The organism is Gottfriedia sp. NPDC057948, from assembly GCF_042887255.1.
GTDB lineage: Bacteria > Bacillota > Bacilli > Bacillales > Bacillaceae_G > Gottfriedia.
Window position 1 is genome coordinate 1 of the sequence record NZ_JBHVPN010000010.1, and the last position, 115,343, is coordinate 115,343.

General features: G+C 32.1%; 106 protein-coding genes, 3 pseudogenes, 1 riboswitch and 1 other annotated feature. Of the genes and pseudogenes, 93 read left to right on the top strand and 16 right to left on the bottom strand.

Features of this window, described 5'->3' with window-relative positions:
- Nucleotides 1–210: 210 nt before the first annotated feature.
- From ACFVRR_RS15195 to ACFVRR_RS15205, 3 genes are all read left to right on the top strand, one after another.
- Nucleotides 211–420 (top strand): hypothetical protein, encoded by a 210-nt coding sequence (locus ACFVRR_RS15195; protein ID WP_387330068.1) that lies wholly within the window; start codon nucleotides 211–213, stop codon nucleotides 418–420.
- 79 nt (nucleotides 421–499) lie between these two features.
- On the top strand, nucleotides 500–1,315 hold the full coding sequence (locus ACFVRR_RS15200) for a leucine-rich repeat domain-containing protein (RefSeq protein WP_387330071.1): 816 nt from the start codon (nucleotides 500–502) through the stop codon (nucleotides 1,313–1,315).
- Nucleotides 1,316–1,540: 225 nt separating this feature from the next.
- A complete protein-coding gene (locus ACFVRR_RS15205; RefSeq protein WP_387330073.1) occupies nucleotides 1,541–2,446 on the top strand; it encodes a DUF4240 domain-containing protein in 906 nt (301 codons plus the stop codon).
- 257 nt (nucleotides 2,447–2,703) lie between these two features.
- On the opposite strand, the gene ACFVRR_RS15210 is transcribed toward ACFVRR_RS15205, so the two are convergent.
- Nucleotides 2,704–3,213, bottom strand: coding sequence for a DinB family protein (locus ACFVRR_RS15210; RefSeq protein WP_387330076.1), 510 nt, complete (start codon nucleotides 3,211–3,213; stop codon nucleotides 2,704–2,706).
- A gap of 562 nt (nucleotides 3,214–3,775) precedes the next feature.
- On the opposite strand from ACFVRR_RS15210, the gene ACFVRR_RS15215 reads away from it, so the two are divergent.
- Complete coding sequence (locus ACFVRR_RS15215; protein WP_387330079.1) at nucleotides 3,776–4,135, top strand: hypothetical protein; 360 nt, start codon at nucleotides 3,776–3,778, stop codon at nucleotides 4,133–4,135.
- A gap of 413 nt (nucleotides 4,136–4,548) precedes the next feature.
- Nucleotides 4,549–5,061: a GNAT family N-acetyltransferase gene (locus ACFVRR_RS15220; RefSeq protein ID WP_387330082.1), complete on the top strand. Its 513-nt coding sequence runs from the start codon at nucleotides 4,549–4,551 to the stop codon at nucleotides 5,059–5,061.
- Between the two features lie 106 nt (nucleotides 5,062–5,167).
- Here ACFVRR_RS15220 and ACFVRR_RS15225 read toward each other — a convergent pair whose 3' ends face one another.
- A complete protein-coding gene (locus tag ACFVRR_RS15225) occupies nucleotides 5,168–6,352 on the bottom strand; it encodes an alanyl-tRNA editing protein (protein WP_387330085.1) in 1,185 nt (394 codons plus the stop codon).
- 173 nt (nucleotides 6,353–6,525) lie between these two features.
- Here ACFVRR_RS15225 and ACFVRR_RS15230 point away from each other — a divergent pair, with 173 nt between their 5' ends.
- From ACFVRR_RS15230 to ACFVRR_RS15245, 4 genes are all read left to right on the top strand, one after another.
- Nucleotides 6,526–6,783 (top strand): autorepressor SdpR family transcription factor, encoded by a 258-nt coding sequence (locus tag ACFVRR_RS15230; protein ID WP_097977665.1) that lies wholly within the window; start codon nucleotides 6,526–6,528, stop codon nucleotides 6,781–6,783.
- A gap of 17 nt (nucleotides 6,784–6,800) precedes the next feature.
- Nucleotides 6,801–7,439, top strand: coding sequence for an SdpI family protein (locus ACFVRR_RS15235; RefSeq protein ID WP_387330089.1), 639 nt, complete (start codon nucleotides 6,801–6,803; stop codon nucleotides 7,437–7,439).
- Between the two features lie 126 nt (nucleotides 7,440–7,565).
- Nucleotides 7,566–9,188 carry an ABC-F family ATP-binding cassette domain-containing protein gene (locus ACFVRR_RS15240; RefSeq protein ID WP_387330092.1) on the top strand — a complete coding sequence of 541 codons (1,623 nt, stop codon included), beginning with the start codon at nucleotides 7,566–7,568 and terminating at the stop codon, nucleotides 9,186–9,188.
- A gap of 121 nt (nucleotides 9,189–9,309) precedes the next feature.
- A complete protein-coding gene (locus ACFVRR_RS15245; RefSeq protein ID WP_387330094.1) occupies nucleotides 9,310–9,768 on the top strand; it encodes a YkvA family protein in 459 nt (152 codons plus the stop codon).
- A 67-nt stretch (nucleotides 9,769–9,835) separates the two neighbouring features.
- Here the strand turns inward: ACFVRR_RS15245 and ACFVRR_RS15250 are convergent, their stop codons facing one another.
- Nucleotides 9,836–10,312, bottom strand: a complete 477-nt coding sequence (locus ACFVRR_RS15250) for a nucleoside deaminase (RefSeq protein ID WP_387330096.1) — start codon at nucleotides 10,310–10,312, stop codon at nucleotides 9,836–9,838.
- A gap of 394 nt (nucleotides 10,313–10,706) precedes the next feature.
- Here ACFVRR_RS15250 and ACFVRR_RS15255 point away from each other — a divergent pair, with 394 nt between their 5' ends.
- Entirely contained in the window at nucleotides 10,707–11,879 is a 1,173-nt protein-coding gene (locus ACFVRR_RS15255; protein ID WP_387330098.1) for an alpha-hydroxy-acid oxidizing protein, read from the top strand.
- Nucleotides 11,880–11,946: 67 nt separating this feature from the next.
- Here the strand turns inward: ACFVRR_RS15255 and brnQ are convergent, their stop codons facing one another.
- A complete protein-coding gene (gene brnQ, locus ACFVRR_RS15260) occupies nucleotides 11,947–13,281 on the bottom strand; it encodes a branched-chain amino acid transport system II carrier protein (protein ID WP_387330101.1) in 1,335 nt (444 codons plus the stop codon).
- Nucleotides 13,282–13,492: 211 nt separating this feature from the next.
- Between brnQ and ACFVRR_RS15265 the strand changes: the two genes are divergently transcribed.
- The 3 genes from ACFVRR_RS15265 (at nucleotide 13,493) to ACFVRR_RS15275 (ending at nucleotide 16,204) form a co-directional block, all read left to right on the top strand.
- On the top strand, nucleotides 13,493–14,245 hold the full coding sequence (locus ACFVRR_RS15265) for an ABC transporter ATP-binding protein (protein WP_387330103.1): 753 nt from the start codon (nucleotides 13,493–13,495) through the stop codon (nucleotides 14,243–14,245).
- 1 nt (nucleotide 14,246) lies between these two features.
- Nucleotides 14,247–15,773 carry an ABC transporter permease/substrate-binding protein gene (locus tag ACFVRR_RS15270; protein WP_387330105.1) on the top strand — a complete coding sequence of 509 codons (1,527 nt, stop codon included), beginning with the start codon at nucleotides 14,247–14,249 and terminating at the stop codon, nucleotides 15,771–15,773.
- Between the two features lie 185 nt (nucleotides 15,774–15,958).
- Nucleotides 15,959–16,204 (top strand): hypothetical protein, encoded by a 246-nt coding sequence (locus tag ACFVRR_RS15275; RefSeq protein WP_387330107.1) that lies wholly within the window; start codon nucleotides 15,959–15,961, stop codon nucleotides 16,202–16,204.
- A gap of 44 nt (nucleotides 16,205–16,248) precedes the next feature.
- Here the strand turns inward: ACFVRR_RS15275 and ACFVRR_RS15280 are convergent, their stop codons facing one another.
- Nucleotides 16,249–16,437, bottom strand: a complete 189-nt coding sequence (locus tag ACFVRR_RS15280) for a hypothetical protein (protein ID WP_056477121.1) — start codon at nucleotides 16,435–16,437, stop codon at nucleotides 16,249–16,251.
- 262 nt (nucleotides 16,438–16,699) lie between these two features.
- Here ACFVRR_RS15280 and ilvE point away from each other — a divergent pair, with 262 nt between their 5' ends.
- The 15 genes and pseudogenes from ilvE (at nucleotide 16,700) to ACFVRR_RS15355 (ending at nucleotide 33,859) form a co-directional block, all read left to right on the top strand.
- Complete coding sequence (gene ilvE / locus ACFVRR_RS15285; protein WP_056477125.1) at nucleotides 16,700–17,590, top strand: branched-chain-amino-acid transaminase; 891 nt, start codon at nucleotides 16,700–16,702, stop codon at nucleotides 17,588–17,590.
- A gap of 6 nt (nucleotides 17,591–17,596) precedes the next feature.
- Nucleotides 17,597–19,264 carry a dihydroxy-acid dehydratase gene (gene ilvD / locus ACFVRR_RS15290; protein WP_387330110.1) on the top strand — a complete coding sequence of 556 codons (1,668 nt, stop codon included), beginning with the start codon at nucleotides 17,597–17,599 and terminating at the stop codon, nucleotides 19,262–19,264.
- Nucleotides 19,263–19,499 (top strand) — a binding site (T-box leader). (Overlaps the previous gene by 2 nt.)
- An 84-nt stretch (nucleotides 19,500–19,583) precedes the next feature.
- A complete protein-coding gene (gene ilvB, locus ACFVRR_RS15295; RefSeq protein WP_387330113.1) occupies nucleotides 19,584–21,287 on the top strand; it encodes an acetolactate synthase large subunit in 1,704 nt (567 codons plus the stop codon).
- Nucleotides 21,287–21,802, top strand: a complete 516-nt coding sequence (gene ilvN, locus ACFVRR_RS15300; RefSeq protein ID WP_097977647.1) for an acetolactate synthase small subunit — start codon at nucleotides 21,287–21,289, stop codon at nucleotides 21,800–21,802. The genes ilvB and ilvN overlap by 1 nt, the downstream gene beginning before the upstream one ends.
- Nucleotides 21,803–21,842: 40 nt before the next feature.
- On the top strand, nucleotides 21,843–22,853 hold the full coding sequence (ilvC, locus tag ACFVRR_RS15305; RefSeq protein ID WP_097977646.1) for a ketol-acid reductoisomerase: 1,011 nt from the start codon (nucleotides 21,843–21,845) through the stop codon (nucleotides 22,851–22,853).
- A 3-nt stretch (nucleotides 22,854–22,856) separates the two neighbouring features.
- Nucleotides 22,857–23,978, top strand: a pseudogene (locus ACFVRR_RS15310) (2-isopropylmalate synthase); the annotation flags it as partial.
- Nucleotides 23,979–24,019: 41 nt separating this feature from the next.
- A complete protein-coding gene (gene leuB / locus ACFVRR_RS15315; protein ID WP_387330117.1) occupies nucleotides 24,020–25,087 on the top strand; it encodes a 3-isopropylmalate dehydrogenase in 1,068 nt (355 codons plus the stop codon).
- Nucleotides 25,084–26,478, top strand: coding sequence for a 3-isopropylmalate dehydratase large subunit (gene leuC, locus ACFVRR_RS15320; RefSeq protein ID WP_387330120.1), 1,395 nt, complete (start codon nucleotides 25,084–25,086; stop codon nucleotides 26,476–26,478). Before leuB ends, leuC begins: the two co-directional genes overlap by 4 nt.
- Nucleotides 26,456–27,031, top strand: a complete 576-nt coding sequence (gene leuD, locus ACFVRR_RS15325) for a 3-isopropylmalate dehydratase small subunit (RefSeq protein ID WP_387330123.1) — start codon at nucleotides 26,456–26,458, stop codon at nucleotides 27,029–27,031. The genes leuC and leuD overlap by 23 nt, the downstream gene beginning before the upstream one ends.
- 210 nt (nucleotides 27,032–27,241) lie before the next feature.
- Nucleotides 27,242–28,090, top strand: a complete 849-nt coding sequence (locus ACFVRR_RS15330; RefSeq protein ID WP_387330126.1) for a DegV family protein — start codon at nucleotides 27,242–27,244, stop codon at nucleotides 28,088–28,090.
- 978 nt (nucleotides 28,091–29,068) lie between these two features.
- Nucleotides 29,069–30,073, top strand: a complete 1,005-nt coding sequence (locus ACFVRR_RS15335) for a zinc-dependent alcohol dehydrogenase family protein (protein WP_387330128.1) — start codon at nucleotides 29,069–29,071, stop codon at nucleotides 30,071–30,073.
- A gap of 187 nt (nucleotides 30,074–30,260) precedes the next feature.
- On the top strand, nucleotides 30,261–31,409 hold the full coding sequence (locus tag ACFVRR_RS15340; RefSeq protein ID WP_387330131.1) for an acyl-CoA dehydrogenase family protein: 1,149 nt from the start codon (nucleotides 30,261–30,263) through the stop codon (nucleotides 31,407–31,409).
- Between the two features lie 29 nt (nucleotides 31,410–31,438).
- Nucleotides 31,439–32,590, top strand: a complete 1,152-nt coding sequence (locus ACFVRR_RS15345) for a thiolase family protein (protein WP_387330134.1) — start codon at nucleotides 31,439–31,441, stop codon at nucleotides 32,588–32,590.
- Nucleotides 32,591–32,620: 30 nt separating this feature from the next.
- The gene (locus ACFVRR_RS15350; RefSeq protein ID WP_025568444.1) at nucleotides 32,621–33,391 is read left to right on the top strand and encodes a 3-hydroxyacyl-CoA dehydrogenase; all 771 of its coding nucleotides are present in this window, start codon (nucleotides 32,621–32,623) and stop codon (nucleotides 33,389–33,391) included.
- 255 nt (nucleotides 33,392–33,646) lie between these two features.
- A complete protein-coding gene (locus ACFVRR_RS15355) occupies nucleotides 33,647–33,859 on the top strand; it encodes a hypothetical protein (protein ID WP_387330138.1) in 213 nt (70 codons plus the stop codon).
- A 98-nt stretch (nucleotides 33,860–33,957) separates the two neighbouring features.
- On the opposite strand, the gene ACFVRR_RS15360 is transcribed toward ACFVRR_RS15355, so the two are convergent.
- Nucleotides 33,958–34,128, bottom strand: a complete 171-nt coding sequence (locus tag ACFVRR_RS15360) for a hypothetical protein (protein WP_387330141.1) — start codon at nucleotides 34,126–34,128, stop codon at nucleotides 33,958–33,960.
- Between the two features lie 226 nt (nucleotides 34,129–34,354).
- Here ACFVRR_RS15360 and ACFVRR_RS15365 point away from each other — a divergent pair, with 226 nt between their 5' ends.
- On the top strand, nucleotides 34,355–34,780 hold the full coding sequence (locus tag ACFVRR_RS15365) for an SRPBCC family protein (RefSeq protein ID WP_387330144.1): 426 nt from the start codon (nucleotides 34,355–34,357) through the stop codon (nucleotides 34,778–34,780).
- 94 nt (nucleotides 34,781–34,874) lie between these two features.
- Nucleotides 34,875–35,207, top strand: a pseudogene (locus ACFVRR_RS15370) (DUF4085 family protein); the annotation flags it as partial.
- A gap of 548 nt (nucleotides 35,208–35,755) precedes the next feature.
- Here the strand turns inward: ACFVRR_RS15370 and ACFVRR_RS15375 are convergent.
- Entirely contained in the window at nucleotides 35,756–36,598 is an 843-nt protein-coding gene (locus tag ACFVRR_RS15375; protein ID WP_387330147.1) for a hypothetical protein, read from the bottom strand.
- Between the two features lie 422 nt (nucleotides 36,599–37,020).
- Here ACFVRR_RS15375 and ACFVRR_RS15380 point away from each other — a divergent pair, with 422 nt between their 5' ends.
- The 11 genes from ACFVRR_RS15380 to ACFVRR_RS15430 all read left to right on the top strand — a co-directional run bounded on the left by ACFVRR_RS15380 (nucleotide 37,021) and on the right by ACFVRR_RS15430 (nucleotide 48,858).
- Nucleotides 37,021–38,052: an alpha/beta fold hydrolase gene (locus ACFVRR_RS15380; RefSeq protein ID WP_387330150.1), complete on the top strand. Its 1,032-nt coding sequence runs from the start codon at nucleotides 37,021–37,023 to the stop codon at nucleotides 38,050–38,052.
- Nucleotides 38,053–38,081: 29 nt separating this feature from the next.
- Entirely contained in the window at nucleotides 38,082–38,660 is a 579-nt protein-coding gene (locus ACFVRR_RS15385; RefSeq protein ID WP_387330153.1) for a TetR/AcrR family transcriptional regulator, read from the top strand.
- A 194-nt stretch (nucleotides 38,661–38,854) separates the two neighbouring features.
- Nucleotides 38,855–40,075, top strand: coding sequence for a phospholipase D-like domain-containing protein (locus ACFVRR_RS15390; RefSeq protein ID WP_387330156.1), 1,221 nt, complete (start codon nucleotides 38,855–38,857; stop codon nucleotides 40,073–40,075).
- 179 nt (nucleotides 40,076–40,254) lie between these two features.
- Complete coding sequence (argC, locus tag ACFVRR_RS15395) at nucleotides 40,255–41,286, top strand: N-acetyl-gamma-glutamyl-phosphate reductase (protein ID WP_387330159.1); 1,032 nt, start codon at nucleotides 40,255–40,257, stop codon at nucleotides 41,284–41,286.
- The gene (gene argJ / locus ACFVRR_RS15400) at nucleotides 41,249–42,523 is read left to right on the top strand and encodes a bifunctional ornithine acetyltransferase/N-acetylglutamate synthase (RefSeq protein WP_387330162.1); all 1,275 of its coding nucleotides are present in this window, start codon (nucleotides 41,249–41,251) and stop codon (nucleotides 42,521–42,523) included. Before argC ends, argJ begins: the two co-directional genes overlap by 38 nt.
- Nucleotides 42,524–42,537: 14 nt before the next feature.
- A complete protein-coding gene (gene argB / locus ACFVRR_RS15405) occupies nucleotides 42,538–43,308 on the top strand; it encodes an acetylglutamate kinase (protein ID WP_387330165.1) in 771 nt (256 codons plus the stop codon).
- The gene (locus ACFVRR_RS15410) at nucleotides 43,301–44,464 is read left to right on the top strand and encodes an acetylornithine transaminase (RefSeq protein WP_387330168.1); all 1,164 of its coding nucleotides are present in this window, start codon (nucleotides 43,301–43,303) and stop codon (nucleotides 44,462–44,464) included. The genes argB and ACFVRR_RS15410 overlap by 8 nt, the downstream gene beginning before the upstream one ends.
- 155 nt (nucleotides 44,465–44,619) lie before the next feature.
- A complete protein-coding gene (locus tag ACFVRR_RS15415) occupies nucleotides 44,620–45,087 on the top strand; it encodes an NUDIX domain-containing protein (RefSeq protein ID WP_387330171.1) in 468 nt (155 codons plus the stop codon).
- A gap of 158 nt (nucleotides 45,088–45,245) precedes the next feature.
- Entirely contained in the window at nucleotides 45,246–46,154 is a 909-nt protein-coding gene (locus tag ACFVRR_RS15420) for an aminoglycoside phosphotransferase family protein (RefSeq protein WP_387330174.1), read from the top strand.
- A 218-nt stretch (nucleotides 46,155–46,372) separates the two neighbouring features.
- A complete protein-coding gene (locus ACFVRR_RS15425) occupies nucleotides 46,373–47,203 on the top strand; it encodes a hypothetical protein (RefSeq protein WP_387330177.1) in 831 nt (276 codons plus the stop codon).
- A gap of 431 nt (nucleotides 47,204–47,634) precedes the next feature.
- Complete coding sequence (locus ACFVRR_RS15430; protein WP_387330180.1) at nucleotides 47,635–48,858, top strand: NAD(P)/FAD-dependent oxidoreductase; 1,224 nt, start codon at nucleotides 47,635–47,637, stop codon at nucleotides 48,856–48,858.
- A gap of 318 nt (nucleotides 48,859–49,176) precedes the next feature.
- Here ACFVRR_RS15430 and ACFVRR_RS15435 read toward each other — a convergent pair whose 3' ends face one another.
- Complete coding sequence (locus ACFVRR_RS15435; protein ID WP_387330183.1) at nucleotides 49,177–49,662, bottom strand: DinB family protein; 486 nt, start codon at nucleotides 49,660–49,662, stop codon at nucleotides 49,177–49,179.
- Between the two features lie 361 nt (nucleotides 49,663–50,023).
- Here ACFVRR_RS15435 and ACFVRR_RS15440 point away from each other — a divergent pair, with 361 nt between their 5' ends.
- Nucleotides 50,024–50,383 (top strand): hypothetical protein, encoded by a 360-nt coding sequence (locus tag ACFVRR_RS15440; protein WP_387330186.1) that lies wholly within the window; start codon nucleotides 50,024–50,026, stop codon nucleotides 50,381–50,383.
- 268 nt (nucleotides 50,384–50,651) lie between these two features.
- On the opposite strand, the gene ACFVRR_RS15445 is transcribed toward ACFVRR_RS15440, so the two are convergent.
- Nucleotides 50,652–51,731 (bottom strand): site-2 protease family protein, encoded by a 1,080-nt coding sequence (locus ACFVRR_RS15445; protein WP_387330189.1) that lies wholly within the window; start codon nucleotides 51,729–51,731, stop codon nucleotides 50,652–50,654.
- Nucleotides 51,732–51,997: 266 nt separating this feature from the next.
- On the opposite strand from ACFVRR_RS15445, the gene ACFVRR_RS15450 reads away from it, so the two are divergent.
- The 13 genes and pseudogenes from ACFVRR_RS15450 (at nucleotide 51,998) to ACFVRR_RS15510 (ending at nucleotide 63,284) form a co-directional block, all read left to right on the top strand.
- Nucleotides 51,998–53,467, top strand: coding sequence for a long-chain-fatty-acid--CoA ligase (locus ACFVRR_RS15450; protein WP_387330192.1), 1,470 nt, complete (start codon nucleotides 51,998–52,000; stop codon nucleotides 53,465–53,467).
- A 454-nt stretch (nucleotides 53,468–53,921) separates the two neighbouring features.
- Nucleotides 53,922–54,410 (top strand): reprolysin-like metallopeptidase, encoded by a 489-nt coding sequence (locus ACFVRR_RS15455; protein ID WP_387330195.1) that lies wholly within the window; start codon nucleotides 53,922–53,924, stop codon nucleotides 54,408–54,410.
- A 13-nt stretch (nucleotides 54,411–54,423) separates the two neighbouring features.
- Complete coding sequence (locus ACFVRR_RS15460; RefSeq protein ID WP_387330198.1) at nucleotides 54,424–55,212, top strand: hypothetical protein; 789 nt, start codon at nucleotides 54,424–54,426, stop codon at nucleotides 55,210–55,212.
- 439 nt (nucleotides 55,213–55,651) lie between these two features.
- Entirely contained in the window at nucleotides 55,652–57,100 is a 1,449-nt protein-coding gene (locus ACFVRR_RS15465; protein ID WP_387330201.1) for a sensor histidine kinase, read from the top strand.
- Nucleotides 57,097–57,783 carry a response regulator transcription factor gene (locus ACFVRR_RS15470; protein WP_097977592.1) on the top strand — a complete coding sequence of 229 codons (687 nt, stop codon included), beginning with the start codon at nucleotides 57,097–57,099 and terminating at the stop codon, nucleotides 57,781–57,783. Before ACFVRR_RS15465 ends, ACFVRR_RS15470 begins: the two co-directional genes overlap by 4 nt.
- Before the next feature lie 227 nt (nucleotides 57,784–58,010).
- A complete protein-coding gene (locus tag ACFVRR_RS15475; protein WP_387330204.1) occupies nucleotides 58,011–58,211 on the top strand; it encodes an RNA 2'-phosphotransferase in 201 nt (66 codons plus the stop codon).
- Between the two features lie 16 nt (nucleotides 58,212–58,227).
- Nucleotides 58,228–58,542 carry an RNA 2'-phosphotransferase gene (locus ACFVRR_RS15480; RefSeq protein ID WP_387330207.1) on the top strand — a complete coding sequence of 105 codons (315 nt, stop codon included), beginning with the start codon at nucleotides 58,228–58,230 and terminating at the stop codon, nucleotides 58,540–58,542.
- Nucleotides 58,543–58,879: 337 nt separating this feature from the next.
- A pseudogene (locus ACFVRR_RS15485) lies at nucleotides 58,880–59,552 on the top strand (ankyrin repeat domain-containing protein).
- Between the two features lie 76 nt (nucleotides 59,553–59,628).
- A complete protein-coding gene (locus ACFVRR_RS15490; RefSeq protein ID WP_387330210.1) occupies nucleotides 59,629–60,600 on the top strand; it encodes a DUF4822 domain-containing protein in 972 nt (323 codons plus the stop codon).
- A 400-nt stretch (nucleotides 60,601–61,000) separates the two neighbouring features.
- Nucleotides 61,001–61,168 carry a hypothetical protein gene (locus tag ACFVRR_RS15495; protein ID WP_387330213.1) on the top strand — a complete coding sequence of 56 codons (168 nt, stop codon included), beginning with the start codon at nucleotides 61,001–61,003 and terminating at the stop codon, nucleotides 61,166–61,168.
- Between the two features lie 163 nt (nucleotides 61,169–61,331).
- Entirely contained in the window at nucleotides 61,332–62,066 is a 735-nt protein-coding gene (locus tag ACFVRR_RS15500) for an SIMPL domain-containing protein (protein WP_387330216.1), read from the top strand.
- A 389-nt stretch (nucleotides 62,067–62,455) separates the two neighbouring features.
- Complete coding sequence (locus tag ACFVRR_RS15505; RefSeq protein ID WP_387330219.1) at nucleotides 62,456–62,800, top strand: Na-translocating system protein MpsC family protein; 345 nt, start codon at nucleotides 62,456–62,458, stop codon at nucleotides 62,798–62,800.
- A gap of 73 nt (nucleotides 62,801–62,873) precedes the next feature.
- Nucleotides 62,874–63,284: a phosphate-starvation-inducible PsiE family protein gene (locus ACFVRR_RS15510; RefSeq protein ID WP_387330222.1), complete on the top strand. Its 411-nt coding sequence runs from the start codon at nucleotides 62,874–62,876 to the stop codon at nucleotides 63,282–63,284.
- Nucleotides 63,285–63,389: 105 nt separating this feature from the next.
- Here ACFVRR_RS15510 and ACFVRR_RS15515 read toward each other — a convergent pair whose 3' ends face one another.
- On the bottom strand, nucleotides 63,390–64,337 hold the full coding sequence (locus ACFVRR_RS15515; protein ID WP_387330225.1) for a glycine-rich domain-containing protein: 948 nt from the start codon (nucleotides 64,335–64,337) through the stop codon (nucleotides 63,390–63,392).
- A 324-nt stretch (nucleotides 64,338–64,661) separates the two neighbouring features.
- Between ACFVRR_RS15515 and ACFVRR_RS15520 the strand changes: the two genes are divergently transcribed.
- The 10 genes from ACFVRR_RS15520 to ACFVRR_RS15565 all read left to right on the top strand — a co-directional run bounded on the left by ACFVRR_RS15520 (nucleotide 64,662) and on the right by ACFVRR_RS15565 (nucleotide 75,633).
- Complete coding sequence (locus ACFVRR_RS15520; protein ID WP_387330228.1) at nucleotides 64,662–65,096, top strand: VOC family protein; 435 nt, start codon at nucleotides 64,662–64,664, stop codon at nucleotides 65,094–65,096.
- A 224-nt stretch (nucleotides 65,097–65,320) separates the two neighbouring features.
- Nucleotides 65,321–65,752: a histidine utilization transcription antiterminator HutP gene (gene hutP / locus ACFVRR_RS15525; protein ID WP_097977576.1), complete on the top strand. Its 432-nt coding sequence runs from the start codon at nucleotides 65,321–65,323 to the stop codon at nucleotides 65,750–65,752.
- Nucleotides 65,753–65,858: 106 nt separating this feature from the next.
- The gene (gene hutH, locus ACFVRR_RS15530; RefSeq protein WP_335478338.1) at nucleotides 65,859–67,367 is read left to right on the top strand and encodes a histidine ammonia-lyase; all 1,509 of its coding nucleotides are present in this window, start codon (nucleotides 65,859–65,861) and stop codon (nucleotides 67,365–67,367) included.
- Between the two features lie 17 nt (nucleotides 67,368–67,384).
- A complete protein-coding gene (gene hutU / locus ACFVRR_RS15535) occupies nucleotides 67,385–69,043 on the top strand; it encodes a urocanate hydratase (RefSeq protein WP_387330233.1) in 1,659 nt (552 codons plus the stop codon).
- 54 nt (nucleotides 69,044–69,097) lie between these two features.
- Nucleotides 69,098–70,321: an imidazolonepropionase gene (hutI, locus tag ACFVRR_RS15540; RefSeq protein WP_387330413.1), complete on the top strand. Its 1,224-nt coding sequence runs from the start codon at nucleotides 69,098–69,100 to the stop codon at nucleotides 70,319–70,321.
- The gene (gene hutG / locus ACFVRR_RS15545; RefSeq protein ID WP_097977569.1) at nucleotides 70,302–71,261 is read left to right on the top strand and encodes a formimidoylglutamase; all 960 of its coding nucleotides are present in this window, start codon (nucleotides 70,302–70,304) and stop codon (nucleotides 71,259–71,261) included. The genes hutI and hutG overlap by 20 nt, the downstream gene beginning before the upstream one ends.
- A 628-nt stretch (nucleotides 71,262–71,889) precedes the next feature.
- On the top strand, nucleotides 71,890–72,459 hold the full coding sequence (locus tag ACFVRR_RS15550; RefSeq protein WP_387330236.1) for a dihydrofolate reductase family protein: 570 nt from the start codon (nucleotides 71,890–71,892) through the stop codon (nucleotides 72,457–72,459).
- 512 nt (nucleotides 72,460–72,971) lie between these two features.
- Nucleotides 72,972–73,676 (top strand): HAD family hydrolase, encoded by a 705-nt coding sequence (locus ACFVRR_RS15555; RefSeq protein ID WP_387330239.1) that lies wholly within the window; start codon nucleotides 72,972–72,974, stop codon nucleotides 73,674–73,676.
- Between the two features lie 397 nt (nucleotides 73,677–74,073).
- Nucleotides 74,074–74,976, top strand: a complete 903-nt coding sequence (locus tag ACFVRR_RS15560) for a LysR family transcriptional regulator (RefSeq protein ID WP_387330242.1) — start codon at nucleotides 74,074–74,076, stop codon at nucleotides 74,974–74,976.
- A gap of 408 nt (nucleotides 74,977–75,384) precedes the next feature.
- Complete coding sequence (locus ACFVRR_RS15565) at nucleotides 75,385–75,633, top strand: DUF3892 domain-containing protein (RefSeq protein ID WP_387330416.1); 249 nt, start codon at nucleotides 75,385–75,387, stop codon at nucleotides 75,631–75,633.
- A 215-nt stretch (nucleotides 75,634–75,848) separates the two neighbouring features.
- On the opposite strand, the gene ACFVRR_RS15570 is transcribed toward ACFVRR_RS15565, so the two are convergent.
- Complete coding sequence (locus ACFVRR_RS15570) at nucleotides 75,849–76,298, bottom strand: hypothetical protein (RefSeq protein WP_387330245.1); 450 nt, start codon at nucleotides 76,296–76,298, stop codon at nucleotides 75,849–75,851.
- 214 nt (nucleotides 76,299–76,512) lie between these two features.
- Here ACFVRR_RS15570 and ACFVRR_RS15575 point away from each other — a divergent pair, with 214 nt between their 5' ends.
- From ACFVRR_RS15575 to thrB, 8 genes are all read left to right on the top strand, one after another.
- Nucleotides 76,513–76,809 carry a hypothetical protein gene (locus ACFVRR_RS15575; protein WP_387330248.1) on the top strand — a complete coding sequence of 99 codons (297 nt, stop codon included), beginning with the start codon at nucleotides 76,513–76,515 and terminating at the stop codon, nucleotides 76,807–76,809.
- Between the two features lie 14 nt (nucleotides 76,810–76,823).
- Nucleotides 76,824–78,689: a terpene cyclase/mutase family protein gene (locus ACFVRR_RS15580; protein ID WP_387330251.1), complete on the top strand. Its 1,866-nt coding sequence runs from the start codon at nucleotides 76,824–76,826 to the stop codon at nucleotides 78,687–78,689.
- A gap of 112 nt (nucleotides 78,690–78,801) precedes the next feature.
- Nucleotides 78,802–78,905: riboswitch (SAM riboswitch) on the top strand.
- 80 nt (nucleotides 78,906–78,985) lie between these two features.
- Nucleotides 78,986–80,812, top strand: a complete 1,827-nt coding sequence (locus ACFVRR_RS15585) for a bifunctional homocysteine S-methyltransferase/methylenetetrahydrofolate reductase (protein ID WP_387330253.1) — start codon at nucleotides 78,986–78,988, stop codon at nucleotides 80,810–80,812.
- Nucleotides 80,809–84,186: a methionine synthase gene (metH, locus tag ACFVRR_RS15590; protein ID WP_387330256.1), complete on the top strand. Its 3,378-nt coding sequence runs from the start codon at nucleotides 80,809–80,811 to the stop codon at nucleotides 84,184–84,186. Before ACFVRR_RS15585 ends, metH begins: the two co-directional genes overlap by 4 nt.
- A 124-nt stretch (nucleotides 84,187–84,310) precedes the next feature.
- Nucleotides 84,311–85,216: a homoserine O-acetyltransferase MetA gene (metA, locus tag ACFVRR_RS15595; protein ID WP_387330259.1), complete on the top strand. Its 906-nt coding sequence runs from the start codon at nucleotides 84,311–84,313 to the stop codon at nucleotides 85,214–85,216.
- 132 nt (nucleotides 85,217–85,348) lie between these two features.
- Nucleotides 85,349–86,653 carry a homoserine dehydrogenase gene (locus ACFVRR_RS15600; RefSeq protein WP_387330262.1) on the top strand — a complete coding sequence of 435 codons (1,305 nt, stop codon included), beginning with the start codon at nucleotides 85,349–85,351 and terminating at the stop codon, nucleotides 86,651–86,653.
- Entirely contained in the window at nucleotides 86,646–87,704 is a 1,059-nt protein-coding gene (gene thrC / locus ACFVRR_RS15605; RefSeq protein WP_387330265.1) for a threonine synthase, read from the top strand. The genes ACFVRR_RS15600 and thrC overlap by 8 nt, the downstream gene beginning before the upstream one ends.
- Nucleotides 87,701–88,609, top strand: a complete 909-nt coding sequence (gene thrB, locus ACFVRR_RS15610; RefSeq protein WP_387330268.1) for a homoserine kinase — start codon at nucleotides 87,701–87,703, stop codon at nucleotides 88,607–88,609. Before thrC ends, thrB begins: the two co-directional genes overlap by 4 nt.
- Before the next feature lie 550 nt (nucleotides 88,610–89,159).
- On the opposite strand, the gene ACFVRR_RS15615 is transcribed toward thrB, so the two are convergent.
- Nucleotides 89,160–89,294, bottom strand: a complete 135-nt coding sequence (locus ACFVRR_RS15615) for a hypothetical protein (protein WP_025671362.1) — start codon at nucleotides 89,292–89,294, stop codon at nucleotides 89,160–89,162.
- A 151-nt stretch (nucleotides 89,295–89,445) separates the two neighbouring features.
- On the opposite strand from ACFVRR_RS15615, the gene ACFVRR_RS15620 reads away from it, so the two are divergent.
- Nucleotides 89,446–89,820: a hypothetical protein gene (locus ACFVRR_RS15620; protein WP_387330272.1), complete on the top strand. Its 375-nt coding sequence runs from the start codon at nucleotides 89,446–89,448 to the stop codon at nucleotides 89,818–89,820.
- Nucleotides 89,821–89,832: 12 nt separating this feature from the next.
- Here ACFVRR_RS15620 and ACFVRR_RS15625 read toward each other — a convergent pair whose 3' ends face one another.
- Nucleotides 89,833–90,393, bottom strand: coding sequence for a 3D domain-containing protein (locus ACFVRR_RS15625; protein ID WP_387330275.1), 561 nt, complete (start codon nucleotides 90,391–90,393; stop codon nucleotides 89,833–89,835).
- Nucleotides 90,394–91,018: 625 nt separating this feature from the next.
- Between ACFVRR_RS15625 and ACFVRR_RS15630 the strand changes: the two genes are divergently transcribed.
- The 5 genes from ACFVRR_RS15630 to ACFVRR_RS15650 all read left to right on the top strand — a co-directional run bounded on the left by ACFVRR_RS15630 (nucleotide 91,019) and on the right by ACFVRR_RS15650 (nucleotide 98,812).
- Nucleotides 91,019–92,800: a M3 family oligoendopeptidase gene (locus ACFVRR_RS15630; RefSeq protein ID WP_387330278.1), complete on the top strand. Its 1,782-nt coding sequence runs from the start codon at nucleotides 91,019–91,021 to the stop codon at nucleotides 92,798–92,800.
- A gap of 149 nt (nucleotides 92,801–92,949) precedes the next feature.
- The gene (locus tag ACFVRR_RS15635) at nucleotides 92,950–94,689 is read left to right on the top strand and encodes an ABC transporter ATP-binding protein (protein ID WP_387330279.1); all 1,740 of its coding nucleotides are present in this window, start codon (nucleotides 92,950–92,952) and stop codon (nucleotides 94,687–94,689) included.
- Complete coding sequence (locus ACFVRR_RS15640; protein ID WP_387330282.1) at nucleotides 94,670–96,511, top strand: ABC transporter ATP-binding protein; 1,842 nt, start codon at nucleotides 94,670–94,672, stop codon at nucleotides 96,509–96,511. Before ACFVRR_RS15635 ends, ACFVRR_RS15640 begins: the two co-directional genes overlap by 20 nt.
- 11 nt (nucleotides 96,512–96,522) lie before the next feature.
- Nucleotides 96,523–97,170, top strand: a complete 648-nt coding sequence (locus ACFVRR_RS15645; protein ID WP_069032559.1) for a nitroreductase family protein — start codon at nucleotides 96,523–96,525, stop codon at nucleotides 97,168–97,170.
- A 253-nt stretch (nucleotides 97,171–97,423) separates the two neighbouring features.
- Nucleotides 97,424–98,812 carry an APC family permease gene (locus ACFVRR_RS15650; RefSeq protein ID WP_387330285.1) on the top strand — a complete coding sequence of 463 codons (1,389 nt, stop codon included), beginning with the start codon at nucleotides 97,424–97,426 and terminating at the stop codon, nucleotides 98,810–98,812.
- A 53-nt stretch (nucleotides 98,813–98,865) separates the two neighbouring features.
- Here ACFVRR_RS15650 and pepF read toward each other — a convergent pair whose 3' ends face one another.
- Nucleotides 98,866–100,677: an oligoendopeptidase F gene (gene pepF / locus ACFVRR_RS15655; protein WP_387330288.1), complete on the bottom strand. Its 1,812-nt coding sequence runs from the start codon at nucleotides 100,675–100,677 to the stop codon at nucleotides 98,866–98,868.
- A gap of 219 nt (nucleotides 100,678–100,896) precedes the next feature.
- Between pepF and ACFVRR_RS15660 the strand changes: the two genes are divergently transcribed.
- The 4 genes from ACFVRR_RS15660 to ACFVRR_RS15675 all read left to right on the top strand — a co-directional run bounded on the left by ACFVRR_RS15660 (nucleotide 100,897) and on the right by ACFVRR_RS15675 (nucleotide 103,934).
- Nucleotides 100,897–101,418, top strand: coding sequence for a hypothetical protein (locus tag ACFVRR_RS15660; protein WP_387330291.1), 522 nt, complete (start codon nucleotides 100,897–100,899; stop codon nucleotides 101,416–101,418).
- 34 nt (nucleotides 101,419–101,452) lie between these two features.
- The gene (locus tag ACFVRR_RS15665) at nucleotides 101,453–102,331 is read left to right on the top strand and encodes an ABC transporter permease subunit (RefSeq protein WP_387330294.1); all 879 of its coding nucleotides are present in this window, start codon (nucleotides 101,453–101,455) and stop codon (nucleotides 102,329–102,331) included.
- On the top strand, nucleotides 102,328–103,383 hold the full coding sequence (locus ACFVRR_RS15670) for a peptide ABC transporter permease (protein WP_387330296.1): 1,056 nt from the start codon (nucleotides 102,328–102,330) through the stop codon (nucleotides 103,381–103,383). Before ACFVRR_RS15665 ends, ACFVRR_RS15670 begins: the two co-directional genes overlap by 4 nt.
- A 227-nt stretch (nucleotides 103,384–103,610) precedes the next feature.
- Nucleotides 103,611–103,934, top strand: coding sequence for an alpha/beta fold hydrolase (locus ACFVRR_RS15675; RefSeq protein WP_387330419.1), 324 nt, complete (start codon nucleotides 103,611–103,613; stop codon nucleotides 103,932–103,934).
- Between the two features lie 629 nt (nucleotides 103,935–104,563).
- Here ACFVRR_RS15675 and ACFVRR_RS15680 read toward each other — a convergent pair.
- Nucleotides 104,564–104,860: an NUDIX domain-containing protein gene (locus tag ACFVRR_RS15680; RefSeq protein ID WP_387330299.1), complete on the bottom strand. Its 297-nt coding sequence runs from the start codon at nucleotides 104,858–104,860 to the stop codon at nucleotides 104,564–104,566.
- 229 nt (nucleotides 104,861–105,089) lie between these two features.
- Here ACFVRR_RS15680 and ACFVRR_RS15685 point away from each other — a divergent pair, with 229 nt between their 5' ends.
- Complete coding sequence (locus tag ACFVRR_RS15685; RefSeq protein ID WP_387330301.1) at nucleotides 105,090–105,521, top strand: NUDIX hydrolase; 432 nt, start codon at nucleotides 105,090–105,092, stop codon at nucleotides 105,519–105,521.
- A gap of 198 nt (nucleotides 105,522–105,719) precedes the next feature.
- Nucleotides 105,720–106,223, top strand: a complete 504-nt coding sequence (locus ACFVRR_RS15690) for a CcdC protein domain-containing protein (RefSeq protein ID WP_387330304.1) — start codon at nucleotides 105,720–105,722, stop codon at nucleotides 106,221–106,223.
- 58 nt (nucleotides 106,224–106,281) lie between these two features.
- Here ACFVRR_RS15690 and ACFVRR_RS15695 read toward each other — a convergent pair whose 3' ends face one another.
- Entirely contained in the window at nucleotides 106,282–107,043 is a 762-nt protein-coding gene (locus ACFVRR_RS15695) for a HipA family kinase (protein WP_387330306.1), read from the bottom strand.
- 711 nt (nucleotides 107,044–107,754) lie between these two features.
- Here ACFVRR_RS15695 and ACFVRR_RS15700 point away from each other — a divergent pair.
- The 8 genes from ACFVRR_RS15700 to ACFVRR_RS15735 all read left to right on the top strand — a co-directional run bounded on the left by ACFVRR_RS15700 (nucleotide 107,755) and on the right by ACFVRR_RS15735 (nucleotide 114,813).
- Nucleotides 107,755–108,438 (top strand): hypothetical protein, encoded by a 684-nt coding sequence (locus ACFVRR_RS15700; protein WP_387330309.1) that lies wholly within the window; start codon nucleotides 107,755–107,757, stop codon nucleotides 108,436–108,438.
- A 228-nt stretch (nucleotides 108,439–108,666) separates the two neighbouring features.
- Nucleotides 108,667–109,041, top strand: a complete 375-nt coding sequence (locus tag ACFVRR_RS15705) for a DnaJ family domain-containing protein (protein WP_387330312.1) — start codon at nucleotides 108,667–108,669, stop codon at nucleotides 109,039–109,041.
- 167 nt (nucleotides 109,042–109,208) lie between these two features.
- The gene (locus ACFVRR_RS15710) at nucleotides 109,209–110,072 is read left to right on the top strand and encodes an AraC family transcriptional regulator (RefSeq protein ID WP_387330315.1); all 864 of its coding nucleotides are present in this window, start codon (nucleotides 109,209–109,211) and stop codon (nucleotides 110,070–110,072) included.
- Nucleotides 110,073–110,147: 75 nt separating this feature from the next.
- The gene (locus tag ACFVRR_RS15715) at nucleotides 110,148–111,227 is read left to right on the top strand and encodes a Gfo/Idh/MocA family protein (RefSeq protein WP_387330318.1); all 1,080 of its coding nucleotides are present in this window, start codon (nucleotides 110,148–110,150) and stop codon (nucleotides 111,225–111,227) included.
- A 17-nt stretch (nucleotides 111,228–111,244) separates the two neighbouring features.
- Nucleotides 111,245–111,991 carry a sugar phosphate isomerase/epimerase family protein gene (locus tag ACFVRR_RS15720; RefSeq protein ID WP_387330321.1) on the top strand — a complete coding sequence of 249 codons (747 nt, stop codon included), beginning with the start codon at nucleotides 111,245–111,247 and terminating at the stop codon, nucleotides 111,989–111,991.
- A 43-nt stretch (nucleotides 111,992–112,034) separates the two neighbouring features.
- A complete protein-coding gene (locus ACFVRR_RS15725) occupies nucleotides 112,035–112,751 on the top strand; it encodes a ThuA domain-containing protein (protein ID WP_387330324.1) in 717 nt (238 codons plus the stop codon).
- A gap of 24 nt (nucleotides 112,752–112,775) precedes the next feature.
- Nucleotides 112,776–113,744: a sugar phosphate isomerase/epimerase family protein gene (locus tag ACFVRR_RS15730; RefSeq protein ID WP_387330326.1), complete on the top strand. Its 969-nt coding sequence runs from the start codon at nucleotides 112,776–112,778 to the stop codon at nucleotides 113,742–113,744.
- Between the two features lie 40 nt (nucleotides 113,745–113,784).
- Complete coding sequence (locus ACFVRR_RS15735) at nucleotides 113,785–114,813, top strand: Gfo/Idh/MocA family protein (RefSeq protein WP_387330328.1); 1,029 nt, start codon at nucleotides 113,785–113,787, stop codon at nucleotides 114,811–114,813.
- The last annotated feature ends 530 nt before the right edge of the window (nucleotides 114,814–115,343 follow it).

The following is a 115,343-nucleotide window of genomic DNA, read 5'->3' on the forward strand; positions in this document are numbered from 1 at the left end:
ACTGGAGGAGCCGTGTGCATTAATAGTGCAAGCACGGTTCTGAGAGGGTTTGGAGTTCAATTACCGAAAGGTAAAAGACTCCATTCTACTCGACTGGTTGAACAACAGATCGGCTGTTTAGTCGATTTTTTTTATTTAACAAAATGGCAGTTTAGTTAAATAAGAAATAGTGTTAATCTAGGATAAGAGACTTTAAAAAAGGTGATAATTATGGCTATTATTTTTCCTGCTGTTTGGCTTGGTATAATTCTACCTATCCTTTTATCTATTGTTTTTGGAATACTCAAACCGATTGTTAAGGCTGATAATACTGGAATAAGTATGATAATCATTGCATTACTAATTGCAGTATTGGACGGATACATTGGAATAAAAATGTTTAACAAATTTCAAATGAGGTTTGAAAAACGAAAAAGATAGTGGAAGAATATTGGTTGGATAACTTATTTTTTGTAAAAAGTAAGAATAAGTTAATAACTTTGAAATTGGGAGTAAAGAAATGTCACTCATAAAAGATCCTGAATTAATATTTTGTATTAATGAAAGACCACAATTTACTGATGATTTAAATGGAGTAGATACTACTTTGACAGAGTTAGTGATACGTGGTAAAACAAAAAATCTTGATAGACTAAAATTATTTACCAAATTAGAAAAATTATGGATATATACAGTAAATCAAAAGGAATTTGAAGTTATTTTGAACGTAGTTGATCCTAAATTGCTATATTTATATGAAATGAGAGTAGAGGATTTATCATTAATTAGTACTTTAAAAAAACTTGAAATATTATCACTTACTTGGAATACTAAAGCGCAAAGTTTATGGGATGTTACTAAAAACACTTTACTAAAAAGCTTATTTATAGAAGATTTTTCAAAATTAAATAATATAAGTTCATTAAATAATAATTTAAAATTGGAGTACTTGAATTTATCAGGTGGTATGTGGAATTCTTTAAATTTAGATAACCTTAAGGATCTAAGTAATCTTAGTAATCTTAAATACCTTGGCTTATCAAACATTAAAACAAAAGATGAATCATTAGAACCGATTGGATATCTAAAAAATCTACAAGAATTAGATATTTCTAATCAGTTTCCAACCGAAGAATATGCAAGGCTTTCTGTTTTATTGCCTAATACTAAATGTGATTATTTTAAGCCTTACATAGTTTTATCAGATCCAATTGATGATAAAGATTTAATGGTTATAGGAAAAAGAAAACCTTTTTTTAATTCAAAAGTTGATGCAAAGAAACTTCAAAAATATAAAGATCAGTTTGAAGATCTTCAAATTAAATATAGAAAATAAGATGTACCTTGTTCAACTAACTCATGCATTAGTTGTATAACGTGAAACGTGATCGACGATTTTGTCGATCCTTTTTTATTGAGCTAAATGGCAGATTAGTTCGATAAAAAAGGGGGAATGTATTTCAAATTTATGTTCAAATAATAATATGTAATAATAGTTAAATGGAATGATTAGATGCATTAGATAAAGATGACTGCAAAAGACGGAGGATAGAAAAAATATATGAGAAATAAAAGTATAGAAATTGGAGATATCTATGCATGTAAATTACCTGATGGAAGATATGGTACAGTTAAAGTTATAAATAGAATAGAAAAATCATATTTAATTTATATTTCAAAGTATATTGACATTAAATTACCAACCTTAGAAAACAAAGAAATAAATGAGATTTTGAGATCAAATAGATTTGATTATGAAAATGAAGAAAATTTACTTTGGACAGATGGAAAGCTGCACAAAGATATGATATATATAGGAAATTCTCCTGTTTCTGATTATGAAAAAGGATTAGTAAGTTCATCATACGGTGGAAAATGGCATCCAAGTATAGCTAACCGTGTCTATTATGAATGGCGATGGCTTCATGATCGTGAAAATTTTGAGAGGGAAATTCATGAAGAGCAAATTAAAGAAAGAGAAGAATTTCTAAATAAACCTCAAAAACCTAAAAAAATGATGAATGATGATACATTTTGGTCAATCATTTCACTTTTTGACCTTGAAAATGCTATACATGATGAAGAAATTCTAAATCCAGCTATTGAAAAACTTTCAAAAACAAGCGTAAAGGATATTAAACAATTTGAAGAAAATCTTGCGTATAAGCTTTATTTATTAGATACAAAAGAACACGCCAAAAATATCGGTGAAAATTCATTTAGTGAAGATAAATCTAATTTCTCTCCAGATTTATTCTTATATATTAGATGCTTTGTTGTTGCTAAAGGTAAAGAATTTTATGATTTGGTTTTAAATAACCCCAAAAAAATGTCAAAGAATAACTCTTTTGAGCTGTTACTATCATTAGCGTCAGAAGCATATTCAAAACGAATGGGTAAAGAGTTTGAATACATTTCAGGTTGTGATTATGAAACATTCTCTAACGTTGAAGGCTGGAAAGAATAATATAAAATGCTTTTCCTTATTCAACTAAAGCATGCTTTAGTTGAATAAAAAGAGCACTACAAATAAAAGGCTGCTAAGCAGCCTTTGGAGTTATGCAACTAACGCATGCTTTAGTTGAACAAGAACCACTTCAATTTCGCTTGAGTATTGTATGTAAATCTAGTTTACCAATACCGTTATCGGTAATAAAAAAAGGACCTTCCAGGTAGACTGCACTCTAAATGAGAAATTAGATTTTTTCATTAATATAAAAAGACTTATAAGTATTTATCACTAATCACTTTCATATGGTGTAACTCGTGCCCGGCAATGCCATATGCAATGGTACCTATCGAAACTGGACTGTTCATTACAGTTCCATTTCGATCCCACGCTGCATCATCAATAGTTGTAATAAGACTTAACGTGTTAGAGCGAACGGTGTCTAAACCAGCTAGTAGCTGCTCCCAGGATAATTTATTGAAGTTTGCCGCAGAAACGTATTGATCCTGATCCATTGCTGGGAGTGGTGCACTTTCATTTCGTGCAATGGCAAGCATTCGATACGACATCACACGTTCCGAGTCGGTCATATGCCCAATCACTTCTTTTAAAGTCCATTTCCCTGGTGCGTAGGCCTTCCTTGCTGACTCCTCTGATAAGCTGCTTAAGAGGGTAATTGTATTAGTTCTTTGCTTACTAAGTATTTCTATAATATCTCCATCTGGCACAAGACTTACATACCTATAATGCTCTGGATTTTCAATAGATAATGGTCGTGGACGCACAAGAATCCTCCTCATCGGAATAGTTAATTATGGTTCTAGGCAAATATTCGACTGTCAAGAAGATATTTCCTTTATTTTTGATATTTAATTTCATCTTTATAATGCAATATTGGATATTAGTAAAAATGGATAGTTAATAAAGAACGATTGAGTTCCACTGACTAATTTAAAACGGGGTGAAGTGAAATTGAAAAAAATACTTTTTAAATTCATAAGTACATTTTTTTAGCAATTATTTTGTCTGGATGAGGTAACGATATTAAAGAAAAAAGTCTTCATTATCAATTGTAGCAATCGTTTATCAAACATTAACGGATAGTGAAGACGGAGAAGGGAAAGTTACATATAAAATTCCTCCTGAAATGTAAATTTTCATCTATTATTATCCCTTCACTTATGCTACTAAGGCACTGATAATTAAATAGAACTCGGAACTGTTAATTGGTTACCTATTTAACAGTTTTTTTGAATAAGTAAATAAATTTCAACTCAAAAAAAAGATTAATTAACCGTATCATTTAATAACATCTAATTAGAATTAATCTTTTTAGGAGTGATATGTGTGGCAGAAGTTAGAAGAAAAAAGGTTATTGATAGAGGAATAATTCTATTTTTAGTTTTATTGTTGATTTTTTTAGCCCTAAATGCTCCTAAAATACAAAATTCATTTAAACCAACACTAGAAGGAACCTATCGATGTGAAGAGCTTCCTTTTGGGTCGTTCGTATTCGATAAAGAGAATGATTATGCTTTTATTTTTGATAATTTTATACTTTCGGAATCAGGAAAGTTTTCACGAGAATTAGACAAAGGTTTCTACGTAAAAAAAACTGATGTACTGTATGTAATCAATAGTCCTAAATTTAACAATCTAGAAATTAAATATAAAAAAAAAAAATCAATCTATAAAAATCAAGTCTGACGAAAGAACTTACACGTGTAAACAAATTAGCACAAATCCGATGATTAATATCTCTAATTACGAATGATTAAATTTCAAGAAACATTCGTGTACAAGGAATGCTTAAAATCCAACCATTTGTAGACTCATTATTGGAAGATGATGAACGATGTAAAGAACTATTTCTAAGAAAAATAGAGGAAGCATCAGAAAAGTTTTTTTATAGATTTTTAGTAATATTATGTGCTTCCTTACTTAAACGAACGCATTTTGTTAGATAAACATCACAAGTTGCTTAATTGTAGCATTTTTAAATTGTACAATTTAAAAATCTAGTAAAATATGAAAAAGGACATCTCGATCTCTATATTGAATAAAGAGATAATAGTGATAGTCAAGAAGTAGTTAAATTATTTTAAAGGCGGTGCAAATATATGAACAGCAGTCCTATTGTGAAAGAATACTCTAATGATTATCAAGCTCAAGTAGTAGATTTAATTCTTGATATTCAGCAACAAGAATACAAAATCAAGATTACCAAGGATGACCAGCCTGATTTGTTTACAATAGAAGAATTTTATCAGAATGGAAACGGGAATTTTTGGGTTGCTCTTGATGGCGATAAAGTAGTTGGTACAATCAGTCTTTTAGATATAGGGAATGAAGAAGTTGCGTTAAGAAAGATGTTTGTTGACAAAGAATACAGAGGTGCAAAATATAAAACTGCTAGTCTCTTATTAAATAATGCTATTAAATGGGCGAAACAAATGTCAATAAAAGCAATTTATCTTGGAACAACTCCTCAATTTTTAGCAGCTCATAGATTTTATGAGAAAAATGGTTTTACAAGTGTTGAAGTTACCGAGTTACCTGAGAATTTTCCAGTAATGAAGGTCGATAAAAAATTCTATAAGTATTCGGTTGAATTGACTGAAATGAATACATAAAAAGAAAAGAACAACTTTGGACTTGAGCAGTCCGTCGTTGTTCTTTTTAGAATGATTGGCTAACTTGACAATCTTTTTTTATGAGAAAATTGTTTTTTCTATTGAATTACACATTTACCTGACTAAGAAGAATACGTTTAAGAGTATTTTCAGCTTCATTTAATTGGATTGAAGTTGAGAATGTCGCTTGTGCTTGCCCAGCACCGCCTCCACCTTTTCCTTCAACCTGTTTTAGTAAATTTTTAATTAGTTCCCCGCAATGTACATCATTTCTAAGTTGATTAATTAACAATAATTTTTGCTCTTTTACACTTGAAAAAACAAGTAATGAAGGTTTTTTCGATTGGATTGTCTTTGCAAGTAATTGTAAGTCTTTTACTGATTCTTCTTCAAATGTTTTAATAATGATATCATTCGTTGCGTTTAATAGTAACTCGTTAGAGATTGAGTTTAAGATTGTTTCTTTCATTTTCTCGATTTCTTTTTGCGCTTCTTTGAATTCATTAATCGTCGTTTCGACTTTATCCTTAACTTGATCAGTATGTGTATTAAATAATTGATTAATATTTGATAATGTTTTACTAGTTTTTTGAACTTCTTCTAGCGCTCTATAGCCACATTTAAAATGAAGTCGAGTAGTTTGTCTTACTTTTTCAGTTTTAATTAATTTAATTAATCCAATTTCACCTGTTTGTTTTACATGAGTACCACAACAAGCAGATAAATCTGTATGTAAAATCTCAACAATTCGTATGTTATCTTCAACTTTTGGTAATTTGCGTAGGTGAAGTGCATTTAATTCTTCTTTATTTACGAAGTAAGTTTTAATTTCGATATTAGCAAGAATCTTTTCATAAACTGCTCTTTCAATTTGATTTAATTGTTCAGCAGAAAGAGTAGGTGTATCTAAGTCAATCGTAACTGTCTCTTTTCCTAAATGAAAACTTACAGTAGGAATATCAAATAGTTCAATAATTGTTGCTGAAAGTAAGTGTTGGCCACTATGATGCTGCATATGATCAATTCTTCGATCCCAATTTATTTCACATGTTGCTTCATTTGTATCAGGTTTTGCATTTAAGACATGGATCACTTCTTCATCATCTTCTATTAAATCAACAATTTCGATTCCATTAATTGTACCGAAGTCAGATGGTTGCCCGCCACCCTCAGGATAAAATGATGAATCCTCAAGTTTGATATGAAATAAAGAGTCAACTTCTTTAATTTCAGTAATTTTAGTAAACCATTTTTTTAATGAGGGGTGTTCAAAATATAGTTTGTTTGCCATGATCATACCTCTAATCTTTTTATTTCCACAATTTGTTGTTTAATTTAAATTATATAGAAACGGAATATAAACTTAAAATATTCTGTTTCTAATTTTAGCATAATTGACAATTAGACAAATAAATTTTAGTATTTAGTTAATTAACTAAATACTAAATCTTAGAGGTGTGAAATGTGAACGAATTATTTAAAGCATTATCGGATCCAACTCGAAGGAAAATTTTAGATTTATTAAAAGAGAAGGATTTAACTGCTGGAGAAATTTCAGAACAATTCGATATGTCAAAACCTAGTATTTCGCAGCATCTTAAAATATTAAAATCAGCCCAGTTAATTCAAGATGAAAAGAAGGGGCAATTTATTATTTATTCTCTAAATATGACGGTTTTCCAAGAAATTATAAGTTGGGCATATAGTTTTAAAGAAAAATAATAGAGAGGTGACATATTTTGAAGAAGCATATCATAGCAATTTTACTATTTATTTGTTCACTCGTATTATGGATTATTAACTTTCATGATTTACCAAGTCAACTACCAGTTCACTGGGATTTTTCAGGAAATGTTAATAATTACGATTCAAAAATGCAAACATTTATCGAACTCCATGCGATCATGCTTTTCGTTTATTTATTGCCAATTGTTACGCCGAAGATTGATCCAAGAAAAGAGAATTATAAGTTATTCCAAAGAAGCTTGTACTTTATGGCAACAGGGATTTTATTTATTTTCTTTTTAATTAATATGAGTGTTTTATTTTATGGTTTAGGTTATAACGTTCATATTGGTTCAATGAGCTTTCTCTTTATTGGTCTTTTGTTTATGTTTCTTGGAAATTATATGCCACATGTTCGTTCGAATTATTTTATTGGCGTCCGTACACCATGGACATTAAGTAATGAAAATGTTTGGAAAAAAACACATCGTGTTAGCGGCAGATTATTTATGATCGTTGGTTTATGTTTTATATTGCTTTATTTTATACCAGTTAGTAATAAAGGGATAATTGTCATTCCATTGATCATTTTTTTAGTTGGGTTCACAACTATATACTCATATATTGCCTTTAAAAAGGAAATGAAAAACTAAATAAAGCGCTGTTTTTTTACAAAATATGGTGAATGTTTATGAATTTATTTTAGAAAAAATTTAATTTCCCTTTAAAGTATGGTATTGTAAAGAGTAGAGCAAAAGAGTTGGAGGAATAAAATTAATATGATTACAGTAAGCAATGTTAGTTTGCGTTTTGCGGACAGAAAATTATTTGATGATGTTAATATAAAATTTACACCAGGTAACTGTTACGGTTTAATTGGTGCTAATGGTGCGGGTAAATCTACTTTTATTAAAATTTTATCTGGTGATATCGAGCCTTCTACAGGTGATGTTATTGTAACACCAGGTGAGCGCCTTGCAGTATTAAAACAAAACCAGTTTGAATATGAAGAGTTTGAAGTTCTTCAAACAGTTATTATGGGTCATACACGTCTTTATGAAGTAATGAAAGAAAAAGATGCAATCTACATGAAAGAAGATTTCACTGAAGAAGATGGTATGAAAGCTGCAGAACTTGAAGGTGAGTTTGCAGAGTTAAATGGTTGGGAAGCAGAATCAGAAGCTGCGATTTTATTAAAAGGTCTTGGCATTACTGAAGACTTACATGATAAAAAAATGGCTGAATTACAAGCTGGCGAGAAAGTAAAAGTTTTACTTGCTCAAGCACTATTTGGTCAACCAGATATTCTTTTACTAGATGAGCCAACGAATAACTTAGATCTTAAAGCTGTTCAATGGTTAGAAAACTTCTTAATTAACTTTGAAAACACAGTTATCGTTGTATCACATGACCGTCACTTCTTAAATCAAGTTTGTACGCATATGGCTGATTTAGATTTTGGTAAAATTCAACTTTATGTTGGTAACTATGATTTCTGGTATGAATCAAGTCAATTAGCTCAAAGATTAATGTCGGATGCTAATAAGAAAAAAGAAGAGAAAATTAAAGAACTACAAGGATTTATTGCTCGATTTAGCTCTAATGCATCAAAAGCAAAACAAGCTACTTCACGTAAAAAACTATTAGATAAAATTACGCTTGATGATATTAGACCATCTTCTCGTCGTTATCCATTCGTTGGATTTACGCCAGAGAGAGAAGTTGGGAATGATTTATTAACTGTTGACGGAATTTCAAAAACAATCGATGGTGAAAAAGTATTAGATAATGTACGTTTTACTGTAAATAAAGGAGATAAAATTGCGTTTGTTGGTAAAAATGACGTTGCAATTTCAACTTTATTTAAAATCTTAATGGGTGAAATGGAGCCAGATACTGGTTCATTTAAATGGGGTGTAACAACTTCTCAAGCATTTTTCCCTAAAGATAACTCTGAGTTCTTCGAAAAAAGTGATATGAACTTGATCGAATGGTTACGTCAGTTCTCTCCACAAGATGAGTCTGAAAGCTTCCTTCGTGGTTTCTTAGGACGTATGCTATTCTCAGGAGAGGAAGTAATGAAAAAAGCTTCTGTTTTATCTGGGGGAGAAAAAGTTCGTTGTATGCTTTCAAAAATGATGTTAAGTGGAGCAAACGTATTAGTATTAGATGATCCTACTAACCACTTAGACTTAGAGTCAATTACGGCATTAAATAATGGTTTAATTGCATTCAAAGGTACTGCATTATTTACATCTCATGACCATCAGTTTATTCAAACAATTGCAAACCGTATCATTGAAGTAACACCAAACGGTTTAGTTGATAAAGAATGTACTTATGATGAGTTCTTAGAGAACAAGGATTTACAAAAGCAAGTAGAAGAGTTATATAAAAAGTAATTCCACATACTAAGACCTTTCACAGTGAAAGGCGTGAAACCACTAATCAATTGATTAGTGGTTTTTCATACTTTCATCTTGTTTTTATATTTGTTAAACTATAAAAAAGGGAGGAGAAAAAATGTCTGAGTTAAATGAAAATAAGTTTTTTAAAAAGTATTTAAAGAAAGCTTCTTCCTATTTAGGAAATAAAGAAAAATCAACGAATTTATTGAAAAAAGCAGCTAAGCTGGCTCCGGATAAAAAAGGTGCGCTAGGTGAAGCTTGGGAAAAAGTAAATTTATTTATCGATTTATTTAAATCATATATTAATGGCAGTTATAGAGATATTTCCACAAAATCAATTTTGACAGTAATCGGAGCATTAATTTATTTTGTCAGTCCAATTGACGCAATACCAGATTTTATCGTCGGTTTAGGTTTTTTAGATGATGCAACGATTTTAGCGTATACATTTAAACAAATTAACAAAGATATTGAAAAGTATAAAATTTGGAAAGAAAATAATAACGAAAAAGATGATGCAACAAATTTAGTGGTAATTGAAGAGTCTGAGCAAGATCATGAGCTGAAAGATTAAAATTTATAAATCAAAATTAAGAAAAGGTTGCCCATTATTATTAATGAGCAACCTTTTCTTATACCGTTTAATAATGTACATGACTTTCATCTTTTGACCAAACAATGAAAGGGTTTTCAATATCTTTGACCTTAATCATAATTTGTTCACTAGGGATCGTTCGATCTTCATATGGCATTGAAAGTTCATCATAAATATGTGCATCATCAAATCCAATTTTTGCAGCATCATCTTTTGTGAAATAATAATATATTTTTGAAATTCTAGACCAATAGGCGGCACTTAGACACATCGGGCATGGTTCACAGCTAGTATATAAGACAGCATCCTTTAATAAATAGGTACCTAAATTTTGACATGCGTTTCGAATTGCTTGGACCTCTGCATGTGCAGTTGGATCATTTAAAGTTGTGACTCCATTTACGCCGGCACCAATTACTTTTCCATCTTGGACAATAACAGCTCCAAATGGCCCACCATTCTTATTTAATAAGTTTTCGTAAGCAAGTCTTACACTTAATTTAATCCAATCAGAGTGATTCAAACTAACACCACCTCTATAGTAATAAGGGCGAAAGGTATATACATTTATCTAATCTCTTTAATTAATATAAATAACTAGTCAATCAAATTGGTTAAACGATTTATAATTCTTTAAATTAACAATAAATATTAAAAAGGGTATCTTACTTATTTGTACACTCTAATAGAGTATTTAAGAACCTATTTAATCAATCTAAAGTAAGAAAATTCATTTTTTATAAGAACAATAATAATAGAGTAATATAATTCAAACAAAAATTTTTAAAGTACTAATCGTGATAAGAATTCTAATAAATATTCAAAATGTCGAATGATTTATTAAGAAAATTAAAGGAGTTAGTTAAATCAAATTAGAATATGTAAACGGTTACAACTTTTTGAAGGATGTGTTTCGAATGAAGAATTTCGGAAATAATATTCAATTGCAAGTGTATAGTGGTGGGAAAAAAAGTGAGATTCCTGTTAGATTTGAGGATTTAGAAAAGTTAGCTCAAGATCAATTAGAGGAAGGCCCTTATTATTATATAGCTGGGGGCGCTGGTAGTGAGCGCTCAATGAACGAAAATCGATTAGCATTTGATAAGTGGAAAATTGTACCGCGAATGTTACGTAATGTGGCTGAGCGTGATATTAGTATAAATTTATTTGGCAAAACATATAATTCACCAATTTTATTTGCTCCAATCGGTGTCCAGTCGATTGCGCATCCAGAAGGGGAACTTGAAGCTGCTCGAGCAGCTGCGGAATTGAATATTCCATACATTACTAGTACTGCATCTACTTACTCATTAGAAAGGGTTTCAACTGTTCTAGGTAATTCTCCTAAATGGTATCAATTATATTGTAGTAGTGATATGGAAATAGCAGCAAGTATGATTAAACGTGCAGAAGACAATGGTTACGAAGCAATTGTTATTACGCTTGATACCTCGATTATGGGTTGGAGAGAAAAAGATATTGAAAATGCATATTTACCATTTTTACAAGGGCAAGGTATTGGTAACTATTTAGAGGATCCTGTATTTTGCTCACGATTAAATAAATCACCTGAAGAAGATCCACAGTCAGCAATTCTATTGTGGACAAGACTCTTTGGTAATCCTGCATTAACATGGGAAGATTTAGCATTTTTACGAAAACAAACTAAATTACCAATTTTATTAAAGGGAATTTTACATAAGGACGATGCGATGCTTGCTCTTGAATATGGCATGGATGGCATTATCGTTTCGAATCATGGTGGAAGACAAGTTGATGGAACAATTAGTTCTTTAGATGCATTAGAGAGTATTTGTAGTGAATTAAAAGGTAGATTACCAATCTTAATGGATAGCGGTATTAGAAGGGGATCAGATGTATATAAAGCATTAGCAATCGGTGCTGATGCAGTATTAATTGGTCGATCGTATATGTATGGCCTAGCTCTTGCTGGTAAAAACGGGGTTGTCCAAGTAATGAAAAATATTTTAGCTGATTTCGATTTAACGATGGCTTTATCAGGACAAAAAAGTATCAGTGAATTAAAGCCATCTTTGTTAGTGAAAGAAAACCTTAGTAAACATTTTTAAAAATTAAAAAGAGCGATCTCAGTGAGTGCTTAGACTAATGAGTCGCTCTTTATTTTTGAAAATTTAATTAAGCTGCATTCTTTACTTCGGTATATTCTTTAAAGAAAAACTTCTCCATCATACACCCAATTACAAAACCGATTAAGCCAGGTATTACCCAACCGAATCCTTTACTTTGCATTGGAACAATCGATAATAATTCATTTAGTCCGTTATTTAAAAATGATGAATTGATAATCTCGATTAAGCTATAAATTCCAACAAACAAAATTGTTAATAAATAAACGGGTCTACCTTTAAATGGTAATTGATCGTGTAAAAGTGCTAGTACAATCAGAGCAATTGCCATTGGATATAAAAGGCCCAATATTGGAACGGATACTTTTAATATTTGTGTAAGTCCTAAATTTGCTACGAATCCACTTACAAAACATAATACGATTGCCCATTTTTTATAAGATAATTTAGGGAAAATACTATTAAAATACTGAGAACATGATGTAATTAAACCAATACAAACACTTAAACATGCAAGTGTAAAAATAAGCCCTAAAACAATCGTTCCACCATTTCCAAATAATTGATTCATAACTGTTGTTAAGACGACTGCTCCATTGTCAATTTGTTCGGTAATCGTCGCTGAAGCACCTAAATAGCCAATTATAAAATAAGTCATCGATAATAATAATGCACAAATTAAACCGAAAATTATTAAATACTTAATTTGTAATTTTTGATTTGTCACATTTAATCTTTGAAAAATATTGATAAAAACAATCCCGTAGATTAATGCGCAAATCCCATCCATTGTTTGATAGCCATCTAAAATTCCTTGTGAAATAGGATTAGATTTGTATGTTAAGGATGCATCCTTAAAACTCGATAAGTCTGTAAACATGGCTTTAATAAAAACAATTAAAATTAAGATTAGTAAAGCTGGAGTTAAAATTTTACCGAATCTGTCAACTAATTTTGAAGGTGATTTAGCAAACCAATAAACGATACTAAAAAACACAATCGTATAAACTAATAGCCCTATTGGTGAGACAGCCAAACCTTCTGATAAAAATGGTTTAACACCCATTTCATATGCGAGACTACTAGCTCGTGGAATTGCAAGTCCAGGTCCGATCGACAAGTAGATTGCCATCGGGAAGAGAAGTGCAAAAATAGGATGTACTCTTCTTACAAGCGTATCAAAATCACCGGATTTTGCTATTGCTATAAATGCTAAAATCGCAATACCTGCATCCGAAATAATAAATCCAATAATTGCTTGCCATACATTCTCTCCGGCTGCTTGTCCGATGTATGCTGGGAAAATTAAATTACCAGCACCAAATAACATAGAAAATAACATAAATCCAATAAACAGTATTTCTTTTTTTGTTAAAGTATTCAAATAATTCACCTCAAACATAGTTGTTTTTTAAAAATGATTTTCTCATTCTATCAAAAAACAATCCTATTTACTACAAAATCTTCTAAAATTCTTACAATTTTCATATAGAATGAAAAAAATTTTCTTTTGTCCTAATTTTTTTTACCTATAGCATAAGAAAACTTGTCCTCTAACTATATATATTTATAGGCTTTTTTAAGGGAGGATTAGAATGATCCAATTTCAAGATATATCTTTTAAGTTTTCAAATGGAAAAAGTGCAGTTCAGGATTTATCTTTTTCAATTCATTCAGGAGAATGCTTTGTTTTAATTGGCCCAAGTGGCTGTGGAAAAACAACAACAATTAAATTAATAAATAGATTAATAAAACCAACTGACGGTGAAATTTTTTATAATGATAAAAACATTAAAGATTATGACGAACATAAGCTGAGGAGAGAGTTTGGATATGTACTACAACAGATTGCACTATTTCCCCATTTGAATGTTGAAGAAAATATTTCGATTGTACCAGAATTAAAAAAATGGAACAAAGTACAAATAAAAGAGCGCACTCGAGAATTATTAGAATTAGTAAAATTAAATCCTTTGGAATTTAGTAAAAGATCAGTCTCAGAATTATCTGGGGGTCAACAACAGCGGGTAGGTGTAGCGAGGGCATTAGCAGGGGATCCAAATTTATTATTAATGGACGAACCGTTTAGTGCATTAGATCCGATTACAAGATTACAATTACAAAAGGACCTGAAGCAATTAAAAACTAAGATTAATAAAACGATCCTTTTCGTTACTCATGATTTAGACGAGGCATTTTATTTAGGAGACCGAATCGGGATCATGCACGATGGTGAACTAGTTCAAGTTGGTTCGAAGGATGAAATTTTAAATAATCCAGTCAATCCTTTTGTTGAACAATTTATAGACAATTATCGAGGTAAAGCTGTTGTAAAGGAGGGAATATAAGATGATTCTCACTTCATTTACAACGACCCTTGCAAATAGAAAAGAGCAATTATTAACAGCATTGTTAGAGCATATTCAAATTTCAGTATTTGCACTAATTATTGCAATAATAATAGCTGTCCCGGTTGGAATTTACTTAACGAGGAAGAAAGTTCTCTCTGAATTTGTAATTGGAACTACAGCAATTATTCAAACTATTCCCTCTTTGGCACTGTTAGGGATTTTAATACCATTAGTAGGAATAGGAAAGATTCCAGCGGTAATTGCATTAAGTGTTTATGCATTATTACCGATCTTGCGAAATACATATACCGGAATTAAGGAGATTGATCCAATCATATTAGAAGCAGCAACTGGGTTAGGGATGAACGGTAGACAAAGACTTTTTAAGGTTGAATTACCATTAGCACTACCAGTTATAATGGCGGGAATCCGAACTGCGATGGTCATAATTGTTGGAACGGCAACAATCGCTGCATTAATAGGAGCTGGAGGTTTAGGTAGTTTAATATTATTAGGAATCGACCGAAACGATATGAATTTAATCATTATAGGGGCAATACCTTCAGCACTTTTAGCAATTATATTTGATTTTATTTTAAGATTAATAGAGAAGAGGAGTTTTAAGAGTTTTTCATTAAGAATAATAACTGCTAGTTTTATTTTATTAGCATTATTATTTTCTCCATTAACAATTAAATCTTGGAATAAAACGGACTTAGTAATCGCTGGGAAACTAGGTGCTGAACCAGAAATAATAATGAATATGTATAAATTATTGATTGAGGATGAAACGCATCTAAACGTTGAAGTTAAGCCCAATTTTGGTAAAACTACATTTGTGTTTAATGCATTAAAAAAAGGTGATATTGATATTTATCCAGAATATACAGGGACGGTCATTTCTACTTTTTTGAAAGAAAAGGCTGTTAGTAATGATGCAAAAGCAGTATATGAACAAGCTGCTGAAGGTTTAGCAAAAAAGTATAATTTGAGCTATTTGGAACCTATGAAATTTAATGACACGTATGCATTAGCTGTTCCGGATCACATTTCGAAACAATTTGGAATCGAAACAATTTCAGATGCAACCAAAGTAGAAAATCAGTTAAAAGCAGGTTTCACTTTAGAATTTACGGATCGTGAAGACGGATATTTAGGATTACAAAAACTATATGGATTAAAATTCCCAAACCTAAAAACAATGGAGCCAAAATTGCGATATGACGCAATTCAATCGGGCGATCTCTCAATAATCGATGCGTATTCAACTGATAGTGAGCTCCAAAGCTATAACATGAAAGTGCTAGTCGATGATAAAAATTTATTCCCACCATATCAATGCGCACCACTTCTGAGAAAAGAAACACTTAAAAAATATCCAGAAGTCGAAATTATATTAAATAAATTAAAAAATAAAATTACGGATGATGAAATGCGAGAAATGAATTATAAAGTAAATGTTGGTGGAAAATCTGCCAAAAGTGTTGCTAAAGAGTTTTTGAAAGAAGAGGGTTTACTAAAATAATCGAAATGGACTGTCTTATTGGTCAGGGGAACTGATCAAAGCGGTCCTTTTTTGTTGTATCACACTTGAATGTATAGCGCTGTTCTATCACAATTCAATTTTTTAGAAGATTAGTAGCGATTTTTTATTCGAGATAGATAAAAATAAGTGGGAAATTGCTGGTTTTCTTTAAAGAGTATGAATTGATGAACGGTTTTTGGGGTGAAATACCTGAACTGGTAGGTGGAATTTTGTATCTTAATTGCACTTCTGCTAAATTTAATTGCAGATTTGCTAATTTTATTTGCAGTCGGCCGTTTATTGCAGCTTTCCGCTGTTTATTTGCAGCTATTCATTCTTTATTTGCACTGGCCAATCCTTACTTGCACAACCCTAAGACTTATTTACACCACCTAAGAACAATCAAAAAAAAAAGAGGGTTGCCTAAATAATCGGCTACCCTCTTTTAGTTATCATACGATAAGAATTTCAATGTTTAATCATTATAGGCTCCAGTTAACATCTCACTTACAAAAGAATCATTTTCCCATTCTTCATAAGAGAAATCTACTGAATACTCCTGATCGGATTTTTCGTCTTTAATCTGAATGTCAAAATGATTACTCATTACTTTCAACACTTCATTGATTTCGTTAACAGTCCCATTAATTTGTAAAGTAGCCATTTTTACTCGCCTCCGATTTTAATTTACAGAAAATTCTGTATAAAGTAATCATATGATAATCCTTTTAAAAACATTTTTCAAGGGTAGAATTTTGTCGAAAAAATATTTTAAAAAAATGTAAAGGTTTTCATTGTTGATTTACCAATATTTGTACGATATTTGAATAAATTGTGAATTTTAAATTTTCTAAAAACTTGTTGATTTATTTTCTAGATTGGAATAAAGTAAGTACAAATATTTTAACTCTTGAGGAGGATTAACCGTGACAGAGCAACAGATTTTTTTAAATGGTGAATTCGTTCAAAAACAAGATGCTAAAGTTTCTGTATATGATCATGGATATCTATATGGAGATGGAGTATTCGAAGGGATTCGCGTATATGATGGCAATGTATTTCGCTTAAAAGAACATCTCATTCGATTATATGAATCAGCAAAATCAATTTTATTAACAATTCCTTATTCTTTAGAAGAGTTAACACAAATTGTAGTTGATACAGTAAATCGAAATAATTTACATAGTGGTTATATTCGACTCGTCGTTTCAAGAGGTGAAGGGAATCTTGGATTAGATCCAACATCTTGTCCAAGAGCAAATGTAGTTGTCATAGCTGAACAACTAGCTCTGTTTCCACAAGAACTATACGAAAATGGTATGGAAATTGTAACAGTAGCAACGAGAAGAAATCGAAGTGATGTATTAAATCCACAAATTAAATCTTTAAATTACTTAAATAACATATTAGTAAAAATTGAAGCAAAACTAGCTGGTGTTCAAGAAGCACTAATGCTAAACGATCAAGGCTTTGTAGCTGAAGGTTCAGGAGATAATGTCTTTTTAGTAAAAGGGAATAAGTTAATTACTCCACCAAGTTCAGCTGGTGCATTAGAAGGAATTACTCGAAATGCAATTATGGAATTAGGTGACACATTAGGTTATGAAGTTGAGGAAAAATTGTTCACTAGACATGATGTTTATATTGCCGATGAGGTTTTCTTAACAGGGACAGCAGCTGAAGTAATTGGCGTATCTAAGGTAGATGGACGAGTGATTGGTGATGGAAAACCAGGACCAAATACACAAAGATTATTAAACGCATTTCGTCAATTAGTAGTTGAAGATGGAGAAAAAATTTACGTAAAACAAGGGTGATAAATTGTGCGAAGTGACATGATCAAAAAAGGAATCGACCGTGCGCCGCATCGTAGCTTATTATTAGCGGCAGGTGTAAAAGAGGAAGATTTTAATAAACCATTTATAGCGATTTGTAATTCATATATTGATATTGTTCCAGGTCATATTCATTTAAGGGAAATGGCTGATGTTGTAAAACAAGCGATTCGAGATGCTGGTGGAGTTCCATTTGAGTTTAATACGATCGGTGTCGATGATGGTATCGCAATGGGACATATCGGAATGAGGTATTCTTTACCAAGTAGGGAAATCATTGCCGATGCAGCCGAAACAGTCATTAATGCACATTGGTTTGATGGAGTATTTTATATGCCAAACTGCGATAAAATCACACCTGGAATGCTAATGGCAGCTGTTCGTACAAATGTACCAGCAGTATTTGTATCAGGTGGACCAATGGCAGGTGGGCTATCTAAAGATGGAAAGGCTCTATCTCTTGCTTCAGTATTTGAAGGTGTAGGTGCTTTTAAATCAGGAAAAATGAGTGTAGAAGAATTACTCGATATTGAAAAGTCAGCATGTCCTACATGTGGATCATGTTCAGGAATGTTCACAGCAAATTCAATGAATTGCATTATGGAGATGCTTGGTGTAGCACTACCATATAACGGAACAATACTTGCAACTAGCAAAGACAGACATCAATTGATCCGTGATGCAGCTTATCATCTAATGGATTGCATTGAAAATGATATAAAACCAAGAGATATTATTACAAAAGAGGCAATTGATGATGCATTTGCACTAGATATGGCAATGGGTGGATCGACAAATACTGTTTTACACTTAATGGCCATCGCAAATGAAGCAGGAGTTGAATACGACTTAAAGGATATAAATGAAGTAGCTAGAAGAGTACCTTATTTATCTAAAATTAGTCCCGCTTCGCACTATTCAATGCATGATGTTCATTTAGCAGGTGGCGTTCCAGCAATTATTAAAGAGCTTACTACCATTCCTGGAGCAATCAATAGTGACCGCATTACAATTACTGGAAAAACTTTATTCGAGAATGTGCAAGAAGCTACAATCACCAATAGTGAAGTGATTCGTAAAAAAGAAAATCCTTATTCACAAACAGGCGGATTATCGATCTTACATGGGAATCTAGCCCCAGACGGATCAGTTATTAAAGTAGGTGGTGTTGACCCTTCAATCCAAACATTTATTGGTGAAGCAATTTGTTTTGACTCACACGATGAAGCTGTTGACGCGATTGACAAAGGTCTCGTTAAAGAGGGTCATGTCGTTGTCATTCGATATGAGGGTCCAAAGGGTGGACCTGGAATGCCTGAAATGCTTGCACCAACTTCATCAATTGTTGGAAGAGGCTTAGGAACAAAAGTTGCGTTAATTACAGATGGTCGTTTTTCAGGAGCTACTAGAGGAATTGCAATTGGACATATTTCTCCAGAAGCGGCTGAAGGTGGACCAATAGCATATATTGAAGATGGCGATGAAATCATAATCGATCTTTTATCAAGAAGTATTACATTATCAATTTCAAACGAAACATTAGAATCTCGTAAATCATCATATAAATTACATGAACCAAAAGTTAAAACGGGTTATTTAGCAAGATATGCAAAGTTAGTGACTTCTGCTAATACAGGCGGAATATTAAAAATATGAAAAAGCAATGAAAGAGAAAAGTAGTTATGAAAAGGTTCTTCAGAGAGTCGGTGGGTGGTGTGAACCGATGACCTTGATTAATGAAACTCACTCTTGAGTGTCAAGCTGAATTCATTTGTAAGGTAAGCTTGAACGTTGGCCACGTTATCGCTAGATTTTGGTTAGCCAAAATCCCAAAGTTAGGTTATTAACCTAAGAAGAAGGGTGGTACCGCGAAAAGTCTTTCGCCCCTTCAGCATCTGCTGAAGTGTGGAGTTATGGCTTTTTTTATTGCGAATAAATGGGTAAATTCTATCCAAAAATGGAGGGAAATGTAGAAATGAGTCATCATTCGATAAGAACTCTGTCAAAAGAATTGTCAGGTGCAAATTTACTAATTGATGCTTTGAAAAATGAAAATGTTGAAATGATTTTTGGTTATCCTGGAGGGGCAGTATTACCATTATATGATGCACTTTATGATGCTGATATTCCTCACATTCTAGCAAGACATGAACAAGGGGCCATCCACGCTGCAGAAGGATATGCACGAGTGACTGGTCGACCAGGGGTTGTAATCGCAACAAGTGGACCAGGGGCAACAAATGTAGTAACTGGTTTAGCAGATGCGATGATGGATTCATTACCATTAGTTGTTTTTACTGGTCAGGTTGCAACAAATGTAATCGGAACAGATGCCTTCCAAGAAGCAGATGTGATCGGAATTACAATGCCAGTTACAAAACATAACTACCAAGTGCGTAATGTAGAAGATGTCCCACAAATCGTTAAAGAAGCATTCCATATTGCTTCAACAGGCCGTCCAGGTCCAGTTGTCATCGATCTACCAAAAAATATGATGGTTGAAAAAGGATTGAAAAAGGACGAAGTAGAAATTCATTTACCCGGTTATCAACCGACTTATGAACCAAATTATCTTCAAATTACAAAGTTAATAGGAGCAATTGAAAAAGCTAAAAAACCAGTCGTATTAGCTGGAGCAGGAATATTACATGCAAAAGCAGCTGATGAGTTTACTGAATTTATAAAAAAGTTCAACATCCCAGTTGTAAATACGCTTTTAGGTCTAGGTGGATTTCCAGCAAATGAGGAATTATTCCTAGGAATGGGGGGTATGCACGGAACCTATACAGCAAATATGGCAATGTATGAAAGTGATTTGCTAATTAACATCGGAGCAAGATTTGATGATAGGTTAACGGGTAATTTAGCACATTTTGCTAAAAATGCGATTGTAGCACATATCGATATAGATCCTGCCGAAATAAATAAAGTTATTCCAACAAATATTCCAATCGTTGGATGTGCTAAGGAAGTTCTGAAAGTTCTATTAAAACAAAAAGTAGATGAACAAAATCATGGTGAATGGTTAGAGCTACTTAAAAGTCGTAAAGAGGCCTTTCCTTTACAGTATGAACCGAGTAGGGAAGTCATTAAACCACAAACTGTTTTAACTTTACTTCATTCGATTACAAATGGGAAAGCAACGATTTCCACGGATGTAGGTCAACATCAAATGTGGGCAGCTCAGTATTATCCTTTTGACGAACCACATAAATGGATCACTTCAGGTGGACTCGGAACAATGGGATTTGGTTTACCAGCTGCAATCGGAGCACAATTTGCAAAGCCTGATGAATTAGTTGTAGCGATTGTAGGTGATGCCGGATTCCAAATGACATTGCAAGAATTGAGCATGATCAAGGAACATAATTTACAAGTTAAAATTTTAATTTTAAATAATGCAGCTTTAGGAATGGTAAGACAGTGGCAATCAGCTTTTTATAATGACCGCTTCTCTAGTTCTCTATTAGACTGCCAACCTAGTTTCACAAAACTTGCTGAAGCTTACGGTATAAAAGGGATGACAATTTCAGATCCAAATTTAGTTGAAAGTCAGTTAAGAGAAGCAATTGAATTTGATGGACCAGTTTTAATTGATTGTCGAGTTCATCAAGCTGAAATCGTTACACCAATGGTTCCACCTGGTAAAGGAATTCATGAAATGGAAGGGGTGAAATAATGAAACGGGTCATTACATCAACTGTGTTAAATAACAGTGGCGTACTTAACCGAATTACAGGAGTGATCTCCAGAAGACGTTTTAATATCGAAAGTATTTCTGTAGGACACACTGAACTAGATCATATTTCAAGAATTACGTTTGTCGTACATGTAGAGGATTTACAACAGGTCGAACAATTGATTAAACAGCTTCACAAGCAAATTGATGTGATAAAAGTAGCAGATATAACAGAAGAATCAGTTATTGCTAGAGAACTAGCCTTAATAAAGGTTAGTACAAATGCAGCTACAAGAAATGAAATTTATAGTCTAATTGAACCATTTAGAGCCTCGGTTATTGATGTAAGCCGTGATCAGATTGTCGTTCAAGTAACTGGTACTTCTGATAAGGTAGAGGCTTTGATTGAATTATTAAGACCTTTCGAACTAAAAGAAATAGCTCGAACAGGTGTAACCGCATTTACTAGATCTGCTAAACATAAGGAGCATGCTCAAAAGCTACTCTCTTATTAAATAAAAATATAAAACATAAAAAAATTGGAGGAATTTGAAAATGGCTAAAGTATATTATGGTACAGACGTGAAGGAAAATGTATTAGTAGGGAAAACGATTGCAGTAATTGGTTATGGATCACAAGGTCACGCGCATGCTTTAAATTTACATGATAATGGTCATAAAGTAGTTGTTGGTTGTCGCCCTGGTAAATCATGGGACGCTGCAGCAAATGACGGATTACATGTAACTACAGTTGCAGAAGCTTCAAAGGCAGCAGACGTAGTAATGATTCTATTACCGGATGAGCATCAACCAACTGTTTATAAAAATGAAATTGAACCGTATCTTGAAAATGGAAATGCGCTTGCGTTTGCACACGGATTTAATGTTCACTTTGATCAAATTGTTCCTCCTGCAAATGTTGATGTATTTTTAGTAGCTCCAAAAGGTCCAGGACATCTAGTTCGACGTACTTTTGTCGATGGAGCAGCGGTACCAGCATTATTCGCAGTTTACCAAGATGTAACAGGTGAAGCAAAAAATGTAGCACTTTCATACGCCGAAGGAATTGGTTCTACTAGAGCAGGTGTTCTTGAAACTACATTTAAAGAGGAAACTGAAACAGATCTATTCGGAGAACAAGCGGTACTTTGTGGTGGAGTAACTTCTTTAGTAAAATCGGGATTTGAAACATTAGTAGAAGCTGGTTATCAGCCGGAAGTAGCATACTTTGAGTGTTTACATGAGTTGAAGCTAATCGTTGATTTAATGTACGAAGGCGGAATGAGCTATATGAGATACTCAATCTCAGATACTGCACAATGGGGGGATTTCGTATCTGGTCCTAGAGTAGTAGCGAATGAGTCAAAATTAGCGATGAAAGATATTTTAGCAGAAATTCAAGATGGTACGTTTGCTAAAGGCTGGATTAACGAAAATAAAAATGGTCGTCCAGTATTCAATGAAATTAATGAAAGTGAAAAACAACATCAGTTAGAAGAGGTTGGAGAAAAACTTCGTGCAATGATGCCATTTATCCAAAGAAAAGAAAAGGTCGAGGTGAAATAAAAAATGAGTAAAATTCAGTTTCTTGATACAACATTACGTGATGGCGAACAATCTCCTGGGGTTAATTTAAATCGATTTGAAAAGCTCGAAATTGCAAGACAACTAGAAGCTTTAGGTGTTGATATCATTGAGGCTGGTTTTGCCGCTTCCTCAGAAGGTGATTTTTTAGGAGTTCAAGAGATTGCGAGACAGATTCGTTCTGTCTCCGTCTCAAGCCTTTCTCGAGCAAAAGATTCAGATATTAAAACAGCATGGGATGCGTTAAAACATGCTGCTGAACCGAGACTTCATATATTTCTAGCAACAAGTGACATCCATATGAAATATAAATTAAACATGACGAGATTAGAAGTTTTGGAAACTGCTAAACATTGTGTGCAGCTTGCAAAATCCTTTTTTCCAAAAGTCCAAATTTCAGCTGAAGATGCCTGTCGTACTGATCGAGCATTTCTTGCCGAATTCGCAGAGACTGCCATAAAAGCAGGGGCAGATGTGATTAATATTCCAGATACTGTCGGTTACACGAGTCCTTCAGAATATTACGATCTATTTAAATATTTACAAGAAAATGTACCGTCCTATCATAAAGCTATTTTTTCGTGTCACTGTCATGATGACCTAGGAATGGCAGTAGCGAATTCTTTAGCTGCTATACAGGCTGGCGCAACCCAAGTTGAATGCACCGTAAATGGAATTGGGGAAAGAGCAGGAAATGCAGCACTAGAAGAAATAGCCGTTGCATTACATATTAGAGAAGATATTTACCGGAAAAATAGTAATTTACGATTACAAGAAATTACGAAGACAAGTGAACTTGTTAGTCGTCTTACAGGTATGGTTGTCCAGAAGAATAAAGCAATTGTTGGTACAAATGCATTTGCTCATGAATCAGGTATTCACCAAGATGGCGTCTTAAAAGAGCCAACAACATATGAAATTATACCCCCATCATTAATTGGGCTTTCTACAAATTCATTAGTATTAGGGAAACATTCAGGGCGTCATGCTTTTACTGATCGATTAAAAGAACTTGGATTCAACTTTTCAACAGAAATTATAAACGAAGCGTTTATTCAATTTAAAGCCTTGACAGATTCGAAAAAAGAAATTACAGATGCAGATTTATTAAACATTATTAGTAAATGGAGCAAAAAGGAGGTTCTAAAATGAAATTAAACATCGCATGTCTTCCAGGAGACGGAATCGGACCAGAAATTATGAGTTCAGCAGTAAAGGTTTTAGAACAGATTGCACAATCTTATCAACATGACTTTACTTTTTCCACAAATTTATTCGGTGGTCACGCGATCGATGAAACAGGGACTTCATTACCGAAAGAAACATTAGATAATTGTTTAAATTCGGATGCCGTATTACTGGCGGCAGTAGGTGGACCAAAATGGGATCAAGGTGTCGAACGACCAGAAAGTGGCTTATTAAGGTTAAGAAAATCACTTAATTTATACGCAAACATTCGACCAGTCGATGTTTATGATGAACTTGTAAATCATTCACCTTTAAAATCTGAACAAGTAAAAAATGTAAGCTTTGTTGTCGTTCGAGAATTAACAGGTGGAATTTATTTTTCTGAACCTCGTTTCCATAATGAAAATGAAGCAACCGATACACTTTCCTATACTAGAGAAGAAATTGAACGAATTGTAAAGTATGGATTTGAGCTAGCAAAAACTAGAAAAGGAAAACTTACATCAGTTGATAAAGCAAATGTATTAGAATCTAGTAAACTTTGGCGGAAAATTGTAAATGAATTAAGTTCAAACTATCCAGAAGTAGAAGTTGAACATATTCTTGTTGATGCAGCTGCGATGGAGTTAATTCGAAACCCAAGAAGGTTTGATGTAATCGTTACTGAAAATTTATTTGGGGATATTTTAAGCGATGAAGCTTCCATGATTACTGGTTCATTAGGCATGCTACCTTCTGCAAGTAGATCTGGTAAGGGACCTTCCTTATATGAGCCAATTCACGGTTCAGCACCAGATATCGCTGGAAAAAATAAGGCAAACCCTATTGCAATATTAAGGTCTGTTGCAATGATGCTTCGCGATTTTAACTTAGTTGATGAAGCAAACTCGATTGAAAATGCGATTGTTAATTCAATAAATAATGGCTATTTAACTGGTGATCTAGGTGGTGAAAGTTCAACGATTGAATTTACAGAACAAGTAGTAAAGGAATTACAATTTCAAACAGTTGGAGGAACAATTCGATGAAACAAACATTGTTTGATAAACTTTGGCAAAATCATGTTGTATCTGGTGAAGTAGGTAAACCCCAGCTTTTGTATATCGATTTACACTTAGTCCATGAGGTAACCTCTCCGCAAGCTTTCGAAGGATTGAGATTATCCAATCGAAAAGTAAGAAGACCAGAATTAACCTTTGCGACGATGGATCATAATGTACCAACAGAAAATCAATTAGTCATCACTGACTTAATTGCGAAACAACAAATGGATACGTTAAGAAATAATTGTCAGGAGTTCAATATTCCTTTAGCAGATATTACGGATGAGGACCAAGGCATTGTCCACGTAATTGGGCCAGAACTTGGGTTAACTCAGCCAGGAAAAACAATTGTCTGTGGAGATAGTCATACATCTACCCACGGTGCATTTGGTGCTTTAGCTTTTGGAATTGGTACAAGTGAAGTTGAACATGTTTTAGCAACACAAACTTTATGGCAAGTTAAGCCGAAATCAATGGGTGTGAAACTTGATGGTAAGCTTTCAAAAGGTGTATATGCGAAAGATATCATTCTTCATTTACTAGCAACTTATGGTGTATCAATGGGAACTGGATATGTCATTGAGTTTTATGGTGAAGCAATTACAAATATGTCAATGGAAGAGCGTATGACTATATGTAATATGGCGATTGAGGGAGGAGCAAAAGCAGGATTAGTTGCTCCTGATCAAAAAACTTTCGATTATCTAAAAGGTCGAAAATATACAGTAAATTCATATGATGAAAAATTAGTAGAATGGAAGAAATTATATACAGAAGAGGGAGCGACATTTGATAAAACAATCGAAGTGGATGTAGCAACACTTGCCCCTTACGTAACGTGGGGAACAAATCCTGGAATGGGCGTAAGAATTGATGAAGCCCTTCCAAAAGCTAAGGATGAGAACTACGAACGAGCTTATGAATATATGGGATTAAAGCCAGAAATCACACCTAATGAGATTCCAGTTCAACATGTATTCATCGGTTCATGTACAAATTCTAGATTGTCAGATTTAGAGGAAGCGGCAAATTATCTAAAAGGAAAGAAAGTAAAATCTGACGTGCGTGCATTAGTTGTTCCAGGATCAAAAAAGGTCCGAAATGCAGCGATGGCAAAAGGACTCCATAAAGTCTTTATCGAAGCAGGATTTGAATGGAGGGAAGCTGGTTGCTCGATGTGTCTAGCAATGAATCCAGACCAAGTACCAGCTGGAGAACATTGTGCATCTACTTCAAACCGAAACTTTGAAGGAAGACAAGGTAAAGGAGCAAGAACACATTTAGTAAGTCCAGTAATGGCAGCGGCTGCTGCAGTACATGGTCATTTTATTGATATTCGAAAGGAGCAAGCAAATGAAACCGTTACGTACGCATAATGGCACAACTGTATCAATTATGTTAGATAATATCGACACAGACCAAATTATTCCAAAACAATATTTAAAGCGAATAGAACGAACTGGCTTTGGAGAATTTTTATTCGATGAATGGCGATATCATGATGATCGCTCACCTAATCAATCTTTTGCATTAAATAATGAGGATCGAAAAAATGCTTCAATCTTAATCAGTGGTAATAATTTTGGTTGCGGTTCATCTAGAGAACACGCACCTTGGGCGTTAAATGATTATGGATTTACAATTATCATTGCTGGTAGCTTCGCAGATATTTTCTATAATAACTGTATAAAAAATGGCATGCTCCCGATTGTCTTAAATGATGAGATTCGCTCACAATTATCTACATTAAGTGGGAACAAAGAAATTGAAGTGGATTTAGAAAAACAAGTCGTTAAAACAGTATTTGGAAACTTTGATTTTTCAATCGATCCTGTTTGGAAAGAAAAGTTACTAAATGGCCTAGATGATATTGCGATTACGATGAAATATGAAAATGACATTGAGCAATATGAAAAATTACACGCATAATTAAAATTGGAAGTGTCTTATAAGTTAACTTACTTATGAGATACTTCTTTTTAATTGCAAACATGAAGATTATGGAAAATAAGTAAGGTTCTCCCTATTTAATGCAAATTTGTCGATAAAATTAACTTAAATGAAAAATTGTTGTTTGAATATTTAGATTATTGTTTAATAAGATTAAATACATTATTAATCTAGAGAGAGGTGATTACAATGAACTTAAAAATTATTGTAGATAGCTCTTCTGATCTTCCAGCTGATATATTGAAGAAATACGATATTTCAGTCATTCCATTAAGAGTTTATGACCAATTAGAAAAAGAGTATCTTGATGGAGTAAATTTACAATCACATGAGTTAATGCAAAGAATGAAAAATGGAGAGAATTTTACTTCATCTTTGCCTTCCTATGATGCAATTTATCAAACTTTAGTCTCATGTAGTACAGATAAAAATTGTGTCTATCTTACTTGTTCTGGCGATTTATCTGGTACGTATAATTTTGCACAATTAGTAAAACTAGATATTTTAGAAAACAATCCAAATGCCTCTATTCATATTATCGATACTAGATCAGTATCACTAGGAATTTGCGTATTAGTTATGGAGTTAATAGAAGGCTTAAATAAGAATGAATCATTTGAGAATCTAATGAAACAATTACAACACAATATAAATAAGATCCAACATATTTTTACGATAGAAGACCTCCAATATTTAATACGTGGTGGACGTGTTGGTAAGTTTGCCGGATTTTTAGGTGGCATGCTAAATATAAATCCAATTATGGAAGTAAGCGAAGGAAAATTTAAACCACTTGAAAAAGTACGAGGTCGAAAAAAAGCATTAAATCGAATGCTAGAATTAATGAAGATCCGAAAAGATGAATTTAGTAAAAATGTTGGAGTTGTATATGGGGTAAAAGATGATTCCACCGAACAATTTATTAAACAATTAAAGGATCTAATTGGTAGTGAACAGATAATAGAAAACTCAGTTGGCTCAGCAGTCGGCGTTCACACTGGCCCTAGTGCAATAGGAATCTTTTTTCTAGCTAATTAAGAAAATTTATTGGACTCTCAAAGTGGTGAGAGTTTTTTTGTTTAGTAAAACTTTCGAATAAAAAATATATGGATATAATAAAAAATAGTTTAATAGGAAATAAGAATATATTTGCGCTACTTATAAAGAGACATGTTTAATGATGATAAAACAACTTTTGACAATGTGATATGTAATAATATCAGAAAATTTGTAATTTTAAAATAAAAAATCACGACTATTTTGAACACAGTAGATTATTCCTGTGGAAATTAATTTTGGTAGGATAGAAGTTTAAGGTACCACTATTTCAATAGGAAAGAACGTTCGAAAAACTAGGGTGATAATATTCTGGAATTAAGGACTATTGTTGGATTACCGTTTTTTAAAACTGCAAATAAAAACATCAAAAGTGCAAATAAATACCCAAAACTGCAATTAAAAATGTTAAATCTGCAATTAATTTATATGAACTGCAATTAAAATCAACATATGCATGTAGACTAAAAAACGGACACACTGAAATGATTAAATGGGCATATTAAGAGAATTTCAGTAAATAACAAAAGGATTTATTCAAGAAAAGATTCATTTTAATGTGTCCATTTTATTGACGTAGATACAATATGTGCAAATAATAATATTAAAATTGCAAAAAAAATCCCGTTTTTTATGAATATCGATCCAATCTGTTTCCGCACTCCAACCAGAGCACATCTATAAGGAATTTCACGTACCGAATTTATTTTAAAAAATATAAAAATAAATAACTACGTTAAAGTGAAACAAAAACTCATTAAAATCCAAAATTCTAACCTAAAACTCATAAACTATATCACATAAATCCCAGAATCCACCACCTATTTTCCCCCACAATATTACCTACCTAAATCATTTTACTAAACCGTATTAAACTTTTTTGGTAAAATAAAAATTGAATAAGATTTATTAATCGTCTTTTTACATATTTAAATTCTTTCATGAATAGGAGTGATGTAATTGAAAGCTTATATTTTAAGAGACACTAAAGGGCCAGAGTCACTAAAATTTGAAAATGTTGAGATTGGTACTGTTCATCCGAATGAAGTAGTCATTAAGTTAAAGGCAGCATCATTAAATAGACGTGACTTTTTTATAACGCACGGTATGTATCCAGGGATGAAGTTAGATGGAATTTTAGGATCTGACGGTGCCGGAGTTATTGAAGCTATTGGAGATGAAGTAACGGGCTTTACTTTAGGTGATGAAGTGATCATGAACCCGAGTATAAACTGGGGAGATCGTGACGATATCAATTCTGATGAATTCACTGTACTTGGAATGCCTTCTAATGGTACATTTGCTGAATTTATTAAACTACCAGTTGAAAATGTTTATAAAAAACCTGCGTACTTGTCATGGGAAGAGGCTGCAGCAATTCCATTAGCTGCACTTACTGCATATAGAGCATTAATTACACGCGGTCAATTACAAAAAAATGATACAGTATTGATTCCAGGTATTGGTAGTGGGGTTGCATTGTATGCATTACAAATTGCTGTTGCATTCGGGTCAAAAGTACTAGTTACATCTAGTAGCAATGAAAAAATTGAAAAGGCAGTTGAAATAGGTGCGGCTGCTGGTTTTAATTACCGAGAAAATGATTGGTATAAAAAACTCCGTAAAGATTTTGGATTTGTAAATCTTACAATCGATGGAGTTGGTGGAGAATCATTTAATCGATTAATTGATTTGACTGCTCAAGGTGGAAGAATCGTATCATTCGGTGCGACAAATGGACCAGTTCCTCAAACAGTATTGCCAAAAGTATTCTTTAAAAATATGGATATTAGAGGTACTACAATGGGAAGTCCAAGAGAATTTGAACAAATGTTGGCATTTTTTGAAGAATATAAAATTAAACCAATTATCGATCAATCATTTGAATTTACGGATGTCATTAGTGCATTAAAACGTATGGGTGAAGGAAATAATTTTGGTAAGATTACCGTTAAAATTGGTTAATTTGGATTGTTTTTTACAAGTTTGTCTTCAATCAAAAGAACTGAACTATTCAGTTCTTTTTTTTTTGCTCCTTGATAAATTACAATTAACATCATATGATTATTACAAATGTAATATTTAAAAAATTTAGTATTTTGAGTATTGTAAGCGTTTTATTAAAATGATTAAATATTTTGGGGGGCTTATTATGAAACATTCTTACTTAACTAGAGAACATGAAATCTTCCGCACGGCTCTTAGAAAGTTCTTACAAAAAGAAGCTGTACCATTCTATGATGAGTGGGAACAAAACAAAATGATCCCTAGAGAATTCTGGGATAAATTAGGAAATGAAGGATTTTTGTGTCCTTATGTTGACGAAAAGTATGGCGGTTTAGGTGTAGATTTTGGCTATTCAGTCATTATTATAGAGGAACTTGAGAAAGTTGGTTCAAGTTTAGTTGGTGTAGCATTACACAATGATATTGTTGTACCTTATTTGACTGCTTATGCAAATGAAGAGCAAAAAATGGAATGGTTACCTAAATGTATTTCAGGCGAATATATTAGTGCAGTTGCTATGACTGAACCAGGTGCTGGATCAGATTTAGCAAATATTAAAACAACTGCGGTAAAAGAAGGGGATTACTATATCGTTAATGGTGAGAAAACGTTTATTACGAATGGTATTCATTCAGACTTAATTATTATTGCAGTTAAAACGGATACGACGATTCGACCTGCTCATAAAGGAATAAGCTTGCTAGTTGTCGAAAAAGATACAGTTGGGTTTTCTAGAGGAAAGAAATTGAATAAAGTAGGACTTCATAGCCAAGATACAGCTGAATTAATTTTCCAAGATGCTAAAGTACCTGTAAAGAATTTATTAGGAGAAGAAGGAAAAGGCTTCTATTACTTAATGGAAAAATTACAGCAAGAAAGATTAGTAGTTGCTTTAGAAGCATTAGTTTCAGCTGAAGAAATGCTGAAAGTGACAACTGAGTATGTGAAAAGTAGAAAAGCATTTGGAAAATCAATTGCTGGGTTCCAAAATACTCAATTTAAACTTGTAGAATTGGCTACTGAAATTGAAATTGGTCGTACTTTCATTGAGGACTTAATTTATAAGCATATGGAAGGCGTAAATGTTGTTAAGCAAGTATCAATGGCAAAATGGTGGATTACAGATTTAGGTAAAAAAGTAGCTTCAGAGTGTCTTCAATTACATGGTGGATATGGATATATGGAAGAATACGAGATTGCTAGACGTTTCAGAGATATTCAAATCATGTCAATTTATGCAGGTACAAATGAAATCATGAAGACAATTATCGCAAAACAAATGGGATTAAATTAAAACAGACTTAAAATTGGAGGATCAAATTTATGAGAGAAGTAGTTATTGTTGATGCTTTAAGAACACCTATTGGTAAAAGAGGCGGCAGCTTTAGCGAAACAAGACCTGATGACTTAGCTGCAATTGTACTAAAGGAATTAGTAAGTCGAAATGAATTTGATCCGAAAGAAATAGATGATGTGATTATGGGTTGTGTTACTCAAATTGGTGAACAGGCTGGTGATATTGGTAGAGTTGCTGCTTTATTAGCAGGTCTACCAATTGAAGTGCCTGGTGTTACAATTGACCGTCAATGCGGATCAAGTCAACAATCTGTCCATTTTGCATCACAAGCCATTTTAAGTGGAGATATGGACATTGTCATTGCAGCTGGTGTTGAAAGTATGACACGTGTGCCAATGTTTTCGAATTTAAAAGGATCAAAATGGAATGAAAAACTAACGAATATGTTTGGTGACTTTAACCAAGGGATCTCAGCAGAACGCATAAATGAAAAGTGGAATATCAGTCGAAGTGAGCAAGATGAATTTGCTTATAATAGCCATCAAAAAGCATTAAAAGCTATGAAACAAGGCTATTTTGAAGTCGAAATTGTTGCAGTTTCTGTTACGAATCAAGAAGGTGAGCTTGTTAAAGTTACGAAAGATGAAGGACCAAGAGAAAACTCTTCGATTGAGAAATTATCTACTTTAAGACCAGCTTTTACTGAAAATGGTTCGGTTACTGCTGGAAATGCAAGTCAAATTAGTGATGGAGCAGCAGGACTACTTTTAATGAGCAAAGAAAAAGCTCATCAATTAGGATTTAAGCCAAAGTTTCGAATTATTGGGAGAACGGTAGTAGGATCTGACCCTCAATTAATGTTAACAGGGCCAATTCAAGCAACTCAAAAAGTTCTACATAAATGTGGTTTAACAATCGATCAAATCGATTTGTTTGAAATAAATGAGGCATTTGCTGCAGTTCCTTTAGCATGGCAAAAAGAATTAAATGTACCATTTGAAAAATTAAATATATTCGGTGGAGCGATCGCATTAGGTCACCCTCTTGGTGCTAGTGGTGCAAGGGTTATGGTTACTTTGTGTAATGCTTTAGAGAAAACTGGTGGCCGTTTTGGACTACAAGCGATCTGCGAAGGCCATGGTATGGCAAATGCAACGATTATTGAGAGATTAAATTAATAACCAACAACATACTGGGGGATTTAAAAAATGAATATTCGTGATAGTATAGCAATCGTTACAGGTGGAGCATCAGGTTTAGGTGCAGGTACAGTTAGAATGATCGTAGAAAATGGTGGGAAAGCTGCTATTTTCGATTTAAATGAAGAAAGAGCTGCTAGTTTAATTTCTGAATTAGGTGAAGAAAATGTTTGTTTTGAAAAAACAGATGTATCTTCAGAAGAGAGCGTTAAAAATTCAATTAGTAATGTTTTAACTAAATATGGTTCATTTAATACAGTAGTAAACTGTGCAGGAATTGTATTAGCTGAAAAAGTAATTAAAAGAGACGGAATTCATTCATTAGAATCTTTCCAAAAAATCATCAATGTAAACTTAGTTGGTACATTTAACGTTATTCGTTTAGCAGCTGAACAAATGATTAACAATGAACCAAATGAATTTGGTGAAAGAGGTGTTATTATTAACACCGCTTCAGTAGCAGCATTTGATGGCCAAATGGGGCAAGCAGCTTACGGTGCATCAAAAAGTGCAGTAGCTGGAATGACATTACCAATTGCAAGGGATTTATCAAGATACGGCATCAGAGTGATGAGTATTGCTCCTGGAATATTTGAAACGCCAATGTTTGATGTATTACCAGAAAAAGCTAGAGAATCATTAGGAAATATGGTTCCATTCCCATCACGTCTTGGTAAGCCATCTGAATACGCACACTTAGCGAAAAGCATTGTTGAAAATCCAATGTTAAATGGTGAAGTAATCCGTTTAGACGGTGCAATCCGTATGCAGCCAAAATAATAGTTATATCAGAGGCAGGAAGAGCAGGTTAACTTGTTCTCCTGCTTTTTTTGTTTATGTTTGGGATTAGTAGTTGTTTTAAACTAACACAACGCATGTGAAGATCAAAAACTACTAAAGCTGTTTTTTATTTTAAACAATGGCAGATTAGTACCATTGGAAATGCAGTTTTCATGAGTCTTTTGATAGATTACCATTTTTTTACTTTATGATAAAATAAAACTCAAATTACATATACATATAGGAGAACTAAACATGAAAAATCCAGTCAGTGCAATGTACATAATATTTGGTCTATTAATTGTAACGCTAACTTATTTTACTAATTTTGTTGGACCCGTTTTACTGAGAGGCTTCGGTTGGATCTTATTCGTAGTAGGGATTCTTAATATGTTTTCAACATATTTCAATTCAATCCCAAATCCTTTAGCAGATTTATTTAATACTGAAGAAAATGAAAAAAATTAAAAAAATTAATACTAGGCTTAAATAATTTCTAGATTCTCTGATCAACTAACACAGTGCATTAGTGTTGGAAAAACGACTCATAAGAGTCGTTTTTAAAGTTACTTTTTATTATAAAAAAGGTCTGGTTTTCCACAATTTGGGCACTCATATAAATAATGTTCTTGAATTTCGTCACTAATATTTCCATTTTCGTCATTATTGGAAACATTTGAATTACAATTTGGACAATTAATGCTCGTTTTGGAGGATTTGTTTATTTGATTCTCCATTTTCATCCATCCTTTCTTTGCTTTTCTCTGATAAATCTTTCATATTTTACCCATTAAATTATATATCTTATTAAATAAATTTAACCTGTTTTGGCGGGTAATAAACATTGTAGAGAAATGAAAAAAATGAATAGATAGAATGATTTTTTGAAATCGTATACAATATAGATAGCCACAATTATTGATTAACTTAATAAATATTGGAATCAAGAGAGGCGGTATTGAAATGGAAACATCTAAAAAAGTAACAGTAAAAGCAACTATTAAAGCATCAATCGAAAAAGTATGGGAATTTTGGACAGAACCTGAACATATTAAAAAATGGAACAGTGCTTCAGATGACTGGCACACACCTATTGCAGAAAATGACTTACGTGTTGGTGGGGAATTCCGTTCAAGAATGGAAGCAAAAGATGGTAGCTTCGGTTTCGACTTTGGTGGAATTTATGATGAAGTAAAAAAATATGAGGTAATTGCATATACTCTAGGTGATGGAAGAAAGGTTAATATCACATTTAGTGGTAAAGGAAACGAAACGGAAGTAATTGAAACATTCGATCCTGAAACAACTAATCCTGTTGAGTTTCAACAACAAGGTTGGCAAGCAATTTTGGACAACTTTAAAAAATATGCAGAACAAACAAATATGTAGGTAGAAACACAGAGAATGGTTTTTTAGAATCATTCTCTTTTTTTGGCTTATCAGAATTATAAATAGAAAGATTTAAAGGAAGGCCAAATACAACCAGCAAATGAAGGATCTGGATAAAGAATATTTATCAAACTATAACTCGAGTAAAGATTTACATCCATTTAACATTGTAAAATTAAATGAAATTTCATTACATGATTCAAATGTAAGATCTATTGAAAATCCTAAAAACGATACATTTGTTATCTATTTAGATTGCAAAGGCGGTTTTAATGATTTTTCTGAAATCAAACTCACTTTTAAGGGAGTTAAAGAAATAAGTATGCCTGAGAATTTTAAAGGTGGTTTTTGGCTTTATGATGAAGTTTATCCATCAAAATTAGGTTTTGAACTACATGTCCTATTCGACATCCCGCTTATGGTATAATCGAAGTACAGAAAATATGTAATTAGACATATAAAGAAAGTCCTTATAGATAATTAAATTAAATAAAACGAATTTCAAAAAACTCAATTGAATAGGGAGAAAAATTGTGATTTTTGATATTTTATTTTTTGTATTTTTTATGTTTGCATCTTTTTATTTTTATAGAAAGTACATATTAATTGGACATAGAATGAACTATTTTATTGGTTATTAGCTAAGTTTTATTTGTTGAGGGAAATAAAGCACATGGTAACATGGAATAACTTGTTGAGGAATAAAAAGGGGAATCAACAATGAATAAATTAAAGTCTATAGTAGCTTACGAATGGAAAAGTATAGGAGCTATTTTAATAATTACTTTTGTGAGCATTTCAATGTGGTTAGAACATGATTACGATTTTTACTTTTGGTTGCTAATAATCTCGTTAATTATTTCTATATTTAGGGCAGTTTTCAATATTTTAGTAAAATTAAAAAGTACAGATCTTTAAGGAATACATATGCAGAAATAAAAGGGCTACTATGGTAGCCCTTTTATATGTCTTGACCTAGTTTATGCTTGAAAACAAAGGGTCGATATTCACTTTCCATGGAGAGATAGGTGACGTTCTCACAAAGGTAAAAGAAAGTTTGGTCCTTATTCGACCCTTATCTTTTATAAAGAGATTAACCTCAACTGGGATTTCAGTTTCTAAGGAGGATGACTCAGTCTCCTTTGGTTGGGGCAAAGTCCACTGTATTGCTTCTATTTTTTTTATTTTCTTTAGATCTTTTTTAATATTTTTTTGATTACTTATAGCAATTTTTTTAACTAAGCCTTTATCTTGGTTTTTAATAGAAACGAATAATACATTTAGCAGTTGGGAAGGTGGTTGGTTGTTCATATATTCATTAATCTTTCCAGCAGCTTTAAGGATCATCACATAATGAGATAAGTCTGCTTTACCTGTACGATGTGTCGAGCTTCCCATAAAATGAATGCAAAAATGACCACAGAAACCGTTTGGAAGTGAACCTGCACCATGTGGCATACCGTGCATGGAGGCAGGTATTAGGTTTTCATCAGCTAAAATTAATACAGCCCTTCTTCGCCAACTCCAGTTCCCATCGTATATTTCCTTCATTATCCTTGTATCTTCTCTCGTTAATGGCTGAACATCTGCATGCCTACTACCAGCTCTTCGTTGTACATTAAAGCTCTTCCCACTTTCTACATCGATTACAGTGAACAACGAGTATTTTGGGATTATTTTGTTAACAGCTTCCCAATCCTGAATTTCGATTTGAAAGCTAATTGGGGTGAGTACTGGTTTGTCTGTCTTAGCGTAAGTAAAATCTGAGAAGCAAATTAATGAAAGTGACATTATTAAAATAAAAAAAACTTTTTTCACAGCTAAAAATCAACTCCGATGTTTAGTAATTGATAACATCTATTTTGTGTTATTTTTTAGAAAAAAAAGCTAATAAAAATTTGGAAATAAAAGAGAATTAGTTTTTTTAGTGCATTACTCAAACTTAACTAGATACTTCTTAATAAATTCTTATTGAACTAACGAATACTTAGTTGCACAACTTGACCGACTTAAGTCGATTTTTTGGGAACAAAAAATCAGTTGAAGTGAATAATCAAACATAATTGAACTAACTAATAAATATCTTAAGGTAGATATGGGATTAAATGTAAAATTGATCTTTTCCGACATTTTTATATCCCCTAAGTGGAATTGACAGAGGAAGATGCATACTATATCATGAGTGAGTAACTCACTTACTAGCTAACTAAATAAAAGATATTAGAAAGGAAAAACTCAAAATGACAAAATCCAATATTTTACCCGATATCTTTTTTCGTAAATTTAATCAATGGAAAAATGAAAAGAAGTTAGAAATTAATACTGAATATATGATCAATGAAGAAAAGTATGTAAAAATTGGGGGGATTGATCAATGGATTACAATTCGAGGGGAAGATAAAAGAAACCCTGTTCTTTTATTGATTCATGGTGGTCCCGCTTCAACTTATACAATTTTTAGTTCTTTAATACGTCCTTGGGAAAAGGATTTTACAATTGTTCAATGGGATCAGCGAGGTGCAGGAAAAACTTTTAAAAGAAATGGGAAAGAAGGCTGTGGTAAAATTACATTACACCAGTTGGCAGAAGATGGAATTGAATTAAGTAATCTAATTTGCAATGAACTTGAGAAAGAAAAAATTATTTTGGTTGGAAGTTCCGTCGGTAGTCTTATAGCTACATTAATGATAAAGGAAAGGCCAAATCTCTTTTATGCGTATGTGGGGACTGATCAAAACTGCTTTGATTATGAAAATATTGCATATCAATTGGCCATTGAAACCTTGTCTGATGCAGGGAATACAAGGGGACTAAAGAAATTTAAAGAACTAGGACCAGTTCAAACAAAATGGACACAAAAAGATTATGATAAAAGAAATCAGATATTAGTAAAATCTATAAAAAATGTGCCTAATATGGTAATGGACCTTATTTTACCTTCAATGCTTTCATCACCACAACATAATATTAACGATCTATTCGATATTTTTAAAGGGATGAAATTTTCGGGGGAACAATTGTTTCACGAACTAATGAATTTTAATTATGGACGGTTAGGAACAGTATTTTCAATTCCTTTCTTTATTTTTCAAGGAGATAATGATATTATAACTCCTACCAAAAATGCAGAACGATTTTTGCTAGAAATCGAAGCACCTTTAAAAGAGTTTATTTATATCAATAACGCTGGACATTTAGCTTGCTTTGCTAGACCTGAGCAGTTTTTACAAGAATTAATAAAAAGAGTAAGACCAATAGCAATTAATAATTAAGTAAGATTGTATAAATTGGAGTGAGTAAGTTGTTACCAAAAGAGAATAATCAACAAACTGATCGAAAGGTGCTAATAAAACAATCTGCATTGAAAATTTTTGCATTGAATGGTTATAAAAATACGAAAACAAGTGTAATTGCAACTGAAGCAAATGTTAGTGAAGGTTTAATTTTTCGCCATTTTCAATCAAAGGCAGAGTTGTTTTTTCAACTTATTGAAGGATTAATGATTGAGTCTCAAAGTGAGCTAGGTTCATTGCAGTTTTTCCAGGGAACGCCTTACCAACTATTAGAATTATTAACTGAAAAAATGTTAGACGAAAATCATAAGTATGCATTTATGATTATCCAACAAGCGAGGAAAAACACCGAAGTACCAGAAAAAGTGACTGAATTATTATCAAAATATTCACCTGATTATTTAATTGATTTACTAATTCCAATATTTATAAAAGGACAAGAAAGTGGTGAATTCATAAAGGAAGATCCACGAAAAATATTAGTATGGTATTTCAATGTGATAAATAGTTTAACAATTCAAGATCTAGTTGATAATAAATTTGGTTTACCTACTACTGATTTTTTGATGAAAATGTTAAAGGCTTAATTGGTGAACTAAAAATTCTCAGTAATAAGAATACTTTAAGGTTGTCTAATTAGGCAGCCTTTTATTTAGTCCAAAACAACTTTTTATTTAAAGAGTTTCTAAATGAAAAAAAATACCATAATTGAAATAAATATGGATATTTAAGTCATTTTATTCAAAAAATACCCTTATGCCAAATCTAGTAAGAGGAATCTATGAAAAAAATCTTAAAATTCATATTTAAAACTTTAGTACTCCTATTTTCACTATTGGTCATCTTATTTGCATTAAATGAGATTGAAATGGAGAAAGCTCAAAAAAAGAATATTTTTGCCAAAAAGCCAATAACTTATCCAATGGGACATAGTGATTTGTCGATTTATACGAACGGAAGGAAGTTAAATAACCAATTATTTCATGATATTAGGAATGCAAAAAAGGAAGTGCATATCTACTTTTTTTCAGTATCTAATGATCGTGTTTCACATGAATTTTTAGATGTTTTAAAAAAGAAGAGTGATGAAGGAATTCCAGTTTATTATGCTGTTGATCGACTTGGTGGAATTTTATTAGAACGGAAAGAAAGAAAATCTTTAATTGATCATGGAGTCCATTTTACCTATTTTAATAAACCGCAATTATCCTATTTTTTTGCATCGTTAAATAACAGAAATCATCGTCGAATGACGATTATTGATGGGGAAATTGGCTATATTGGTGGATTCAATATAGGTAAAAAGTATATAGATGAAAAAAAAGGCTTAAAACCGTGGGAAGATGTTCAGCTTAGATTAGTAGGTAGCGGTGTTGAAGGCTTAGAAAAACAATTTGTACATGATTGGAGAAAAAATTCAGACCAAAAAATTACTCAAATGGAGATCAGTAAAAAAATTGGGAGAAGCCAGCATCAATTTGTTTCTTATACTAAAATAGGAATTGAGCAAGAATATAGTAAATTGTTTAAACAAGCAAAACAGTCTATCACAATTTATTCTCCTTATTTTATACCGAATAATAAAGTGATTTGGGATTCTTTATTAGATGCAGCAAATAGAGGGATTGAAGTAAAAATACTATATTCGCATAAGTCAGATGCACTTCTAGTACAACAAGCAGCATTTCCATATATTAAGCAAGCTTGGAAAAATAATATAAAAGTATATGGGTTTAAAAAAGGTATTTTTCACGGTAAAGTAATTAAAATTGATGAACAAGTTCTTATGATTGGCACTATAAATTTTGATTCCAGGTCATTTAATTTAACGGATGAAATGAATTGTTATATATATGATCAACAATTTATCAAGCAGGTAGAACCAGAATTAGACGATGTATTTAATCATGCATTTGAAATTACGCCAACTTATATTAAAAATTTACCTTTTAAAGAAAAAATAAAAGAAAAAATAGCGAAAGTATTTGAGTTTTATTTATAGGGCAAAAAACTCGTTGTACTGTATTTTTATTTAAAGAATACAATAAAAAAATAATGAAAGATTAATCAAGAACATTGGTTAATCTTTTTTTATTTTTGAAAATTTATAAAAATACAATTGATTTTATAATTATTCATAATTATAATGAAGAATATAATTTTATAAAAGGGGATATTAAAATGAAAGTCGGTATTATTGGGGCAACCGGATATGGTGGTCTTGAACTCGTAAGATTACTATCAATGCATCCGGAAATAAGCGGTATGAATTTTTATTCAACATCAGATTATACGGAGGATTTGTCTACGTATTATCCACATTTAGCTACTAGTACTAGCGGGGCAATAAAAAAGTGGAATAAAAATAAATCTGTTTCAGAAAATGATATTTTGTTTTTTGCTACACCACATGGAGTTAGCAGTGAATTAATGGAAGAAATCGATTTTTCGAAAACAAAATTGATTGATCTCTCAGGAGATTTTCGATTAAAAAAAGAAGAAATATACCAAAAATGGTATAAACATACACATCCTTGTTTTTCAAAAACGAATCAATTTACATACGGACTATCTGAACTTAATCGAGAAGCGATCAAACAATCCAATAATATTGCTAATCCGGGATGTTATCCAACAGCAACGCTACTCGGAGTCGCGCCATTATTAAAGGCAGGAATTGTAGCGGAAAATTCAATTATAGTAGATGCTAAATCTGGAATTTCTGGTGCTGGAAAAACGGCTAATCAAACGACTCAATTTATGAATCGAAATGAAAATTTAACAGCCTATAAAATTACTGAACATCAACATATACCTGAAATTGAACAATTTATTGGATCAATTGATTCAACACAGGATTTTATAACTTTTACACCACATTTAATTCCAATGACAAGAGGGATTTTGTCAACAATTTATGTTACTTCAACACGTGAAATTAGTAACGAAGAATTAAAAGAAATCTATAACCAAAGTTATGAAGATTCCTATTTTGTGAGAGTAAGAGACAAAGTACCTTGTACAAAAGATGTTTATGGTTCAAATTTTTGTGATTTATACGCTACTTACGACAAACGCACAAATCGAATCACGATCGTTTCTGTCATTGATAACCTTGTTAAGGGAGCGGCTGGGCAGGCAATTCAAAATATGAATTTAATGTTAAGTTTGCCAGATGAAACAGGTTTACAATTTACACCAATATTTCCATAAGGAGAGATACAAGTTGATAACTAAAGAAAAGAATATAAAAAAAATAAATGGAACAATTACATCACCAAATGGTTTTTATGCAAGTGGAGTTCATGCTGGACTGCGATATAAACGTAAAGATTTAGGATTAATTTATTCCGAAAAGCCAGCATCAGTTGCGGCAGTTTATACATTAAATTTATTTCCAGCTGCACCAATTGCGATTACAAAAAAGAGTATTGCATTTAGTAATAAGCTTCAAGCAGTTTTAGTAAATAGTGGTTGTGCAAATGCATGTACAGGTAAAAAAGGAGAAGATGATGCCTACTTAATGAGAGCATGGTGTGCTGATCACCTTAATTTACCAGAGCATTTAGTTGCAATCGCATCGACTGGTGTAATCGGTGAATATTTAAAAATGGATCGATTAAAGAGCGGCATTGACAAGTTAACGGTCGATAATAAGTTGGAAGATGGAGAAGATTTTGGTCAGGCAATCTTAACGACAGATACTGTCATAAAAACGATTTGTTATGAAGTATTGATTGATGGAAAGATTGTAACGATTGCTGGGTCTGCTAAAGGCTCTGGAATGATTCATCCGAATATGGCAACTATGCTTGGTTTTGTGACAACTGATGCTACGATTAGTTCTGGTCAGTTACAGACTTTATTAAAAGAAGTGACAGATAAGACATTTAACCAAATTACTGTTGATGGAGATACTTCAACAAATGATATGGTATTAGTTATGGCAAATGGAGCAATTGAACATGAAGAATTAACTGAAAGTCATCCAGATTGGGCAAATTTTGTAGCTGCATTTCAATTAGTTTGTGAAGACTTGGCTAAAAAGATTGCTAGAGATGGTGAAGGGGCAACTAAGTTAATTGAAGTAAATGTAAATGGAGCCTCAAGTCTAAAAAATGCAAATCAAATTGCTAAAACGATTGTCGGATCAAATCTAGTAAAAACAGCTGTTTATGGTGAAGACGCTAACTGGGGAAGAATTATTGGTGCCATTGGATATAGCGGGGTCGAAGGGAAATTTAATCAAATCGATATTTCCATTAATGGTGTAACCGTATTATTTGGTAGTAAACCAGTTGAGTTTAATGAAGAAGAGGCTAAAATTGCTTTGAAAAATGAGGTTATTTATATCGATGTCCATTTACATGAAGGAGATGCACTTGGTACTGCATGGGGCTGCGATTTAACTTATGATTATGTGAAAATAAATGCAAGCTATCGCACATAAGGGGGAAATAAACATTGGAAACAGTAGTTATTAAACTTGGTGGCAGTTTAATCCATAACTTATCTAATACATTCTTTGAAAATATAAATCAATTAAAAATGAGTGGTAAAAAAGTCATCCTTGTTCATGGAGGGGGGCCACTTATAAATAACTTATTATTAAAGTTTTCAATTCCAGTAGAAATGGAAGACGGCATTCGAAAGACTTCATCCGAAGTTTTAGAAATTGTAGAATATGTGCTAAATGGAAAAATTAATAAAGATTTAACGATTATTTGTAATCAATATAATATTAAAGCGATTGGTCTATCAGGATGTGACAATCTATTACTGGAAGCTTCACTTTATAATAAGGGAAAATTAGGTTGGGTTGGAGAAATTGATGATGTAAATACGAATCTATTAAATTTACTACTTAACAATGATTATGTACCAGTTATTTCGCCTGTTGGAGTGGATAAAATTGGCCAAAAATATAATATTAACGCAGATGAAGCGGCAAAAAGTATTGCCAAGGCAATGAATGCGGAACTACTCTGCTTTATTACAAATACAAATGGTGTTTTAGATCTAGAACAAAAATTGATTGAAAAGATTACGCCTAGTGAAGTTGATAAATTAATCGATGAAAAAACAATTTATGGTGGAATGATTCCTAAAGTTACAAGTGCTTTAAATGCATTAAATGTAGTAAATTCAGTGGCAATTGTTGGTGAGAATTTCTTAAATGAAAATGGAACGATTAACGGTACAGTATTTACAAAAGGAGTTGTGTTAAGTGAGTAATTTATTCCCAACTTATAATAAAAAAACAATTAATTTTCAAACTGGAAAAGGTACTTACCTATATGATGACGAAAATAACAAGTACCTAGATTTTTTAAGTGGAATTGCTGTTTGTAACCTAGGTCATTGTCATCCCAAAGTTGTAAATGCATTAAAAGAACAAGCAGAATCGATTTGGCACGTATCAAATTTATTTACAATTAAAAAACAAGAAGAGCTAGCTAAAATTTTAGTAAAAAGCTTTGAGGATGGATTAGTATTTTTCTGTAATAGCGGTACAGAAGCAAATGAGGCAGCAATAAAATTAGCAAGAAAACATTCAGGTAAATCTCATATAATTAGTTTTAAACAAAGCTTTCATGGTCGTACGTTTGGATCAATGGCTGCTACAGGTCAGTCTAAAATTCATGAAGGATACGGTGAAATGTTAAGTGGCTTTACATATGTACCATATAATGATTTGAATGCCTTACAAAATGAAATTAATGAAAATACTGGAGCAATTATTTTGGAAGTAATCCAAGGTGAAGGTGGTGTAATCGTTGGTAGTAATGACTTTTTTGAAGGGGTTCAAGCTCTTTGTAAAAAACATGAATTATTACTCATTGTTGATGAAGTACAAACCGGAGTGGGCAGAACAGGAACAATGTTTGCCTATGAACAAACTGCACTAAATCCAGATATTATTACGCTAGCCAAAGGTTTAGGGAATGGTTTTCCTGTTGGGGCAATGCTCGGTAAGAACAATCTAGCTAATACATTCTCGTTAGGAGCGCATGGTTCAACTTTTGGCGGAAATTATTTAGCAATGGCGGCCGCTTTTGAAACAATCAATATAATTAATGATTTGCAATTTTTAAATAGTGTAAAAGATAAAGGACAGTATTTATTTGATAAATTAGCTGAAATAAAAGAAGAGTTTCCACAAATAGTAGAAATACGCGGTAAAGGATTAATGGTTGGTATCGAAATAAATCAATCTGTGGATCAACTAGTGGAGCAACTTTTAAAGAATGGTTTAATCGTTGGAACTGCAGGACCTAATGTATTAAGATTATTACCGCCAATTAATTTATCATACGAAGAAATAGATGAAGCAAATCAAATAATGAAACAAGTTCTATCTTCTTATTTTTTAGATAGCCAAGTTAAATGATGGATAGTATTTTTTGACTAGAAGGCATACATGGATTCATACCATGATGCCTTTTTATTATTTAGGTCTTTCTGCTTGATTCGTAAAAATAGATTGAAAGTTTAATTTATTTTTTAGATAATGGACTAATCTTATTTTTGGGGAGGAGCTAGGCTATGTATCATATTCGCGTAAGAGCATGTGCTTTAATTGTTGAAAATGATTCAATATTATTAATTCAATTTACAGATGAGGACGGAATTCACTATAATTTACCAGCTGGCGGTACCGAACCCGGTGAGACAATAATTGAGGCTGTAAAAAGAGAAGCATTTGAAGAAGCTGGTGTAGAAGTTGAGGTTGGAGATGTAGTATTTGTTTCAGAAAATGCACCTCATATGACCGGACATAGAATACATGGATTAAGTTTACTGTTCCGCTGCTATATTAAAGAAAACTCAATGCCTAAAATGCCACCAAATCCAGACCCAAATCAAACTGACGTAAAGTGGATACCAATTAATGAATTAGACAATATCATCTTATATCCAAATATTAAAGATCAAATTATTCAATATGTAAAAGGTGATCTCCAAAATAATAGATTAATTGAAGAGTACAAATTAAAAGAGCAACTAATTTGATTACTTTCTCCATCTTTCATCTAACGGAAGTTGAGTTTCTCTTAAGTGAGGGACTCAATTTTTCTACTTTTACAAAAAACAATTGTATTTCTGTTCTACTCTACATTTTTAGAATTTACATTCATTAAAAACGATTCATTATAGAAAAGGATGATTAAATGATTACCCTTCCAGATCAGTTTATTAAAACGATTAAAGATATCCATAAAGAAAAAGGAGAAATATGGCTCGAGAATTTTAATGACTTATGTAATAGATGTGAAATTCGATGGAATATGAAAATATTATCTCCATTTGAATTATCATATAATTTTGTAGCACCAATTTTATTTGATGGTCAAAAAAACGCAGTGATTAAATTAGCCGTACCTAACGAGGAATTTAATAATGAGGTTGAAGCTTTAAAAGAATTTAACGATAATGAATTCGTCAAAGTTATTGATTCTGATCTTAATGAAGGAATCCTAATTTTAGAACAACTATTACCTGGTGATACTCTTGCTACAATTGAAAATGAAGAAGAGGCAATGGGTATTGCTGTCAAAGTGATGAAAAATTTATGGAAAGCTGAACCTAAATCAACTAAAATACCTTCCATATTAAGTAGAGAAAAAAGCTTAAGTCGAATTGTTGAAAAATTTCCCAATGGCTTAGGCCCAATATCAAAAGAAATGCTATTAAATGCGTTTACTATTTTCAAAGAAATGAATCGTACACAATCTACAAAATACTTACTTCACGGGGATTTACACCATTTTAATATTTTAAATGCCGGAGAAAACTCATGGAAAGCTATTGACCCAAAAGGATTGATAGGCGAAAGAGAATATGACATCATTCAGTTTCTTTTGAACAACTTAGAAGGAAAAGATATTCCTACAACTCTAGAAAATCGAATTGATCTACTAGTAAATAAATTGAATCTAAATAAAGAAAGAGTACTGCTGTGGGGTTATTCGCATGCTGTTTTATCAACATGTTGGAGTTTTGAAGATGCAGGAACTTATAATGAATATTTTTTTCAGGCTATAAGTATTTTTAAGGATTTACATACAAAATTTTATTAGTTTTTTATCGGCTGCATAATCTAAATATTTGAATCTGTTTAAGTAGATTTTCGATTTTTCTATACGACTATGTGGCAGTTTAGTTTCCAAAAGAATATTTTTGTGACCAAAAAAGCGAAATTACCCCAAATTACAGTAGTAATTCTTTACTGTATAATTATCTTAATGGGAGTAACTGGAAGTTTGATTAAACAAAAATATTAATAGGAGTACTTAGTATGAAAAATAAGAAACGATATCTTTCTCTTTTTATCGTAATAGTTGTTGTATCTTCAATTCTATTGTATAAGCACCAAACTGATGCAGAAACTGTAAATGTAAAAATAGGACAATCAAATCAGTTCACTAAAGACGAAATAAAAGCAGCAGTAAGTACTGTAAAGGAAAAATTCAAAGGTTATAAAGGGTGCATATTGACGGATCTATGGTATTCAGAAAAAAATTCACTTGCCGTCAGCAAAGAAGAGATGAATTATGGCGAAAGTTATGAAAGAGTTGTAGGCGAAAAAAATGTAATTGTTTTGCTTTCAAACTTTAAAGTGGATTCTTCCGGTGGTGATGGAAGCTGGAAACCAAATTCAACTCAGACTAGATATACTTGGATTTTAATAAGAAATAATGAAAATGGAAAATGGAGAGTTATTCAAACAGAAGATACTTATACAGATGCTGATCATATAAAAGTAAGAATAGGTCAATCTAAAAAGTTAACGAAGAACGATATAAAGACAGCATTCGATACCGTCAAGAAAGATTTTAAGAAAGATAAAAATAATGAAGGGTGCACAATTACGGAATTACATTATTCAGAGAATCAAGCGATAGAAGCAGATACAGTTCAAGCTTATATGGAAGATCAGAATGCCATTGTTGTCTTTTCTACCATTAAAACCGCACCTACAGTTGTAGGTGGTTGGGATGCAAATCAAACGATGGATAATTTTAGTTGGACACTGGTAAGAGATAGTAAAAATGGAAAATGGAGAGTTAAAGGTGCGGGATATGCATTTGAAATAAATTTATTTTTTTTAACTAATGCAATGCTTTAGTTTAATAAGAAACGACTACATAGTAGAAGATATATTATAGGTAAAAAGCAAAAGAAAATAGATGCGATTAATAAATTGGACTTATTTATTATAGTCGTTATTGATTTTTGTAAGGTTAGCCCGATCAACGCAGTGCACTACTTGAACAACATTAGCTGCTTATATGCAGCTTTTTTTATTGCAGTTATAATTGGTTAGAGATCGCACAAAATTCTTATGATATGGTTCACCCCAAAGCAACCAAATGTTTTTTTTAATACTTCAGTATAGTGATTTGCTTTTGTTGCCGTATCTATTTTAAATTTTACACCAGTTACGTTGATTCTTTGACATTTGCTTTATATTTCAGTGTTCAATCTGAGTAGAATATTTTGCATACACAAAATGAGGTTGGAAATAGTAACATTATACTTTATAACTGGAGGATATAGATGAATTTACAATCTGGAACCTATTATTGGCCGACTACTTTTCCCGATGCTCCAACATATCCAGCATTGGAAGCAGATCTATCTTGTGATGTATTAATCATTGGAGGTGGGAGCTCAGGAGCACAATGTGCATATTATCTTTCCGATACTAATTTAGATGTAGCTGTAATTGAAAAATCAACCATTGGCAGCGGCAGTACTAGTACGAATACGGCCCTCCTTCAATATTCCGGTGAAAAAATGTTTACAGATATGATCAACACCTTTGGAGAAGGCTACATCGAAAGGCATTTACGACTACTGAAGGAGGCCATAAATGAAATTGAAGCAGCCTCAAAGAAAGTCAGCATTAATTGTGAATTCAACAGAAGAGATACTCTCTATTCCGCAAGCTGTGTAGACGACGTTGAAAGTCTTAAAAAGGAATATGAGTTCTTAAAACAGCATAACTGTGAACTTACTTTTTTAACAAAGGAAGATATTGAAGCAAAATATCCTTTTAGCAGAGATGCCGCTATTTATTCATATAATGATGCAGAAATCAATCCTTTCAGATACACACATGCACTTTTGGATCACGCCGCAAGCAAAGGAATCCGTATATTTGAACATACGGAAATGAACGGTCACCATTATGATAAAGAACGAGATAAGATGATTGTGTCTACAAAGAATGGTCATTCTATCAAAGCACGCTATATTATTTATGCAGCAGGTTATGAAGGAATTGAGATTAAAAAGGAGAAAAAAGCTTCCTTTGTAAGTACATATACTGTAACTACCCATCCAGTCAAGGATCTATCTGAATGGTATAACAGAACACTCATTTGGGAAACCGCTCGTCCCTATTTATTTATGCGTACAACTAGAGATAACCGGATTATCATAGGCGGACTTGATGATAATACTTCGTACCCAGAAGATCGTGATAGTAAATTGATTCACAAAAAGAAGAAACTGATTGAAGAGTTTAATAAAATGTTTCCAACTATTCAAGTACAGCCAGATTATTACTTAGCTGCATTTTATGGTGGGACATTTGATGGCATTCCGATTATCGGAAAATATGAAGAATTTCCAAATAGTTATTTTCTATTTGCCTTTGGTGATAACGGAACAGTTTACAGCCAGCTGCTGTCGAAGCTTATTGCAAAGGAAATTGTTGAAGGGAACTGTCCAGATATAGATCTTTACTTGCAAGATCGACCTTTAATAAACAATTGATTTTTTATTTCTTCCAATTGATTCTATTTAACATACAGGCTCTGTTATACTTTAATGTTGATATTTGCAGAAAAATAGAGAAAACCCCATATGAGGGTTTTCTTGATATTGAATAGTCCATAACTCCTACAATTAGAATAATTATATTTTTTTATTTTCTTCATAAATTTCACTCAAACAACAACTTTTTAAGCAGCTTTAATGAGTTTAGCACGAGACTTATAGCATTCCTTAAACTATGTTCGAAAAAAACTACCTCCGCTGGAAGCTAGAACTTTAAACTTAAAACAGATTCAATTAAACTATTTTCATTGTAAATTATTTATTCGAATCAGTGGCAAGACCTCGTCCAATTAGATTTGCAGAAACAGGTTGTTTCCCGATTTCCCTTGCCCAAATTGATAATTGTCCTATATGGTGAATTTCATGAGTAATTGTATGTCTAATGATTTCACCCCAAGTATCCGTCACACTTCTTCCATCTGGTAAGGTATCGTAAAATAAACGATTTTCCATTTCATGATCCCAGCTGTCTACAAAATTTTTCACTTCAATATGAAATTTAGCGTCCAATTCTCGAACTTTATCTAAGCTTTTATAAGTATTGAAACTCTCCTGAAAATCAGATTTACCTTGTAGGACTCGAATCCAGCTCCACTCTACATCAACTATATGAAAAAGTGTATGTAAAATACTTCCCATTCCACCAGAGCGGGTTAACAGTAGTTCTTCTTCACTTAACTCTTCACACCACTTATACCATTCTTCTCTTACCGTCCAGTTATATCTAAAGAACATTTGCAATTATAACCCCTCCTCATATAGAAAATTAAGCCACTAAAATATAGAATATTACCAAAATTTGTTAACTATGAGTATTTCAACAAGCAACAGTTAAATTCCTTGTTAAACTAACACATACGTATGTTGAATAAAAAAAAACGGCTAAAAAGTCGATTATTTTTATTGTCCTAAATGGCTGTATTGTTGAATAAGGAATTTGGAAATAAAGGGATTTTAGTTATAGAAGAGAAATATTTAATAGTGGAAATATTATCCAAAGTGTAGTTTGTGGATCATTTTACTTCCTAAATGGAACAAAGGAAAGATAGAAAGTCTGAATAGTGTTGATTTATTTGATACGAATATTGATTAAAACGGGGGGATGAAATTGAAAAAATATTTTCATATAATCTTGAGTGTTGTTTTATCAGCTATCATTTTGTTTGGCTGCAGTAACGATCATGAAGAAAAAGCATCTTCATATTCAATAGCAGCAATCGTTTATCATACCTTATCTGATAAAGAAAAAGCAGAATTAGTAAATGACAAACCAGATGGTGGTGGTATAGTAGAGCGAAAAGTGGTAACAAAGGAAATAGCACAACTATCGGATGAAAAATACGATGGAAAAGAAGTATATGCAGTAACATTTCATACAAAGAATATTGAAATACTTGGTGATATAACTGTGTTTTTCGATGGTGAAACACAGCAAGTAATTGGAAGAGGATATAGAGAGTGAATTGGTAGGAAAACCCATTTTCTTAATTGACATTGATCCTTTTAAAGAAAACCTTTTATTTTTAGATATACATTTTATTAATTCAACTAAAGCAGCGTGTAAGGGTGTCCTAAAGGAGCTCTAACAACGGTTTATTATTTACCCTAAACTTTTCTTTAAATCCCCCGATAGGAAAGGGGAAATCAGTCAAAAATACCAAGAGAGCATTTATAAATAAAATAAAAGAACCTATCTTGAATAATTATATTCAAAATAGGTTCTTTTTCACTTATCTTCCTAAAACATGTTCAATTAAACCATAACTCCAAAATCCAAGTAAAGCTAAACTACTCGCTAAGATGATATAGGCAATAAAAATTTGCCATTTTTTACGATTACTAGAAACATAGTAAGTTTCTAACGTTTCTTGTTGTTTCAGTAAAGGTGCAATTCTTTTATGCTTAATTTCTTGAATCTTTTCATCAATATAAGTTCTCCAGTCTAAGTCTGGTTCTTGTAAGCGTGCTCGAACTGAACGAATTAGATAGTTTATTTCAAGACGTTCCTTATGAATTTCTAATTCTAACTTCTTATTATCCTCAAAAAATGGGAAAAAGAACCGTTTTACAATCGTACGATCAGAGTAGACATTAAAAATCCCAAATTGAAATTGTTTAATAGTATGTTCGTATAATTTTATTTTTTCTTTAATTACCTTTAACTGGTAAGTTTCTCGAATTCGTTTAATGAATGTCGTAATACCTAAAATAATAATATAAAATGCGATAAAATTAGGTTGATAAAATAAATACACTAGCATCATCATAATACCGATAAACCAAAAAATTGGAGGTAATACACTTAAAATTCTCCCGCCATCTAGAGGAGAAATAGGAATTAAATTAAACAAATTAAGTATACAGCCTAAAGCAATGACTAATCCGAAGAATTCATTATGTGTGTAATGATAGAGCGGAATTGCTGGTAGAACCGAAATTAAGCCTAAAAACGGACCACCAAACGCTACATAAGATTCAGTTACAGCATCTTTTGGCATTTCTTTAAGTGATATAACTGCCCCGAAAAAAGGAATAAAAAATGCTGGTGAAGTTGGTAGACCCTTTTGTTTCGCAGCAATTAAATGCCCGCCTTCATGACAAATTAATAAGTAAACAAGTGCGAAAGCAAAATACCATCCAAAAGTAAATCCGTATACAAATAAATACAAGATCATGCTTAAAAAAGATAAAAATTTTGCAGCTTTTAATAGCGGTAAAAGTAGCTTTAATTTAGTACCTATTAGTGCGATTACAACACCAATTCTTGTTAATGATTTTTTCGTTTTGTTATTGATCATTGGTTGTGCCATTCATTTCACCTTCTCGCTAATTATGATATGATTATGTAGTATTAAAATTATATCATTAAAGATTATTTGTTTGATAGAATAATAAAGAAATAGGGACTAAAGTCTGCCGTTTTACTGAGATAAAAAGAAAAAATTTAAGATGAAAATAACAAAATAGATGAGTTTAAGTAAATGTTAGAAAGTTATCTTTCTAACTTTTGCATTTTTCTAGAATATTTTATTATATGAAATAGTAACAATGAAATTAACTAAGGATTGATAAAGAAATGAATATATATGGGATGATTAAAAAGGTAGCAGATAAAAAAGGTAAAAACATAGCTTTTAGTTACGATGGAAACAAAATAAATTATGAAGAACTCATTTCTTCGTGTGAAAACATAGCACAACTATTAGTTCAAAATAAGATTGAAAAGGGAGACAAAATTGCGATTTTATTAGGAAATTCTCCTGAGTTTGTACAAGCTTATTTAGCAATATTAAGATTAGGTGCAATCGTCATTCCATTAAATCCAGCTTTTACGGAAAGTGAACTCAGCTATATTTTAAAGGATTCTTCTACAAAACTTGTTATTTCAACTAGTGAACAGGAGAAAAAACTTAAAAGTGTTAAAAATCAGTGTCCTTCATTATTAAATATTATTTTAATAGATGAAATACAACCGACAGTAAAAATAATAAATCAATTAGAAGAAATTGAAACTCTACAAGATGATACGGCTGTTATTCTTTATACATCAGGAACAACCGGTAACCCAAAAGGGGCAATGTTGTCTCATTTTAATTTAATTGAAAATGCAAATGATTTTTCCAAGTTAATCGAATTAAGTGAAAATGATCAAATGATCGCTGTCCTTCCAATGTTTCATTCATTTTGCTTAACATTATGTGTAAATATGATTTTGTTAAATGGCGCATCAACAATCATCATTCCTAAATTTAACCCAGGTGAATTAGTTGAGGTAATCAAAAAAGAAAAAGCTACTTTAATTGCGGCAGTACCGACAATTTATAATTATTTATATCAATTAAATAGTGCGACATCAAACGATTTTAGTAGTTTGAGAGCATGTATTTCAGGCGGGGCATCTATACCAATCGAATTATTACAGTCAATTCAAGAAAAATACAATGTTTTAATTGTTGAAGGCTATGGACTATCTGAAACAGCTCCAGTTCTTACTTTTAATCCATATCGTGGAATTTGTAAACCAGGATCAGTTGGTCTTGATCTACCTAGTGTTACGACAAGAATAGTAAATGAAAATGGGGTAGAGGTTCCAACTGGTGAAGTAGGAGAAGTTGTTGCGATTGGACCGAATGTGATGAGTGGTTATTTAAATAATATAGAGGAAACTGAAAAAGCATTTTTTAACGGTTGGTTTAAAACTGGTGATCTCGGTAAAAAAGATGAAGATGGATATTTATTTTTATTAGATCGAAAAAAAGATGTAATTATAACGAACGGATATAATGTTTACCCTAGAGAAATAGAAGAGAGACTTTATCAACATCCTAATATTATTGAAGCAGCGGTAGTCGGAAAACCTAATCAATTAATAGGTGAAAGCGTGTGTGCTTATTTAGTCGTTTCAAATGATTTACTTTCAGAAAGTGAGATCATTGATTTTTGCAAAAAAGCACTTATTTATTATAAAGTTCCTAAGGAAATTTATTTTGTAAAAGAACTGCCTAAAAATAGTACAGGGAAAATTTTAAAAAGAAACCTTAAGTAATTTTAGAGACCAATCATTTGATTGGTCTTTTATTTTTTGCGAGCTAAAGCCATTCTGACGAATCTTAATGTTTCTGTCTAATAATGGTTGACTTAAAACTGTAAAAACCATAATTTTGATATATTTTCATGGGTATATTCTAGTTGAGCTTGATTTTTAATACTAAATTTACTGTTAAATAGACCTATAAAACTATGAAGTTAAAATAGTCTAATTTTCGCATTTTTGTAACATTAATACGAACAACTAAATGCTAAATTTTGGTAAGATTTAATAGAATTCATTTTGCTGTTCACTATTTCAAGGGATATCAACAGTGTAAATGAGTGATAAAAATTTATAAGTGGAGGGTTATATGAAACGATTTGTAAAAAAAGCCTTATTACTAGGAATAATGTTTGTTTTTATGATTCCAATTAACGTAAAAGCTTATTCAACATTTTAAGGTCATAAGATGTCTTCTGGAATTGGAAACTACGGAAAAAGTACAAAATTTTATTGGGTGGACTCATCGGCAAGTACTTATTCTACAAAAATAGCAAATGCATTTGATCGATGGACTTATTCAACTAAATACGCTGGTATTACGACACCAATTTCATATAGGAAAACAACAACTAAGAGTGCCAGTACCGTTGAAATTTACAAGGTCAAATCAATTGGAATAGGTATTGTAGGACAAACTATGTTTTTTGTAAATCAAACAAAAGTTAATCCGTCTGCACAAAATTGGTACTGGTCGAAAATCCAATTATCCGAAAGTTTATTGTCAAAATATCCTCAATATCAACAAGTAACGATTAGTCATGAAATTGGTCATGCATTTGGATTAAATCATACTGCAAAGGAATTAATGGATCCTAGTGCAGATTTAGCTTATTCTATAGGAATCCAATATCCTAGAAAAGATGAATTCAATGGAATCAATTATCTTTATAAATAACGGAGGCATAAAAATGAAGAAAATGAAATCACTATTTTTTATTATGTTATCGCTTTCCTTTTTAACTGCATGTAATGATCAAACTCAAAGTAAGAAAAAAGAACTTACTACTTCAATAGCAGAGGACACTAAGATTGATCATTCCACAAAAAAAGAACTTATTAATGAAAATGCTCAAAATTTTACAGACAATGTAAAAGTTGTGAATACTGAACTTTCTTTTGCTGTTACGTACAATGAGGTTAACCAATTAATGAGGGACTCAGAATTAGCTGTTGAAGGGGAAGTATTGTCTACTGAGAATTATGTAAACATGGATAAAGCTACTGGTATTGGTAATCCATTAACGAAATTATCCTTTAAAGTTAATAATGTATTAAAGGGAGATGTTTCTTTAGAGGGTAAGAAAATAACAATATTAGAGCAAGGTGGATATATTTCTGCAAAACAAAGTGGAATGCAAGATAAATTTCCTAATCTAACAAAAAAGGATTTAGATGAAACCTTTTTGGTCATACCAGACGGTCATAGACCATCTGTAAAAGGTGATGAATTTGTTGCCTTTTTATCTAGCGAGTCTTATTTTAATACAGGTTTTGATTTTTACGAATTTATAGCTGTATATAAATCAAAATTTGAATACGATAAAAACAGTAAAGAATATATAAGACCTTCTGATGATTTTGATGAAATGTTAAAAGAATCAGACACAATTGATGGAAAAAAGGTAATTGAAGAGGAGATAAAAATTGAAAAAGAAATTAATGCTGATGTAACTGAATTAGTGGAAGAAACAACTTAAATTAGACATATTCTAAAACGTATGAAATAGAAAAAATGGAGTCTTCACTTTTAGTATACGGTTTTAATGATACTTGATTTCCTAATAAACAGATAATGCAATGCACCCATAACTAGAGGTGTATTTTTTTTATTCATACTTTTAACATAGAAAAGTGCTGATTTTATGGACTTTCCATTTCCACCATACAAAATTTAATCTTTCAAATTGTTGCAAAAAATTTAATTATCGGATTGTAGATGGAATGAAATCAAATAAAAGTTTTGTTTAGACTTATTTCACAAAAATTTTACACTTTTTTAAGATTTATATGATATAGTTCACTTAATTTCAATTGAAAATAACACTTAAATTTTTAGAGTGTGTAGTTACGAAAGTAGCTAGCATGCCAAAAATAAGATTATCTAAATAAAATTTTATTACCGAGTGAGTGAAATAAATGTCAATTAAAATGAGGTTTCTGTTGTCTTATATTGGGGTGATTCTTTTTTCGATCACGTTATTATTGGCAGCAGGTTTTTTAATAATTTTTGCAATAACAGGAGATGTAAAGTCTGTAGAAAATCTTTACAAAAAGACTTATGTACAAAAGCCTTTGACTACAGTTGAAGAAAGTGTGTTTCTTGATTTGAAGCTACTTGCTAAACATAATCCTAAGCAGTTACTTAATAAGAAGGAACTCAAAAGTATTGAACATAAGAATATCGGAATTGTAGTCCGAAAGGGAAAACAGATCGAGTACGCTTCCCCGTCGTTAGACAAAAAAGTGTTAGAACAAGCGCTTCCCGGGTTTGAGGAAACGAATATTAATACTCGCGATACGATTAAAATTAATGATTTGTTTTTTACGTATGTGAAATTTGATTTTTATTTTCCAGATCAAAGTCAAGGGAGTATTTTTGTCTTAAAGAAGGCAAGCTCATATACCGAGGTTATTCGTAATCTTTTTCCAATTTTACTAGGTTTATTGCTATTTTTATTTATTATGATAATCGGAATGTTAAACTATTTAGTTTCCCGAAGCATTATTAGGCCAATCTCAAAACTTAAAAATGGTGCAGAAAAAATTAAAGTTGGAGATTTGAATTTTGTAATTGATACGAGTTCAAATGATGAAATTGGTGTATTAAATAAAGCGTTTGAGGAAATGAGAATCAAATTAAAAGAATCGATCAATCTCCAGATTCAATATGAAGAAAATCGTAAAGAGCTATTGTCCAATATTTCACATGATTTGAAAACACCAATTACTTCAATAATTGGATATGTGGAAGGGATAAAAGATGGTGTAGCAAATACTCCGGAGAAAATGGAAAAATATTTATCAACAGTTTACTCTAAAGCAAAGGATATGGATTCATTAATCGATGAATTGTTCTTGTTTTCTAAACTGGATTTAAAAAAAGAACCCTTTCACTTTGAGAATGTCGAAATGAATAAATATATAGGAAGCTATATAGAGGAAATTTATTTAGATTTACTGCAGCAAGGGATCAAGATAGAATTTAATCAGTCAAATAAATCAATCAATGTTACAGCGGATCGAGAGAAATTAAAAAGAGTGTTGTCGAACTTAGTAAGCAATTGTGTGAAATATATGAACAAAGAAGAGAAGGAAATTTCATTTTCATTAAATGAACAGTTAAATGAAGTAATTGTTGAAGTAACAGATAATGGTCAAGGGATTGATCCTGCTGCGTTACCGTTTATTTTTGAACGTTTTTACCGTGCAGAACAATCAAGAAATTCACAAACTGGCGGTAGTGGTTTAGGACTGGCAATCGCAAAACAAATTGTTGAAGAGCACGGAGGGGAAATCTGGGCAAATAGTGAGATTGGTAAGGGGTCAAGTATATTCTTTTCCTTAAAGAAAGGTGAGAGAAATTGAAAGAAATATTACTGATTGAAGATGATATAAGCATTGCAGAATTACAAAGAGATTATTTAGAAATAAATGATTTTCGTGTAGATATTCAACATAATGGCGATGAAGGCCTTCAACATGCACTAAAAGGAAATTATGATTTAATCATATTGGATATCATGCTGCCAGGAAAAAATGGTTTTGAAATTTGTAAAGAAATACGAGCGGTAAAAAACATTCCTATTTTATTTGTATCTGCTAAAAAAGAAGATATCGATAAAATTAGAGGCCTCGGTTTAGGTGCGGACGATTACATTACAAAGCCATTTAGTCCTAGTGAACTAGTTGCAAGAGTAAAGGCACATTTATCCCGATATGAAAGGCTAGCTGGTAACAATACCGTTTCAAAAACAATTTTCGTTCATGGAATATCAATCGATCGTTCAGCTCGTAAAGTTTTTATTAACGAAAAAGAAGTACCCTTTACGACAAAAGAATTTGATTTAATGGTGTTTTTTGTAATGAATCCGAACCAAGTTTTAAGTAAAGAACAGCTCTATGAAAAGGTTTGGGGCCTCGAATCAGCGGCAGACGTTTCAACTGTAACTGTCCATATTAGTAGATTACGTGAAAAAATAGAAAGAGACCCTACAAACCCTAAGTTCTTGGAAACAGTTTGGGGAGCGGGGTATCGATTTAATATTTAAATTATGTTTTTTAACCGTCACAAAGTGGCGGTTTTTTCTTTATTTTGACATTTTACTCGCAAGATTAACTATATAATAGTTTGTTTGAACAAGGAATGAAGTAATTAAAGTAGAAGTAGAATTTTATAGATAAATATGGGATTTAGATAATAAACAAAATGTAATTGTTGAAAAACTTGCATTTCAAACCATTAAAAAATTGAAAAAAATAGGGTGGAATTAAAAAAATGAATCAAAAAGACGAAGAAAAACTAAGTAAATTTATGAGTAAAATTTTAAGACATGACCCATTAAAATTTGGAGTGAATTTAAAAGAAGATGGGTCATGTTCCATATCAGAATTAGTTGATGCAATAAATAGTCAAACAAATTGGAGCGGTGTCACTGTTGAAAACATTACTCAGGTTGTAAAGAATTGTCCAAAATAACGGTATGCAATAAATAGTGATAGAATTAAAGCGAATTATGGGCACTCGAAAACTAAAATACAATATCAGCCAAAAAAAAACTCCTGAGATTCTTTATCATGGTACAAATAAAAAAGTTGAAGAATTAATTCTCAATGAAGGAATTAAACCAATGGGACGTAATTATGTTCATTTATCCGAAGGGGTTGAATTCGCGACATTGGCTGCAAAGCGTAGGGGAGAATTTGTTATTTTAAAGATCGATGCTAAAAATGCATATGAGAATGGTGTTAAATTTTTTTATGCTGACAATGAAGTGTGGTTGTCTGATTATATTTCACCTAATATATAATTAAAAATTGAAAGTTTTTAGCATTGTAATAATTGAACTAGTAATAGTTTTTTATAGTATCCGAACAAAAATTTAGTAGTTCAAGTATTTGTGTATGACTGTTTAATTGAACAGTCATTTTTTGTTCAAAAAACATTAGAGGCAATCCATAAATAAATATTATTAAAAATTTTATACTTTTTTAATAATTTGTTTAGAAGGAGTTTTCATTTAAGGATTAACATAGATTTCAGACGAACAATGGTCTAACTTATGAAAAAGATTGGAGGAAAATTTCCCAGGAATAATACGATATTTTTATGGTGATTTGTTATGGAAAAGGAGGCTGTTGTACTTTATGTGGAAGTTACTTGCAGTAATAACGAGCTGCATACTTTTGCTAAATGGGTGTGCCTCATTTGCTAAGGGGGAAGAAAAAGTGAACGAACAGTTATTTCAAGCAGTTAAACGAGGAGAAACTAATCTCGTTAAGAAGTTGATAGAGAATGGTGCGGATATGAATGCACAGAATTCTAATGGACAAACTGCCACAATGATTGCAACTTATCATAATGATTTTAAAACTGCAAAAGTACTAATTGATGCAGGCGCAGATGTCAATATTCGTGATCATATGAAAAACAATCCCTTTATATGCTGGTGCTGAAGGTTTTATTGATATTCTAAAACTTACAATAAAAGCTGGTGCTGATCCAACAATTACGAACCGATATGGTGGAACAGCATTAATTCCCGTTTCAGAACATGGATATATAGATGTGGTCAATGAACTTCTTACTAATTCTAAGATTGATGTTAATCATGTTAATAATTTAGGTTGGACGGCACTTTTGGAAGCAATTATTTTGAACGATGGAAGTGAAAAACAACAGCAAACAGTGCAAATGCTTATAGATCATGGAGCAGATGTTAATTTGTCTGATCGTGAGAATGTTAGCCCATTACAGCATGCACGTGAGAGAGGTTTTAAAGAGATAGAAGAGATTTTGCTAAAAGCAGGTGCTAGATAATCAAAGTACATGACCAATTGTAAGAATAATTGGAGATTATATAAATAACGATAAAAAATATGAGGAGATCATTAAAATGATTAAAAAAACAAAAACAATTTCATCAATATTACTCGGAGTATCTCTAGTAGTAACAGGTTATAATTCTGCTGCTAACGCACAAGTAGAGCATGGTAAACAAAAACAAGAAAGAGTATACAAAGCACCTAAAAAAGTAAAGAACAAGTTAACAAAGGGCCAGGTAATGGCTAATATTTTAAGTAGTACAAACTGGCAAGGTACAAGAGTATATGATAAAAATCATCATGATTTAACAGAAGAAAACGCAAATTTTATTGGTCTTGCTAAATATGATGCAAAATCAGGTAGATACGAATTTTTTGATGCAAAAACTGGTCAAAGTCGTGGTGATAAAGGTACATTCTTTATTACAAATGATGGTAAAAAACGAATTTTAATTTCTGAATCAATGAATTACCAAGCTGTAGTCGATATGACAAAACTAAATAAAAACGTATTTACTTATAAAAGAATGGGGAAAGATGCAAACGGTAAAGATGTAGAAGTATATGTTGAACATGTTCCTTATAAAGAAAAACAGCTTTCTTTTACAGATCCTGATAAAAAATTAGATTCTAAAACAGGCGAGATTGTAAAAAAAGTTGATGGTGATAGAATTTTAGGTAGAACACTTTGGAATGGTACAAAAGTACTGGATGAACAAGGGAAGGACGTAACGAAATATAATACGAATTTTATTAGTCTTGCAAAATTTGATGGATACTCTAATAAATATGAGTTTTTCAATTTAGAAACAGGTAAAAGCCGAGGTGACTATGGCTATTTCGATATTGCCCACGAAAATAAAATCAGAGCACATGTTTCAATCGGAACAAATAAGTATGGTGCTGTTCTTGAATTGACTGAGCTTAATAATAATAAATTTACTTACAAAAGAACAGGTAAAGACAAAGCCGGTAAGGATATAACTGTATTTGTTGAGCATGAACCTTACAAAGGTGATTTTAAACCGATGTTTAGTTTTTAAAAACGAATTAATGAAGAATGGAGAAATCCATTCTTTTTTATTTGAAAAAGAAAATTTCGATTAATAATAGTTAAACTAAACACTTCGTTTGTTTAAATTTTGACTTATATTTATAAAATTTAGGCTTTAATTTATCATTTTAATAACGTTTGATGTTGTTTTTTTCAGAATTCCCCCAATACAACTATAATTATTTTCCTTATTTTAAAGGTATTTTAACAGGTGATAACCAAAAATTGGTAATTATAACATCCTTTTTAATAGAAAATTGGTAAAAAAACCCCAATAGTAATTATATGGAATCCCTTGTTTAATAAAAGTGTGGATGGTTTACATTAGTTAACTTATAAATAGTTTTTGTCTAACTTCCAATCTATAAGCTAAAAAAAGGGGAAATACAATGGAAAACAATTCTACATATTACAATGGCAATGTACCAGAATACGAAGTACCAATAGAAATTGGGAAACAAAAAGACTATAAAGATATCTTGGATGAAGAAGAACCAAAATTAAACGATGAAAGAAAAAATCAATCGTTATCCGTATATCATTTTGAATTAATATAAAATGCAAAAGCTTTTAGACATTGGGAATTTCCCGAAGTTTACAAGCTTTTTTAATTATTCATTTCTCCTATTAACAATCGTATGAATCAAACTAATCACATAAAAAGTCCTTAATACATAAAATAAATGGGCACAAATACAATATTTTTCATCTTAAAAGGATGTGAGGAAGATTTATCCATTTAATAATTATAACTTAACAGGTATGCGGTATGATTATTCAACCCCTCAATATCAAAGTGCTATTCAATCAAGCAATATGAATAGTAATTATACGATTAAAGCAACGGGAAAAGGTGAAGTATCAGTAAAGCCCGACCAGTCGTTTGTCCTATTAGGTTCTGTAGTAGAAGATATGAAGGTACAAACGGCTCAAACAGAGAATGCAATCATTTCGAATAAAATTATAGAAGCATTAAAAGGGATAGGAATTAAACAAGACGAAATTGAAACGAATTCATATACAATCGATCGAATAGTTGATTACCAAGATTCACAGCAAATTTTTAAAGGATATCGGGTGAGTCATATTTTCAAAGTAATCGTGAAGGATCTTGCAAATGTTGGGAAAGTGATTGATGTTGCAGTTGAAAATGGAGCAAATGAAGTACGGAATCTTACATTCGAAGTAGCAAATCCCGAACCGTATTACGGAGAAGCACTACAAAAGGCTACTTTAAATGCAAAAATGAATGCAGAAAACATCGCTAAATCCCTAGGGTTATCGATAAATAACATACCGATTTGGCTTGCTGAAGAAGGAATTCAAGTTGTACGCCCAATGTCTTCATTAACAATGACTGCAGCAGCATTCAGCGGTCCAACAACACCAATTCAAGAGGGGCAAATTAAAATAACTGCTTCAGTGCAGGCTATGTTTAATTATGTAAGTTATTAAATGCTTAACATTTGAATTTGACAGAAATATATAAAATTAACAATATGATTGTTAATTTAAACAGATAGAGATATAATAAATCCGGGTGATATGGAAACATAATAATGTTATTGTTATGGATCTATTAAATTCATTTAACTTAAATTGGATTGGTATTTTAGTAAATTTTTTTGCTAATTAACTATTCCACCAAGTAGACTGCAAGCCTATGAATCGGCTAATTGTCTACTTGGTGGATTTTTTTTTTCAAAAAAGTGGGAAGTGAAGTGATTTTGTGAAAAATGTAATAGAAACTAACTTATTATTCCTCGTCTTAGTAAATAGGTTAAAGAATACTGTGCAAAGATAAGCTATAACATTTAAAAAATTGAAATTGAGGCGAAAAAGTAATGTCAAAAAAAATACACGAATTTAATGATATGATGAGAAAACTTCGGAAAGATTTGTTTGGAAAAGGACCAGAGCGAATTCATACGGTATTTGTTGAAAACATGGCTGTTTCAACATTATATGGTAATTTGACTCCAACTGAAAAATTTATTTCCGGAACAATGAACGGGGCAGAAATGGTTCATACTGCGCGAACAAAAATGATTCAAGAATTGTACTTAAATAACCCACTAGAAGGTTTAGAGGAACTTGTAGGTGCAAAATTAGTCCATCTTTTTTCAGATATGAAAGTTGAAGAAAACATAGGCATTTCGGTTTTTGTGTTCGATCGCAATATTATATAGAAGAAACGATTATGATTAGTGGTTATCATTTGTAAATAAATTTTTATAAGGGTCAAAAAACCGGGGGAGACAAATGATTGGAATGAGTTGGTTTAAAAATCGAAAATTGTTGATCAAGCTTTATCAAACTTTATTAAATATATCTTTATTAATACTGAGCTTGATTCTTGCGTATTTCCTTTTCAGAGAACTTTATTATATTTTTAACGATATTTTACTAAGTAATAAAAATGTTCATCAGATTTTTGGCAAAGTTTTAATATTTTTCTTATATTTTGGATTTATATCAATTATAGTTCAATATTTCAAAGAAAATTATCATTTTCCAATACGCTATCTACTATATATCGGGATAACAGCGACTATTCGTTTTATTATTGTTAATAATGGAGAATCGGCCCATAATTTTTGGTTAGCAATTATTATTTTAGTGCTAACAATTAGCTATATTATTTTACCTTTTGGGGATACGAGAAATGGTTAAATTGACCCTAAATAAAAACATTAAAAGTTTACTAAAAATAAAGCAGTTTAACCCAACCTTAAGGTTGAGTTAATGTAAATATACTTGGATGACAGTATTAATAGATTAACTTGAACAACCAGAACTTGAGCAACTTGAACTAGAACACGAAGAGTGAGAACTAGAACAAGAGGAATGTGATGAACTAGAGCATGAAGAGTGCGAGTTATGATGATGACTATCACTCTTGCTTGAACAATCATTTGAACTTTCATTTAATGCAAAAAAAGTATTTGTAGCTAAAAATGTTGAATTAATATGCCCATCATCTGATTTTTTCTTAGAAGATGAACGATTAGCTGAACTTGGGTAAGTTTTTGGTGACTGGTGTTTAGTTCTTGCTTCTACTTTTTCTTTTTCTACTAATATTTTTTGAATTCTAGCAAACTCGTTTAAAAAATTATGTTTAGTTTGTGAGTTTAAATGTGAAACGAAACTTTTTGTTTGTATTGTTTTACTCGATAAATATTCTTGAACTTTAGTATTTTTATCATTAACAACTAAATTTCCTAAGACATAGGTATTTACAGATGTCGTTTCAAACAAAGTATTATATAACAAATTGTAAACAGCTCTAGCATCAGCTCTATCGGTTATAGTTACCTCATTTTTATGAACATTTGGTTCATGGTGGATCATTTCACCAGAAAAAGACTTGCAGAAGTTATGATAACTTTTCGTAAATAAAATCATTTCGTGCCAGATTTTATCAACTTCTTGACTATACATTGGAATGTTTTCAAAGATTGCTGCCATTAAGAAAAAGCGCTTTAATTCCCTTTCAATAAAGGAATATTTTGCATTGCTCCAACCTTCTTTTTCTATAACTCTTTCTTTAACATTAGCTAGGAAATCCATTTTCCATGCGTTTTCTAGTTTAGAAACTAACGATAAATTAGCAAAGTTGGAATTTAGATTTAAGTCGTTTGTTATAAACTGCTTATAAAGATCATTATAGTATGCATTATCATTTTTTAAATTCCTTTTAAAAATTCTTCCAAAAAAATTTTTCATATAAACCTCCTTTTATACAATTATATAATTAAAAAATTAACAAAAGAAGAAAATTGTTAAGATTAGGAAATACTTGAATTGAGGATTAACATATCTATATGTTTCTTGGAGAAAGAGGAAAGATTGCTGTTATATCATTAATTGTCTGCTCATTCTTTATGAACTCTTATATACTTGCGAAGTTTTTTGATATGTAAAAATATGGTACAATCTATTTATATTTAGATTTATTAAAGGCTAAATCTCAAGCGGAAATAGATGAATTACAGCTGTTTTTTAGTTCTAAAACGAGGTAATTACAAATTGTTTGGAGGGTTTTAGGAGATGACACAAGAACAAGTAATACCGGTTGTATCAGGGCAAAGGATTACTCCATTTCTTACGTTTAGTGGCAATGCGGAGGAAGCAATGAACTATTATGTTCGTACTTTTCCGAATTCAAAACTCGTTTCTCTTCGAAGATATTCGAAAGATGACCGAGGTGTAGAAGGAAAAATACTAAATGGTATCATTGAAATTTTAGGGCAGTCTTTTATGGTTTTGGATATGGATAAAGAATCTTGTCCTGATTTTACTTGGGCTGTTTCCTTTTATTTAGAATGCAAAGACGATGCGGAGTTTGATGTAATTTTTGGTGGCTTGAAGAGTGATGGGAAAGTACTTATGGGACCAGTAGAAATGAATGATTTTAGTAAGGTTACGTGGGTGACTGATTGTTTTGGTGTTACTTGGCAGCTAGTGTTAAGAAAAAAAGCTTAATCAATTGGCGTATGATTCATTTTACTGTGAGAAATTGATGTCAATTGAACAAGTTTTCTTAAATAATAATTTACTAATTAATATTTTGAATATTCCAACAAATTTTAATAAAAAAATATTTTTTAAAAATAATAATCTGAAAATATTGAAGTTTACTAATTGTTGGCATATAATGTAATCAGATACTAGTTTATTAGAGAAAGTAAGTAAGAGGTATTAGCGATATGGCAGAGCAAAATCAACGAATTGGTCGAACAGCTATGATGCTTGCTTTGACTGATCATGAAGAAGAATTAATGAAAAATGAAAACGTTGTATGGTGTGTAGGTAAAGTCGGTACAATGGATTCTCAAAAGGTCGTTGCTGCGATTGAAACCGCTGCCAAACAAAATGGTGTAATCAATGGAGCTCTTTATAGAGAAGTTCATTCATTATATCATGCAACACTTGAAGCAATTCAAGGCGTAACAAGAGGTCATGTTCAATTAGGTGATGTTCTTAGAACAGTAGGACTTAGATTTGCTGTTGTTAGAGGAAAGCCTTATAAAAACGTGAACGAAGGTGACTGGATAGCAGTTGCACTATACGGAACGATTGGTGCTCCAATTAAAGGATCGGAGCATGAATCAGCAGGACTCGGCATTAATCACATATAATCGCCCATAGTTTATTAGATGATAGGGGGCTATGATTCGTAAGTTACTATTTACGTCTCATAGCCTCTTTCTGTGTTTTTTTTGACAAAATTCGGAGGTGTTTTTAATGGTAACTTTAACTGGTAATAGCTTAACAATGGAACAAATGAAAAGTATTTTATTCGATAAGGCATATGTAAAAGCAAGTGAAGAGAGCTTAGTTGCGGTAAAAGCATGTAGAGAAAAAGTAGAAGAAATCGTAAATAATGGCAAAGTCGTTTATGGTATCACAACTGGTTTTGGAAAATTTAGTGATGTATTAATTGAAAAAGAAAATGTTTCAACACTTCAATATAACTTAATCGCTTCACATGCATGTGGTGTTGGTGAACCGTTCCCTGAATTAGTTTCAAGAGCGATGTTAGTACTTCGTGCAAATACAATGTTAAAAGGTCACTCTGGTGTGCGTTTAGTAGTTGTTGAAAAATTACTTTCATTAATTAATGCTCAAATTCACCCAGTTATCCCTTCACAAGGATCATTAGGTGCAAGCGGAGACTTAGCTCCTTTATCTCACTTAGCGCTAGTTTTACTTGGTGAAGGTGAAGTTTTCTATAAAGGAAAACGTATGGAAACAGCAGAAGCTTTAGCAAAAGAAGGAATTTTACCAATTACGCTACAAGCTAAAGAAGGTTTAGCTCTAATTAATGGTACTCAAGCAATGACAGCTATGGGCATTCTTACTTATCTTGAAGGTGAAGAATTAGCTTATCAAAGTGAATTAATTTCTTCTATTACATTTGAAGCATTAAATGGTATTACAGATGTTTTTGATGAAAGAATTCATATTGCTCGTGGATATAAAGAACAAATTGAAGTAGCTGAACGTTACCGCAATATTTTAGCAACAAGCCAATTAACGACTAGACAAGGTGAAATCCGAGTTCAAGACGCTTATACATTAAGATGTATCCCTCAAGTTCATGGAGCAAGCTGGCAAGTTCTGAACTATGCAAAAGAAAAATTAGAAATCGAAATGAATGCAGCGACTGATAATCCATTATTATTCGGTGATGATGTATTCTCTGGTGGGAATTTCCATGGTCAACCAATCGCATTTGCAATGGACTTCTTTAAATTAGGTGTTGCTGAGTTAGCGAATATTTCAGAAAGACGTATTGAGCGTTTAGTTAACCCACAATTAAATGATTTACCACCATTTTTAAGTCCAGAACCAGGATTACAATCTGGTGCAATGATTATGCAATACGTGGCAGCTGCTTTAGTTTCTGAAAATAAAACATTAGCGCATCCAGCAAGTGTTGACTCAATTCCATCTTCAGCAAACCAAGAAGACCATGTAAGTATGGGTACAATCGGTGCACGTCATGCTTACCAAATTCTACAAAACGCTAGAAGAGTTTTAGCAATCGAATGTATTTGTGCAATGCAAGGTGTTGAATATAAAGGAATTGAAAAAATGTCTGAAACAACTAGAAAGTTTATGGAAGATGCTCGTAAAACTGTTCCATCAATTACTAGAGATCGCGTATTCTCAAAAGACATTGAAAAGTTAACAACTTATTTAAAAGAAAATTTCATAGCAAAAAACTATACAAAACAAACACAAATATAAGAAGAGGTGGAAATAAAATGGAAATCACAAAAGGATCTTTAAAAGCTCCAAGAGGTACTGAGTTAAACACTAAAGGTTGGATTCAAGAAGCAGCACTTCGTATGTTATTAAACAACTTAGACGAAGAAGTAGCAGAAAGACCAGAAGATTTAGTAGTATACGGTGGAATCGGAAAAGCAGCAAGAAACTGGGAAAGCTTTGATGCAATTATTGAATCATTAAAGAAATTAGAGAGCGATGAAACATTATTAGTTCAATCAGGTAAACCAGTTGCAGTTTTTAAATCTCACGAAGATGCACCACGAGTTTTATTAGCGAACTCAAACTTAGTTCCAAAATGGGCAACTTGGGAACACTTCCGTGAATTAGATGAAAAGGGCTTAATGATGTACGGTCAAATGACTGCTGGTAGCTGGATTTACATTGGTACTCAAGGGATCTTACAAGGTACTTATGAAACATTTGGTGAAGCTGCTAAACAACATTTCGGTGGTAGCTTAAAGGGGACAATTACAATTACTGCAGGACTTGGCGGTATGGGTGGAGCTCAACCTCTAGCTGTTACAATGAATGGTGGAGTTGTAATCGGTATTGATGTAGATGAAACTAGAATCCAACGTCGTATTGACACTAGATATTGTGATGTATTAACTCACGATTTAGAGGAAGCTTTACAACTTGCTACTGAAGCTAAAAACGAAGGAAGAGCTTTAGCAATCGGTTTAGTAGGTAATGCTGCTGAAATTTTACCTCAATTAGTTGAACGTAATTTTGTACCAGATTTAATTACTGACCAAACTTCAGCACATGATCCATTAAATGGTTATTTACCAATCGGAATGACAATGGAAGAAGGAAAGAAACTTCGCGCCGAAAATCCAGATGAAGTAATTAAACGTGCAAAACATAGTATGGCAGTTCATGTTGAAGCAATTTTAGCGATGCAACAACGTGGAGCACTCGCATTTGATTACGGTAATAACATTCGTCAAGTTGCATTAGATGAAGGCGTTAAAAATGCATTTGATTTCCCTGGTTTCGTACCTGCATTTATTCGTCCATTATTCTGTGAAGGGAAAGGTCCTTTCCGTTGGGTAGCACTTTCTGGTGATCCAGAAGATATTTACAAAACAGACGAAGTAATCTTACGTGAATTTGCTGATAACGAGCATTTATGTAACTGGATTCGTATGGCTCGTGAAAAGGTTGCATTCCAAGGTTTACCATCACGTATTTGTTGGTTAGGCTACGGAGAGCGTGCAAAATTCGGTAAAATCATTAACGAAATGGTTAAAAATGGCGAATTAAAAGCTCCAATCGTAATCGGTCGTGACCACTTAGATTGTGGATCAGTAGCATCTCCAAATCGTGAAACAGAAAGCATGAAAGATGGTAGTGATGCAGTAGCTGACTGGCCAATTCTAAATGCACTTATTAATGGTGTAAATGGAGCAAGCTGGGTAAGTGTACACCACGGTGGTGGAGTAGGTATGGGTTACTCTTTACATGCTGGTATGGTAATCGTTGCTGACGGTACTGATGCAGCTGCAAAACGTATCGAAAGAGTATTAACTTCAGATCCAGGAATGGGTGTAGTTCGTCACGTTGATGCAGGTTATGATTTAGCTGTTGAAACTGCGAAAGCAAAAGGTGTAAACATCCCAATGATGAAGTAGGTGTTAGAATTGAAAGCAGATATTCTATTAACAAATATTGGTCAATTATTAACGATGGATCATGGTGATGGTCCAATTCATGGAAAAGAAATGAGTAATCTTCCTGTACTAGAAAATGCAGAAATTGCATGGAAAGATGGGCAAATTATTTATATCGGACAAATGAACGAACAGAAAATTGATGCAAAAGAAGTAATTGATTGCCAGGGAAAACTAGTCACTCCAGGATTAGTTGACCCTCATACTCACGTGGTCTTTGGAGGATCACGTGAGCATGAAGTTAGTTTGAAATTACAAGGTGCTTCTTATTTAGAAATATTAGAAATGGGCGGCGGGATCCATTCTACTGTAGGTCAAACTAAATTAACTTCTCATGAAGATTTAAAAAAGAAAACGATTCATCACTTAAACAGAATGCTTTCATTCGGTGTAACAACAGTTGAAGCAAAAAGTGGTTATGGACTTGATGAAGAAACTGAATTAAAACAACTTCGAGTTGCTAAGGAATTACAAGCCGAGCATGATATTGATTTAGTTTCAACTTTCTTAGGTGCGCATGCAGTACCTAAGGAGTATAAAGGAAATGAAGAAGCTTTCTTAGAAAAAATGCTTTCTTTATTAGATGTTATTAAAGAAGAAGAACTTGCTGAATTTGTAGATGTATTCGCTGAAACAGGTGTTTTTTCAGTTGAACAATCAAGAGAATTTTTATTAAAAGCAAAAGAACAAGGCTTTAATGTTAAAATTCACGCAGATGAAATAGATCCTCTAGGTGGCACTGAAATGGCAGCTGAAATTGGCGCTATTTCTGCTGATCATCTATGTGGAGCATCTGAAAAAGGTGTAGAAATGCTTGGTAAGAGTAACACAATTGGTGTCATTTTACCGGGAACTACTTTCTATTTAAATAAACCTGAATTTGCACCTGCAAGAGCGATGATTGAAAATAACGTAGCAGTTTCATTAGCAACTGATTTCAACCCAGGAAGCTGCCCAACTGAAAATTTACAATTAATCATGACAATCGCAATGCTTAAACTAAAAATGACACCTGAAGAAATTTGGAATGCCGTAACGATTAACTCATCATACGCGATTAATCGTGGAGATCAAGCTGGTAAATTACTAATTGGTCGTAGGGCAGATGTCGTTATTTGGAATGTACCAAACTATACTTATGTACCTTACCATTTTGGTGTAAATCATGTAGAATCAGTATTTAAGAATGGTAAATTAGTAGTAAGTAGGGGTGAACACGATGTCGCTATCACATCTTAAAAAAGCAGGAGATGCCATTTTTATTGATTCAAAAGTAACAAAAGCAAATGAAATCATCTCTACATGGAATGGAACTGAAGCATCAAATTTCTCAATTATTGGTGTACCATTATCTAAAACATCAATTAGTCATTCAGGTGCAAGCTTCGCACCTGCTTCAATTCGAAAAATGCTAAGTAGCTACAGTACTTATCATATTGAAGACCAAATTGATTTAAAAGATTACAAGGTTACAGATTTTGGTGATATTACGATGCATGTGACTGATTTTGAAGAGTCTAGAAATCGTATTAAATCGACAATCTCGGAATTGCTAGGCCAATATAAAGAAACGATGCCAATTATTTTAGGTGGGGATCACGGAATTAGCTTTCCAAGCATTTCAGCTTTTGCAAAAGAACGCGGAACAGTAGGAGTTATCCAATTTGATGCTCATCATGACTTAAGAAATACTGAAGATGGTGGCCGTTCAAACGGTACCCCTTTCCGTAGCTTAATTGACGAAGGCATTCTAAAAGGTGAACACTTAGTTCAAATTGGAATCAGAAATTTCTCAAATAGTGCACCATACACTGAATTCGGTGTTAATAACGGAGTAACAATCTATTCAATGCGTGATGTTCGCGAATTAGGAATCTCAAACATTATTAAAGAGAGCATCAACCATTTAGTAGACAAAGTAGATGCAATTTACATTAGCCTAGATATGGATGTACTAGACCAAGCCTTTGCTCCTGGTTGCCCTGCAATTGGACCTGGAGGAATGGACAGTCAAACTCTATTAGATGGCATCTGTTATTTAGCATCACATCCTAAAGTTTGTGGTATGGACATCGTTGAACTTGACCCAACAATCGACTTCCGTGATATGACAAGCAGAATCGCTGCACATGTTATTTTAAACTTTCTTGTTGAGAAGGTTAAGTTATTAAATAAGTAAAATTTGAAACTCGTAAACTTTGTTGTTTGCGAGTTTTTTTGTTTTTTTATGGGCAGGGTGTAGATAAAGGTTGAGTTGTAAATAAGTGATGAGTGACTGTAAAAAAGATTTGTAACAGTGCAAATAAAGGATCCCGGGGTGCAATATACGTCGAAGTGCAAATAAAAGATGAGTGACTGCAAATAAAACTTGTAACAGTGCAAATAAGGGCTCCCGAGCTGCAAATAAAGGTAGAAGTGCAATTAAGATAAAAGTGACTGCAAATAAATTTTGAAACAGTGCAAATAAGGGCTCCCGAGCTGCAAATAAAGGTCGAAGTGCAATTAAAAATATTGAAACTGCAATTTAATCTGGCAAAAGTGCAATTAAAAATCACAAAACTACAATTAAAATTGTGGCAACTGCAAATAAAAATTTCGAAACTGCAAATAAAAAAAAACAAAGTGCAAATAAACTTAGAATACACGTTCTAAAATTACAAATCATGAGGTTTTTAGTACTTTTAAACCAAAATACCGAATTTGATAGCACCAAGCATGCTTGTTATAATCAAAACAAGAACAAATATTCGTTAATAGTGAGAAGGACCAGTTTAATAAAATGTCTAAACGAATTAGGAGGAACAGTTTTGTCAAATAGCATAAAACAAAGAAAAATAATTTTAGATTTAGCTGTTACATTAGATGGTTTTATAGAAGGGAAAAACGGAGAAATTGATTGGTGCATAATGGATCCTGAAATGGAATTCACAAATTTCTTGAATCAAATTGATACGATTTTATATGGCCGAAAAAGCTATGATTTGTGGGGAAATTATATTCCAAATATAGACGACTCTGAATCTGATAAAGAAATGTGGACTTTAGTACATAGTAAGGAAAAATATGTGTTTTCCCGAACTCAATCAAAAGATGAAAATAATGCAGCATTTATAAATGAAAATATAATTGAAGAAGTAAATAAATTGAAGGAAAAACCAGGGAAAGACATTTGGTTGTATGGAGGATCAAGCCTTATTACATCATTTACAAATTTAGGGCTAGTTGATGAATTTAGATTATCAATTCATCCCGTTATATTGGGTGAAGGAAAACCTTTGTTTGTTGACATAAAAGAGAGAAAGAATTTAATCATGATGAATACAAGAACGTATTCTTCTGGGGTTGTGCAGGTAACTTATCATTTGAATGAGGAATGAGTTTGGTATAACTGGCTTCTATAAAAAACAAAATGAACCTCCCAAAACTGATAGTAAGCAATTTAAAAGATTGTGATTCAGTGTTCCTCAAATAAAAGAAGAGTTTAGTCCATTTTATATAGTGTTGAGTACAAGTGGGCTGAATGAACCGCTCTTACTATAAAGCGAGAATGAATTGAATAGTGCAGAATTAAATCACTAGTTCTAAAATACATAATATTACAATGAATGTATTTTACTTTGTTATTAATTATTTATATTAATAGAGTAACAAACAGAGGATGATCTAAGGATCTTCCTCTTTTTTACTAAAAAGAATAATAGCTAAAAGAATCAAAATAAATTTTTACAGTATATTAGCAAAACAAACTTAAGGTTTACTTTTATATTATTTTAAGAATAAATTAAGGACACTTTGCAAATTAGCATATATAATTAGAAAAGCCGAATCAATAGGCGTATGTGAAAATTAATAACAATATGGTTCAGTTGGAAAGTGAGATAAATTAATTATGAAATATGATTTAGTTTTTGATTTAGACGATACATTAATTCAAACCCAAGCCGCATTTCGGCATAATGTAGATTTATGTGCGAATCTAGTATATCAAGCGCTAGATGAAAAAGTAGTAATAAATGACATTAAAGAAGTTTTTAATAAAATTGATTTGGAGCTAATAAAAGATATGGGTTTCAGTAAAGCTCGATATCCTTATGCATGGGAATCAACTTTAGATTTATTGGCAACACGATATAATATAGAGATCTCAAGTATTGTTAATGATCAATTACAATCATTAGCAAAAACGATATTTAAAGTAAATATTCCACTGCAAAGTGACACATTTATAATAGAAGAATTATCAAATCATAAAGATGTAGCAAGTATGACTATATTGACTTTAGGTGAAAAAGACGTTCAAACTAAGCGAGTAATGGAGACTGGCTTAGTGCAACATTTTGACAACGTATTTATTACAAGTAAAAAAGATATAAATACCTATGTTGAGTTAAATGAAAAATTAAGTAACCCAGTAATGATCGGAAACTCTCTTAGAAGTGACATTGTACCTGCTCTAGATGCGGGTATGAAAGCAATTCATATTATAAGAGATTCATGGTCTTATGACGAAATTGAGCATAATCACAGAATAGAGGGCATTAAGTCACTAGTCGAAATAAAATTACTTTTATTTGGTAATTTGGTAAACCTCTAATGGTTGTTTTTCTTATTTTTAAATAGGTCAATTAACATCTCTTTCGAATTATTCAATCATGTTGTTGAACTTAGTCATGCATTGGTTTAACAAAATTGAGGTTGATCTTTAATCGATCATCCTCTATTTTACATTTGGGTGATAATTGAACTAGCATTTTCAAAATATGATATCTTAATAATAAATAAACATCTTAAGGGAATTCATAAATGAATAACATTAAAGCATCATAGTTTCTTCTTTTTCTGATACTAAAACCAGATTACCATCGTAATCTATGAATAAATGGTGTAATAAAAGTGAAATTAAACCAATGTTAAATAGTGAATTGAAATAGCTAGAATAAAGAAGTAGTTTTTATTGAACTTTTAAAAAAATTATTTTGCGGAGGATAAATATGAATTTTGAACAAATGGAGCATATTGTCACTGTCGAAATCGAAAAGTCGTTTACAAAAGCAGCAGAAAAACTATTTATATCTACTCCAGGTTTGAGTCAGTCTATTACCCAACTTGAAAACGAGCTTGGAATAAAAATTTTTAATCGATCCAAAAAAAGTATTACGCCAACTTTTGAAGGTGAAATAGTGATTTCAACAGCAAATTCAGTTTTAAAAACTATAAATGAGATGAATAAAAAACTGAGCATTTATAAAAACAGTTATCAAAGGCATTTAAAAGTAAAAATTGCACCTGCTTTTTTTTATATACTTCAAGATTTTTTGGTAAAGCTTAATCTAGAAAATGAAGATTTAACCTTTGAATTAGTCGAACAAAATCCTACAAAGATTATTGAGAATTTTAATCAGGAAGATTATGATTTTGCGCTTATCTCTGCATCAGTTGATGAGTTGAAAAAAGCTAAAAATATTTCTTATAAGCACATTTACAAAGGACATATATGTATAGCAGTTGGAAAAAACTCACCCTTTTATACATCAGACTTTGTAACTCCAAGTGATCTAAAAAATACTAAATTAGTAACTTATGAAACATCTGATTATAACCAGATTTTAAAATTTACGAAAATAAATCCAGAGCAAGTGATAATCAGTTCAAATAGGACTAGCATGCTTTTTAAGCTAGTAAAAGAAAGTGATGCAATTATCTATCTTCACGACTTTACACTAAAGAATTCTCCCATGGTATTAAATGGAGATTTGAAAATAATCCCACTGAAGGATAAACAGATGCAATTATTTGAACTTGATTTTTGGCTAATCTATTTAGAAACAAGAGGTTTATCGAATTTGTATAATGAGCTTCTTGAAGATTTTATAGAGCATTTTAAAAAAGTATAATTGATAAAAGTTAGTAATCGCTGGGTGCACTTCAAGGGTGACTCCTTAAAGCTAGTAACACATTAAATGTATATGAGCCTCCTGCTGATTATTTTTTAATAAATGGGAATTACTACGTAAAGGAAATGGAAAATTCTTTTATAATTTTTGTTGGTAATATCAAAGCATACAAAAAAATTGGTAAGGGTGTTAAGTGGTGAGTAGTTCAATCAAAATCGATTATGTAAAAAGTAAGTTAAAACTAATAATGCTTTATAAGTTGAAGTAGTTTATCCTTCATCTGGGACTAATTAGTTTTACATCCTCCATCAATGGCAAAACTAATGATAAAAGGAGGATGCAAAAATGACGCAAGATCGATTTGAAGAAGCATATGAAATGTATAGAAATCAAAGTGATGACGTACAAATGATGGGAGAGGAATCAGTAAATCAGGACAAGGAACATATTGTTGCTGTTCGAAAAAATGAAGATGGTGATTTAATTGGTTTTAGAACAAGTTTGAATCGTGAACTAGATTATCTTCAAGCTTTACAGGAAGCAAAAAATGGAAATTTAGCACATGTAGATGTAATACATAAGTATGGTCGTGATATCCTCAGAAGTGAACCGGATGGTATAGCAGAGAATAATTTGAGTAATTTACCGGAGTTTTAGGTCAAAAAATGAAGTAAACCCACTAGGAATTTTCCTCGTGGGTTTTTTATTAGATCTACTCATTTTTCGTCAAGTTAAAATGAACTAGAGTGAACATAAAATTGCAAATAGATTTCAAGATCAACATTCTCAATCATGATGAGGCATCTTCTATTTAAATCTTAGCATAGCTTGTCTACACTTTAAAAATATGAGTCTGTAAGTGGGTAAGTCATTTATTCTGTTCTATTCAGTCTATTTAATCTTGGCAATTGGAATTGTTCGCCGTTTGCTTCTTCAGTTCCAGCGCCTTCGTTGTGTTCGGAATCTGTTCTGATTTTGCTTCTTTTGATTTTGCTGTCTCTGATTTTAATTCCTTGCTGTCCGCCTAATTCATCGTTATTTCTACCAGCAATACCGCTTCGACCATTTCCATCTGCAAATTGTGAACGTTCATTTGCTGTTTGGCTATTGTCTCTAGCGTTTTGTCCGCCTTGATTTGCGTTCATTCCAACATTACGATTAATTTGACCTCCGCCTTCAGCTCTTTGTTCGACTTGGATGCGATTCTCTTTAATTTCAATGTTGAAAAAATTAAAATTGATTGAACCATCTTGATTAGCTGCCGCAAGCACCTCTTGAATTTCTTCTTTTAAAGCTTTGAAATCTTCAAATTCTGCTGCCATACTAAAAACCCTCCTTTCTATCAATACTCTCACTATATTCAGTTTTAATAGTTTCTGATTAGACATTTAATAGATTTTTAATTTAAATACTTTAGAAAAAAAGTTTGAAATTCCCACTAAAATTTGTTGTTTTTCCAATTAACAGGTACTAATTACACAGAATAATTCATTATTTCACATTTAAATCATAGATTAGTAATGGAGTGTGATCTAGTTGAATCCTTTTTTAATAAAAATAGTAAAATCATTTTGCGGTGTAATTGTTATCGACCTGTTATTACTCATTTATTGCTTGTTACTAGGTAGCTATTTTCATATTTTACATTCATTTACTTGGTTCGGTTTTAAAATAATTGTTTTACCTTTTAGCCTTTTAGCTTTTATTATTTCAATTGTTTATTTTAGTAAAAAAATAGAAATCGAGGTATCAGAAGAAATTGATGAACTTGAAGAAATTGAAATTGAGCATTCAACAAGAATGGAAAAATACCATCAGACAGAAAAAAATTGAACTGAGGTGGTAAAATGGACCTCGAAAATATTGTTTTACGAAATATTGAAGAGCGGATTAAACGTCTTAGAGCAAAACAAGATGAAAATGGTTCTTGGGAATATTGTTTTGAAGGTTCATTAATAACGGATAGTTTTATGATTTTATTAATGAATGATCTTGAATACAAAAATCAAAAGGTCATTGATGGGATTATTGATCGGATTATCAATCTTCAACATCCGAATGGAGCTTGGAAATTATACGAGGATGAAAAAGATGGAAACTTAAATGCTACAGTACAAGCTTACATAGCTATATTAATCTCAAAAAAGTATACAAAAGAACATTCAAGTATGAAGAAAGCTGAAAAATTTATTCGTGAAAACGGTGGTATTAAAAAAACGCATTTTATGTTAAAAATGATTCTAGCTACTCATGGTTTAATTGAGTATCCTAAATTATTTTACTTTCCAATGAGTTATTTTTTGCTACCAGATAAAATGCCGTTAAGTTTATTTGATTTAAGTAATTATGCTAGAGTTCATTTAGTTCCAATGATTCTTTGTATAAATAAGCGATTTAAAGTGAAATTGGATGATGATCTAACTATCGATCATCTTTTGGAAACTAGTGAGGTAGAATGGTTTTACGAGGAGCGAGGGAGTTTTTATCAGTTTTTACTTGAGGAAGGTAAGAAGCTAGCTTCGTATCCTCTCTATTTTCACCAGAAAGGATATGAAAAGGCTGAGAGATTTATTCTGGATCGTATTGAAACAAATGGAACTTTTTATAGCTATGCTACTTCTACGTTTTATATGATTTATGCTTTAATGGCTTTAGGCTATGAATCTACTTCATCTGTCATTCAAAATGCGCTACAAGGACTTCTTTCATATGCAGCCGATACTGAAGCAGGTCTTCATATTGAAAATTCGCCATCAAAAGTTTGGGATACAGCATTATTGTCATATGCAATTCAAGAAGCAGGTTACCACGTAAGTGATCCAATTGTTTCGAAATCCATAAACTACCTAATTAAGAAACAGCAAAATATGAATGGTGACTGGAAGGTTCATGCTAAAAATTTAAGTCCTGGTGGTTGGGGCTTCTCTGATGTTAATTCTTTTATCCCAGATAATGATGATACTGGTGCAGTTTTAAGGGCGTTAACTAGAAGTTCTTTGGATCAGTCCACAATTCATGAAAGTTGGTTAAGGGGAGTTCATTTTTTACTTGGACTTCAAAATGATGATGGTGGTTGGGGAGCTTTCGAAAAAAATGTAACGAATAAATGGTTAACATTTTTACCAATTGAAAATGCAAAAGATGCAATCATAGATCCTTCAACTGCAGATTTAACTGGACGTATTTTAGAATTTATTGGAAACTATACGACGATTTCAAATGATGATCCGATTGTGAAAAAGTCGGTTAATTGGCTTTTGAAAAATCAAAAATCAAATGGTAGTTGGTATGGTAGATGGGGGATTTGTTATATTTATGGGACTTGGGCAGCGATTACTGGGCTCAGAGCCGTTGGAATACCTAAAAATCATGAGGCAATTAAAAAAGCAGAGAAATGGTTAGTTAGTATTCAAAATGAAGACGGAGGTTGGGGAGAATCGGGTCTTTCACCTGTTAAAAATAAATATGTTCCTTTAAAATTTAGCACTCCTAGTCAAACAGCGTGGGCAGTCGATACTTTACTTTCAATTCGTAATAAAGAAGATGGAATAATTAGAAAAGGGATTAAATTTTTAACTACTCAAAGTGAATTATCAAATAAAGCATTAACTTATCCAACTGGATTAGGATTACCTGGTCAGTTTTATATTCACTATCATAGCTATAATGAAATTTATCCGCTATTAGCACTAGCACACTATAAAAATAGTTAAATAATACTATTATGTAAACAAAATAAATTTATTTTTGGAAATCTTTCCATAAATGTCTTTTCTTTATCATATAAATATAGTAAACTATTTTATATTGAACATAACTAAATAATCCTTATCGAGAGTGGTGGAGGGACTGGCCCTTTGAAACCCGGCAACTTTAGCGAAAGCTAAAAAGTGCTAAATCCAGCATGTTTAAAACATGAGAGATAAGGCGTAATCTGTACTTAAACGTCATTCTCTCATTTTTTTGAGAGAATGGCGTTTTTTATTTTATCTAAACGGGAAGTGATTGAATGGGCTTATTGGAAAAGTTAAAAGATGGAATTGTTTTAGGTGACGGCGCAATGGGAACACTTTTGTATTCTGGTGGACTTCACAGCTGTTTTGAAGAACTTAATATTACTGAGCGTGATCGAATCATTCATATACATGAACAATATATAGATGCTGGCGCAGAAGTGATTCAAACAAATTCGTACGGTGCTAATGCTGGAAAACTGAGACAATATGGTTTGGAAAAGCTGGTTAAGCAAATTAATCAAATGGCTGTTAGAAATGCTAGAGCGGCATCAAAAGGAAGAGCGTTAGTAATCGGTGGTATAGGTGGAATGAAATATGTAGGTTCTTCTTTTACGACACCTTTAGAACGTGAAATGATGCTGCTTGAGCAAGCTTCAGCGTTACTAGAAGAAGGCGTAGATGGGATCATGCTTGAAACATTTTATGATGAAAATGAATTATATGATGCTGTAAATCTATTAAGAGGAAGAACGGATTTACCAATTATTGCACAAGTAACACTACAAGAAATTGGCGTCATGCAAAGTGGCCAATATATCGAAAAAATACTTCCTAATTTAATCGATTTGGGTGCAGATGTAGTTGGAATCAATTGTCATCTAGGACCACTTCATATGTTGGAGTCATTAAATACTGTTTCATTACCAACGAATGGTTTCTTATCGGCATTTCCTAATTCAGGATTACCTCTATACACTGATGGAAAATACGTATACAAATCGAATCCAGAATATTTTGAAGATATGGCAAAACCATTTATTGAACAAGGTGTAAGACTAATCGGTGGATGTTGTGGTACAACACCAGCGCATATCGCTGCTTTACGAAGTAAGATTGATACTTTACAGCCTGTTACAAAAAAAGAAGTGAAAAACAGAACAATTAAAATTACAATCCCTAAGCAAGAAGAACAAAAGAATGAAACTCTTGCAGAAAAGGCAAAAAAGAGAACGACCATCATTGCAGAACTAGATCCACCAAAAACATTACAAACTAGAAAGTTTTTTGAAGGAGCGAAAGCATTACATAGCGCAGGGGCTGACGCAATTACGCTAGCAGATAATCCACTAGCTTCACCTAGAATTTCGAATGTGGCAATGGCATCACTACTTCAAAGATTGGATGTACCAGTCTTGACGCATTTAACTTGTAGAGATCGTAATATGATTGGACTTCAATCTCATTTAATGGGTCTATCAACATTAGGATTAAATGAAGTTCTTGCTATTACAGGTGATCCAGCAAGGGTAGGAGATTTTCCAGGTGCAACTTCAGTATATGATGTAGCATCACTTGAACTAATTCGAATGATTAAAGAAATGAATGAAGGTAGACTTTATTCCGGTAAAAGCTTAGGAAATGGAACGAGATTTTCTGTCGCTGCAGCTTTTAACCCGAATGTTCGAAAATTTGATGCTGCAATTAAAAGACTTGAGAAAAAGGTCGAGGCGGGAGCGGATTATTTTTTAACGCAGCCTATTTATGATTTTGAAACGATTGATAAGTTATTTGAGGCAACTCGTCATATTAAACAGCCAATTTTTATCGGAATTATGCCATTAGTTAGTAAGAAGAATGCTGATTTTATCCATTACGAAGTTCCAGGAATTACTTTATCTGAAGAGGTAAGAAACAGAATTTCATCAGTGGAACCAGAGAGAGCAGTTGATGAAGGGAAAAAAATTGCAAAAGAGCTTATTGATTATGTTAAGGATAAATTTAACGGCATTTATTTTATCACTCCATTTTTGAAGTATGAAATAACAGAGGACTTAATTCAATTTACTAAAAGCAGCAATAAAGAGGAGATTCAACTATGAAAACTTTAGATCTAGCATTAAAAGAAAAAATATTACTTCTTGATGGAGCAATGGGAACGATGATCCAGCAAAGAAATTTAACAGCAGAAGACTTTGGTGGTGAAGAATACGAAGGTTGTAATGAATATTTAGTTGTTACAAGACCGGATGTTATACAAGATATTCATGAGGAATATATATTTGCTGGGTCTGACATTATCGAAACGAACACATTTGGGGCAACGAATATTGTTTTATCCGATTATAATTTACAGCATTTAGATATCGAACTAAATGAAATTGCAGCAAGGATTGCAAAGCAAGCTGTTGTGGCATCGGGTAAAGATGTATATGTAGCAGGTGCGATGGGTCCAACAACAAAAGCAATCAGTGTTACAGGTGGTGTGACTTTTGAAGAATTAATTACTGCATATAATCGACAAGCAACTGGCTTAATTAATGGTGGAGTAGATGTTTTATTAGTTGAAACTTGTCAAGACATGAGAAATGTTAAAGCTGCATGTATTGGGATTAGTAATGCATTTAACGAATTAAATAAAAAATTACCAGTTATGATTTCCGGAACGATTGAACCAATGGGAACAACATTAGCAGGTCAAACAATTGATGCTTTTTATTTAGCCATTGAACATATTTCTCCTATTTCAGTTGGCTTAAACTGTGCAACAGGACCTGAGTTTATGAGAGACCATGTTCGTTCATTGTCAGATCTATCTGAGACATTTGTTTCATGTTATCCAAATGCTGGTTTACCAGATGAAGATGGACATTATCATGAGTCACCAGAATCTTTAGCGCACAAAGTACGCGATTTTGCTGAACAAGGATGGATCAATATTATAGGTGGTTGTTGTGGAACAACTCCGGAACATATTAGAGCAATGAAAGAAGCTGTAAGTGGAATATCTCCTCGTCAACCTAAAAAAAGAGAGGATCATGCGGTTAGTGGGTTAGAATCACTTCGCTATGATGATAGTATGAGACCACTTTTTGTCGGTGAAAGAACAAACGTTATTGGATCGCGTAAATTTAAAAATTTAATCGCTGACGGAAAATTTGAAGAAGCTTCAGAAATTGCGAGAGCTCAAGTGAAAAAAGGTGCTCATGTCATCGACGTATGTATGGCAGATCCTGATCGTGAAGAAGTTGAAGATATGGAAAATTTCGTAAAGCAATTAGTTAATAAAGTAAAAGTACCAATCATGATTGATTCAACTGATGAAAAAGTAATTGAATTAGCACTGACTTATATTCAAGGTAAAGCGATTATTAATTCGATTAATCTTGAAGATGGGGAGGAGCGATTTGAGAAAATTTTACCTTTCATTCATAAATATGGTGCTGCCGTTGTAGTGGGTACGATTGATGAAGATGGGATGGCAGTATCGGCAGAAAGAAAATTAGAAATTGCAAAAAGAAGTTATCAACTATTAACTGAAAAATATAAAATTCGTGCGACAGACATCATTTTTGATCCGCTTGTTTTCCCTGTTGGAACAGGTGATACACAATATATCGGTTCTGCAAAAGCAACAATTGATGGCATTAAATTAATAAAAGATGAATTTCCGCAGTGTTTAACGATTTTAGGTTTAAGTAATATTTCATTCGGTTTACCAAACACTGGTCGTGAGGTGTTAAATGCCGTTTTCTTATATCATTCTACAAAGGCTGGACTTGATTACGCGATTGTAAATACTGAGAAACTAGAACGATTTGCTTCTATTCCTGCAGAAGAACGTGAGCTTGCTGAGAATTTATTATTCCATACGTCTCAAGAAACATTAGATAAATTTGTTGAGCATTTTAGAAATTCAGTAAAGAAAGAAGAAAAACCAAAAGAACAGCTTCCGATTGAAGAAAGATTAGCAGCGTGTGTAATAGAAGGTTCAAAACAAGGATTAATAGAAGATCTACAGGCCTGTCTTGACCGTGGTGACATACCATTAAATATTATTAATGGTCCACTAATGACTGGGATGGATGAAGTTGGAAGACTTTTCAATAATAATGAGCTAATTGTAGCTGAAGTATTACAAAGTGCAGAAGTAATGAAGGCATCTGTAAACTTTTTGGAGCAATTTATGGAGAAAACTGAAAGCTCTAGAAAAGGAAAAGTCATTTTAGCAACTGTTAAAGGTGATGTTCATGATATCGGAAAGAATTTAGTCGATATTATTTTGACGAATAATGGCTTTGATGTTGTCAATTTAGGTATTAATATTCGACCAGATGATTTAATTACAAAGATTCGTGAGAACAAACCCGACATAATTGGTTTATCAGGCTTATTAGTAAAATCTGCTCACCAAATGGTTATTACAGCTGGTGACTTAAAAAGTGCAGGAATTGACACACCAATATTAGTTGGTGGCGCTGCATTAACTAGAAAATTTACTGAAAATCGAATTCAGCCAATTTACGATGGATTAGTTGTTTATTCAAATGACGCGATGACTGGTTTAGACTTAGCAAATAAAATTGTTAATCCAAATGAATTAAAAGCATTAGAAGAAAAGAAAAAGGCAATTAAAAAAATAGACAATGTGATTGAATTGCCAGTTCCTGAAGTTAGTACAAAGAGATCAGCAATACAAAAGTCAGATTGCCTAGTTCCTTCATCTTTAAGTAAAACGGTCATTAAAAATATTCCAGTAGCTCAAGTGGCACCTTTTATTAATTACCAAATGCTAATAGGACATCATTTGGGGGTAAAAGGTAAATGGGAAAATCAAGAACGTGGCCAAGAGTTATACGAGTTAGTTCAAGAATTCTTAAAAGATGGAAATGAATATTTTGACTGCCAAGTAATCTATCAATTTTTCCCGGCTCAAAGTGATGGCAATGATGTCATTATCTATGACTCTGAAACGAAAAAACCGATTGAACGTTTTCAATTTCCAAGACAAAGAAAAGAACCAAATCTTTGTATAAGCGACTTTTTAAATCCTGTTGGTGAAGAGATGGATTATGTTGGATTCTTCTCTGTAACATCAGGCCCACGAGTAAGAAATATTGCCGAAAGATTGAAACAAGAAGGGGAGTATTTAAAGAGTCACGTTTTATTCTCATTAGCCCTAGAATTAGCAGAAGGTCTAGCTGAAAAAACGCATATGCTAATGAGAGAAAAATGGGGATTCCCAGATCGTCCAGATTTCACAATGTCTGAGCGTTTTAAAGCAAGATATCAAGGAATCAGGGTTTCATTTGGTTACCCTGCTTGTCCAAATCTTGAGGATCAAGAAAAGCTATTTAAGTTAATTGATCCAAATGAAATTGGGATTAATCTAACAGAAGGATTCATGATGCTACCAGAAGCATCTGTAACTGCAATGGTATTCTCGCATAAGGATGGAAGATATTTTTCAGTTTAAAAAGTGAGAATAATTATTCATTTGATTCAATAAAACTATAATTTCGTTATTTCAAATAGGTAGTAGAAATAGTTGATGCATCAATCTACTACCTTTTTCTTAAGAAAAAAGAGGAGTGGAAAAAATGCCTGTAATTATCAACAAAGATCTACCTGCAACGGAAATACTAACGAAAGAAAATGTTTTCTATATGACGAAAGAGCGAGCGGAGTCACAAGATATAAGACCGCTTCAAATAGGCATTTTAAACTTAATGCCAACTAAAATTGAAACCGAAACGCAATTATTACGTTTAATTGCAAATTCACCTCTACAAGTAGATATCGATTTAATCGGTACTGAATCATACAAGCCCAAGAACGTTTCAGAAGAGCATGTTTCAAGCTTTTATAAAACAATTTCACAAATTCAAAATACAAAATATGATGGATTTATTATTACCGGTGCTCCAGTTGAGACATTGGACTTTGAAGAAGTTGAATATTGGTCGGAACTTAAAGAAATCATGGATTTCACAAAAGAAAATGTAACATCTACATTGCATATATGTTGGGGTGCACAAGCAGGTCTTTATCATCACTACGGAGTTCCTAAATACACATTAGATAAAAAAATGTTTGGTGTTTTCCCACACTCAGTAGAGGATCGCTTTGTGAAACTAGTATGTGGCTTTGATGACGAGTATTATGTACCGCATTCAAGACACACTGAAGTTAAGAAGGAAGATATCGATCAAATAGGAGAATTAAAGATTTTAAGTCTATCGGATGATGCGGGTGTCCACCTTGTTACTAGTGAGGACGGAAAGCAAATTTTTGCAACTGGACATCATGAATATTGTATTAATACTTTAAAATCAGAATATGAAAGAGATGTACAAAGAGGAGCGGAAATTGCTATACCAAAAAACTATTTCCGGAATGATAATCCTGAAAAACCTCCGATTGTACGTTGGAGAAGTCATGCTAATCTACTTTTCTCAAATTGGTTAAATTATTACGTTTATCAAGAAACCCCTTACAATTTATAATTTTATATTTTTAGTTTCATAATTTTGTCAAATACTAAATAAAAATAATTGGAAAATTTAAAAAAAAGTTTGCTATTTTCATAAAACATTCCCATAATGGAAATAATATCAAATTTTAACGGAGGAGATCATATGAAGGACTGTATATCTATCGGACTATTAGGACTTGGAACTGTTGGAAGTGGTGTTGTAAAAATTGTTGAAGATCATCAGGACAGATTAGCTCATCAAATCGGTTGTTCTGTTCAAGTAAAAAAAGTTCTTGTTAAGGACCTTGAAAAGGAGCGCTCAATTTCAATTCAAAAGGATTTATTAACAACAGATGCATTTGAAATTTTAGATGATGCAGATGTAGATGTTGTTGTAGAGGTAATGGGTGGAATTGAAGATGCTAGACAATACATACTTCATGCTCTTCGAAATAAAAAGCATGTAGTCACAGCTAATAAAGATTTAATGGCTTTATATGGTACTGAATTACTCCGTGTAGCAAATGAGAATAAATGCGATTTATTCTATGAAGCTAGTGTTGCGGGGGGTATCCCTATAATTCGTAGTTTAGTAGACGGTTTAGCTTCAGACCGCGTAACTAAATTAATGGGAATTGTAAATGGAACGACAAACTTTATTCTTACAAAGATGAGCAATGAAGGAAAAGCATATGAGGATGTGTTAAAAGAAGCTCAAGAACTCGGCTTTGCAGAAGCAGATCCAACATCAGATGTTGAAGGACTAGATGCAGCGAGAAAAATGACAATTTTAGCTAAATTAGGTTTTTCAATGGATGTTGAACTAGAAGATGTGCAAGTACGTGGAATTAGTTCAGTATCTTCAGAAGACATCGATTTTGCTAAATACTTTGGTTATACAATGAAATTAATCGGTTATGCGAAGAGAAACGATAATCGAATTGAAGTTAGTGTTGGACCAACTTTAATTGCACATAATCATCCATTAGCATCTGTTAGCAATGAATTTAATGCAGTTTATGTATATGGGGAAGCTGTAGGAGAAACAATGTTCTATGGACCAGGTGCTGGTAGTTTACCAACTGCAACTGCAATCGTATCAGACTTAGTTGCAGTAATGAAAAATATGCGACTTGGTGTAAACGGCACAAGTGCTGTGTTACCACAATATCCAAAAGAAATTAAAGAAGATCATGAAATTTATTTTAAATCATTCTTCCGTTTTACAGTAAAAGATCAAATAGGTTCGTTCGCAGAAATTACTTCAATTTTTACAGAATCTGATATAAGCTTTGAGAAAATTATTCAAGTTCCATTAAAGCATAAAGGTCTTGCTGAAATCATTTTAGTAACACATCATGCTTCATATTCAGCATACAAAAAAGTATTGGAAAATTTAGAAACATCTGATGTAGTCGATGAAGTACGTAGCTATTATCGAATTGCAGGTGAAGATCTCGATGTATAAAGGATTAATTGAAAATTATTCAAATTTTTTACCTATTAATGAAGAAACACCAAAATTAACTTTAAATGAAGGGAATACGCCATTACTATTTTTACCTCACTTATCAGAGGAGTGGGGAATTGAATTATATGTTAAGTTAGAAGGGCTAAACCCAACAGGTTCATTCAAGGATCGTGGGATGGTAATGGCAGTTGCTAAGGCAAAGGAAGCAGGTAGTTCAGCAATTATTTGTGCATCGACAGGTAATACATCTGCTGCCGCTGCTGCTTATGCTGCAAGAGCTGGTATGAAATGTTTTGTAATTATTCCTAATGGTAAAATTGCATATGGTAAACTTGCGCAGGCGGTCATGTATGGAGCACATATCATTAGTATCGATGGAAATTTTGATCACGCATTACAAATGGTAAGAAAAATTAGTGAGTCTGAACCAATTACACTAGTAAATTCCGTTAACCCATATCGAATCGAGGGCCAGAAAACAGCTGCATTCGAAATTTGTGAGCAATTGGAAGAAGCCCCAGATATATTAGCAATTCCAGTTGGAAATGCAGGGAATATTACAGCTTATTGGAAAGGATTTAATGAATACAAACTATCAAAAGGTTATCAATTACCTAAAATGCATGGTTTTCAAGCTGAAGGTGCAGCACCAATTGTCCAAAATAAAAAGATTGAAAATCCCGAAACAATTGCGACAGCTATTCGAATTGGGAACCCAGCAAGCTGGGAGCATGCAGTAAATGCAATCGGACAGTCAAACGGTGCAATTGATAGTGTATCAGATGAAGAAATCCTACAAGCGTATAAATGGATTGCATCAAAAGAAGGCGTATTTGCAGAACCAGGTTCATGTGCAAGTATTGCTGGAGTATTTAAACAAGTACAATCTGGTGTAATCAAAAAAGGCTCAAAAGTTGTAGCCATCCTAACAGGTAATGGATTAAAGGATCCAGATATCGCAATTCAATCAAGTAAAATTGAGCCAATATTGTTACCGAATGAAGAAAAAATTGTATTAGAACATTTACAAGGTGTGGTTTCGATATGAAAAAACTTTTCCAAATAACAGTTCCTGCAAGCACTGCAAATGTGGGACCTGGTTTTGATTCGATTGGTATTGCATTAAATCGATACTTAACAATTGAAGTATATGATTATGATCAATATAGCTGTGAGGGATTTAGTGAATATTTGAAAGATATTCCGCTTGATCAGACAAATTTAATCTTAAAAACAGCAATTGATGTTGCAAAAGCAAATCATAAATCTTTGCCAACATGTCATTTAAAGCTTGAAAGTAATATTCCGTTAACAAGAGGTTTAGGAAGTAGTGCATCAGCAATAGTAGGTGGCATTATTCTAGCAAATGAACTTTGTAATCTTCAATTAACTCTAGAAGAACAGCTTAGAATCGCAACTTCAATTGAAGGTCATATGGATAATGTCGGAGCTTCACTTTATGGCGGCTTAGTAATTGGGACTTTTATAGATGGAAAAGCATATATCCAACACTCGACATTAAATAAAGTGTCAGTAGTAGCAATTATACCAAAATACGAATTAGAAACTGTACACGCAAGAAATATTTTACCTTCATCGATTCCTTATAAGGATGCTATCCAATCTAGCAGCTATAGTAATCTATTAGTTTTAGCACTATTAAAGGAAAATTGGGCATTAGCAGGCGATATGATGAAACGAGATCTGTTTCACGAACCATATCGATGCAAAATTGTAAAAGAGCTAGATACCCTAAAACAAATCGAATTACCTGAATATGTACATGGATTTGTATTAAGTGGTGCCGGTCCGACAGTATTAGCATTTGTTACGATCGAAGGTTGCACTGAAGCAATTGACTACTTTACACGTTTATTTCCAAATTGTGATGTAAGTGAAATAAAAATAGAAAACAAAGGTGCAACAGTTAAACATTCAATCCACTCGAATTAAAAGAAACCACTCAACAATGGATCGTTGAGTGGTTTTGTATTTTATGAAATAAATCTGAAGTGCAAATAAAAAAGGTGGAATTGCAATTAAAATCTGTGAAGGTGCAAATAAAAATTGTGAAACTGCAATTAAATCTGAAGTGCATATAAAAAGATTGGAACTCAATTAAAATCTGTGAAAGTGCAAATAAAAAGTTGAGTACTGCAATTAAATCTGACGTGCAAATAAAAAGATTGGAACTGCAATAAAAATCTGTGAACGTACAAATATAAAGTAGGGTACTGCATTAAAATTTGAAGTGCAAATAAAAAGTATGGAACTGCAATAAAAATCTGTGAAAGTGCAAATAAAAATTGTGAAACTGCAATTAAATCTTTGAAGCTGCAAATAAAAAAGGTAAATCTGCAAATAAAAATTACGAAACTACAATTAAAAAAGTCGAATCTGCAAATAAAATCGCTAAAACAGCAAATAAGAGCATCATCTACGTATAAATTAAGAGAAAATCACGAGTTACAACAATAAATTAGTATAAGGAATCAATCACTCTTTATTTTTCTCGTTCTTTCATATATTTTTCTGCAAGTAATTGTTTAACTTGATTATATGTTAAACCTGAATTTGCATTTTTTCTTTTCACTTCGTTAATGTCGGTTCCAGTTATTGTAAAACGTTTATCTTCCAATTAGTTTCATCTCCAAAACAAATATTTAATTTTATTATTTATTTCTAAAACGAAAAATATGCTTTTAAAAATTATGTAATTTAATCGTTATTTTTATTGTACGAAAGAAATGATAAAATAATTGGTAATATAAGGAATAGGGGATAAAACGATGCACGAGGTTGTATTGAAAATTTTATTTTTTATTTTTCGAATATTGTTTCAATTAATCATGCAAATAGTTGTTGAATCGATTTTTGATTATTTGCCAAAAAAGTTTTTTGGTTATCCTTTTAATGAGAAAGATGATGAATTAATTGAAGGGAAAATTTACTTATTAAAAAAGGAACCTTGGTTTGAGCCATACAAAATCTATACTTTGGAAATGTCTCAAAGAAAAAGTATACGAAAATTATTCGAAAAATTAGAGATGTTAGAGATTCAATCAAATGAGGAAAAGCGAAATGAATTCTTATATGAATTAGAACGGCGATTATTTAACTTAAATCCAAATGGAATTAGAAATAGAAAAACGAGCCCGAATTAAGGGCTCGTTTTCTTATTTTTTATAAACTTTTACAGTAACTGTTTTAACTCCCCATTTTTGGGCATTTTTCTGACTTGGGATAAATACATCAATTTTATTTCCTTTTAGTGAACCGCCAGTATCACCAGCAATTGCATAGCCGTAGCCTTCTACATATACTTTAGAACCTAGTGGAATTACTTTTGGATCCACAGAAATAACTTTTGCTTTTGGATTCTTTTTTAAATCTATACCAGTAGCTGTTTTACCACTACATCCTTTACAACTACCAGTGTAAGCTGTAGCTTTCATTTTAATTACTTTATAAGGTGTAGCAGCTTTAGCTGTTGTTTTTTTAGTCGTTGTCGTTTTTTTCTTAGTTGCAGGTTTAATTTGCAATACTTGATTTACTTTAATTAGGTCTGATTTTAAATGATTCCAAGATTTAATCTGAGAAACTGTTACTTTTTGCTTTTTTGCGATAGCAGATAAAGTATCTCCAGATTTAACTTTGTAAGTTGCTGCGTATGTATTTGTCGTAAATCCCATTGTTAGAAAAACAGTAGTAACAAAACATGTCATTAATTTTTTCATATTTCCCGCTCCTGTCCATCTTCTATGTATAATACTTTACCATGGGAATGTGACAGTAAGATTTCAGTAGTTTTATTTTATATTACAAATATATTACCTTTTTTTATAATTTTCTATAAATTCTGCATAATAGTTACAGCTTGTTTCGACATAGTACCGATTTAAGATTATGCGTCGTCTAATAATAAGCCAAAATGCTTGATTTTAAAGGGCTGAAGAGATGAGTTGAAAAGTTAATAGGGAGACAGTTAAACAGTAAAAACTTTTCAATAAGATCATAAATATTCTAGAAAAACATACTTTTTTAGGACGATTGAGCTGGTTTTTATTAATTTAGAATTAAAAACTATGTAACAATTAGTGAAGTTTTGTAATATTTCCTTCATATTTGAGGTTTAACAGATCCTGAATAAGTTCTAAAAACTACTAAAATTTACTAAAAACACCCTTTAATAAATCAAGCTAAACATTTCATACTTGTATAAATAGACAAAATGTACAATTACACTAAAATTCAACAAGCTTGTGTAGGAGTTACAAATGGTAAAAAGTAGTATGATTAGACTAAATATTTTGAATAATGTATAATAACAAATGTAATTATAAAACCAAAAGGTGGGGTCGTATGTCAACAAATACATATTCACTTACATGGGATTTAGATGTTTTCTTTAAAGGAGGCAGTGAATCTCCTGCATTCGCATCATACATAAAAGAAATTACTAATTTAGTAGAAAGAATAGAAAGACAGGTTTCTTTGTTTTCTGCTCCTAAAAGTAGTGATGAAGTTGAAGAGTTAGCTGATATCATAAGTAATATTGAAGTAATAGGTAAGAAATTATCGCAAGCTGGTGGATTTGTTAGCTGTTTACAAGCTCAAAATATGGCTGATCAAAAAGCTAATTTATTAAGAGGAGCTTTAACGCAGCTATATGCAACATTTTCTACGTCTTTAACAAAATTCCATAGTCAATTAACTAAAATTGAAGATTCTGTTTGGAAAGATATTTTAGAAACTAATGAGTTTAAGGAAATTTCTTTTGCATTAAATGAGCGTCGTCAAAGTGCTAGTGAATTATTATCAGTAGAACAAGAGGCATTAATTACTGCCCTTTCGGTTGACGGATATCATGGTTGGGGCCAAATGTACGATACTGTTGTTGGAAAAATGCAGATCGAACATGATGATAAACTTTTATCAGTTGGTCAAGCATCAAATCTATTTTCTTCTAAGGAACGCAATGTGCGTAAAGAGATTTTTGAAAAATGGGAAGAAACTTGGGGTGAAGAGTCAGATTATTTCGCTAAAATATTAAACCATCTTGCAGGTTTCCGTTTAAGTGTATATGGACAACGTGGATGGAATAATGTATTAAAAGAACCATTGTCAATCAATCGTATGAGTCAACAAACACTTGATTCAATGTGGGGTGCGATAATCGACAATAAAGCTCCATTTGTTGAATATTTAGAAAGAAAAGCTAAATTACTAGGCGTTGAGAAATTAAGTTGGTATGATTTAGATGCGCCTGTGGCTGATATTGATTCTACTGTTTCATATTCTGAAGGTGCAGAATTTATATTAGATCAATTTGGTAAATTTGGTGATGAATTAACTAGTTTTACAAAGATGGCATTTGAGGACTCTTGGATTGAAGCAGAGGATCGTGCAGGTAAACGTCCAGGTGGTTTCTGTACAGGATTTCCTGAAAGTAGCCAATCTCGTATTTTCATGACATATTCAGGTACACCTTCGAATGTTTCAACATTAGCACATGAATTAGGTCATGCTTTCCATTCGTTTGCAATGAAAGATGTTCATACACTTAATAAATATTATGCAATGAATGTTGCTGAAACAGCTTCTACATTTGCAGAAATGATCGTAGCTGATGCAGCGGTTAAAAATGCGAGTTCCGATCAGGAGCGTTTAGCTCTTTTAGAAGACAAAATTCAACGTAGTGTAGCATTTTATATGAATATTCATGCTCGCTTCTTATTTGAAACGCGTTTTTACGAAGAGCGTAAAAATGGTGTTGTAAGTAAAAATAAAATAAATGAACTAATGGAAGAAGCTCAAAAAGAAGCGTATTGTGGGTCTTTAGAAGAGTATCATCCACATTTCTGGGCATCTAAACTACACTTTTATATTACAGGTGTGCCGTTTTATAACTTCCCATACACTTTTGGATACTTATTCTCATTAGGAATTTATGCAAACGCATTAGAAGAAGGCAAGAGCTATGAACAGAAATATATTGCTCTTTTAAAAGATACAGCTTCTATGACAGTTGAAGAATTAGCTCAAAAACATTTAGGTGTTGATTTAACAAAACGTGATTTCTGGGAGAAGGCAGTAAAACTATCTCTAAAAGACGTTGAAGAATTTTTATCGATCACTGAATGATAATTTTTTATGAGGAGGACTCGTTTAATTACGAGTTCTTTTCCTGTTTTAAATGCCTTTATTAAGAGTTTTGTAGATTTATTAAAAAAAGATAAGATAAATACGAAGGGGTTTTTAATCATTACCTCTTTAGTAGGGGAGTGACTAAAGTGAATAGTTTTAAATTTTTAAAACCATATAAAATAACAATTTTTGCAAGCATAATCTTTTTACTTTTAGAGTTAGTAGTTGAATTATTTCAACCATATATTTTATCTAGTATCATTAACAATGGAATAGTTCACAAAGACATGGCTTATGTTACAAAATGGGGAATCGTCATGATCGTGTTATCGATCGTTGCTTTTATTGGAGGAGTATTAAATACATTTTATGCTACTCATGTTGCTCAAAGCTATTCATTTACGTTAAGGAAAACATTATTTGAGAAAGTACAAACCTTTTCATTTACGACGTTTAGTTATTTACCAACTTCATCAATCATTACTAGATTGACAAATGACGTATCACAATTACAAAGTGCAGTTTTTATGAGCTTAAGAATTATTTTGAGAGCACCATTAATCGTAACTGGTAGTGTCGTAATGGCATTAATTTTGAATTGGAAGCTTTCATTTATTCTATTTTTAATATTACCTTTCTTATTTATCTTCCTAAATTGGATGGTTAAAAAAGGGAGAAGGCTATTTAAGAATGTTCAAGATAATGTGGATATTGTAAATAGTGTGCTAAGAGAAAATTTAGTTGGAATGAAATTAATTAAAGCCTTTGTACGAAATGACCATGAAAATAATCGATTTCAACATATAAATCAAAATTTAAAACAAAAAACATCTGTTGCATTACGAACAATGGAAATTACTATGCCAGTCATGCTTCTATTTATGAATGCTTCCATTTTGATCGTATTGTGGTTTGGAAATAGTAAAGTACATTCACATGAAACGAATATTGGAGATATTGTAGCAATCGTAAATTATATTTCCCGTATTACTTCATCATTTACTGTTTTTTCTTTTATTATTAGTGCGTTTTCAAGAATGAGAGCTTCTTCTGAACGAATCGATGAAATATTAACGATTGAAGAAGACTTTGTAGAAAAGAATGAAGGAAACCAACTAGCAAATCGATTAGAAGGAAAAATTCAATTCCATCAAGTTTCTTTCAGTTATCCCAATTCTGAAAAAGAAGTGCTAAAAAATATTTCATTTGTTGCATACCCCGAACAAACAATTGCAATATTGGGTTCAACAGGTTCTGGAAAAACATCTTTATTCCAATTAATCCCTCGCTTATACGATGTTAATTCTGGAACAATTTTAATTGATGATCAAGATATACGTAAAATAAACAGTAAGCAATTAAGAGGTCAAATTGGATACGTTCCACAAGAAGCTCTACTATTTACAGGAACAATCAAAGAAAATTTACTAATGGGTAGAGAAAGTGCATCGGATGAGGAAGTTTATTTAGCTGCTAAACATGCACAAATTCACGATTCAATTTTAACTTTTCCAAATGGATATGAAAGTTTAATTGGTCAAAAAGGGGTTAACCTTTCAGGTGGACAAAAACAAAGACTTTCGATTGCAAGAGCAATTCTTAGAAAGCCTAGTATCTTATTACTTGATGATAGTACTAGTGCATTAGATTTAAAAACCGAAGCTAGCTTGATTGAAGCTTTAAAAAATTACGAGTGTACGACATTAATCATCACGCAAAAAATCAGTACAGCAAAAAATGCAGATAAAATATTAATTATAGACGAAGGTGAACTTGTAGAAGAGGGTACTCACGAATCTTTATTAAAAAGTTCAAAATTATATAAAGCAATCTACTATTCGCAATATGGAAGGGAGGAAATTCATAATGTTAAAGGAGCTAACTAAACCTTTCCAATATAAACACTTACAATTATCAAAGGAAAAGAAGAAAAAGGAAGCTTCTCGAGCAGATAATGTTTCCTCAACATTGAAAAGAATATGGTCTTACCTAGCATTAATGAAAGGTAAATTAATGGTCGTACTTTTAATGGTTTTAGTAAGCTCTGTACTTGGTTTATTAGGACCTGTATTAGTTGGGTATTCAATCGACCATTATATTCTAAAAAATAATTTAAGTGGTTTAAATTGGTTAATCGTAGCTTTAGTTTTTATTTACTTAGGTTATTCTGCATCATTGTTTTTACAAAATTTTTGGATGATCGATATTGCTCAAAACACTGTAACAAAAATGAGAACAGAATTATTTAATATGTTTCATAAATTACCAATGTCATTTTTTGAAAAAAGGCAACACGGAGAGTTAATGAGCCGTGTAACGAATGACTTGGAAAATGTAAGTTCGACTTTAAATACTTCCGTAATCCAAGTATTTTCAAGTGTTCTTACTTTAGTCGGTACTGTTTCAGTTATGCTTTGGTATAGTCCAATCTTAACTTTATTGACTTTATCAATTGTTCCTATTTTAATAATTGGTATTAAATGGATTACACACCGTACCGGCCAACTTTATAAAATCCAGCAACGTAACTTAGGTGAGTTAAATGGATTTATTGAAGAAACAGTTTCCGGACAAAGAATCATCAAGACTTTTTCTCAAGAAGATAAAATGATTCGAGATTTTTTAAATAAAAATGAAAAATTGAAAAACTCAGGATTTTGGGCATTTATCTTTGCCGGATTTATTCCTAAATTCATGAATGTATTAAACAATGTAAGCTTTGCAATCATTGCAGGTATTGGTGGCTATTTTGCCTATAAAGGACATATTTCGATTGGTACAATTGTTGTATTTACTGAGTATTCAAGACAATTTACTCGTCCATTAAACGATTTATCAAATCAGTTTAATACATTACTTTCTGCGATTGCTGGAGCTGAGAGGGTATTCTCCATCATCGATGAGGATATTGAAGCGATTGATGAATCCCACATTATTAATGACCAAAAGGTTATTCAAGGTAAAGTTGAATATAAAAATGTTAATTTTTCTTATGGGAAGGATTCAGATTCAAATACATTAACAGATGTTTCATTCAAAGTATCACAAGGTGAGACAATCGCTTTAATCGGACCAACAGGTGCAGGTAAAACTACAGTAGTAAATTTACTTTCACGCTTTTATCAAATCAATAGTGGTGATATACTCATAGATGGTGTAAGTATTGGTCAATATTCTAGAAAAAACTTGAGACAGCAAATGGCATTTGTTTTACAAGATTCATTTTTATTTAAAGGAACAATTCGAGAAAATATTCGATATGGTCGTTTAGATGCAACAGATGAAGAAGTAGAAGAGGCTGCAAAGCTTGCGAATGCACATAGTTTTATTATGAAATCTTCAAAAGGATATGATACAATTTTACAACAAGATGATCAGCAAATTAGTCAAGGTCAAAAGCAACTTCTCTCAATTGCTCGAGCTATTCTAGCAAATCCTGCAATTTTAATTTTAGATGAAGCAACAAGTAGTATTGATACAATTACTGAAATTAAAATTCAAGAAGCTTTACTAAGACTAATGCAAGGCCGAACAAGCTTTGTCATTGCTCATCGACTAAATACAATTAAAAATGCTAATCAAATACTTGTTTTGAAAAATGGAATGTGTATAGAGAGAGGTTCACATGAAGAACTAATTGATAAACAAGGTTTTTACTATGAATTAGTAAAACATCAAGGGATGAATGAAGATCAGCATATACAATAAAGGGTGGAAGCATGGATTACAATTCGTTTAAAGAAATTATTCACGGAAGAAGAAGTATTCGAAAATTTACTGATCAAGCAGTATCAAATGAAATAATTGAAGAAATTATTGACTGCGCACGTTATGCTCCAAGTGATACAAACTCACAAACTTGGGAGTTTATTATTATTAAAAACACTGACAAAATTAAAAAAATTGAAGAGATGACATGGGATTCTCTACATGAAGTTGCTGAAAAAGCAAAAGAAAAAGGATTAGAAAAAGAAGGTAAACTATTAGTTCGTTCTTTTGGTCCTTATGCAACAGCATTTAGAGAAGCACCAGTTTTAATAATTTGTTTAGCAACACCTTATGAATCAAAATTCAGAACAAAAATATTTGATCCAATCGGCTTTGTTGAAAATGAAGTTTGGAAAGAAGAAGGAATTAAAAGTAGCTGCTTAGCATCACAAAACTTAATGTTAGCAGCACATGCCTTAGGCTTAGGAACATGTCCAATGACAGGTCCTGTCCTTTTAGCTCAAGATAAACTTAGAACGTATTTAGAGATTGAGGAAAACCGCGAAATTAACATGGTCATTTCACTTGGATATCCATCAGAACCTGCAAAAAAACTTGCACGTAAAGAAGTTGCAGAAATTATTCGTTACGTTGATTAATAAATTAAGTAGCCCACGAGGAAATTACTCGTGGGTTTTTTGTGTTTTTATAGAAGAATAAATTAGATATTGACTTTATTAACGAAGTTCAAAACTTTATCAATAACCCATCATTTAAAAATGAAATTTTACATCAATTCAAAATACTATACTAATATAAGATAACGTTTGAATTTATATTAATATATCTGTATAATTACTCAAGTGATTAATAAGTAGAAGATTTTTTTATATTGAAAGGTGCAGTATCATCATGGATTCGACTAAAAAATTAGGTGTAATGGGTTTATCATTTTTAAGTATAAATGCAATATTAGGATTACGTAATATTGCTTTTGCTTCAACAATTGGTCCTTCAGCTTTATTTTATTGGATTGTTGCAGCATTAATCTATTTTATTCCAATTGGATTAATTGTAGCTGAGTTATCTACAACCTATCCAAATCAAGGCGGTATGGGTGTTTGGGTTCGAAAAGCTTTTGGAGAAAAAGCTTCATTTTTATGTTCATGGTTTTTTTGGATTGCTAATTTTACGTATTATCCGTCACTTTTATTAACAACTACAATTGCGATTGTATATGGAATTAACCAGCCACAAATGGCAAGCCATCCTATGAAAACAGCTATTATATCTAGTGTTATATTTTGGATTGTTACATTACTGACATTAAAAGGAACTAAAATGAGCGGAAGACTTGCGTCAATCGGCGCACCGCTTGGCGTATTAGTTCCAGCAATATTAATATTTGGTTTCGGATTTTATAGTATGTTTAGCGGTGAACCAAGCGCTACTCACTTTACACAAAGTACAATCATGCCAAATAATTTATCTTTTGGAACGATAATGTTTTTATCAACATTAATGTTTGGTTTTTCAGGGGCAGAAATGCTAGGAACGATTGCGGGGAATGTAAGAAATCCACAAAAAACATTTCCGAGAGCGATTTTTATTACATCAATTATTATTGCATTAGTCTATATACTTGCAACAGTTGCTTTCCAGTTTGTCATTACAATTTCATCTGACCAAACTGCGACTGCACTATATTTATTTGCGGATAAAATAACTTCACAATTTGGACTGAATTTTTCACTTTCTCAAATTTTAGGAATCTGCTTTGTATTAGCATTTGTAGGTTCTCTTTCATTTTTAATCTTAAATCCTAGTGTGATGATTGCTGAGAGTGCAAAGGATGTTCTTCCTAGAAACTTATTAAAAGAAAATAAAGATGGTATGCCATCAATTTTAATATTAGGTCAAGCAGTTGCAGTTACATTCATTTTAATTCTTTCTGCTTTTGTACCAAGTGTTTCAAAGGCATTAAATATGCTAGTTTTAATGTCGACATTGGCATTTTTTATTCCTTATGTATTTTTAATTAGTGCATATCTTAAACTTCGTATGACTGATAAAAAAATAAACAGACCCTTTAAAATTAAAAGTAATTCACTAGCTATTTTCGTTGCACTTATTGGAATGATATCAGTAGTTGGAACAATCGGTTTAACACTTATTCCAGCTCCAGATACTACACTGTTAGAATATTTACCAATTGTACTTGGACCGATTTTATTCGGATGTATTGGATTTATTCTTTATAGTAATGGAACAAAAGGGAAGAAGAAACAAATGAAAAACTAATAAAAACACCTAAATTATTCATATTAAAATAATTTAGGTGTTTTTTGATATACTTAGAAAAGAGACTCTAATTCCGTCACTAATGATCCAACATATTCAACAGCTTCTTTGATTGGTGCACTTGTTGTTAGATCAACACCAGCCATTTTTAAAAGTTCAACAGGTTTTTTCGATCCACCTGTTTTTAATACTTCTATCCATGCATCAATAACAGGTTGGCCCTCTGAGGCAATTCTACGAGAAATAGCAGTAGATGCAGTCAATCCAGCAGAATAAGTATATGGATAAAGTCCCATATAATAATGAGGCTGGCGCATCCAAGTTAAACTTGCACCTTCATCAATTTCAACTGAATCTCCCCAAAATTCTTTCAGGACATTCCCTTTAACTTCACAGAAAGTTGTCGCTGTAAGAGGCGTACCTTTTTCAGCAAGTTCATAAACTCTTCTTTGGAACTCACCTTCAAGTAAATGAGTTACAAAATTATGATAATAAGTACCTAGTAATTGAAGGATGACCCAACGCTTCATTTTTGGATCATTTGTTTGTTTTAATAAATATTGGCCTAATAACATCTCGTTAAATGTCGAAGGTGCTTCAACGAAATACATAGAAGGACGAGTATTTACAACACGTTGATATTTGTTTGCATAATAGAAATGACCAGCATGTCCAAGCTCATGAGTAAGTACAAATGCATTTCTCATCGTATCCTGCCAGCTAATTAAAATATATGGATGCACACCATACGGACTAGAGCAAAATGCACCTGTTGATTTACCAACATTATCGGAATAATCGATCCAGCGCTCATCAAATGCTTTTTCCATAATTGAAACATAGTCAGGTCCCATAATTTCAAGTGATTTTAAAATCGTTTCTTTTGCTTCTTCATAAGTAGTACTTGGGTTGAAATCTGGATCTAGTGGTGCTTTTAAGTCATAGAAATGAATCGTCTCAAGTCCAAGTTGTTTTTTCTTTAAGTTAGCTAGTCTACGCATATGTGGAGCTAGTTCTTTAAAGATGATATTTAATTGATTATGATACATTTCTAAAGTTACTTTATGATCTTCAAGGAGCATTTGCGTAACTGAATCATAATGACGTAATTTACTTAAAGCAACTTCCTTTTTTACTTGAGTAGCATAGATCGAAGCATATGTATTTTTGTATTGGGTAAGAGTTTTAGTAAAAGATTCATACGCCTGTTTACGCACTGTATGATTCGGAGAGAATTCATATAAGTTTTCAAACATAGCAAACGAATTTTCTAATTCTTTTCCATTTTCATCTTCAAAGGAATCGAATTTTAAATCAGCGGCCTTACTAGTTTGGTAAATTCGATATGGGGCAGAAGTAACTTCACCAAGTGCAGCTAAAGCCTCTTCAGTTTCAGGGAGTAATCTATGTCTTTTAGATGCAATAATTTCTTCTAATAATAATTTAAATACCTCTATTTCATTTTCTTCCTTAATAAATGCCTCTAACATGTCATTATTCAAATGTAAAAGCTCTGACTGAATAAACGTTAAAGTTGTATTTGCTTTTGTACTTAAGCTTGAAAATTGTAAACTATCAGATTGATTTTGAGAATCTGAACCATCTCCAGACTGACGTAAGCTTACATATGTACCACAACGAATTAATTGAAGCATAATAGATTCATAAGTTAATAATGCTTTTTTTAAAGATTCAGCAGACTTAAGGACAGAACCTTTCAACGACTTCGCCTCTACTAAATCATTTTCAATTAGTTCTAAAGCAACTAGCCACTCTGCACGAGTCGGATATAAATCCTCTAATTTCCAAGTCATTTCTGTTGGAACCTCAGCACGTGTTAAACGTTTTACTAACATTTTTTCCATCAAATTGCCTCCTTTAGTAGTAGTTGGTACGAGTCTATTATACTGTATAAAAACATTTAAATGGTGAAATTATTCGATAAAATAGAAAATTATAACAATTATACTGCGCAATCCGTCATTATTTTGATAAAATTAATTTGAATTTGGTTAAAAATTTCAACATTTATAAGAAAAAATGGAAATAAATTTTATTCCTTAGAAAGGAGTTTTTTAAATCGAATGAAAAAATTAAAAATGTTCTGTTTATTAACTTTTGCAACTGTTGCACTTTCAGCATGTACTATTAAAAAACCTCCTCAAAATTTAGCTATTAAAGCACAAGGGACTTATGATTTAAAAAGTGTTGGGATTAAAGTGGAATCATCACTTCCTAATAATGCTAAATTTAATATTTTATTTAAGGATGATGATACAAAGAATGTAATCTACGAAACTACTATAAAAACGGATGAACAAGGCACGGCAAATAAGAAAATTTTATTAGAATCAAAAAATAAAAACATTACTGGCATTTTATTTTTTAAACCTGACGAGCAACCAAAAAACATCCAAGACAAATTCGGCAATAATGGTGAAAACATTCGATCTACTACAGAAGGTTATAGAGTTGGGAAAAAGCAAAACCAAAAATATATGTATATTAAACAGTACGGGACATTTTGGAAATTCGGTAAATTAAGTGATGGAGGTTTTCTAGTATTTAGTAAAGATAAGATAAAGCAAGAAAAGGAGGGGAAATAATACACAATTAGACGAAGCAGATTGTGTATAAAACATGATACAAACAAGTAGAACTATATCTAAATATCATCTTCAGTTTTGTTTAACAATCTTCGGAATTGGTTTAATTACGGCTACTTCTTTTACTCTATTTTTACCAAAAGGAGAGCGACTGGTTGAGTTTTGGAATCAACTACAAATCTTTTTTTGGAGTTTTTTTTACTTCGATAATTTAGAAGTTTACTTAAAAGAATTTCAATATGTTCCTTTTTCTTCTGTATTTTTAGAGCCATACGTATATTCTTTTACGATTCTTTTTTCAGCGTTTTTACTTTCAATTTTCGTCGCATTATTTATTGCTTATCTAGTAAATATAGGTCCAAAATCATTTAGAAAAATAATAAATAGTTTTCTATTTTTCTTACAATCTATACCAGACGTAGTAATGATTTGCGCATTTCAAATTTTCTTTTTATGGATATTTAATAAAACCGGCGTAAAAATTGTCGATCCAATAAGTGGCTTTGAATCTAAAGCTTACGCATTACCGATCATCCTTGTATCGATCATTCCTACGATCCAACTTTTCCAGATGTTATTTCTGGCAATACAGGAAGAAAAAATTAGAGACTATGTTGAGTATGCAAAAGCAAAGGGACTTTCTAATTCCTGGATTATTATCCGTCATATATTCAGTAATGTTGCGATTACTTTATTAAGTAATAGTAAGTTAATATTTTGGATGATGATTTCGAATCTATTAATAGTAGAAAAATTCTTTAATATGAAGGGCTATTTTTCATTTTTATTTAATAATAGTAGTTCGCCTGAAATCTTTTTTATGGCGTTAGTATTACTATTTATCCCGTTCTTTTTGCTAGAGATTCTATTTAAACAAATTGTAAATAAAATGAAAGGGGGACAAGCTATATGATAAAAATTAAAAAGTATTTACCAATTATAATAGGAAGCTTCATCATACTTGGCTTAATCACCTTTAGTTTTATTTATACTTACTTTATTAAGGATACGATTAAACCAGCCCCAGCTTTGTTATATAATGCAGAAGGTAAATTAGTCGATACATATGGTTATCCTCCAAGTTGGAAATATCTTTTAGGTGTCGACCGTTTTGGTAGAGATGTATTCTGGATGATAATTGATGGTGCTAAATACACTTTATCCATTGCCATAGTTGTAGGACTTATGAGAGTCATATTTGGCGGTTTATTAGGTACATTTTTCGGATTTATGAATCAAAGATTATTAAAAATTATTGAACCAATTTTGAATGCATTTCGTTTTGTGCCAGCTGTAATTATTATATTTCCATTTTTTGAGAAGTTAAATGACGTTTCAGAAGCAGTAAAAGAAAAAACAATCGCAATTCAAATATCATTACTAATCATTATTTCGATTCCAGTATTGATGAATTCAATCGGTGAAGAAGTAAGAGATTTTTTAAAAAATGATTTCATTACTAGCTCTAAAGTCATAGGTGCACGAAATGGCTGGATCCGCCGTAAGCATGTAATACCTTATTTACGAAGCCGTATTCTTTTATTATTTGTACAACAAACTATACAAACTTTATTTTTACTAACCCAATTAGGTGTTTTTAAACTATTTATTGGTGGTGTTAAAGTCCTTTACTTAGATCTTGGAGTAGACCGACCGATGTCACAAGCTAATGAATGGTCTGCAATGATTGGTGCAAATTACATCGAGTTATCGATTGATTCATGGGTAATCATTGCACCAAGTATAGCTTTTATTGTTTCGATTTTTGCTTTTAATCTTATTAAATTGGGGATTGAGCGTTTAATAGAAAACCAAACAGTGCAAAAAAAGAAGCAACCTATTAATAATGAAGGTTTATATAATGGATTAAATGATTTTGATTTTGTGAATAAGGAAAAATTAAATGAAGTTAGTAGGATCGTAGATAACGAACCTAAATCGAGTAGACAGCTTGTAACAAGATAATAAAGTAATTGAAAACCTTTGTTCTAAATTGAGAAGAGAGGTTTTTATTTTTGTATATAGAGGAAAACTCAAAAATCGTATAGAGGTTTAATTTTATTTATTTCATTGGGGTTCGAGCATTGCAAAATGTTATCTTAAGCATAGAAAATAAAAATGTGAGTTAGTACGAATATGGTAATAAAGAAAATCCAACTATCGTTTGTTTTCACGGTCTTGCTGGAAATGCAATTTATAGTTTTGAAGAATTAGCAATAATTCTAGTAAATAAATTTCATTTGATTGTTTTCGATCATCCTGGACATGGCAAAACGACAGCCTTTGATAATGAGGAGGATTATTTATTTTCTAATTTGTCAAATTGGTATAACAAAGTGTTTGAGCAAGAAATCACTAAACCATTTTTTCTAATGGGCCACTCTTGGGGGGCAGAACCCGTCACTTCAAAATTTACGGTTTTATCAATTATAAAAGCATTTTTTAAAACCCTTTTCAAAAACATATCCATTTATAAAGGTACCAGTAATATTAATTCGTGCAACATTACTGACTAATCTTGATCTTGCGAGAGAGGTTGGAATTTCACAGTTAAATCGTAATATAAAAGATCTAAATGTTATTGGAATTGATGATGCTAACCATATGATTCAATGGGATGAACCCGATAAAGTATCTAATATAATAATTAATTGGTTAGAAAAAAAAATGAATCTATAAAATGCTTTGTTTTAACAAGGTATTATGGACTATACAATGACAAAGTAAACGATCTTAACATTAAGGATGTATATACACGAATTTTTAACACAATTGAATCTGATAAATGCTTCATTGAATAAGAAATATAATTTGTGAGTTTGTAGGTGTTGTGTGAAATAGCTGCAATGAAAGTGAATGTAAAGTGAAATATGCATTTAGCATTATACTAAAAAAGTGAAAGAACCAGATCCTAATTCTTGGTTCTTTCACTCTTTATGAATTTCTTATTCCAAAAAGCCTCTGTTAAGTTTTGAAATTATTTAATAATGGGATGTCTTTTATCTTCTGCCCAATCCATTATAAATGGTTTTTGGCGTGGATTTAAGTTAGCAGGAAGGTCTGTCTTACTGAAAAATAGATGTTCTCTGCTTTCAATATCCTTTTGTTTTAATTCTCCGGTAAATTGTTTAGATAGAAAAATGATTTAAACACTGAATGCCTTATCTCCATTAGGGTACTGGACAAAGCATTTTTCACCTGAATAAATACCAAACAACTCTAAGTCCGTTACAGAAAGTCCCGTTTCTTCAAGAGATTCCCTTTTTGCTGCCTCCTCAAAAGTTTCTCCAATTTCCATCATTCCACCTGGTATGCACCAATTGTCTTCGTCTGTTCGGTGTTGCAACAATATATGTTCATGATCCTCTATAATGATCCCACAACCTACAGTGAATAGGGTTTCGTTACCAATATATTTCCTCATATTTTTAATATAATCCATGTAAGAATCTCCTTCATCGTACTAATCCTTCAAAATTCGACAAAAGGAATAAATTATCCTTCTTTTTAGCTAACTTCACTTTGAACGGAATAATTGATCATTTCATCCATAGATAGATAGTTACTATTAAAAGATGCGTTTAGTTCAATTAGAGAGGTCTCTTTAAGTTTTAATAGAATATATAAAAAGAATTATTTATGAGTTAGAAGTAGAAAGGGGGATTCTTTTAATGGATAAAAAGTCAGAAAATAATTATTCGCCACCCAAACATATTATTTCAGCCGCGACAATTGTCATTAATGAACATAATGAAATTTTATTAATTAAGGGTCCGCAAAGAGGGTGGGAAATGCCAGGTGGACAAGTTGAAGAAGGAGAATCATTGAAAGAAGCTGCAATTAGGGAAACAAAAGAGGAGAGTGGAATTGATGTTGAAGTTTTGAAATTTTGTGGAGTATTTCAAAATGTTAGAAGTTCTATTTGTAACACTTTGTTTTTAGCTAAACCAATCGGCGGAACGTTGACAACTTCTTCAGAAAGTTTAGAAGTGGGATATTTTTCTATTGAAGAAGCCTTAGCAATGGTAACCTGGAAAAATTTCAAACAAAGAATTGAATATTGTTTGAATGAAAACAGCCATCCCTTTTATATAGAGTTTTAGTTTACTTGTTAAACTAACGCAAATATAAAATATGGCTTTTTCATTTTCGAAAATCTATCTTTCTCTTTAATTTTTGAATTCCTAAAAGTATTTTTTCAATTTCTTATTCACTTCTTAACACTTTAAATAAGGAATATAATAAAAAAGTTTAATCTTTTTCAAACTCAATAGTTAAAATTGATCCTTATGGGGGAATTTATGAACGTTTCTTCTTTTTACATGATTGTTATTGTGATTGCTGCATTGGTATTATGGAGAAGAACGAGAGCTATGTATCGCCCAATTAAAGGAAGCGGGGTTCGTCTTCTCCTCCCAATACTATTTTTGATATTACCTAGCATTCCCATTATTTTGAATCCGAAGGCTCATGCTGCTAGTTGGGAATGGATTTGCGCACTTTTCTTTGGATTTATTTTATCTATCCCACTTATTTGGACGACTAACTATGAGCTCCGATCCGACCAACATATCTATGCTACAAAGAATATAAGTTTCATCGTCGTCTTTGTTATTGCCTTTATTATCCGATTTGTACTTCGCGATTATTTAAAGTGGCTCGGTTATGAGACCGAGGCAGCACTGTTTATGACCGTTGCATTCGGATATATTTGCCCTTGGAGAATTGTTTCATTTCTCAAGTTTCGTAGAGTCTATAAGAAGAAAAATTATAAAAATAAAGAATCCCTTCAGAATAATATCTGAAGGGTATTTTATAGTTAAATGGATAAAGCCAAGTAAAATTAATAATGATAATTTAATTTTAATGATTCAAATATCTTTTTACAAATGTATAAACTGAATCAGCAAGTGTTTTTTTGCGTTCTTTCAGATAGATAAAAAGTGCTTCTTTGTCTTCGTTTGAAACATTCCAGTCTACAGGGATCTCCTGAAGCACTTCATGGATTGATGCTTCTGATAATTCCAGGATTTTTTCAATATAAGACGTCATAATGTTTAAGTCATTTAATATGTTTACCGTCCAAATATGAACGACTGAATCCTTTTTAAACTTTTTAGATTTTTGAAGCGTTTCTGCATTCCATTTATATCCTCCGGGAAAACATTTTCCATGATCAATCATAAAAATATCATTCTGTCCATCTGGGAGTTGTTTCAAAAGAATATTGCTTTTAGTACGGTCTGCATCGTGCACCCAAAAATCGAAAACAAGAATTCCAGCCAAAACATTGGGATTATTTATATCATTTAAAGTCGGGCGAGGAGGTTTTTTCGCAAGACCAGTACAGTTATCTATAAAAAGGCTAGCAAACTGGTTGCCTGCTTGGTAATTAGTTGAAAATTTTTTTGGTATTTGCTTTTCGGACATATTTACAATTTCAAATGGGACAACAGGCAAATTCAACAACTGACCTAATTTAGCGACTAGGTATTCGTTTACGAGCTCCCGTGTTCCATGGAAATTATTTTTACATTTAACTGCATAACGATTACCATCACTAAATAAAAATAAATGTGCAGCCTTACCTGGTAATGTTTCTAAATATTTTATTGGTTCAATCAATGTTTTAACTCATCCTCCTTATTAAGTAGAACATATTAATATATTCTATATAAGGAGAAGGGTATTGGACATAAGAATTAATGAATAGAGAATAAAGGACTTTATTACTAATTAGGAGTTGTGAAAATGAATATTTTAGTTAAAGAACTACCTGAATATGAAGTTGCGTATTTCATGCGCTATTGATCATATTTTGAACTAAATGGAGAACATTGGGCTAAGCTAGACCCAGATGGAAAAGCTAAAGTTCATTTATTTGTGCCAGTTAAAAAGCGAATATCTTACTAACTTTGTTTTTATAGTATATTATTAGACAAAATTAGTATTAAATTAAAATGATTTTCTACTAACCTAAACATCTTCTTTCATATATGATGTAAGTATTGTTATTTCTTGGAAATAATAATATAATTAAATAGAATTTAAATTAAAATTATATCCTTTGTGAAAGGGTGTTAGACAATGAATTTCACTATTTACTTTGGAAATCATGAAGACAAAGAAGTACATACAATGGATTGCTATGTAGACATAGAGGAAGAAACTGTTTCTTAAGCGATCAATCTTAATAAGAGTTATTTCAAGGATGCGAAAAATTTTCGTATCCTTTTTTCATTTTAAGATTTACATTTAAAAATTTATTGTGTATGATTAAAATATAAAAAGCGAACTAATGTTCTGTATATAGATATTAGAAGGAAAGGAACTTGCATGATGAAAAGAAATGGAGCAACTAAAAGGAATTCAAAAACACCTATTATATCCAATACAGGTTTTATCGGAGCAAGTTTCATTGATATGGAAGAATTGCAAGAAAATCAATATTATTTCACAAGGAAGCATCCTTTAATTATACAAGAAGTATTAAATGGTCTATTACAAGCTGCATGTGCATTATTTCAGAAACAAAATATTCCAGCATATATTGCATGTGAATATTTACGTGATGAAAAGAAAATTGGCCTAATTTTATCAAAAAAGCCATTCGAAAAAGAAGAAGGGATTCGTTATTTTATTGAATATCTTCGTGAGATTGGTCACTTAAATAATGATAAAACAATAAGGGCTGAAATTTCAAATACCGGATTTATAGGTGTAATTTTTGTGGATTTATCCTATATTACAAGGTTTACATTCGATACAGAAATTAAGTTACTTTCTGCTTTTTCTATTAATTTTATGGAACCGTTAAAAGAAATTTATCATCAAAATAAAATTCATTTATATATGTCAGCTGTTGAACTTCAAAAGGAAGATAAGTTAGGGTTTGTACTTTCCAAGAATCCTTATGATGAGCGAAAAGAAGCGAACTTGTATTTTAAGGAATATTTGAGAGAAAGAGGCTTGTTAAAAAGTTATAAAGAGAATGTGTTTATTCAAAGACATCGGGCATAACCTTTGTATTAAACATAGTTTAACGATGAATTTCGGTTTTAAAAATACATATTAAATCTAAGAGGAACTGGAATGATGAGTTTCTCTTTTTGTTTATTCAAAAAAGTTCATAATTTAGATAAAGTTAGAAATCTACTTAATACATTCGTTTGAATAATATAGAAAGGAAAAAGGTAAAAAGTAACGAATAATAATAATATTAGACTAACCAAAAAGGTGGCTAAAACGATGTCGAATAATGGAAAATATGTAGATTGGTTAAGTGAAATCGTAAAGCGTCATGAAAAAGAAGGTGGATTTGAAGATCTACCTGGATTAGGTAAACCATTACCTAAAGAGCTTTTAAAAGATGATCTTTTAACAACTGTTATTAAGAAGTCGGGTTTTAAACCAGATTGGGTATTACAACAAAAGAAAATATTTCAAAAGCTTGAAACGATATTGATGAAGTTAAATTCCGTTGAAAATAGTAAAGAAATAGATAAAATGATCTCGGAAGTAAATGATGAAATAAAGAAATATAACTTAGGCTGTCCTTTCCCAATGCAAAGAAATTATGTAAATAAGGAAAACCTTGAGAATCAGTTGATTTATTGGAAATAAGTTTGTGAAAAAATGAACGATTTCACTATATAGATGTTTATACTTTTTTAGACGGTATAAGCATCTTTTTATTTTCTAATAAAATGGTAATTCTATGAAAAAATCTATATTTAATGTTAATGTAAAACTAAATACATAGTAAGAATAGTTGTACAGGGGGAATAGGAATGAGCGCCACTCTTGAAGTAAGAAGACTAGATCGTAATTTTCCATTTTGTTTGTTTTCAAATGATGGATTGACGTTAGTTGGTCATCATTGGCATAAACTCGTAGAAATTATTTATGTACAACAAGGCATTTTAAAGATTGGTGTAAATGATGAGTTAATTCATTTAGAAGAAGGAGAATTTTATATCATTAATAGTGGTGACATTCATTATTTTTTATCTTCACCAAATAGTATGAGATTGGTCGTGCAATTTGATTTTACTATTTTCGAAGATGTGCAGTTTTTGAAAAAAAATAATATGGAACTAATTGAATTGTTTAATTGTATTCAAAAATCTAGTGTTTTTTGGAATGTAGAAGTGAAACAGAAAATGATTACCTATTTGAAAGAGCTTGAAAGTGAATATATTGATAAAAAAGAAGGATACGAATTGGCGATTAGGGCTAGATTATATGATATTTTACTATTAATCTATCGAGATCTACCTCATACAGAAAATAATAAACTTAATTACCCTAATAGGAAGGCCAGTCTTTTAAAATTAGAAAAAATATTTCATTATATAGAAGAAAATTATATGAATGATATTACATTAAATGATGTTGCAAATTATATCGGCTTTACGAATTCATATTTTGCAAAGTTTTTTAAAAAATACACTGGTTCTACATTTTGTCATTATGTAAATCAATACAGAGTAACGAAGGCTCAATGGTATTTATTTAATGAAGATTTACCAATTACAGAAATTGCTTATAATGTTGGATTCATCAATGTGAAAACGTTTAACAGATTATTTAAAAACGAGGTTGGTTTATCTCCAACCAAATATAAAAAAAAGACATTATTTGAGAAGTTTTAGGCAAGGTGTAAGGAAGACTCAAATGAATTATTTCTATAAACTGGAAATGTAAATAACATTTCCGGAGGTTTTCAAATGAAATTAAAAGTAGGAATAATCGGTTGTGGTGGAATAGCTAATGGTAAACATATGCCAAGCTTAGCAGCATTAGAAAATGTAGAAATGGTAGCTTTTTGTGACATTATTGAAGAACGCGCGATTAAATCGAAGGCAAAATTTGGCGTTGAGGAAGCAAAGTTCTATACAGATTACAAGGAATTATTAGCAGACGAGTCAATTGATGTAATTCACGTTTGTACACCAAATAAATTACATTCATTTATTACGATTGATTCTTTAGAAGCTGGTAAACACGTTATGTGTGAAAAGCCAATGGCAAAAACTTCAGAAGAAGCAAAAGCGATGGTAGAAGCGTCAAAACGTACGGGCAAAAAATTAACGATTGGCTATCAGAATCGTTTTCGAAACGATTCACAATATTTAAGCGAAGTTTGTAAAAATAATGAACTAGGTGAAATTTACTTTGCTAAAGCTCATGCGATTAGAAGAAGAGCAGTACCTACTTGGGGCGTATTTTTAAATGAAGAAGAGCAAGGTGGCGGACCACTAATTGATATAGGTACTCATGCTTTGGATTTAACATTATGGCTGATGGATAATTATAAACCTAAATTTGTAGTTGGAAACGTTTACCACGAATTATCACATAAAGAAAACGCTGCAAATGCTTTTGGACCTTGGGATCCAAAGGAATTTAAAGTAGAAGACTCTGCATTTGGTTTTATTACGATGGAAAATGGTGCAACCGTTATCCTAGAATCGAGCTGGGCTTTAAATACTCTAGAAATAGGAGAAGCTCAAACTACACTTTGTGGTACTGAAGGTGGAGCTGATATGAGAGATGGCCTCCGAATTAATGGGGAAGCATATGGGCGACTTTACGATAAAAAAATTGATATAGACACTGATGGCGTAGCTTTTTATGAAGGTGCAACCGATTCCGCCGAAGTATTAGAAGCGAGACAATGGATCGACAGTATTATTAATGATACCGAACCAACCGTTAAACCTGAGCAAGCACTAGTTGTAACTCAAATTTTAGAGGCAATCTACGAATCTTCAAAATCAAAGAAACCGGTATATTTTAATAATTAGTATAGGAGATGGAATAAATGACATTACCAATTGCCCTACAATTATGGAGTGTTAAAGAGGATGCAGCAATCGACTTTTTCGGTACATTAGAAAAAGTAGCGCAAATGGGTTATGACGGTGTTGAGTTCGCGGGATACTATGGTAAAAATGCTTCGGAAATAAAGTCTGTTTTAAACAAACTAGGGTTAAAGATAGCAGGAGCCCATGTAAGTGCAGATCAAATTATCCATCACATAGATAAGGTAATTGCTTTCGAAAAAGAATTAGGAAACAAATACGTTGTATGTCCTTGGGCTAATTTTACTAGTTTAGAAGAATGGAAAGAATTTGCAGAACATTTACAACAGTCAGGAAAGAAGCTGGCTGAATCAGGGCTAACTTTAGTCTATCACAATCATGCTCATGAATTAGTTGTATTTGAAAATGAATATATTCTCGATATTTTATTAAATTCAGTTCCAACTAATCTCTTAAAAGCAGAGTTGGATACTTATTGGTTAGAATTTGCTGGAGTAGATGCGGTTGAATATATGAGTAAGCATAAAGGAAGAACGCCATTAATTCATGTGAAGGATATGGCTCCATCTAAAGAGGAAAGTACCGAAGTAGGAAATGGAATTATGAATATAAAAGGTATTGTACAACAAGCAAAACTAAATTCCGCCGAATGGTTAATTGTTGAGCAAGAAGCTTTTACTAAACCTCAATTAGAAAGTGTAGAAGTTGGATTGAATAACTTAAAAATGATACTAGCTGAAGCTTAAGAAACTATTAAACTATGTAAAAAAATAGAGATGGGTGAGTCATATGGTAAAAGTAACGATTTGGAATGAAAATCGACATGAACAAATTAATCCTGATGTAAAAAGCATTTATCCAAGCGGAATACACAGAACAATTGCTACTTTCTTAAATGAAGCAGGGTACGATACTTTGACGGCTACATTAGAGCAACCTGAGCATGGATTGAAGGATGAAGTGCTAGAAAATACTGATGTATTAATTTGGTGGGGACATATTGCTCATAATGATGTGCAAGATCAAATTGTTCAAAAAGTTTATGAAAAAGTATTGCAAGGAATGGGATTAATTGTCCTACATTCTGGACATTTTTCTAAGATTTTTAAAAAATTAATGGGGACTAGCTGCGATTTAAAATGGCGTGAAGCAGCGGAAACGGAAAGACTTTGGGTTGTCGATCCGTCTCATCCAATAGTAGATGGAATTGGCGAATATATTGAGATTGATCAAGAAGAAATGTATGGAGAACATTTTGATATTCCTACCCCAGATGAGCTAGTTTTAGTAAGTTGGTTTAAAGGTGGAGAGGTATTTAGAAGCGGATGTACATTTAAAAGAGGGAATGGGAAAATCTTTTATTTCAGACCAGGTCATGAAACTTATCCAACTTATCATCATAAAGAAGTTCAAAAAATTATCATTAATGCAGTAAATTGGGCGAATAAATCAAAAAGAAATTATCCTTCATATGGCCATAAAGAAGCCATAGAGGCATTAACGTAAATAATAGATTGGAGCGAGAAAAAGATGCAATTAGGAGTATTCACGGTATTATTTGCAGATCAATCATTTGAAGAAATGCTTGATAAAGTTGCACACTCCGGATTAAAAGCTGTTGAAATAGGAACTGGTTGTTACCCTGGGAATGCTCATTGTCCGTTAAATGATTTATTAGAAAGTGAGCAACTAAGAAGAGCGTATATTGAAAAAGTAGAAAAACGTGGATTAACGATTAGCGCTTTTAGTTGTCATGGAAATCCTTTATCACCTGATAAAGAGTTTGCGAAGGAATCCCATGATGTACTTGCTAAAACGATTAAACTGGCTTCACTATTAAGTGTACCAGTTGTAAATTGCTTTTCTGGAACAAGTGGTGACCATGAAGAAGCAAAGTTTCCAAGTTGGCCTGTAACTGCTTGGCCAAATGAGTATAGGGATGCTCTAAATTGGCAATGGGAAGAAAAGCTAATTCCTTATTGGAAAGAAATGGGCAAATTTGCGGAGGATCATCAAGTAAAAATTGGGCTAGAACTACATGGTGGCTTTTTAGTTCATACTCCATATACATTATTAAAGTTGCGTAAAGAAACTAGTGATGCAATTGGTGCTAATTTGGATCCTAGTCATCTTTGGTGGCAAGGGATTGATCCTGTAGCAGCCATTAAAATACTTGGAAAAGAAAATGCGATTCATCATTTCCATGCAAAAGATACTTTTATCGATCAAGATAATGTAAATATGTATGGTTTAACTGATATGCAACCTTATGGTGAAGTTCAAACTAGAGCTTGGACATTCAGATCAGTAGGTTGTGGACATAGTTTGAAAGATTGGTCCGATATGATGAGTGCACTACGTACTTTTGGATATGATTATGTCGTTAGTATTGAACATGAAGACCCGATCATGTCGATTGAAGAAGGTTTTTCACGTGCTGTAAAAAACTTACAGTCTGTATTAATAAATGAAGAGCCATCACAAATGTGGTGGACTTGATAAAAGATAAGTAACCAATCTAAAAAAAGTTGGTGTAAAAATGGAAAAATTAAGAGTTGCGATTATTGGTTGTGGAAATATTTTTTTAATGCATGCACAACCTGCTTTCATAAGAGAAAATGTTGAATTAGTAGCGGTTTGTGACATTAAGGAAGAGCGAGCAAAAGAGAAGGCTGAACAATTCAAATGTACTTATTATACAAACTATCTGGAGCTTTTTGAGAAAGAAAGTTTAGATGTTATCCATATTTGCTTACCGCATTATTTACATGCACCGGTTGCAATTGAAGCCGCAAAACGAAAAATCCATGTTCTTACTGAAAAGCCTATGTCTATTCATTATTCTGATGCACAGGAAATGGTAGAAACAGCAAAAAATAATGGAGTAACATTAGGTGTCATTTTCCAAAATAGGTATAATCCAGGATCAGTTCTAATTAAAGAAATGTTACAAAATGGTACTTTAGGTAAAATTAAATCTGGAAAACTATCAGTAACTTGGGACCGTTCTGATGAGTACTATTTAACTAGTGATTGGAAAGGGACTTGGGAAAAAGAAGGTGGCGGTGTAGTCATTGACCAAGCTATTCATACGATGGATTTAATGCGATGGTTCGTTGATGATGAGATTGAATATGTCGACGCGACAATTAGTAATAGAGCACATGAAATAATTGAAGTTGAAGATTGTGCAGAAGGCGTTATTAAGTATAGAAACGGAGTAGTTACGGCTTTTCATACAATAAACTATTATTCTTATGATGCACCAGTTACGATTGAGCTGCATTGTGAAAACGGACTTGCTAAAATGGTTGCTGACCGTGGAGTAGTCTCTTTAAACGATGGAAGAGAGTTCGCCTCTGACAACAATCCAAATGAAACCTTTGATTATGGCAATGGTGCGAAAGGATATTGGGGCGTAAGTCATGTAAAACAGATTAATAATTTTTATGAATCATTGAATGATCATTCTCAGTTACATATTACTGGTGAAGAAGCGATGAAAACTCAAAAAATGATTTGTGCAATCTATGAATCAGGTAAGAAAAAAGAGAGGATTTATTTATAAACTATTTTAACCACTTAAAATTTAAGCGTTAGACCGAGAAAAAGTAAATGATGTGGACGGTTTCGTTCCTGTTATTTGCTTTTTTTATTTTTAAAAAGCATCTTTGAAATTTTAAGGGAAATCTTACTTACTGTGTTCTCTCACCAATATGAAGACGATTGGTAATTGGCCACAATGGTTTATGTTTGACAAATATTTTAGTATTCAAGCTGGTGAAAGCAATGGAGATATAATTTTTTTGCTATTAAAAGCCTTAAGTAATTACCTTTTAGCAACCTAGGATTTTAGCATATTAGCAAAAAAATTTCATTTACCGTAAGTAGTACATTTAAAATAACTACAAGAAAAACAAGCTTACTAGGTAATTTCATAAACGCACTTTTACAGCAAACTAATTAAAATAAACAATATAAAGTAAGTCAGATCTATTTTACCTTTACCAATATTATGAGTATATATGGTAATTTTTTGTGCTTATGGTACTTCAAAGTTCCTATTTGTTTCTTAATAACAATTAGAATTTTAAAATA

What these genes read in the sequence shown, in the direction of transcription:
- ACFVRR_RS15195 (WP_387330068.1), top strand. Translation starts at nt 211, where the DNA reads ATGGCTATTATTTTTCCTGCTGTTTGGCTTGGTATAATTCTACCTATC.
- ACFVRR_RS15200 (WP_387330071.1), top strand. Translation starts at nt 500, where the DNA reads ATGTCACTCATAAAAGATCCTGAATTAATATTTTGTATTAATGAAAGA.
- ACFVRR_RS15205 (WP_387330073.1), top strand. Translation starts at nt 1,541, where the DNA reads ATGAGAAATAAAAGTATAGAAATTGGAGATATCTATGCATGTAAATTA.
- ACFVRR_RS15220 (WP_387330082.1), top strand. Translation starts at nt 4,549, where the DNA reads ATGAACAGCAGTCCTATTGTGAAAGAATACTCTAATGATTATCAAGCT.
- ACFVRR_RS15225 (WP_387330085.1), bottom strand. Translation starts at nt 6,352, where the DNA reads ATGGCAAACAAACTATATTTTGAACACCCCTCATTAAAAAAATGGTTT.
- ACFVRR_RS15240 (WP_387330092.1), top strand. Translation starts at nt 7,566, where the DNA reads ATGATTACAGTAAGCAATGTTAGTTTGCGTTTTGCGGACAGAAAATTA.
- ACFVRR_RS15245 (WP_387330094.1), top strand. Translation starts at nt 9,310, where the DNA reads ATGTCTGAGTTAAATGAAAATAAGTTTTTTAAAAAGTATTTAAAGAAA.
- ACFVRR_RS15255 (WP_387330098.1), top strand. Translation starts at nt 10,707, where the DNA reads ATGAAGAATTTCGGAAATAATATTCAATTGCAAGTGTATAGTGGTGGG.
- ACFVRR_RS15265 (WP_387330103.1), top strand. Translation starts at nt 13,493, where the DNA reads ATGATCCAATTTCAAGATATATCTTTTAAGTTTTCAAATGGAAAAAGT.
- ACFVRR_RS15270 (WP_387330105.1), top strand. Translation starts at nt 14,247, where the DNA reads ATGATTCTCACTTCATTTACAACGACCCTTGCAAATAGAAAAGAGCAA.
- ACFVRR_RS15275 (WP_387330107.1), top strand. Translation starts at nt 15,959, where the DNA reads ATGAACGGTTTTTGGGGTGAAATACCTGAACTGGTAGGTGGAATTTTG.
- ACFVRR_RS15280 (WP_056477121.1), bottom strand. Translation starts at nt 16,437, where the DNA reads ATGGCTACTTTACAAATTAATGGGACTGTTAACGAAATCAATGAAGTG.
- ilvB (WP_387330113.1), top strand. Translation starts at nt 19,584, where the DNA reads ATGAGTCATCATTCGATAAGAACTCTGTCAAAAGAATTGTCAGGTGCA.
- ilvN (WP_097977647.1), top strand. Translation starts at nt 21,287, where the DNA reads ATGAAACGGGTCATTACATCAACTGTGTTAAATAACAGTGGCGTACTT.
- ilvC (WP_097977646.1), top strand. Translation starts at nt 21,843, where the DNA reads ATGGCTAAAGTATATTATGGTACAGACGTGAAGGAAAATGTATTAGTA.
- leuB (WP_387330117.1), top strand. Translation starts at nt 24,020, where the DNA reads ATGAAATTAAACATCGCATGTCTTCCAGGAGACGGAATCGGACCAGAA.
- leuC (WP_387330120.1), top strand. Translation starts at nt 25,084, where the DNA reads ATGAAACAAACATTGTTTGATAAACTTTGGCAAAATCATGTTGTATCT.
- leuD (WP_387330123.1), top strand. Translation starts at nt 26,456, where the DNA reads ATGAAACCGTTACGTACGCATAATGGCACAACTGTATCAATTATGTTA.
- ACFVRR_RS15330 (WP_387330126.1), top strand. Translation starts at nt 27,242, where the DNA reads ATGAACTTAAAAATTATTGTAGATAGCTCTTCTGATCTTCCAGCTGAT.
- ACFVRR_RS15340 (WP_387330131.1), top strand. Translation starts at nt 30,261, where the DNA reads ATGAAACATTCTTACTTAACTAGAGAACATGAAATCTTCCGCACGGCT.
- ACFVRR_RS15345 (WP_387330134.1), top strand. Translation starts at nt 31,439, where the DNA reads ATGAGAGAAGTAGTTATTGTTGATGCTTTAAGAACACCTATTGGTAAA.
- ACFVRR_RS15350 (WP_025568444.1), top strand. Translation starts at nt 32,621, where the DNA reads ATGAATATTCGTGATAGTATAGCAATCGTTACAGGTGGAGCATCAGGT.
- ACFVRR_RS15355 (WP_387330138.1), top strand. Translation starts at nt 33,647, where the DNA reads ATGAAAAATCCAGTCAGTGCAATGTACATAATATTTGGTCTATTAATT.
- ACFVRR_RS15360 (WP_387330141.1), bottom strand. Translation starts at nt 34,128, where the DNA reads ATGGAGAATCAAATAAACAAATCCTCCAAAACGAGCATTAATTGTCCA.
- ACFVRR_RS15365 (WP_387330144.1), top strand. Translation starts at nt 34,355, where the DNA reads ATGGAAACATCTAAAAAAGTAACAGTAAAAGCAACTATTAAAGCATCA.
- ACFVRR_RS15380 (WP_387330150.1), top strand. Translation starts at nt 37,021, where the DNA reads ATGACAAAATCCAATATTTTACCCGATATCTTTTTTCGTAAATTTAAT.
- ACFVRR_RS15390 (WP_387330156.1), top strand. Translation starts at nt 38,855, where the DNA reads ATGAAAAAAATCTTAAAATTCATATTTAAAACTTTAGTACTCCTATTT.
- argC (WP_387330159.1), top strand. Translation starts at nt 40,255, where the DNA reads ATGAAAGTCGGTATTATTGGGGCAACCGGATATGGTGGTCTTGAACTC.
- argJ (WP_387330162.1), top strand. Translation starts at nt 41,249, where the DNA reads ATGAAACAGGTTTACAATTTACACCAATATTTCCATAAGGAGAGATAC.
- ACFVRR_RS15415 (WP_387330171.1), top strand. Translation starts at nt 44,620, where the DNA reads ATGTATCATATTCGCGTAAGAGCATGTGCTTTAATTGTTGAAAATGAT.
- ACFVRR_RS15420 (WP_387330174.1), top strand. Translation starts at nt 45,246, where the DNA reads ATGATTACCCTTCCAGATCAGTTTATTAAAACGATTAAAGATATCCAT.
- ACFVRR_RS15425 (WP_387330177.1), top strand. Translation starts at nt 46,373, where the DNA reads ATGAAAAATAAGAAACGATATCTTTCTCTTTTTATCGTAATAGTTGTT.
- ACFVRR_RS15430 (WP_387330180.1), top strand. Translation starts at nt 47,635, where the DNA reads ATGAATTTACAATCTGGAACCTATTATTGGCCGACTACTTTTCCCGAT.
- ACFVRR_RS15440 (WP_387330186.1), top strand. Translation starts at nt 50,024, where the DNA reads ATGAAATTGAAAAAATATTTTCATATAATCTTGAGTGTTGTTTTATCA.
- ACFVRR_RS15445 (WP_387330189.1), bottom strand. Translation starts at nt 51,731, where the DNA reads ATGGCACAACCAATGATCAATAACAAAACGAAAAAATCATTAACAAGA.
- ACFVRR_RS15450 (WP_387330192.1), top strand. Translation starts at nt 51,998, where the DNA reads ATGAATATATATGGGATGATTAAAAAGGTAGCAGATAAAAAAGGTAAA.
- ACFVRR_RS15455 (WP_387330195.1), top strand. Translation starts at nt 53,922, where the DNA reads ATGTCTTCTGGAATTGGAAACTACGGAAAAAGTACAAAATTTTATTGG.
- ACFVRR_RS15460 (WP_387330198.1), top strand. Translation starts at nt 54,424, where the DNA reads ATGAAGAAAATGAAATCACTATTTTTTATTATGTTATCGCTTTCCTTT.
- ACFVRR_RS15465 (WP_387330201.1), top strand. Translation starts at nt 55,652, where the DNA reads ATGTCAATTAAAATGAGGTTTCTGTTGTCTTATATTGGGGTGATTCTT.
- ACFVRR_RS15475 (WP_387330204.1), top strand. Translation starts at nt 58,011, where the DNA reads ATGAATCAAAAAGACGAAGAAAAACTAAGTAAATTTATGAGTAAAATT.
- ACFVRR_RS15490 (WP_387330210.1), top strand. Translation starts at nt 59,629, where the DNA reads ATGATTAAAAAAACAAAAACAATTTCATCAATATTACTCGGAGTATCT.
- ACFVRR_RS15495 (WP_387330213.1), top strand. Translation starts at nt 61,001, where the DNA reads ATGGAAAACAATTCTACATATTACAATGGCAATGTACCAGAATACGAA.
- ACFVRR_RS15505 (WP_387330219.1), top strand. Translation starts at nt 62,456, where the DNA reads ATGTCAAAAAAAATACACGAATTTAATGATATGATGAGAAAACTTCGG.
- ACFVRR_RS15510 (WP_387330222.1), top strand. Translation starts at nt 62,874, where the DNA reads ATGATTGGAATGAGTTGGTTTAAAAATCGAAAATTGTTGATCAAGCTT.
- ACFVRR_RS15515 (WP_387330225.1), bottom strand. Translation starts at nt 64,337, where the DNA reads ATGAAAAATTTTTTTGGAAGAATTTTTAAAAGGAATTTAAAAAATGAT.
- ACFVRR_RS15520 (WP_387330228.1), top strand. Translation starts at nt 64,662, where the DNA reads ATGACACAAGAACAAGTAATACCGGTTGTATCAGGGCAAAGGATTACT.
- hutP (WP_097977576.1), top strand. Translation starts at nt 65,321, where the DNA reads ATGGCAGAGCAAAATCAACGAATTGGTCGAACAGCTATGATGCTTGCT.
- hutH (WP_335478338.1), top strand. Translation starts at nt 65,859, where the DNA reads ATGGTAACTTTAACTGGTAATAGCTTAACAATGGAACAAATGAAAAGT.
- hutU (WP_387330233.1), top strand. Translation starts at nt 67,385, where the DNA reads ATGGAAATCACAAAAGGATCTTTAAAAGCTCCAAGAGGTACTGAGTTA.
- hutI (WP_387330413.1), top strand. Translation starts at nt 69,098, where the DNA reads ATGGATCATGGTGATGGTCCAATTCATGGAAAAGAAATGAGTAATCTT.
- hutG (WP_097977569.1), top strand. Translation starts at nt 70,302, where the DNA reads ATGTCGCTATCACATCTTAAAAAAGCAGGAGATGCCATTTTTATTGAT.
- ACFVRR_RS15555 (WP_387330239.1), top strand. Translation starts at nt 72,972, where the DNA reads ATGAAATATGATTTAGTTTTTGATTTAGACGATACATTAATTCAAACC.
- ACFVRR_RS15560 (WP_387330242.1), top strand. Translation starts at nt 74,074, where the DNA reads ATGAATTTTGAACAAATGGAGCATATTGTCACTGTCGAAATCGAAAAG.
- ACFVRR_RS15565 (WP_387330416.1), top strand. Translation starts at nt 75,385, where the DNA reads ATGATGGGAGAGGAATCAGTAAATCAGGACAAGGAACATATTGTTGCT.
- ACFVRR_RS15570 (WP_387330245.1), bottom strand. Translation starts at nt 76,298, where the DNA reads ATGGCAGCAGAATTTGAAGATTTCAAAGCTTTAAAAGAAGAAATTCAA.
- ACFVRR_RS15580 (WP_387330251.1), top strand. Translation starts at nt 76,824, where the DNA reads ATGGACCTCGAAAATATTGTTTTACGAAATATTGAAGAGCGGATTAAA.
- ACFVRR_RS15585 (WP_387330253.1), top strand. Translation starts at nt 78,986, where the DNA reads ATGGGCTTATTGGAAAAGTTAAAAGATGGAATTGTTTTAGGTGACGGC.
- metH (WP_387330256.1), top strand. Translation starts at nt 80,809, where the DNA reads ATGAAAACTTTAGATCTAGCATTAAAAGAAAAAATATTACTTCTTGAT.
- metA (WP_387330259.1), top strand. Translation starts at nt 84,311, where the DNA reads ATGCCTGTAATTATCAACAAAGATCTACCTGCAACGGAAATACTAACG.
- ACFVRR_RS15600 (WP_387330262.1), top strand. Translation starts at nt 85,349, where the DNA reads ATGAAGGACTGTATATCTATCGGACTATTAGGACTTGGAACTGTTGGA.
- thrC (WP_387330265.1), top strand. Translation starts at nt 86,646, where the DNA reads ATGTATAAAGGATTAATTGAAAATTATTCAAATTTTTTACCTATTAAT.
- thrB (WP_387330268.1), top strand. Translation starts at nt 87,701, where the DNA reads ATGAAAAAACTTTTCCAAATAACAGTTCCTGCAAGCACTGCAAATGTG.
- ACFVRR_RS15620 (WP_387330272.1), top strand. Translation starts at nt 89,446, where the DNA reads ATGCACGAGGTTGTATTGAAAATTTTATTTTTTATTTTTCGAATATTG.
- ACFVRR_RS15625 (WP_387330275.1), bottom strand. Translation starts at nt 90,393, where the DNA reads ATGAAAAAATTAATGACATGTTTTGTTACTACTGTTTTTCTAACAATG.
- ACFVRR_RS15630 (WP_387330278.1), top strand. Translation starts at nt 91,019, where the DNA reads ATGTCAACAAATACATATTCACTTACATGGGATTTAGATGTTTTCTTT.
- ACFVRR_RS15640 (WP_387330282.1), top strand. Translation starts at nt 94,670, where the DNA reads ATGTTAAAGGAGCTAACTAAACCTTTCCAATATAAACACTTACAATTA.
- ACFVRR_RS15645 (WP_069032559.1), top strand. Translation starts at nt 96,523, where the DNA reads ATGGATTACAATTCGTTTAAAGAAATTATTCACGGAAGAAGAAGTATT.
- ACFVRR_RS15650 (WP_387330285.1), top strand. Translation starts at nt 97,424, where the DNA reads ATGGATTCGACTAAAAAATTAGGTGTAATGGGTTTATCATTTTTAAGT.
- pepF (WP_387330288.1), bottom strand. Translation starts at nt 100,677, where the DNA reads ATGGAAAAAATGTTAGTAAAACGTTTAACACGTGCTGAGGTTCCAACA.
- ACFVRR_RS15660 (WP_387330291.1), top strand. Translation starts at nt 100,897, where the DNA reads ATGAAAAAATTAAAAATGTTCTGTTTATTAACTTTTGCAACTGTTGCA.
- ACFVRR_RS15665 (WP_387330294.1), top strand. Translation starts at nt 101,453, where the DNA reads ATGATACAAACAAGTAGAACTATATCTAAATATCATCTTCAGTTTTGT.
- ACFVRR_RS15670 (WP_387330296.1), top strand. Translation starts at nt 102,328, where the DNA reads ATGATAAAAATTAAAAAGTATTTACCAATTATAATAGGAAGCTTCATC.
- ACFVRR_RS15680 (WP_387330299.1), bottom strand. Translation starts at nt 104,860, where the DNA reads ATGGATTATATTAAAAATATGAGGAAATATATTGGTAACGAAACCCTA.
- ACFVRR_RS15685 (WP_387330301.1), top strand. Translation starts at nt 105,090, where the DNA reads ATGGATAAAAAGTCAGAAAATAATTATTCGCCACCCAAACATATTATT.
- ACFVRR_RS15690 (WP_387330304.1), top strand. Translation starts at nt 105,720, where the DNA reads ATGAACGTTTCTTCTTTTTACATGATTGTTATTGTGATTGCTGCATTG.
- ACFVRR_RS15700 (WP_387330309.1), top strand. Translation starts at nt 107,755, where the DNA reads ATGATGAAAAGAAATGGAGCAACTAAAAGGAATTCAAAAACACCTATT.
- ACFVRR_RS15705 (WP_387330312.1), top strand. Translation starts at nt 108,667, where the DNA reads ATGTCGAATAATGGAAAATATGTAGATTGGTTAAGTGAAATCGTAAAG.
- ACFVRR_RS15710 (WP_387330315.1), top strand. Translation starts at nt 109,209, where the DNA reads ATGAGCGCCACTCTTGAAGTAAGAAGACTAGATCGTAATTTTCCATTT.
- ACFVRR_RS15715 (WP_387330318.1), top strand. Translation starts at nt 110,148, where the DNA reads ATGAAATTAAAAGTAGGAATAATCGGTTGTGGTGGAATAGCTAATGGT.
- ACFVRR_RS15720 (WP_387330321.1), top strand. Translation starts at nt 111,245, where the DNA reads ATGACATTACCAATTGCCCTACAATTATGGAGTGTTAAAGAGGATGCA.
- ACFVRR_RS15725 (WP_387330324.1), top strand. Translation starts at nt 112,035, where the DNA reads ATGGTAAAAGTAACGATTTGGAATGAAAATCGACATGAACAAATTAAT.
- ACFVRR_RS15730 (WP_387330326.1), top strand. Translation starts at nt 112,776, where the DNA reads ATGCAATTAGGAGTATTCACGGTATTATTTGCAGATCAATCATTTGAA.
- ACFVRR_RS15735 (WP_387330328.1), top strand. Translation starts at nt 113,785, where the DNA reads ATGGAAAAATTAAGAGTTGCGATTATTGGTTGTGGAAATATTTTTTTA.